Genomic DNA, 110,357 nt, shown 5'->3' with positions numbered 1-110,357 from the left:
CAAAGTGTGATCATCAGTTGCTGGCTGCGGCGCGCAGCAAGGCGCCGTGCACGCAGCCCGGAAGTGAAAAGAGGATGGGCCAGCCTAGCACCGCGGGCAGGCTTTTCCCAGACTTATTCACAGGTCCATCCACAGGATGCATGCAAGCCCCTCATCGGCATGATGTGCAGGGAGTTGACCCGGGCTGTAGAGGTCCTATAGAATTTCCGGTTCTATTCGTCTCCATTCATGCAGAGGGCCCCATGGCCACCAAGCGTACTTTCCAACCCAGCAACCTCAAGCGAGCACGCGACCATGGTTTCCGCGCACGTATGGCAACCGCCGACGGCCGCAAGATCCTGGCTCGCCGCCGCGCCAAGGGCCGCAAGCGCCTGAGCGCTTGATTGCCGCGCCGCTCTCTGCGGCCGAGGCAAGTCCTACCGTGAACGCATCGAACCCGTGCAGGCGATTTCCTCGCTCTGCGCGGGTTCGTACGCGTGCGCAATATACGGTTGTCTTCGATACCGCACGTCGCACCTCGGACCCGCTGCTCAGCCTGCACTGGCGGACGGGCGATACGCCGCCGCGCCTGGGCATGGCGGTGTCGCGCAAGGTCGATACGCGTGCGGTTGGCCGCAACCGCATCAAACGCGTGCTGCGCGATGCCATGCGTCACCTGTTGCCCGAGCTGGCCGGCGGCGATTACGTCATCGTGGCGCGCTCTGCAGCGGCAAAGGCGACCAATCCACAGATTCGCGACGCCTTCCTGCGTCTGCTGCGCCGCGCCGGCGCATTGCCCCTGCCTGCTGCGCCCGGCACAATGCCGCCCGCCAGGACGATGCACCCATCCTCCCTTTCCCCGACAGAGCCGGAACTGTAGTTCCGACTGAGCGAGTTGCTGCCCGATGAACCAGACCCGTGTTTTCCTGATTTTTGCCTGGCTGATGGTCGCGGCGCTGCTGTGGATGGAGTGGGGCAAGGACAAGGCAGCTGCCAACGCGCCTGTTGCAGCGGCCACGCAATCGGTCCCGGCCGCGCGTGATCTGGATGCGGCAGCGCCAAGCGCCGCCAATGTGCCCGCTGCCCAGGCCATTCCGCAGGCCGGCGCGCCGGGTACGGTGCCGGCGACCAGCAGCACTGCCGCGACGCCGGCGGCTGTCGGCGCTGCACCGGTGGTGACCCTGACCTCGGACGTGCTGCGCCTGAAGCTGGATGGCCGCAGCGTGCTCGATGCCGAACTGCTGCAGTTCCCGCAGACCAAGGACGGCACCGCGCCGGTCAGCCTGCTGACCGAAGATCCGGCGCACCCGTATAACGCCACCAGCGGCTGGGCTAGCGAGCATTCGCCGGTGCCGGGCGTGGGCGGCTTCCGCGCCGAGCAACCGGGCACCGCGTTCGAACTGGCCAAGGGCCAGAACACCCTGGTGGTGCCGTTCGTGTGGAATGGCCCCAACGGCGTGTCGATCCGCCGCACCTTCACCCTGGAACGTGGCCGCTATGCGATCTCGATCAAGGATGAAGTGATCAACAAGAGCGGGGCGCCGTGGAACGGCTATGTGTTCCGCAAGCTGAGCCGGGTGCCGACCATCCTCAGCCGCGGCATGACCAACCCGGACTCCTTCAGCTTCAACGGGGCGACCTGGTACAGCCCGCAGGAAGGTTACGAACGTCGCGCGTTCAAGGACTACATGGACGACGGTGGCCTCAATCGCCAGATCACCGGCGGCTGGGTGGCGCTGTTGCAGCACCACTTCTTTACCGCGTGGATTCCGCAGAAGGACCAGGCCTCGCTGTACGTGCTGAACCAGGACGGCCCGCGTGACGTGGCCGAACTGCGTGGACCGGCCTTCACCGTGGCGCCGGGCCAGACCGCGACCACCGAGGCACGCCTGTGGGTGGGCCCGAAGCTAGTCAGCCTGATCGCCAAGGAAGACGTGAAGGGCCTGGACCGCGTGGTCGACTACAGCCGCTTCTCGATCATGGCCATCATCGGCCAGGGCCTGTTCTGGGTGCTGAGCCACCTGCACAGCTTCCTGCACAACTGGGGCTGGGCCATCATCGGCCTGGTGGTGCTGCTGCGTCTGGCGCTGTATCCGCTGTCGGCGGCGCAGTACAAGTCCGGTGCCAAGATGCGCCGCTTCCAGCCGCGCCTGGCGCAGCTGAAGGAGCGCTACGGCGACGATCGCGTCAAGTATCAACAGGCGACGATGGAGTTGTTCAAGAAGGAAAAGATCAACCCGATGGGGGGCTGCCTGCCGCTGCTGATCCAGATGCCGATCTTCTTCGCGCTGTACTGGGTGCTGGTGGAGTCGGTGGAACTGCGTCAGGCGCCGTGGCTGGGCTGGATCCAGGATCTGACCGCGCGCGACCCGTACTTCATCCTGCCGGTGCTCAACATCGCGATCATGTGGGCCACGCAGAAACTGACCCCCACCCCGGGCATGGACCCGATGCAGGCCAAGATGATGCAGTTCATGCCGCTGGTGTTCGGCGTCATGATGGCCTTCATGCCGGCCGGCCTGGTGCTGTACTGGGTGGTCAATGGCGGGCTGGGTCTGCTGATCCAGTGGTGGATGATTCGCCAGCACGGCGAGAAGCCGAGCAAGATCATCCAGGCCAACGCCAAGTGATCGAAGAAGGCCCGCCGCAAGGCGGGCTTTCTGCATGCGGGCCAGCAGTTGTCCGCGCCAGCGCCGCCATCCGGCTTTGTAGATTGCCGCCAGCAACCACATGCCGAAGTGGCATGTTGGCAGGAAACACCCTTAGAACCGGTCCCTCGTGCGCGATGGTCTATCGCACTGTTGGCGCTGCCTGTGCCGTAGCTGGCGATCGCGCCAGGTTGCGCAGGGCGTACTCCACGTCTGTGGAGCCGCAACCGCAAGCGGCGGCGCTGTGCAGGTGCGTGCCGCTGCAGTTGCCTTGATCCGGCGACGCTGAGGAGCGGCATACAGGTGCCCGAAGAAACACGCGTGTCGAACGCGCATGCAGTTCGGCGCGACGCACGCGCCCGCAGTGCATCGTCGCCCGCTACCGCGCGGTTCTGAGAGCCGCGCTTATTCTTTTGCAATCCAGGTTGGAGCCAGCGCCCATGTCCTCAGCTACATCCACCATCGTTGCCATCGCCAGTGCGGCCGGGGTCGGCGGCATCGGGATCGTGCGATTGTCAGGCCCGCAATCGGTGCAGATCGCCGCAGCGCTGGGCGTTGCCGGCCTGCAACCGCGGCACGCGCGTTACGCACGCTTTTGCGATGCGCAAGGCGAGGTGATCGACGATGGCATCGCGGTGTGGTTCCGGGCGCCGCACAGCTTTACCGGCGAAGACGTGGTGGAGCTGCAGGGCCATGGCAGCCCGGTGCTGCTGCGCCAGGTGGTGGCGCGTTGCATCGCAGTGGGCGCCCGCCAGGCGCGCGCGGGCGAGTTCAGCGAACGCGCGTTTCTCAACGGCAAACTCGACCTGGCGCAGGCCGAAGCGATTGCCGATCTCATCGCCGCCAGTGATCTGCGTGCGGCCCGCGCAGCGCGGCGCTCGCTCGATGGCGTGTTCTCGCGGCGTGTGGATGCGGTGAGCGAGAGCCTGACGCGTCTGCGCATCCATGTCGAAGCGGCAATCGATTTCGCCGATGAGCCGCTGGACACGCTGGGTGGGTCGCAAGTGCGTCAGGAGTTGACCCAGACACGCGCACTGCTGGTGCAACTGCTGCGTGACGCAGAGCGCGGGCGCAAGCTGCGCGACGGTCTGCATGCGGTATTGATCGGCCCGCCCAACGCCGGCAAGAGTTCGCTCCTCAACGCGCTGGCCGGCAGCGACCGCGCCATCGTCACCGACGTCGCCGGCACGACACGCGACACCTTGCACGAGGCCATCCAGCTCGATGGCTTCGAGCTGACCCTGGTCGACACTGCCGGCCTGCGCGAGGGCGGCGATGCGATCGAGCGCGAAGGCATGCGCCGCGCCCGCGCCGAACTTGAACGCGCCGATCTGGCGCTGATTGTGCTGGACGCACGCGACCCGCAGGCCGCACGTGATGCGATCGGCGATGCCATCGATGCAGTGCCACGCCAGCTGTGGATCCACAACAAATGCGACCTGCTGGCCGAACCCGCAGCGCTCGATCGCGATGCGGTCGCGGTATCGGCGGTGACCGGGCAGGGACTGGAGCAGTTGCACATCCGCTTGCGCGAGCTCGCGCTGGGTGACGCAACCGACAGTGTGGACGGCGAGTTCTCCGCACGCACCCGCCATGTGGAAGCGCTACGCCGCGCCGAACACCACGCGGACGCCGCCGACCTTGAGCTGGGTTTCGAGCAGCTCGAACTGGCCGCGGAAGAACTCCGCCTGGCGCATGCGGCACTGGGCGAGATCACCGGCAAGCTGAGCGCCGATGAATTGCTGGGTAAGATCTTTTCGAGTTTTTGTATCGGGAAGTGATGCGGTGCCGTGCAGCGTGCTCGCGATGAGCGATCCGCAACGGCTGGCGCAAAGGACACCGGCCTCTTTCGAGGCCGGTGTTGATGGAGCCGATGTGCAATCAAGCCATCAGAAGTCGTAACGCGCGGTCAGCCGGAACGAGCGCGGCGTCTGATAATTGCCGTCATTCAAATAGTTGGGGCTGATCACATCGCGGGATGCTTCACTGAACTCGTTGTACTCGGTGACGCGGTCGTTATTGAACAGGTTGAAGATGTCGAGCTTGATGCGCAGCTTGTTGTCGGCCCAGTTGGGGATGTACGCAGCCGTCAGATCGAAGGTCCAGGTCCACGGCGTACGCCCTTCATCGCCACGCTGCCGTAGCACGCGGGTGCCTTCAGCGTTCAAGCAATAGAAGCTCGAACCGCTGTAACCGCTGAGGTTGCCCTGGTCAGGCTGCGGAATGTCGTCCAGCGGGATGTAGCCCTGGCAGTTGACCGGCCGACCGGACTGCAGCACCAGGTTCCCGCCGAACTGCCATTCCGGCGTGAGGTTATAGGCACCGAACAGCTTGAGGGTGTGCTGACGATCGTTTGGCGTCGGGCCATAGGTGCCATCGGTAAACAGACGGTGATCGAAGTCCTGCGTTAGGCCCGGATCTTCCTGTTCCAATGTGGAATTGACGTAGCCCTCAACATTGCCTCGCGTTCTGGCAAACGTGTATGAGCCCTGGAAGTTGAATTTCTCGCCGGTGCGCTCCCAGAAGAATTCCAGTGCGGTATGGATGCGTCGATATTCCGGAAGACCGAGATACGATGCCGGCAGGGTTGCCAGTTCCAATTCGCCATCGCCATTCAAGTCGACATTAAGCGTGACATCGCTGCCTGGGTTAAGGAAGTAGCAGCTCGGCACCGAACCCGGATCGAAATCGGGATAGCCGTTATCGGCGGCCCAATCGATCCAGGGATTGGTGGTGCAGGTGTCGTCCATGCCCGACTTCACCTCGCGGCGAATCATGCGCACGCCTGCCATCCAGTTCTCGGTCAACTGCAACTGCCCACCGAGAATGACTTCGTCCTGATACATCGGCGAGAGATTGGTGGATGCAACCGATGCCGGGTTCGGCGCAACCAGCGAGCCGTTGGTCTGGGTAGCGCCGATCTGCGCACCCTGGCCGACCGGCCGGCCATCGGCCTCGCTCCAGCCGTTGACGAAGTACCAGTTGGACACGGTCGATTCTGCGCCCGTTGCACGAATACTCGAGTTGGTTGCGACGGGGATGTAGTAGCGGCCTGCGGTGCCGAACAGCTTCAGGCTGGAATCGCCCAGCACGTCCCACGAAAAACCAAGTCGCGGGGCGAGCTTGTAGTCCGACTCCACCCAGGCGATACCATCGCCATTCTTGTTCTCGAATTTTTCGCCACGCAATCCGAGCACCGCGAGGAAGTCCTCGCTGATCTGCCAATTATCTTCAAGATAGAAAGCGCTGTTGGTGTTTTCGTAGCTGGAGCTGCTGGTCTGATAGACCCGCGAGCGTGCATACAGTGAGCCGCGCGGCACCAGCTGACCGTTCACGGTGCGGCCCGGGCGTCCGGCAAATGCGCCGGTGGCAACCGCATTATTGGGAACCAGGTAATACGCCCAATTGATGCCGCCAGCATAGGTCTGGCCACGATGGCTGGATTCGTAGTTTTCCTGATCGACACCGAAGCGCAACCGGTGATCGCCCAGCACCCACTCGCCATCGACGCGGAAGGCCTTGCGGATGTCTTCGTCCGGCTCGGCATTCAAATCGGCGATGGTCGAAATCGTCCCCGGGTTGCAACCGATGTAGCGATCCACCGTGCTGGTGGTTAGTCCAAAGCTGTAAGCCCACGGGCACTCGCCGCCAGCCGGATTGGCGGGCAGGCGCGAGTCGATCAGGTTGCTCAGATAGCCGTACTGCGCCGACAGGGTGAAGTTGTCGGTGAAGTAACCGGTGTATTTCAGGATGCCGACCTTGCCGCCGTTTTCCATCTCATAGCTTTCGATCGGCGACTCGTGCCTGCCGACGTTGTAACGGTTATCGCCGTTGGCATCGAGGTTGTATTCGTAAGTGCGGTACTTGGTCTTGGCTTGGTTGTAGATGCCGGTGAATTCGACCAGATTGCTGTCGTTGATGTACCAATCGAGCTTGACCAGACCTTGCGGCGTGTCATCGCGAACCTGCCGGCTCGTCAAGGCGTAGAAGTTGTCTTCAGTCTCGCTACGTCCCTCCACCATGGCGAAGAAGAACAGCTTGTCTTTGATGATGGGTCCGCTGGCATACGCAGAGTAAATGGTGCTGTCGAACTGATCGTCGCTGCGGTACTGGTACAGCGGGTCCGACGCGTCGGGGTCGCGTTCGCGGACGTTCTTACCTGCTGCCGCGCCCCAGTCCGGCGCCCATTCCACGCTGGCGCCGTAATGCCAATCATTGGAGCCGGACTTGGTCACGATGCTGACGATGCCGCCCAGCGAGCGGCCATACTCGGCGCCATAGCCACCGGTCTTGACCTGCAACTGCCCGATACCCTGGAACGGCACATTGGCAAACGACAGGAACGTGCGCATATTGGTTACGTCGAAGCCGTTGATGTAATAGCCGTTCTCGGCCACCGACGAGCCGCCGAACGATGCGAGGTTGCCAGCACCCAGGCCGCTATCGCCTCGCACCGCGCCTGGCGCCAACAGTGCAACCGAAGACACATCGCTGGCCACCGGCAGTGCAATCATCTGCTCGGCGGTGAAGACCGTGGTGGATTCAACCGACGAGACATCGATGGGATTGAGCGCGCCGGTGCCGATCACGTTGACCCTGTCCAGCGTTGTGGCGTTGCTTCCGAACAAGACCTGCGAGCCGCTACCGACCTTGACCTCGACTTCGCGCGTCACCCCGTCGGCGGTGACCACGTATTTGCCCGGCGGTAGCTGGTTGAAGCTGAATCTGCCGTCGGACGCGGCGGTGACCGAACGGGTGACACCGGTCTGCGGGCTCTGAATGGCAATGGTGCTGCCTGGCTGCCCGCTACCGAAGATGGAGCCCACCGAGCTCTGTGCCTGCACGCCACCTGCCACACACATGCCCAGGGCGAGGCTCAAGGCACTACGCGTGATATTCCTGGACAACGAACTACGAACTCCTGGACGCGTCATTCCTCTCTCTCCTGATGAATTACGCACAACGACTTCAAAACGTGGGACTCGACTGCCCTGCAGCAGCTGAGGGGAGGTGCGCTTCAAACGACAGCAAGCTGAACGGCTGTCATATTCCTGAAGGCTGTCTGAAGATTAACCCAGGATTTACGGCGATGTCACCAGTTGGGAACTTTCTTGTGAAACAGCGCTTTCGGGCCGGGTATCGCCGGGCAAACTCGTGTATGCGAAGGCAACATTCACCAGTCATCCTTCGCTGTGGCAGGCCGGGGCTATCGCGGTAGCGAGTCGCTCATTCCTGAGCCGCGTGCATGTGCGGGTTTGCAGCCGGACGGAGAGCGTCGGTAGCTACGGGCGACCAGCGCGGCACGGCGTGTGCCGCACCTCATCTGAGGGTCAGTGTCGATTGGCCACTGTGGCTCAGTGCCGATGGAGTGGCTGTTGGCCGCAATCAGCAGCTACAGGATGGCTGTTGTGCCCAAGGGCGCAGATGCGCGGGACACGCCGAATGGATCGAGGGAATCGGTATGCGCCAATGACGCGGCAGTCACGCACCCGAACCCGCGACGCGGGCAAACGCGAGCGCGCCAGTTGCTGATGCACTACGTGCAGCTGTTCGAATGTTCTGAGCATGCTCACTGCGTTGTTGAAGCAACATGCTCAGAGCGCACCGGCACCGTAAAAGCGTTGCAACCAGGCCCGCACATACGCCCGGAAAGGGGCGCCGGCCATTGAGCCGACGTTGCGGCGCTGGCTACATCACACCAGGCAGCGTCGTCTGCAGCGCCTGGCTTTCCGCATTGCACGCGGCCGCCATGGGTGTAGCTGCCTGTTTCGCCTGCGCCTTTTCGATCTCGCGACGGGCGGCGGTCAGGTCCTTTTCGAATGCTGGGTTGCCGTGCAAGGCAGCGACGGTAGCGGCGCCCAGCATGCGGCCCTGGATGACATCGCTTTGCCAGTGCACATTGCAGACCAGGCGGCTGTCGCCGAAGGCGCGGCCGCGGGCGAGCAGGGCGTCGCGGTGGGTGGGGGCGATTTCCGACAGGATCAGGCCCCAGGTCCAGCCGATGGCGGTGTGGCCGGAGGGGTAGGAGCCGTTCTTGCGCAGGGCCGCGTCGTCGGCGGGGGTGCACATCGGTTGGTCGTTGCGCATGAACGGGCGCGGGCGCTGATATTGGGCCTTGGCGGCGCTGGTGCTGGTGCTGGCATCGCGCATGCTGCGCTCGAGCAGGCGCAGCAGATGCGGGGTGCTGGCCGGGTCGATCTGCACGCCAAGCGCGCAGCTGAAATGGCTGGCCGCGGCGGGGAAACCCAGCACCGCGTCCTGCGCCGCCAGGTCCCAGCGTGGGGTACCGCGCAACGCCAACATGGCCTTGGCGACGGCCTCGTCGTTGGCGAGTGCAGCGCTGCCGTCCTGCGGCGGGGGCGGCACCAAGCGCAGACTGTCGGGTAGCTGGTCCTTATCGAGGTAGCCACGCACGTCGGTGGCGAGCACCGAATCCGCCGGTGTCGCCGCTTGCCGCGCACGCGCCATGCCGCCACTGCCGGCCAGCAGGGCGATGGCGGCGAGGCCTGCCAACGTCCGGTGGAAAGGGCGAGGAAGACGGTACGACATGAGGCGGATCCTTCAGGCAGCACAACGGAAGAGTCCGCAGATTACGACGTGCAGATGACAGCCGCATGCCAGCGCAACGCAGTGGTGGCGAGGCGGGCGCATCGGTTGTCGCCGCACTGTCATCTGTGCGTCGCATCGGCGCAAGACAGCTGTCGCACGCTTGCCGTCATCTTTTGACTCGTCCCCCGTGCCGCTCATGCCCAAGATCCATCTCCTAAGTGCTGCCGTGTTCACCGCGCTCGTGCTGTCGCCAGCCGCGCATGCCGCCGATGCAGCTGGCGCCGTGTCTGCCGATGCCTCCGCCAGCTCGGCCACCGTGCAGCAGCTCGATGCGGTGTCGGTGATCGGCCAGGGCGAAACACGCCAGGTGCAGCGCATCACCCAGCAGGACATCCCGGTGTTGCCGCCCGGCACCAGCATCCAGAAGCTGCTCAACCGCATGCCGGGCGTGAACGTGCAATCCAACGATGCGTTCGGCGCCAACGAAGAATCGCAGACGATCAGCCTGCGCGGCTTCAACGGCACGCGCCTGGGCTACACGCTCGATGGATTGCCGTTGGGCGACAACGCCTACGGTAACTACAACGGCCTCAACATCAGCCGCGCGCTGATCGCAGAAAACTTCGGTGGCGTGGAGCTGGCCTCGGGCATCGGAGCGTTGGGCACGGCATCGACCAGCAACCTGGGCGGCACCATCCAGTACTACTCGGCCGACCCGTCCAGCGTGTTTGGCGGGCAGGTGTCGCAGACGGTGGGGTCCGATGCCAATCGTCGCACCTTCCTGCGCGTGGATACCGGCGATTACAACGGGTTTTCTGCGTATCTATCGGGTATCAATGCCGAAGCGGACATGTGGGCGCGCCCGGACTCGCCGACCACCACGCGGCAGTTCAATGCCAAGGGTGTGTATCAATTCGATGGTGGCAAGCTGACCGCATTCGCGGACACCTCGCGGACCTCGCAAGCCGATTATTCGTACCTGTCCAAGAGTGGCATGGCACGTGGTCTGGGCTGGGACTGGAACCTGTACGCGCCGGACTGGAACCGCGCCTTGGCCGCAGCGTATTGTGCGCCGGCCACGCGTAATGCAGCGCGTTGCGGTTTCAGTGGTGGCGTCGACAACATCGACGATGCGTATTACCAGAGCCGTGCGTTGCGCGACGACGACCTGTTCTATGTGGCCGGCGACTTCCAGCCCAACGATGCGATCAGCCTGCATACGCAGGTGTATCACCATGAGAACAAGGGCCAAGGCCATTGGTGGTCGCCGGGCCAGGCATCGAATCCGGGCACGCCGCAGGCATTGCCGATCTCCATTCGCAGTACCAATTACTGGATCAATCGCACCGGCGGCATCGCCTCGCTCGGTTGGGAGCTGGGCCCGCATCATCTGGAAGCGGGCCTGTGGTACGAGCGCAATCACCACGATGTGGAGCGTAATTTCTACTGGATCACCGGCCCGGTCAGCGACGACAAGTTCCTGCAGAACCCCAACCGCCGCCTGTTCTCGCAGAATTACGTGATCACCACCCGGCAGTTCTATGTGCAGGGCAACTTCAAGTTCCTCGACGAGCGCCTGAGCCTGGACCTGGGCATCAAGAGCCCGAGCACCGAAATGACCGCGCGCGAAACGCCGGGCGTGGTAGTGGAAGCACCGGTGGCGACTGGCTCGCTCAAGGCCAGTGAGTCGGTGTTGCCGCAGATCGGACTGGGCTATCGCGTTGCCGAGGGCCAGGAACTGTTTGCCTCCTATGCGGAAAACATTGCCGCCTTCCAGGGCGGTGGTGCCGGTGGTCCGTTGCTGGTGACACAGGCCTCGTTCGATGCCAGCGTCGGTGCACTGGAGCCGGAGAAGTCGCGCACGCTGGAAGCCGGCTACCGTTTCGTGCGCGATCGCTTCGAGGCATCGCTGGTGGGTTACGACGTCACCTTCGACAACCGCCTGCTCTCGCTCAACCCGTGCGCCAGCATCCAGCAGGGCACCACGCCGGCCTGCACCACGCGCTTTTTCAACGTGGGTTCGGTGAGCAGCCGTGGCGGCGAACTGACCGTGATCTGGAAGCCGACCAGCTACCTGCAGTGGTACAACTCGGCCTCGATCAACCGCTCCACCTACGACGACAACTACGTGCAGAACGGCGTAACCATTCCCACCGCCGGCAAGACCACGGTGGATACGCCCAAGCGCATGTTCGCCAGCGAAATTGCCTTCAATTACGCGAACTGGAACGTCAACCTGCGCGGCAAGTACACCGGTGAGCGCTTCTACACCTACACCAACGACCAGGGCTTTGGCGGCTACACCTCGTTCGATGCCGGCGCCGGGTACGACTTCGGCCAGGTCGGTGTGCTGCAGGGGCTCAAGCTTTCGTTCAATGTCACCAACCTCACCGACAAGCGTTACGCGTCCAATCTCACCGCGTTTGCCAACAGCGACCCGAACGGGCGGCAGTTGGCGTTCCATGCCAGCGCGCCGCGGCAGTTCTTCCTGACGCTGGATGCGAAGTTCTGAGGACGGGAATCGGGAATCGCAAAAGCGGGCCTTGCTGTTGCCTGCCGACGCCGATGTCCGTCGACGTAACCAGTTCTAGAGTGCTGACAAGACGTCACACGTGGTTGTCAGGCGGGTAGGGACGATACAGCGGAGCGGGATGTAGAGTCGTACATGCCGCATCGCTCGTCGGCCATGCTCGCTTGGCGATCACGCGGTGGTCTGCTAGCTGTTTTTCGTTGGAGACATGCATGATGCAGTTCGGTCGTCTTTGGTTGGTGGGAGCGATGATGGTCGGCGTGAGCGGCCCCGCAGTTGCAGAAGCGCCGTTGGCGAAAACGGTGCAGATCTTTGCGCACCGTGGTGCCAGCGCGTTGCGTCCGGAGCACACCCTGGCCGCGTACGCCAAGGCGATTGCCGATGGCGCCGATTTTGTCGAGCCGGATCTGGTGGCGACCAAGGATGGTGTGCTGGTGGCGCGCCACGAGAACGAGATTGGTGGCACCACCGACGTGGCCAGTCATCCGGAGTTCGCCGCGCGCAAGACCCGCAAGACTATCGATGGTCAATCGATGGAAGGCTGGTTCACCGAAGACTTCACCTTGAACGAGTTGAAGACCCTGCGTGCACGCGAGCGCTTGCCGCAATTGCGTGGTACGCGCTGGGATGGGCAGTTCCAGATCGTGACCTTCGACGAGATCATCGATTTTGTCGCGGCCGAGTCGGCTGCCACCGGGCGCACGATCGGGCTGATCCCGGAGATCAAGCACCCGAGTTACTTCAGTGCGCTCAAGTTGCCCATGGAAGACAAGGTGCTGGCGACGTTGCAGGCGCATGCCTACACCCAGACTGCCCCGGTCATTATTCAATCGTTCGAGACCAACAACTTGCGCTATCTGCGCAGCAAGATCGGGCGCACCAGCAATATCCGTCTGCTGCAGTTGCTGGGTGGCGCGCAGATGGCGCTGCCCGATGCCGGCGTCGATAAAGCGCCCAAGACCTACCGGGAGATGATCACGCTGGATGGCCTGAATCAGATCGCCGGCTATGCCGATGCGATCGGACCGGACATCCGCAGCATCATCCCGCTGGATGCGCAGCAACGCCTGGGCATGCCAACCAGCCTGGTACGCGACGCGCACGCGGCAGGCTTGCAGGTGCAGCCATATACGTTCCGCCCGGAGAATTATTTTCTGGCGGCCGACAACCGCAGCAGCGGCGCAGTGACCGAGCGCAATGACGCTGGTGCATTGGCCGAACTCAAGGTCTACCTGGATGCCGGTATCGATGCATTCTTTGCAGACGATCCGGGCCTGGCGCGGCGTGCGTTGAGCGAGCATGCAGCGCGTTAGACGCTAAACGCAGTGCGGTCTGTAGGAGCGCGCTTGCGCGCGATGACGCCTTCCCGATGACGCCCCATCGCGCGCAAGCGCGCTCCTACGTGCTCGGTGGGCGCTCGCGTGGCGGAAAATGCAGCACCACGTTTTCCGAGCCGTCTTCCTGGCGTTGCCAGAGCACGGGCACCTGACGGGGCGGCGGCGGTTCCAGCACATCGCGTTCGGGGTTGCTCACTTCCCAGGCGGCGTCTTCGTCCTCGTCGTCCCAGCTGTAACGTGGCCTGGCCTGTTGCGGGTCGCGCAGGCGCAATAGCAGCGCGGCGATCAGGCCGGCCACCGCGCCGCCCAGATGCGATTGCCAGGACACGCCGGCTTCGTACGGCAGGATGGTCATCAGCATGCCGCCGTAGAACAGGAAGGCGATCATGCTGGTGGCGATCGCCGGGCGGTCGCGGCGCAGCAGGCCCAGCACGAACACCAGAAACATCAACCCGTGGGTCACGCCGCTGGCGCCCAGATGCCGGCTGCCGGGCTCGCCCAGCAGCCACGCGCCCAGCCCCGAGCCCAGCCACAGCAAGGGCAGCGCCATGGCGGTGGCCCGCGGATACACGCTGCCGGCCAGCGTGCCCAGGATCAGCAAGGCGGCGGCGTTCGCGCCCAGATGCGCGAGCGAGCCATGCAGCAACGGCGCGGTGAGGATGCCGAGCAGGCCATCGGCCTGCAGCGGCGCCACCGCCCAGGCGCGCCAGTCGAACATGCCCTGGGCGGTGAACACCGCCACCAGCAGCAGCACGGCGGCCAGGCTCACATTGAAGGCACGCAAGACCCGGGAACGATCCAGGCGAGCTTGGGTGGTGGTGTCGGCGGCGGCAACTGGATGCGAGGTCATACCTTCACGGATGGCGTCGCGCGGATTTTTTACAAGCCTATGCGGCGCGGGATAAGCAGGCCCGGCGACGGGATAATCCAATCCCGGCGCCGATCGTTGGCGCATCAGCCGCATCACGGATGATCTGTTGCTTGGCTGCAGGGTCCTTGCCCGCCCACCATCGCGAGACACGCTGCAAGTACGTCCTTGTAGCTCTTACGCGGCATCCATGCCACGTAAGGTCTCGCGACGGTGAGCGGGCAAGGACCTGTCGAGATGGTCGGTGCGCATGGTTGGGAGCAGTGCAAGGGCGCGAGCGTTCCCAAATCCCGAATCCCGAATGCCCAATCCCGGCCTCTCAGTGCCCAGCCACCTTGGGCGGGCGCAGCAGGCTCAGCACGATGGTGGCAATCAGGATCGTCACTACCACGCCCAGCGAGACCAGCACCGGGATCTTGTACAGATCGATGATCATCATCTTGATGCCGATGAACACCAGGATCACCGCCAGTCCGTACGGCAGCAGGTGGAAGCGGTCGGCCATGCCGGCCAGCAGGAAGAACATTGCGCGCAGGCCCAGCACCGCGAACACATTGGAGGTGAGCACGATGAACGGGTCGGTGGTGATCGCAAAGATCGCCGGGATGCTGTCCACCGCGAAGATCACATCGATCACCGCGATCAGGATCAACACCACGAACAGCGGCGTGAACCAGCGCTTGCCGTCCTTGATCACGCTGAGCAGGTTGCCGTGGTACTGCGGGCTCAAGCGCAGGTGGCTGCGCATCCAGCGCAGTACCGGGTTGCTCTCCAGATCCGGCTCCTTGCCGGCGGAGAACCACATCTTGATCCCGGTCAGCAGCAGGAACGCGCCGAATACGTACAGCAGCCAATGGAACTTGGCCAGCAGCATCGAGCCGGCGAAGATCATGATCGCGCGCAGCACAATCGCACCCAGCACACCGATGATCAGCACGCGCTGGCGCTGTTCTTCGGGGACGCCGAAGTAGGTCATCACCATCAGGAACACGAAGATGTTGTCGACCGCCAGGGATTTCTCCACCAGGTAGCCGGTGAGGAACTGCAGCCCGATCTGGTCGGCCTGCGCATCGCCCAGGCTGCCCTGCAGGTACCACCACAGCCCGGCATTGAAGGCCAGCGCCAGCAGCACCCAGCCGATGCTCCACCAGGTGGCTTCCTTGAAGGTGACCTTGTGCGCGCCGCCGTGGCGCATCAGCACCAGATCGATCAGCAGCGCGGCGATCACCACGACCCCGAAACCGCCCCATAACCAGACATTGCCAATGGTTTGCATAAAGAATCCCGAAAAAGTGAAACGACCTGGACAGCCGGTTGGGCTGAGGCCTTGTGACACGGAAATCGTGGATTCCGGGTGACGGACCTTCGCCTGCGCGGCGAAGGTCTCGCTCGCAACCGGCCTGGCCGGTTGCCGTTGCACCGGAGCACCTGCTGGCAGGGCTCGTCATGACGGCGACAACGTTGGGAGCTACTCCCCTTCTTCGCCCGATTCTGCGGGCCGGAGGCAGGCACGTCAATCCAGCCGGATACAATGGGCGGATGAATACTCCAGTCCCTACCGTCCGTCTCAAGAATGCCTGGCGCTCCAGCCACCCGTGGATCTTCCAGAAGCTGGTGGAAAAGCCCGCTGCCAAGCCCAAACCCGGCACCATCGTCGATGTGGTCGGCGTGGATGGCGAGTGGATCGGCCGCGGCTTCTACAACGGCCATTCGCGCATCGCGGTGCGCATCCTGGAAACCGACCAGGCGGTACCGGTGGATGCGGGCTGGTTCTCGCGCAAGATCGCCGCGGCGGTGAACCTGCGCCGTGACTGGCTCAAACTCGACACCGTGTCCGATGCCTGGCGCGTGGTGCATAGCGAAGGCGACGGCCTGTCCGGCCTGGTGGTGGACCGCTACGGCGACCTGGTGGTGGTGGAGTTCTTCGCCGCCGGCATGTTCCGTCACCGCGAATGGATCTACGAGGCGCTGCGCGAGCAGTTCCCGGGCTGCCGCTTCCACAGCTTTGCCGACGAACACGTGCAAAAGCAGGAGAGCTTCGACTTCCACAGCAACACCACCACGGAAGCGGCGGTGATCACCGAGCACGGCATCAAGTTCCGCGCCGACCCGGCCGGCGCGCACAAGACCGGCTTCTTTGCCGACCAGCGCGACAACCGCCAGTGGCTGAGTGAGCAGGTGGAAGGCAAGACCGTGCTTGACCTGTGCTGCAATACCGGCGGCTTTGCGGTGTATGCCGCCGCGCGCGGTGCGGCCGAGGTGCTGGGCGTGGACATCGACGAAGACGTGATCGCCATTGCCAAGGGCAACGCCAAGCTCAACAACGTGCGCCCGAAGTTCGTGCAGGCCGACATCTTTCCGTGGCTGCGCGATGCGTCCAACCGCGGCGACCAGTTCGATGTGGTGATCCTGGACCCGGCCAAGATGACCCGCGACCGCGAGCAGGTGATCCCGGCGCTGAAGAAATACCTGGACATGAACAAGCTGGCGCTGGGCGTGGTCAAGCCCGGCGGCCTGTTCGCCACGTTCTCGTGCACCGGCCTGGTGGCCGAGCAGGAGTTTCTGGACATGCTGCGGCGCGCGTCGTATTTCTCCGGGCGCACCATCCAGATCCTGAAAGTGGCCGGCGCCGGCCCGGACCACCCGTTCATGGCGCACGTGCAGGAATCGCGCTATTTGAAGGCGGTGTTCTGCCGCGTGGTGTAAGCGCGCTTCGCGGCGGAGGACGCGGTTTGCCGCCTTGCAGGAAGCGTCTTCCGTCGCGCGATGCGATCGCCGGCAAGTAAGGATTCAAGGTAGACATCCAACCAGGAGCCGGCAGCCGATGACGTCCAGCGACGAAGACGAACGCAAGGCCTTGCGCCGCTTGCTGCGCGAGATCGAGCGGCCCAATGCCAGCCTGCTGGCCAGCAATTGGCCGGTGTTCGGCGTGTGGCTGCTGTTTTCCGGGGCTTTCATGTACCTGTTCCAGACCGGCGCAGGCTCGCCGCTGCACCCGCTGGTGCTGGCGCTGGGCTCGACCTGCCTGGGCGTGTTCGGCGCGTGGATCGTGTTCCGCTCGGTGTGGGCGCGGCAGTGGCCGCACGTGCGCGAGCATGTCGATGTAGAGAGCGTACGCGCGCGTCTGGCCGAACTGGAGGATTGAGCTGCAGCACGCGTGGGATTACACGCGTGCTGCAGGTTGCAAGCTCATCGCCTTACTGCGGACTCACCAACCCGCCGGTCGTGCGGTGATCTCCGGCACCGCCTGGCGCAGGTCGGCGCCGAATTCGGGGTTACGCATGGTCTGCGCATCGGCATAGCCGTAAAACACGCCTTGCGTAGGCGTGGTGCCTTCGCGCAGCTCGATGTCGCCACGCACCTGGGTGGTGCCGGCAATGTTCACCGTGCCGAAGGCGCCCGGCCCCATGAAGCTGGTGCTGGCTTGCGCATTGCCGCCGATGGTGGCGCCCGGATGCCACACGGTGATGCCACCGAGCACCGCATTGCCCTGCACGGTGCCGCCCATGACGGTGGCGCGGCCGTCGATACGGGCGTTGCCCAGCACGCTGCCGGCCAGCACCCGCGCACGCGGGCCCACATAGGCGGTGGAGGCGACATTGGCGGTATTGGCAACCCAGCCGCCACCGTTGGCGTGGCGACGCCCCACCGGGGTGGGCGTGGGCGCATTGGGCTGGCTGCCGGCCGGCGCGGCGTTGGTCAGTGTCACGCTCCACGGATAGCGGTAGATCGCGTAGTAGGACTGGTCCCACTTGATCTGCTGCATGCTGCCGGGCGCGCCCATCACCATCAGATACACCGCGCGGTCGCCGCTCTTCAAGGCCACCGTAACGCTGGCCCTGGCGCCGCGTTGCAGGGTGCTGTAACGCGCCTTGCCGGCGCTGTCGATGGTCACCACGCCCCAGCGCCAGTCCGAATCCGGGTTGGGGATGCTGGCGGGGTCGTTGAGCAGGCCGGGCAGGCCGGTGACTGCCGGCGCGCTTTGCACCTGGCCTTCGAAGGCGACGCTGATGCTGGTGGCGCCGCTGGCAGGCATCAGCTGCACCAGGTTGTAGCCCCAACGCTGCGGTGCCCACTCGAACGGCACGCGATAACGATTGGCTTGCCCGGACACCGGGTCGAGCACGGTCATGCGCAAGGCGCGGTCGCGGTTGTCCCAGTCCTGGGTGCGCTGCGGGTCGAAGGACAGGTTGCTGCCATAGCGCGCGCGATACACCGCGCCCTGGTCGCTGCCGTCGGGATTGGTGTAGTCCCAATTGACGTTGCGCATGGCCCAGTCGCCCAGCACATCGTTCAATTGCGCCTGCGTCCAGCCCATGTTGGTCTTGATCACCGAGAACGGATCGGTGGTGCGCCGCGCCGGGTTGTCGATGCGCGGCGACTTGCTCCATAGGTCGTTGATGATGGAATAGCCGTAGCGGTTCTTCAGGTACTCCATGAACTGCCAGTTGCAGTAGCGGTCGCGCGTGGAGCCCAGATACAGATGCGGGTAGTTCACCAGCATGCTCGAGCAATGCACGTCGCTGCTGTGGAATTCCGGCAGCTGGTGCGTCATCCAGTTGGCATGCGATTCCCAGATCCAGCCGGTGTACTCCGATTCCTGCAGGCCGCCGGCCTGGTACTGCAAGGCGTGGGTGAGCTCGTGCGCCAGCCCCCAGTGGTCGCGCAGCGCGGCCGGTGCCATCCACATGCCCATGCCGCCACTGCCGGTGGCCCCGCCGCTCAGGCCGAAACCCGGATCCAGATGCAGGTTGGCCTTGTACTTGGTACCGGCATTGCAGAACGGCTCGGGAAACTGCAGGCGGTTGATGAAGGTGTCCCAGACCATTTCCAGATGCTCGCCGGCCGCGCGCAGGTCGGCGTCGGACACGCCGCTGCCGTTCCAGCGGAACGCAAAATGCGCGGTTTCGTAGCGCACCGGCGGCATGCCGACCTCATTGACGCGCGCCACCCAGGAACCGGCGGTGCAGGCCGCGCTGGCGCTGGCGGCCGCGCCCAGGCTGGCGGCGATCAGGCCAAGGGTGAGCAGGCGCCGGGGGAACGCACGCAATGCAATGGACATGGTTGGATCTCGAGAAAGAAGGGGATTGCGGCGCACACCCGCACGACACGCGCGCAAGGCGTGGCGGCGGGCGGGGATCGACGGGGTGGGGTGCCGCCAGCGACGGCCGCGCAAGTGTGCGTAGCGTCGAACGTGGCGCAATTACTTTGCTGATGTATTTTTCATAACTGCAACGTGCTCGGCGCTTGCGGTGTGGCGATGGTTGGACTTGCGCGCATCACCACGGCGCGCGCAACGCGCGGCGTGCGCAGCTGGCGCGTGGGTTCGCTGCAGCTATGATCCCGAGACCCCCACCTGCCTGCGAGCGCGCATGAACCTGCAACTGCTGTGTACGGCCGTGTTGTTGAGCCTGGCCGGCTCGGCGCACGCGCTGGAGTTCTCCAGGGCCGAACTGGCGCGCGCCACTGCCCTGCAACAACGCCTGGTCACGCTGGATTCGCATCTGGACACGCCGGCCAATCTGGAGCGCGCCGACTTCGATGTGCTGCAGGCGCATGCCGGCAACCGGCTGTCGCAGGTGGATTACCCGCGCATGGTCGCAGGCGCGCTGGATGGCGGGTTCTGGGCGGTCTACACCGGGCAGGGCGATCGCAGTGCAGCCGCGCACCTGGACGACCGCGACGCCGGCCTGCAGCGCTTGCTGAAGATCCACACCCTGGTGGCCGCGCAACCGCAGCGCTTTGCACTGGCCACCGTGCCGGCCGATGCCGCGCGCATCAAGGCCGCCGGCAAGCGCGTGGTGTACATCAGCATGGAAAACGCCAGCCCGCTGGTGGCCGACCCGACGTTGCTGCGCTTCTACTACGCGCAGGGGCTGCGCTTGATGAGCACCGTGCACTTTCTCAACAACGAGTTCGCCGACTCGGCCACCGACCCCAAGGGCGCCGAGTGGAAGGGCCTGAGCCCGGCCGGCAAACAGCTGGTGCAACAGGCGCAGGCGCTGGGCATCGTGATCGATCAATCGCATGCCTCCGATGCGGTGTTCGACCAGTTGCTTGCGCTGTCGCCGGTGCCGATCGTGCTCTCGCATAGCGGCGCGCGTGCGGTCTACAACCACCCGCGCAACATCGACGATGCACGCCTGAAGGTGCTGGCCGCGCATGGCGGCGTGATCCAGGTCAATTCCTATGGTGGCTATCTGGTGGACAGCGGTGCCAGCCCCGAGCGCAAGGCTGCCGAAAAGGCGCTTACCGAGCAGTACGGCGGCTGGGAGCACATCAAGATCGCCGACGGCACCAGGCTCAGCGCCGCGCTGAAGGAGCTGGATGCGCGCTACCCGGTCAAGCGGGCGACCGAAGAGGATTTCTTCGCCCATCTGGAGCATGTGCTGGCGGTGGTCGGGCCCGAGCACGTGGGCATCGGCATGGACTGGGATGGCGGCGGTGGCGTGGTGGGGCTGGACGATGTATCCGACCTGCCGCGCATCACCGCCTGGCTGCTGCGCAAGGGCTATACCGAACAGCAGATTGCCGGCATCTGGGGCGGCAATCTGTTGCGGGTGATGCAACAGGCGCAGGACTACGCGGCCACGCGCGCCAGAGCGGGATAGGGATGGCCTGCGCGTTGAACGCCGCCGTGTTCAAGCCCAACCCGCGCACGGCCGGCTGGGTGCGTCCGCCGCGGGCAGGTGCACGTCGGTGAGGGTGGTCATCGCCCCCGATGCGTACAAGGAAAGCCTGCCCGCGCCGGAGGTGGCCGCGCAGATCGAAGCCGGCTTTCGCCAGGTTTTCCCGCACTGGGACTACCGCCAGGTGCCGATGGCCGATGGTGGCGAAGGCACGGTGGATGCGCTCATCGCGGCCACCGGCGGGCGCAGGATCGAGTGCACCGTCAGCGGCCCGCGCGGCGCGCCGGTGCAGGCCTTTTTCGGGATGACCGGCGACGGCCGCACCGCGGTGATCGAAATGGCCGCCGCCAGCGGGTTGGCCCTGCTGCCGCTGGCGCAGCGGGCACCGCTGCTGACCAGCACCGCCGGGGTGGGCGAGCTGATCCTGGCCGCGCTGGATGCCGGCGCGCGCCACCTGATCCTTGGCATCGGCGGCAGTGCCACCAACGACGGCGGCGCCGGCATGGCGCAGGCGCTCGGGGTGCGGCTGCTGGATGCGCACGGCCTGCCGGTCGGCCCGGGCGGTGGCGCGCTGGCAGCGCTGGCCCACGTCGAGGTCGACGGCCTGGACCCGCGGTTGTCGCACTGCCGGATCGAGGCCGCCTGCGATGTGGACACCCCATTGGTCGGCCCGACCGGTGCCTCGGCGGTGTTCGGCCCACAGAAGGGCGCCACTCCCGCAATGGTGGCGCGGCTGGACGCCAACCTGCAGCACTACGCCGATGTGCTGCAGCGCGCGCTGGGCGTGCGCCTGCACACCCTGCCTGGCGCTGGCGCGGCCGGCGGGCTGGGCGCGGGCCTGGTGGCCTTTCTCGGCGCGCAGCTGCGCCCTGGCGTGGAGCTGGTTGCCCAGGCACTCGGCCTGGAGGCCGCCATCGTGCAGGCCGATCTGGTGATCACCGGCGAAGGCCGTCTGGATGGTCAGAGCGCACGCGGCAAGACCCCGGTCGGGGTGGCGCAGCTCGCGCAGCGGCATGGCATCCCGGTGATCGCCATTGCCGGATCGATCGGCCACGCAGCTGCGCAACTGCATGGCCATGGCATCGATGCGATGTTTGCGGTGGTGCCCGGCGCCTGCACCCTGGAGCAGGCCCTGGCCGATGCCGCCGGCAACGTCCGCCGCGCCGCGCGCAACGTGGCGGCGGCGGTGCAGCTTGGTGGCACGCTGGTGCAACGGCCTGCGGCCGCGCGCCCTGCTTGAGGACCGCGCCCAGCGCGACGCGTCCGCACCGGTCGGGGCAATCGAGAGGATCCGCTGGCTGCGTCGATGGCGCAGACCCATCGATCGCTAGCGACACCCAAGGGCACCTGCCGCAGGGATGCGGCGCGCAGCGCATTCTGTGATTTGCCCACGCAACCCGGCAGCAGGTGCCCGTCCCCGGTCCGCTAGACTGCGGGAATGGCCCGGGGACAAGCGAGCTTTCCGTTGAATCACAGCGACACCATGGTGTCATCCACACCCAACGAGGCGCAGCGTCTGGCGCGCCTGGCGTTATTGCAGGTGGTCGACACCGCCGCCGAACCGTTCTTCGACGCGCTGGCCGCCGCCGCGCAGGCGATCGGCGGCACCCCCATCGCGCTGGTCTCGCTGGTGGACGAACGCCGCCAGTGGTGGAAGGCCAACATCGGCCTGCCGGGCGTGTCCGAAACCCCGCGCGAACTGGCGTTCTGTGCCCACACCATCCAGGGCGATGCGGTGATGGAGGTGCGCGATGCACCGGCCGACCCGCGTTTCCACGACAACATCTTGGTTACCGAGGCGCCCGGCATCCGCTACTACGCCGGCGCCCCGATCGTGCTGCCCGACGGGCTGCGCATGGGCACGGTATGCGTGATCGACCAGCGCCCGCGCGCGCTGGAACCGGCGCAATTGCAGGCCTTGCAGCAGCTGGCCAAGGTCGCTGCCGAAGGCCTGGAGCAGCGCCGGGTGATGCTCGAGCGCGAGGCGGCCAATGCGCAGCTGCAGCAGCGCCTGCGCGAGAGCGAAGCGTTCCTGGAGCGCACCGGCCGGGTGGCAGGCGTCGGCGGGTGGGAGGTGGATGTGGCCAGCGGCACGCTGATCTGGTCGGACCAGACCTGCCGCCTGCACGATGTTCCGCCCGGTTACCGGCCCACCCTGAGCGAGGCGATCGGGTTCTACCCGCTGGAAGCGCGCTCGGTCATCACCGAGGCGGTGGAGACCTGCGTGCGGGACGGCACTGCGTGGGACCTGGAGCTGCCCCTGGTCAGTGCCGCCGGCCGCAAGTTGTGGGTGCACAGCACCGGCTCGGTGGAACACGTGGACGGGCGGATGCGCCTGATCGGCGCAGTCCAGGACGTGACCGACCGGCATCTTGCGGTGGATGCGCTGGCCGCCAGCGAACGCAAGTTCCGCAAGCTGTTCCAGTACAGCCTGGGGCTGATCTGCACCCACGAGATGGATGGCCGGCTGGTCAGCGTGAACCCGGCGGCGGCGCGCTCGCTCGGGCGCAGCGTGGAGGCGATGGAAGGCCGCTCGCTGCTGGAGTTCGTGCGCCCGGAGCGGCACGGCGCGGTGCGTGGGTACCTGTCGCGGATGGTGCTCGACGGCCAGGACGCGGGCGTGATCGAGCTGGTGGCCGGCGATGGCAGCCTGCGCCACTGGCAGTACAGCAACGTGCTCGATGTCGAATCCGACGCCACCCTGGTGCTGGCCCACGCCCAGGACATCACCAACCAGTACCAGCAGGAAAAGCTGCTGCTGGAATGGTCGTTCACCGACCCGCTGACCAACTGCTACAACCGCCGCTTCCTGGACGAGCTGGACAAGCGCGACCCCAGCGTGCGCTGGGGCTGCATCGTGGTGGACCTGGACAAGTTCAAGCTGGTCAACGACACCCATGGCCACCAGCGCGGCGACGAGGTGCTGGTGCAGATGGCGTGGTTCCTCAACCAGCCGCTGCGTACCCAGGACCGCCTGGTCCGCCTGGGCGGCGACGAATTCCTGGTGCTGCTGCATCAGCCCAGCCAGCAGCAGCTGGACGCGCTGGTGCGCGACTACCTGGCGGCCGCCGCCGACGCGCCGATCCAGTTCACCCTGGGCACCGCGCTGCGGCATGAAGGCGAAGCGCTGGCTGCGGTGGTCGACCGCGCCGACCGCTCGCTGTATTCGCTGCGACGCGCCCGCCGAGGCACCGGCACCAGCGACCAGCGCTGAGCGTCCGGGCGCGGCGGCCAGTGCCGCGCATGCATCTGCGCACCGAACCCATGTGACCGGCCCGAAAGAATATGCTGATGAATACGCGATCGCCTATCATGTAACCGTTTACAGAGACGTGGATTGAATACCTTCTCAACGACATCTGGCGCGTGCCCGCTCCGGGCGCCGGCTTCACCCGTCAGGCGATGCGCGTAGCGCCTGATTGGCGCTCGAAGGCGAATACCACGCGTTGCGACGCTGTCGTTGGCACTGGCTGCGCGCGCCGTGCCGCAATTGAACGTGTGCATGCGCGCCCGCCAAGCCGGAGCCTCCCTCGCAGCCATCCGCGGGCGAGCGCAGTGCAGTTTGCAGCAGCCAATCGATCCACCGTGGTCAATGCCACATGGGCAACGCCGCTGTTCGGAATCGGCATGTTCCACTCGTACACTCGCCCTGGTCTGCGCCGTCCACGCAACTGATGAAGATTGCGCCCCTCTACTGGCCATTGCTGGTCTTGGTTCGAGTTCGGTCGTCATGCCGATTGCCGCCTGTGCAGCGGTCGGCGCGCCTCATTCCCCCTGCGGCCCCGGCCGCCCTCTCCCCGAGGTGTCTTGCATGCTCTCTGCCGTTGCATCTGATCGCTCTTCGTCGCGTCTGCCGTCCATGCCGCTGTGGCGCCGCGCTGCCGCCGGCCTGTGTCTGCTCGGCATGGTGGCCGCGCCGCCACTGGCCGCGCAGGACCCCACGCAGGTCAACACCTTCATCGGCAGCAAGGACGACGGCAATACCTATCCGGGTGCCTCCGCGCCATTCGGCCTGATCCAGGTCAGCCCGATCGGCGCCCACTACGCCGGCTGGCGCTACGACGACCCCAGCATCCGAGGCTTCGGGCATTCGTTTCTCTCAGGCGCCGGCTGCTGGGAGCAGGGCGGGCAGGTGTCGATCCTGCCGGTCACCGGACGCATCGGCCCGGGTGGCGACTTCGACATCACCGATGCCAAGGCCTTCGACCAGAAGCGCTATGCCGCGCGTTACACGCATGACGGCGAAGTGGGCCATGCTGGGTACTACAAGGTGCGGCTCACCGATTACGGCGGCATCGACGCCGAAGCCAGCGCATTGACCCGCGCTGCCGCCGAGCGCTACACGTTCGCGCCGGGGGCCGACACCGGCCACCTGCTGATCAACGTGGCCCAGGCCAACGACCGCCATGTGGTGATCGGCAGCCAGGTGCAGCTGGTGGGCGACCGCGCGGTGGAAGGCAAGCTGGTCACGCAGAGTTTTTGCGGCGGCCATGAGTACACCACCTGGTTCCGGCTGGAATTCGACCGCCCGTTTACCGCGCACGGGGTGTGGGGCGAAGACGGCGGCGTGCCCGGCGCGCGTCACGGCATGGGCGGCGAGCTCAAGCCCAACGGCGCCTGGCTCAGCTTCCCGCTGGGCAAGGGCAAAGACGCGCGCGCGGTGACCGTGGTCAGCGCCATCTCGCATGTGGACGCGCAAGGTGCGCGCAACAACCTGCGCGCCGACGGCATGCAGGGCGGCAAGCTGCTGAGCCTGGAACAGATGCGCCAGCGCGCGCAGCAGACCTGGCGCCGCGAACTGGCCAGCCTGCAGCTGGACGGCGCCAGCCCCGACGACCGCAGCGTGGCTTACACCGCGCTGTATCACGCCCTGCTGCAGCCGCTCACCGGCAGCGATGCCGATGGCCGCTACCGCGGCTACGACGATGCGATCCACCGCGCCGATGGCTGGACCTATTACGAGTATTTCTCGCTGTGGGACACCTATCGTTCGCAAAACCAGTTGCTGGCGCTGCTGCAACCGGCACGCGCACGCGACATCGGCCGCTCGTTGCTGGCGATCCATCAGCAGGGCGGCTGGCTACCGCGCTGGGGTTACGCCAATTTCGATACCAACATCATGACCGGCGATCCGGTGACGCCATTTTTGGTTGATCTGTGGCGCTTCGGCGCACTGCAGGGCAATGAAGCCCAAGCGTATGCGGCATTACGCCAAAACGCCTTCGGCCAACCGCCGATCAACTCGCGCCACGCCGGGCGCTCGGGCAATGCCAGTTATCTGGCCAAGGGCTTCGTGCAGTACGACCGCGCGTTTCCGTCCAAGGGCATGGATGTGGACCCGCACCACGGCGGCTCGGCCACGCTGGAATATGCGCTGGCCGATTGCGCACTCGCACAGATGGCGCAAGCGCTGGGTCACAGCGACGACAGCGCGCAACTGCGCGCGCGCGGTGGCAACTGGCACAACGTCTGGGATGCGGACGTGCGCGATGCCGAGACCGGGTTTGCTGGATTTCCGCGCCCGCGGCTGGAAGACGGCAGCTGGTACGCACCGTCCAACGACCAGTACAGCCCACGCTCGCAACACGGCTTCCACGAAGGCACCGCCTGGCAGTATCAATGGCTGGTGCAGCAGGACATTCCCGGCATGCTGCAGGCCATGCACGGCAGCGAACAGGCCGGCAAGCGGCTGGACGCCTTCTTCGCCTACGACGACCTGCTCAAGGATCCGCTCAAAGGCGCCCGCACGCATTGGGTGGTCGGGCCCTACAGCTACTACAACCAGTACCGCTACAACCCCAACAACGAACCGGACCTGCACGCACCGTGGATGTACACGCTGATCGGCCAACCGTGGAAGACCGCCACCGTGGTGCGCGCCGCGCAGCAGTTGTTCACCAACGCACCCAACGGTGTGACCGGCAACGACGATCTGGGCACCATGTCGGCCTGGTACCTGTTCAGTGCATTGGGCCTGTATCCGGCGGTGCCGGGCAGCGGGCAATTCCTGCTGCATGCGCCGCGTTTCAAGCGGGCAACGCTCACCCTGGGCAACGGCAAGCGCCTGCGCATCGACGCCCCGGGCGCCGACGGCCGCACGCTTCAATACGTGGATGGCGTGCGCTTGAATGGCAAGCCGCAGCCGCAGGTATTCCTGGACTGGGCGCAGTTGCAGCAGGGCGGCACGCTGTCGTTCGCGCTCACCAAGCAGGCTCCAATGCAGGGCTGGGGCACGCAAGCGGATGCGTTGCCGAGCTCGTTCTGTGCCACGCCAGCAGCAGCGCAGTAACAACCGGCTGCAGCCACCCAGTCACCGCAAGCCTCGACGCCGCAAGCACTGACCAGCGTCGCGCCGCTCAAAAGCCCCTCTCCCATCGGGGCGAAAAGGCACAGCTTGCGCGCCACTGGCGCGCGTGCCTTGGAGCGCCCGCGCCGCAAGCGCGGGCTGGGGCGCGGAGCGGGGGTTGGGGTGAGGGTACGGGGCGAAGCCACTGACGAATTGGATGACACGAGGCTTCGCCCGCACCCTCATCCGGCGCTACGCGCCACCTTCTCCCGACGGGAGAAGGGTACAGCTCGCCTGTATCGATTCATTCTTGAAGGCGCGTGGCGACGCGTTCGTCATTGCTGGCATTCGCTGGATGTGCGGCGCCCCTCATCCGCCCCTGCGGGCACCTTCTTCCCCATAAACGAGGACAATGTCCCGACGGGGGAAGGGCGGCTCACCCCACGTGCAACCGGCTATTGCGCCGCCCATACGCCAGGTACACCACCACACCCAGCACGTTCCAGACCAGAAACCACAGCTGCGTCTTGCTCGGCAGGCTCCAGAACAGGTACAGGCAGCCGCCGATCGCCACCGGGCCCACCACCCACGCCAGCGGCGTGCGGAAGGCGCGCGCACGGCCGGGTTCGCGCACACGCAGCACCAGCAGACATGCAGCCACCGCGGTGAACGCCGCCAACGTGCCGGCATTGGCCAATGCGGCGATCTCATCCAGCCGTGCCACGCCCGCCAACGCCGCCACCAGCACCGCGGTGAACAGCGTGATCGCGACCGGCGTGCCGGTGCGTGCGTTGACCTTGGACAAGCCGCGCGGCAACAGCCCGTCGCGCGACATCACGAAGAAGATGCGGCTCTGCCCGTACAAAAACGCCAGCAGCACGGTCGGCAACGCAATGATCGCCACCGCACCGATCACCAACGCGGCCTTGCCGTGGCCGAGCTCGCGCAGGATCAGCGCCAGCGGCTCGGGGCTCTTGCCGAACACGGTGAAGCTCATCGCACCCACTGCCGCCAGCGCCACCAGCACGTAGATCAGCGTGCAGCCGATCATCGAGCCGACGATGCCGATCGACAGATCGCGCCCCGGATTCTTGGTTTCTTCGGCTGCGGTGGAAATCGCATCGAAACCGTAGAACGCGAAGAAGATGATCGCCGCCGCCGCCATCACCCCGCGCTCCACGCCGTCCGGGCCCATCGCCTTGGAGAAGCCATACGGCATGAACGGCTGCAGGTTGGCGCTGTTGAAGGCTGGCAACGCGATCGCCACGAACACGCCCAGCGCGATGATCTTCAGCACCACCAGCACCGCATTGAGCGTGGCACTCTCCTTGGTGCCGGCCATCAGCATGCCGGCCACCAGGAAGGTGATCACCACCGCCGGCAGGTTCACGATACCGCCGGCATGCGGCCCGGCAATCAGCGTCTGCGGCAACTCCACCCCCAGCCACTGCAGGAAACCGACGAAGTAGCCCGACCAGCCCACCGCCACCGTGCTGACCACCAGCGAATATTCCAGCACCAGGCTCCAGCCCACCACCCAGGCGATGCTCTCGCCCAGTGCGGTGTAGCTGTAGGTGTAGGCACTGCCGGCCGCCGGCATCATCGTGGCCATTTCCGCATACGCCAGCGCCGCGCAGGCGCACACGATGCCGGCAGCCACGAACGACAGCAGCACGGCCGGGCCGGCCTTGTCGGCGCCTACGCCGATCAGCGTGTAGATACCGGTGCCAACGATCGCGCCGATGCCCAGCGCGATCAGGTGCGGCCAACTCAGGCTGCGGACCAGTTGCCGCCCGGCTTCGTGCACGGTGACCTGATCGATGGATTTGCGCCTGAGCCAAGACGACATGCGGACCTCGCGGGAATCAAAAGAATGCGCGAGTGTCGCCCAACGCAGCGCAGCAAAGCTATCGGTCCAAGGTCATGTGGCGGCGCAGGTCGGGCGGGGTAGACGCGCCTACCTGCATCACCGTGGCGCGCGTTTGGCCTTGCCAGACCTTCGCCAACCCGACCGATGTCTGCAGTCCAGCGCTTCTAAAAACCCCACATCCCAACGCGCCAATCCCGCTCAATCGCTCACTCAATCGACGGACGATGCGGCGGGCGCGCGTTGCGATAGATCAGTTGCACCGCCCAGGCACCGGCCAGCCCGACCACACCGGCGGCAAACTGGCTCCAGTCCAGCAACTGCGGCGCCGCGCCATTGGCCTCATGCCCCCACAGGTTGAACCACAGCAGCACCACCGCGGTGATCCCCATGCCGATCCAGAACCACAGCCGTGTGCCGCCGATCGCGTACACCAGGAACGGCAACGCCGCTCCAATCAAAAAATGCACCGGGAAAAAATACGCCGTGCCATACGGCCGCATCAGCGACCAGACGATCACTGCAAAGATGCCCAGAAACGCAAACAAGCCCAGGGCAAGCAGGCGGGTCTGATTGGTGGCAGTGGTCATCGGCAAGCCTCGCAGGAGCAGAGCCTTACCCTACCCATGCGCAGGTCACGTTGAGGTCAATGCGTGCCGCAAGCGCTGCGGCGACATCACGGCGTGTTGCTGCGGCCGCTTTGCGCGGGCCTGCCCGCCACGCTCAAGGCGCGCTGGAGCCATGGCGTTGAAACCCGACGCGCGTGCACAGCTGCGCGTAATACGCCGCCACGGCGGGCAGCACCGGGCGCGCGATAGGGCTGGCCATCCAGCGTTGGGTCGACAGCCCCAGCACGATGTCGGCCAGGGTGAATTGCGCGCCCAGCACATACGGGCCGGCCTGTTGCAGCTGCGCATCCAGCAGCGCCATCAGCCGGTTCCACGCCTGCACGCTGTCTGCGATGCACTGCATGTCGGTATGCGCCGCACTGCCACGCACCGTGGCCATGAACGCGTACCGCCACGCCGGGTTGAGCTCGGTGGCCTGCCAGTCCATCCATTGCTCGACCCGTGCCCGCGCTGCCGGCGCACTCGGCAGCAGATCCTCGCGCCGGCTGCGTGCAGCCAGATATCGGCAGATGGTGTTCGATTCCCACAGCACCACCGTGCCGTCGCGTAGCACCGGCACCAGGCCGTTTGGATTGAGCGCCAGGAACTCGGGCGCCTGGACCGATGCGGCGCCGCTGCCGTAGGCATGCAGGCGGTAGTCCAGCTGCATTTCCTCGCACGCCCACAGCACCTTGCGCACATTGATCGAGGTGAGCGTTCCGTAGATGTCCAGCATGTGCATCCCGACGAGTGATGTGATGCAGGTGGCGTAACGCGCCACCAGGGGAGGTAGCGCGTTGTGCGCATCGCTGCCAGGCATCATCGCAGCAGCCCGGCGATCGTGTCTGCGCGTGAGGCAGTACAGACGGCGGGCGCTGCACGACGCAACTGCCTTGCGCCTGGCGAATGCGACGTCGGTCGTCAGTAGTCACGCCTGGCTATACGTCGAGCTTGCCCGCGTAAGCGTCGCGCACGTGCTGGCTGATGTAGGTGCTCAGCCCGCGCCCCGCCTTGGCCAGGCGTTGCATGGTCGCCACCACGTCGGCGCCGGCACTGTCGGCGGTATACACATAGGTCTCGCCGCTGCGGAAACGCACCGCAATTGCATCCCCGGTCAGCGCATACGCCACCACGCCGGAGTGGCCATCACGGTTGCCGTAGCGCTGCAGGGGAACCGGGCTGGGTGAGGTCATGCCGGCAGGCTAGAACCGCCGCAGTGATGGGCGCTTCAACGAGCCCGCCAATGCCGGCGCTGTGTTCTGCGGTGACCTCCACATCGTCATGCACATGCCATCGCGTTGCAGCGTGCGGGCCGCATGTACCTGACATGCAGGGCACCGGAACGCGCCGGCGTGGCGTGCGACATAGCGCCATCCGCGTCTTGCCTGGCGGGCTGCGGGCCAGCCGAACTCGAGCGCCGCTGCATCAGCCCCGGCCGTCGGCACCTTGCACCACGAGCACAGCACGTCAGCCTTGGCCCGGCGGATACAACGCCGTCAGCGCCTGGCAGCGCTGCGCAAACAGCGCGTGCAGCTGGCGCACCGCCCGCGAGAACTGCTTGCGATGCGGGCACACCAGATGCAGCGGCAAGCGGTCGCCATCGTCGGGGAACAGCACCTCCAGCCGCCCGGCCTGCACGTCGGCGCAGACATCCAGCCATGACTTGTAGGCGATGCCTTCGCCGGCCACGGCCCAGCGCCGCACGATGTCGGCGTCGTCGCACAGCATCGCCCCACGTACCGGCACCACCTGGCGGCGGCCGTCGCGTTCGAACTGCCAGCGGTCGTAGGCGCGCCCGGCCAGCAGATACAGCAGGCAGGCGTGGTCGCGCAGCGCCTCCAGCGTGGCCGGCCGCCCGTGCCGCTGCAGGTATGCAGGCGCGGCCACCAGCACCCGGCGGTTGTGCGGTGCCAACGGCAGCGCGACGTGGTCGGCGCCGTCGATGCGCCCGAGCCGGAATGCCACATCCACCGGCGCGCGATACAGGTCGGCCACCTGGTCGGACAGATGCAGCCGCAAGGTCAGCTTCGGATGCGCGGCGCGGAATTCGGTCAGCCAGGGCAGCAGCACGTTGCGGCCCAGGTCCGACGGCGCGGTGACCTGCAGCAGGCCCTGCAATTCGCTGTCGCGCCCGCGCACATGCTCGCGCCCGTCGCGCAGCAGCTCCAGTACCTGGCGCGCATACGGCAGGTACTGCTCCCCCTCGGCGGTCAGCCGCAGGCTGCGGGTGGACCGTGCGAACAGGCGCAGATCCAGTGCGCGCTCCAGCCGGGCCACCGCCGCGCTGACCTGCCCCGGCAGCAGGTCGGCCTCACGCGCGGCATTGGAAAAACTGCCCAGCGCCGCGGTACGCACGAACAGCGCCAGGTCGTCGAAGCGGACCATCTTCACTCCAATCGTGAAAGTGCTTGTGCAGTTTGCCGGTTTTTCTCCTAATCCCGGCAGCCGACCATGCATGTCCCCTCCCTGCATGACGCCCGCCATGAAAGCCATTGCCTACCCGCAGCACGGCCTGCCCATCGACGATGCGCGCGCGCTGGTCGAACTCGAACTGCCGCTGCCCGAGCCCGGCCCGCGCGATCTACGCGTGCGCATCCATGCCATTTCGGTCAATCCGGTGGACACCAAGGTGCGCGCCAACGCGCCGGTGGAATCGCCACGGGTGCTCGGCTGGGACGCCAGCGGCGTGGTCGATGCGGTCGGCAGCGAGGTCAGCCTGTTCCGCCCCGGCGACGCGGTGTACTACGCCGGCGCGCTGACCCGCCCAGGCACCAATGCCGAATTCCATCTGGTGGACGAGCGCCTGGTCGGGCGCAAGCCGGCCACGCTCGACGACGCTGCGGCCGCCGCACTGCCGCTGACCGCCATCACCGCCTGGGAATTGTTGTTCGATCGGCTGCGCATCGCCGAAGGCGGCGGCCAGGGCCAGGCGTTGCTGGTGGTCGGCGCGGCCGGCGGCGTCGGCTCGATCCTGGTGCAGCTGGCGCGCACGCTGACCAAGCTGACCGTGATCGGCACCGCCTCGCGCCCGCAGACCCAGGATTGGGTCTACGCCCTCGGCGCGCATCACGTCATCGACCACACCCAGCCGCTGGGCGAAGGCCTGCAGCGGATCGGCATCGCGCAGGTGCAGCACGTGGCCAGCCTCACCCACACCGACCAGCACTTCGCGCAGCTGGTCGAGGTGCTCGCACCGCAGGGCCAGCTGGCGCTGATCGACGATCCGGCCACGCTGGATGCGCTGCCGCTCAAGCGCAAGAGCCTGTCGCTGCACTGGGAGCTGATGTTCACCCGCTCGCTGTTCGAAACCGACGACATGATCGCCCAGCACCACCTGCTCAATCGCGTCGCCGATCTGATCGACAGCGGCCTGCTGCGCACCACCCTGGGCGAGCACTACGGCCGCATCACTGTCGACAACCTGCGCCGCGCCCACGCGGCGCTGCAATCGCACCGCACCCGCGGCAAGCTGGTGCTGGAAGGTTTCTGACCTCGGGCCTGAGCAGCGAGGCAGCGGCTGCTCAGGCCGCTGCCCCGCAGATTCCCGGGCGCTGCGCGCGCTCGGGCGGGCGACGGTCCGCGACGCAGCCGTTGCGACAGGCACCGTTACACTGCGCGCATGTCATCCGAATCCCTGATCCTTCTCGGGCTGCTTGTCGTAGTCCTGGTGTTGCAGCTGCTCGCGCTGCTGCGACGTCCCTCCACCACCGCGCTGGAGCACGCGCTGCGCGCCGAACAACGCGACGGCCGCGGCGAACTGCGCGAGCAACTCGAAGGCCTGGCACGGCAGCAGGACGGCCGCCTGGAAACCTTTGCGCGCAATCTCACCGAACTGTCCACGCGCACCGATCAGCGCCTGGACCTGCTGCGCGACGCGCTCGGCGAAGACGCCCGCAAGGCGCGCGAAGAAAGTGGCCTGGCCCAGCAACGCACCGGCGAACTGCTGACCCTCCGTCTCACCGAACTGCGTACCCAGCTGGAAGGCTTCGGCCAGCAGCAGGAAACCCGCATCCACATGTTCGGCCAGCAACTGACCGAGCTGATCGCGCGCACCGACACCCACATGGCCGCCTTGCGCGAAGCGCTGGCCGAAGATTCGCGCAAGGGCCGCCAGGAGGCCGGCGAATCGCAACAGCGCTTTACCGAAGCGCTGGGCCAGCGCCTGACCGAGCTCACCCAACGCAACGAACTGCGCATCGGCGAAATGCGCACCACGCTGGAACAGCAGCTGGCCAACCTGCAGAACGACAACGCCAGCAAGCTCGAACTGATGCGCGCCACCGTCGACGAGAAACTGCAGACCACCCTCAACACGCGCCTGGATGCCTCGTTCAAGCTGGTGTCCGAACGGCTGGAACAGGTGCAGCGCGGCCTGGGCGAAATGCAGCAGCTGGCCACCGGCGTGGGCGACCTCAAGCGCGTGCTCACCAACGTCAAGGACCGCGGCGGTTGGGGCGAAGTGCAGCTGGACAACATCCTCGAGCAGACCTTGACGATGGAGCAGTACGCACGCAGCGTGCGGGTCAGGCCCGACAGCGCCGAAGCGGTGGATTTCGCCATCCGCCTGCCCGGGCGCGGCGACGACACGGTGGTGTGGCTGCCGGTCGATGCCAAGTTCCCGCGCGAGGACTACGAACGCCTGATCGACGCGCAGGAAAAAGGCGATCTGGAGGCGATCAAGAGTTCGACCGCGCAGCTGGAACGCGCCATCCGTGTGCAGGCCAAATCCATCAGCGACAAGTATGTCTGCCCACCGCACACGACGGATTTTGCGGTGATGTTCCTGCCCACCGAGGGCCTGTATGCCGAAGTGATCCGCCGCGCCGGTCTGGTCGATCTGCTGCAGCGCGAGCATCGCGTGGTGCTGGCCGGCCCGACCACGTTCACCGCCTTGCTCAACAGCCTGCAGATGGGCTTCCGCACGCTGGCGATCGAGAAGCGCTCCAGCGAGGTCTGGCAGGTGCTGGGCGCAGTGAAAAGCGAGTTCGGCAAGTTCGCCGGCATTCTCGAAAAGGCCGAGCGGCAGATCAGCACCGTGGGCAAGAGCCTGGGCGAAGCCAGTCGCAAGACCCGCACCATCGAGCGCCGCCTGCGCGGCGTGGAAACGCTGTCCAGCGAGCACTCGCAGGCACTGCTGGACGATGGCAGCGACGAAGGCGCCGGGCTCTCACACGACGACAGCAGCGACGAGCAGGAGTAGCCAGCAAGCAGGAGGCCTGGCCGGCCGCACAGCGCCCGAAACCGACCCACCCGTAGGAGCGCCCTTGGGCGCGATGAGGCGTTACCGGTAACGCCTCATCGCGCCCAAGGGCGCTCCTACAACAGCAGCTCTGCCACGTCCTGTCCCTGCACCGGATGTCGAGCACACCGCGCAGACATCGCCACCGCGATGCTTGCACGCACCCTATTCAAGAAGAGCATCTCATGGCGACGCGATGGATCTACGCAACGGTGTGCGTGCTGCTGCTGGGCGCCTGCAGCGCAACGCCGGCATCTCGTTCGGGCACCACCGCAGCTGATGCGCAGACACCGCGCGCAGCCTCTGCCGATGCCGCAGCATGCACCGCAAAGGGCGGCCAACTGCGTCCGGTCGGCCGCATGCAAACGGTGCGCTGCATCGTGCCGTATGCCGATGCCGGCAAGACCTGCAGCGACAACAGCGACTGCAGCGGTGATTGCCTGGCCACCAGCATCGTGCCGACCGGTGCCGCCACCACCGGCACCTGCCAGCGCGACAGCGACCGCTTCGGCTGCCGCCAGGAAGTCATCGGCGGCAAGGGTCAGGCGGCGCTGTGCATCGACTGATGCGCGGGTAGGGCATCAGGCGCGCGTCGCGTCCAGATGCCGCAACGCATGCACCAGCGCCAGCGGCCTACGCGTCCACCACCACGTCCGCGGTGCGACGCGGCCAGCCAACGGCGCCGAACATCGATCCACCGGCGATGGCCAGCGCCGTCCCCAGCCCATACACCAGCAGCGCCGCGCTCTGTGCCAGGTAGACCTGGTGCAGGCCGCCACCCAGCCGGATCGCCGCGATGCCGATGCCGGCCGCGATCAGCAGGCGCAGCACGGTCGTGCAGATCGGCCATAGCAGCCTTCCTGCGCCCTGCGAGGCGAAGTACAGCGCCAGACCCATGCCCAGAAAGCCGTAGAACGGCCCTACGGTCTGCAGGTACAGCGTGCCGGTCTGCAGCATGGTCGCACCGCTGCCATACAAGGACAGCCAGCCGCGCGGGAACAGCGCCGCCGCAACGCCGATGGTTTCGGTAATGGCAAACGCCATGGCCGCACCGATCCAGGTCGCGCGCAGTGCACGCTCGCGTTTGCCCGCACCGATGCAGGTGCCCACCATCGTCAGCATCGGTGCTCCCAGGCCGAAGACCAGCGGGATCAGCACGTATTCCAGCCGCGACGCAGTGCCGTAGCCGGCAATCGCACCGGAGCCGAAATGCCCGGCCAACGAGGTGGCAACGCCCACCGCCAGATTGGTGCAGATCACCCCGATCGCCGAGATCAGGCCAACCCGCAGGATGTCGCGAAAGACCGCTGCACGCAGCCGGATCGCCGCAAACGACAGGCGCAGCAGGCTGCGCGGCGAACGCAGATAGGCCACCAGCACCAGTGTGCCGACGATGTAGTACAGCAGCAGCGCCAGCGCACCGCCGGCAATGCCCAGCGCCGGAATCGGCCCCCAGCCGAAGATCAGCAACGGCGACAGCGGGATCAATCCGATGACTCCGTAGACGGTGACCTTGGCCGGCACGGCCATATTGCCGGAGCCGCGCAGCACCGCCGCCAGCGAGTTCAACAGCCAGACAAACACCGCGCCTGCGAATATCCAGTGCGAGTAGGTCAGCGCGGCATCAAGCGCGGCGCCTGTCCCGCCCATCTGCCGATACAGCCAGCGGCCGCCCGCCCACAGCGCAAGCGTAAAGAGCACACCGAACGCCACGGCAATCACCAGCGCATGCACCACCACCGCGTTGGCATCCTCGCGCCGGCCGCCGCCCAGGGCCCGCGCGATCGACGAGGCAATGCCGCCGCCGATCGCACCGGACGACATCATCTGCATCAGCATCACGATCGGGAACACCAGCGCCATGCCGGCCAGCGCATCGGTGCCGAGCTTGCCGACGAAGTAGGTCTCGATCAGCCCGGCCGACGCCTGCGCGACCATGACCAGTACGTTGGGAACGGCCAGCCGCGCCAGCGTGGGCGCGATCGGGGCCTCCAGCAGCAGGCGGGTGCGGGCATCGAGTGCGGTCATGGAGGCAGAGCTGCTCTTAGTCGGGGGAGTCGTCGGTATCGGCAAGCCCGGCCTGTTGCAGCGTGGCCAGGGTGTCGTCGAGCAGGCCATGCAGGGCGAGCACGCGCTCGCTGCCCAGCAGCGCGGTGAGGCTGGATTGCGCCTTCTGCCACTGCGTCCGGGCCTGGGCATGTCGGCGACGGCCGGCGGCGGTGAGCGTGATCAGGCGGCTGCGCGCATCGGGGCCGTCGGTCTGTTGCACCAGTCCGTCCAGCATCAGCGGCTTGAGATTGCGCGTGAGCGTGGATGCATCCAGGCCCATCTTGCGCGCCAGATCGATCGGCCGGATCGGGCTCAGCGTGACCAGATGCGACAGCAGCGAATACTGCGTCGACTTCAGACCGCTCGCACTCAGATATGTCGCGTAATGGCGCGACACCATCCGCGACACGCTGCGCAGGCGGAAATTGGTACAGCCGGTCGGCTTGCGGGGCTTGGCCATGCGGCGAGTGTAGCCAAGATACTTGCATATACAAGTGTTGAGGCATGGTGCAGCGCAGGTCATCCATGCGCGCGCGGCGGTTTATGCTGGCTACCCCGCAGATCAGGACAGCCCCGATGAGCCAGACGCTGTACGACATTCCCGTGACCCGCATCGAAGGCGAGCCAACCACATTGGCCGACTACCGCGGCAAAGTGCTGCTGGTGGTCAATGTCGCCTCCAAGTGCGGCCTGACCCCGCAGTACGAAGGCCTGGAAGCGCTGTACCGCGACAAGCATGCGGCCGGTCTGGAAGTGCTGGCGTTTCCGGCCAACGACTTCAACGGCCAGGAGCCCGGCAGCGAGGCGGAGATCGCGCAGTTCTGCCAGCTCACCTATGACGTCACCTTCCCGATGTTCGCCAAGATCGCGGTCACCGGCGGCGACACCCATCCGCTGTATCAGGCCCTGACCCATGCACGTCCGAGTGCCACCGGCGACGGCCCGATGCGCGAAAAGCTCGCCGGCTACGGCATTGCGCCCAACCCCGCACCCGGCGTGTTGTGGAACTTCGAAAAATTCCTGATCGGCCGCGACGGCACCGTCATCGAGCGCTTCGCCCCCGATGTCCCGGCCGACGATGCACGCCTGCGTGCAGCGGTGGATGCGGCGCTGGCGGCTGCCTGAGTCCCGCGCGCCGGCCAAGACATGCGTCAGAGCAGAGCTTGCGTGCGCCCCGTACCGCGTCCGCTGCATGCGCCACTCTCCCGATGGGCAAGACACTGCAGCGCACGATCAGAGGCCGGCGCTCCCCCTCTCTCCCGCCAGGGAGAGGGGGAGGGACGGTACGGCGGAAGGCCGCCCAGGCTGCACGCTCGGCACGCACTGTCGCCGAACATCGCGGCGTATCTCCACCGCCATGCGGCAAGACGCTTCAGGCACTGCCATCGCATCTGCCCCGGCAATCACGGTAACGACGCAGGAGCCGACAGACAGCGCGCAGCCGCCGTCGCCGACCCGCTACCCGCGTGCGACGCACGATCAACCGATCCCATGATCCGGCTTGATCATCGACCAAGCTAACAATCAGGTGCACATGACGATGCGATCCGGCTGGATATTTCTCGTGCTGCTTTTCAGCGCGCCATCGCTCGCGAAGGAGCGTTGCCACGATCTCGAAACGACCGTGGACAGCAATAAATGCTGGTCGGCAGAAGTGAGCCGATCGCAGCAACGCCTGGCCGAGTATCTGGCGGCCGCGCGCACCCGGGCCATCGCCACGCTGGGGGTGTCGGGCGAGGCGTTCGACAACGCGCAGGCGGCCTGGACGAGCTACAAGACGCTTCACTGCAGCAACATACGACAGCGCTGGACGGGTGCAACGGTCGGAACGGCCAAGGCGGCCCGCTGCGCCGTCGACCTCAACGACCAGCGCGCACATGATCTGTGGCAGAGCTATCTCACCTACGAAGATCGCACCCCGCCATTGCTGCCCGAACCGGAATGACCACCGGACACGTGATGCCAGGCGCCCGACGATATGTCCTGCGCCCGCGCCTGCATGCCACGCCATCGATGCCGGGCAAGGCGTCCAGCTTAGCGAGCAAGGCCCGTAGCTGGTCGTAGCCGCTGACCTTGAGCCGCAGCCGCACGTGGGCCCTGCCGGCATCGCACGGTATCGCTGCTGATCTCCGGCAGGTGGGCGTCATCAGGCGCAGACGGTGTGGGCGAGCCCGGCGCAACTGGCATCTGCAGACATGTGCGCCGTCCACCCAGGCAGCTGCGGCCACGACATTGCGCTGCCCAGAAAAAAACCCGGGATCGCTCCCGGGTTTTTCTGTTCACGCCTGGCGGGCCGGTCAACGCACCCAGCTGGGAATCGGCATCGCATCCACCGGCACCGTGTTGTCCTTGTCTTCGCGCAGATACTCCGGCAGCTCGTTGTTCTGTTCGCGGTGGCTGCGCAGGTCGCGGGTGATCTGGTAATTGCGGCGCTGCATCCAGGCATCGCGGGTCAGGGCGTACTCGTCCGGCGCCTGGTCGCGTAGCGAGTCCAGCGACATCAGCTGCGCGCGCGTGTCCACCAATTGCAGGCCCTGCAGCGCGAAACGCGCACCGCCGTCGTCGACCTGGCGCACCCACGACAGCGGGATGTCGCCACCCAGGCCGAAGGTGTCACGCACCGTGCGCGGCCCGAACAGCGGCAGCTCGAAGTAGCGCGAGTTACGCCAGCCCCACACGCCCAACGTCTGACCGAAGTCTTCGCTGCGCCGCGGAATCCCCGCCGCCGTGGCCGGGTCGAACAGACCGGCCACGCCCAGGGTGGTATTCATCACGAACCGGCCCAACGACTGCGCCGCATAGACCGGGTGGCCCTGCAGCAGCTGGTTGACCATGGTCAGCGGCGTGCCGAGGTTGTCGAAGAAGTTGGTCACGCCCAGCCGCGCCGGGCTCGGCACCACCTTGGTGTAGGCGGTCGCCAACGGCCGTGCCACGCCGCGGTCCACCGCCAGGTTGAAGCGGTGCATGCCGCGGTTGTAGCGCTCCCACGGGTCGTACGCTGGCGCCGCGCCCGGCTGGGCGGGTGCGCCATTGGCGCCTGCCTGTGGCGTGGTGGTGCCGTACAAGGCGTTGAAGTCGTCCTCGGCCGAGGTGGGCGCGCCGGACGCGTCCGCGCCGGCATCGCCCGCAGCGCCGGTCTGTTCGGCAGGCGCCGCCGCCACCGTGGCCGGCAACGTGTCGGGCGCGGCAAACCCGGCGGCCGCCGGTTGCGCGGTCACCCCGGCGTCGTCACGTACCGGTGCCGGAGCATCGGGCGCGGTGTCGGCGCTGGCCGATGGCGGGGCAGACTTGGGCGCCTGGCTGGCACAGGCGCCAAGCAGCGACAGGCAGGCCAACAGGGAAAGGGTGCGGAACTGGGTCATGGCGTGGCGCTCAGGCCTGAAATTCGAGGGTGGGAGACAAGCGGTAGGCAGCGCGCAATTCGTCCAGACCGGACGCCTCGCCCACCACTGCCGCAGTGCCGGTGCCGCGCACGCGCGCGGCCAGTTCGGCCAGCATCGCCACGCCGGCGCTGTCCAGGCGTTGCACGCCCGACAGGTCCAGCGTGCGCACGCCATCGAGCTGTGCGGCCGCCTGCGGCCATGCCGCGGTGACCGCGGCACGGTCGAGCACGCCGGTGACCACCAGCGTGTCGCCGTTGCGTTGCACGGAGCTGTTACTTGCCATTGGCCGGTGCCGCACCGACCTGCAGGCTGCCGCTGCGCAGGTCGGCGGCGACCTTGGCAATGCCCTTTTCGCGCAGCGGACCGTCGAACTGGCCCTTGAAGGTCTGCACGTAAGAGATGCCTTCGATCATCACGTCGAAGATCTTCCACTGGCCGCCCACGTTACGCATCAGGTAGTCGACCGGGGTCGGGTCGTTGCCGGCGCGCAGCAGGTCGGTAGACACCTTGACGCCGCGGTTGCCCGGCAGCGCGCTTTCCGACTTGGCACGGAAGGTCGGCTTGCCTTCGAAGTTGAGCAGGGCGGTGCCGTAACGCTGCATCAGGTTGTCGGCCATCGCATCGGCGAACAGCTTGATGTCGGCATCGGAGGCGCCACGGCCGTGCACACCCAATACCAGGCGCGCGGCGTAGTCGCGGTCGAAGGCCTTGTTCAATTCGCCGTCGATGTACTGACGCAGCGCGGCCGGGTTGCTGCGGAACTCGGCGCGGCGCTGTTCCAGCGTGCCCAGGATGCGGGTGCTGCTGTCGATGACGGTCTTGGTGGCCGCGCCCTGCGCAGGCGCACTGGCGGCGGCCGGCTGCGCCAGCACGGTGGCCGGTGCGCACACCAGCAGGGTCGAGGCCAGGATGGCAGAGAGCAGGGTGGTCTTCATTGGTGCGGTTCCGTAGAGGGAGAAGCGGGCTGGGCAGGCGGGGCGGCCTGACCGTCTGCAGCGGATTTATCACCGCCGCCACTGAACATGTACTTGCCGACCAGCTGCAGCAGATCCACCGCCGGCTGGGTGAACCCGATCTCTTCGCCCGGCTTGAGCGTCTCCGGGTCGCCGCCCGGCTGCAGACCGATATAGCTCTCGCCGAGCAGTCCGCTGGTGAAGATGCCGGCCGAGGTGTCGGCGGGCAGGTCCTTGTATTTGGTGTCCAGCGACAGCGTCACCACCGAATCGAACTTGGTCGGATCCAGGCTGATGTCGGCCACCTTGCCGATGGTCACCCCGCCGATCTTCACCGGCGCCTGCGCGCGCAGCTGGCCGATCTGGCTGAAGCGCGCGATCAGGATGTACTGGCTGGAACCGAAGCCCCAGCGCTGGTTGGTCGAGGCCACCGCCAGCACCAGCAGCGAGGCCAGGGTCAGCAGCAAAAAGGCGCCGACGGCGAATTCGAGTCGTGGTCCACGCATGGCCATGGGCTATCTCACCTAAACAACATTGCAGAAAGGACGAAGTTGAACATCAGCACCAGCAACGAGGCATTCACCACCGCGCGGGTGGTGGCGATGGAGGTGCCTTCGATGGTCGGCTCGGCATGGAAGCCCACGTAGGCGGCGACCAGCGCGGCGGTGCCGCCGAAGATCGCCGACTTGAGCATCGCCACGCCGAAGTCGTCCCAGAAATCCACGCTGTTGCTCAGGCCCGACCAGAACGTGCCGTTGTCGATACCCAGCACGTGCACCGCTTCAAAGTAGCCGCCGGTGATGGCCAGCGAACAGAACACGCCGGTCAGCAACGGCACCGTGAGCACTGCCGCCCAGAAGCGCGGCGCCACCGCCTTGGCTACCGGATCGATAGCCATCAGCTCCAGCGCCTTGATCTGGTCGGTGGCACGCATCAGGCCGAGCTCGGCCGCGATCGAGCTGCCGGCGCGGCCGATGAACAACAGTGCGGTCAGCACCGGTGCCAGCTCGCGGTACAGCGACAGCCCCAGCAGCGTGGACAGCGCATCCGATGCACCGTAGGTGGTGAGCGTGCGGTAGCCCTGCAGGGTCAGCACCAACCCGACGAAGGCACCGCCCACCGCAATGATCGGCAGCGAACGCGCGCCGACCTTGTAGATCTCGCGCACCAGCTCGGCGACGAAGTCGCGGGTGGGCAGCGAGCCACGCAGCACCGTGAGCGAAAACAGCCCGGCGCGGCCGAAAGCGCGAATGGAATCGGCGAAGGCCATCAGGCAGCGCTCCGGTCGCGTCGTGGTGCGGCATCGAAGGCGATCGGGCCGTCCGGCTGCCCGTGCAGGAACTGCTGCACCAGCGGATCGGTGCTGTCCTGCAGGTGTTGGGGCGTACCGGCGAACACGATGCCGCCATTGGCGATGACCACGGCCTGATCGCTGATCGGCAGCGTCTCGTGCACGTGGTGGCTGACGATGATGCTGGTCAGGCCCAGGCTGTCGTTGAGGCGCTGGATCAGGCTCATGATCACACCCGAGGCGATCGGGTCCAGCCCGGTCAGCGGCTCGTCGTAGATCATCAGCGGAGGGTCCAGCGCCAGCGCACGCGCCAGCGCCACACGGCGCGCCATGCCGCCAGACAGCTCGCGCGGCCAGGCGTCGGCCGCCGCCAGCAGGCCCACCGCGTGCAGCTTCATCTGCACCAGGCGTTGCAGCACCGGCGCCGGCAGGCGCGTATGCGTGCGCAGCGGCAGTGCGACGTTGTCGGCCACGCTCAGGTCGGTCAGCAACCCATTGCCCTGCAGCAGCACGCCGACATTTCGGCGCATCTCCAGCAGTGCCCGGCTACCGGTGGGAATGGCGTTGCCGAACAATGTGACCGTGCCGGCAACCGGGCGCAGCTCGCCGGTCAATGCCGCCAGCAGCGTGGACTTGCCGCTACCGGACGGACCGAGCACGGCGGTGATGCTGCCGCGTGGCACGTTGAGCGATACGTCGCGCAGGATCGTCCGCCCGCCGCGATCGATGCGGACACCGGACAGTTGCACGACAGAAGAGGCGGACGCCGTCATCGAGGCCTTTAACAGAATTCCAACGCGATAGAGTAACTGTCACACGGCTGAACATAACCGAACCGCTGCGTGCAGTATTGTCGCATTCACCGGGCGCGCAATGTCGGCCCGGATGGCGCATCTGCGTAACAGCGTGTCCCGTAATGCACCCCAGCGTGATCCACGCGCACATCGGACGCGCAACATACGCCGCAGTAGGGAGCTGTGGCGAGCACTTCATGCGCAAACCAGCACGCCTGCAGTGCCATGCCTGACGATGCGCACCCGTCGTCAGTGGCCGCCGTCAGCCCTGCATTGCATGCGCGCGCGCCCGTTCCGATCTGTCGAAAGTGTCGCATTGCCGGGCGAGGATCTTGTAGGCGCGGCAACAAGACGCCAGGATCAACGCTCACTCGTCGCGCCAGGAGTCATTCATGGAATTGTTGACGCTCGAACATTTCGCCGGCAGCGTCAACGAGACCTTTGCCGCGGCATTGAACGAAGGCGAGGTGCCGTTCGTGCTGGTGGAGGCGCGACCCCTGCAGGCGACGCGTTCCTCGCAACGCGCCCCGTTCTCGTTGCTGTTCCGCAATGGGTCGGCCTTCCTGTTCCCGCAGCAGACCTACCTGATGCGTCACGCGCGGCTGGGCGAGATCGGCATCTTCCTGGTCCCGGTGGCGCGCGAGCGCGATGGGTTTCTGTATCAGGCCGTCTTCAATTGAGCGTGCGTGCCGACCAGGCACGCTCAACCAGACAGCTTAACCACGTGGCTGTTGGCGCGGATGCCAGTGCATCTGCAGATGCGTCTGGGTGCTGTCGCCCGCGATGAAGCCCAGGCGCCGATACAGACGTTGCGCGGCAGGATTGGTGTGCAGCACGTGCAACGACAGTACGCATCCGGCATCGCACGCCATCGCCTGCGCGTAGGCGATCAGTTGCGCGCCGATGCCCTGACCACGCCACTCCGGCAACAGGCTGATCTCCACCAATGTGTGGTGCGTGGCAGTGCGGTGCAGGTACAGGCGGCCGATGCGCAAACCCTCGATCTGGACGATCAGAAAGTCGCCGCCTGCAAAATGCTGCCCGTAGTGCGCGCGCTGCAGGGCGAACTGCTGCTGCAGAAAGGCGCGCTTGCTTGCCTCCGGCCAGGGCACCGGTGCCAGCTCGTCGCTGCGGGTGCTGGCGTAGAGATGCTGCAGCCAGGGGAGATCGGCCTGCTCCTCGGTTCGTAATGCGAAGGCGGACGCGGCCGGGCCTGCGCCCGACGATGCGTTCACCTGGCTGGAGAGCAGGCGTGCCATACCCTCAACTGAAGGTCGGGTAGTCGCCGGACAACGCAATGCAGAAATTCAGCGCCAGGTAGGGCTGCCTGTTCTCGTGTGCCGTGCCGTTGCCGGCCGGCAACAGCATGGTCGGGGAGAACTGCTTGTCGGGCGCCACTGCCAGGAACGGCCGCTCGCTGGTGCTGTTGAGCGACGACAGGGCGACGCCGCTGGCAGGCGTGCCGGTCTTCTTTGCCGGGTCGGGCTGCGAGAGCGCGTTGACGCCGTGCTGGTGCATCGGCATCTGCATGCTTTGCAGGCTGACGCCGGCAGAGCCGAAGGTGTTGCCCAGCGTGTGCGGGGTCAGGCCCGGTCCGGGCCCCTGCCCGCAGCCGGCGCGCGCGCTGAAGTTGGGCAACTGGAAGGTGCTGCTGCCATTGCCGCCGTACGCGACGCCGAGCAACGAGTACAGCGCGCTGTTCTGCGTGATCGGCAGGGTGGCGCCATTGCACAAGGCCCAGCCATACGGGTTGTAGTCGAAGCCGAACAACTGGATTTCACCGAGATAGGGTTCGGTCATGAGCGGATTCCTTCGCTGGAGCGGGTGCATGCCGTCGCGTGGGCGCGGCGCATGGGATCAGGCTTGCTGCGGGAAGATGCCGGTAGTGGCGATGCAGTACTGCACCGTCAGGGTGGGCATGAGGTTGTCGTGTGGCTGGTTGCCACCGGCGAGCGAGGTGCCCTGCCCGGACATCGCGACCGTGGTGGCGCCGGTGGCGTCACTGGCATAGAACACGCTTCCGTTGACCGTGGCCGGCAGCAGACCGGCCGGGGCGGTGCCGGTCGCCGCCACCGTGGTGGCCTGCGCGGTATGGCTGTGCGTAGGCATCTGCAGCTCGGTCAACGTCACCGTCTCGGTACCGGCCCGCTGCGCAAGCACGTAGTTGCTGAGCCCGGGGCCCTGGCCTTGGTGGACCGGCAGACGGCCGCGCAGATCCGGCACCGCGAAGGTGCTGGTGCCGTTGCCACCGTAGGCGGTGCCCAGCAGCACATACAGCGGCTCGTACTCGGCGATCTGCAGCAGCGAGCCGTCGCATGCCTGCCAGCCCTGGGGAGTGCGGCCGAAACCGAACATGCGGATTTCGCCGATGAAGGGAGTGCCCATGAGGTCCGTCCTGGTCGATGAGGCGCTACGCGCCTGCTGCGCGCCACGCGTGGATGCAACAGCGCCTTAGCTGCGCGAGGGGAAGATGCCGGACAGCGCGATACAGAAATTGATCGCTGTGTACGGCTGCAGATTCGGATGGGCCTGGTTGCCGCCGCTGTTGCCGATGGTGGATTGAGACAGCGGCACCACCGCACCGGGCGCGGCATACAGTGCGCGCGGCGTCGCTGGTGGCGGGGTGGCAACGTTATTGGCGAACAGGCGGCCGGTTGGCACGCGATTGTCACCGCTGGCGCTGCTGCATTCCATCAGATGCACATGTGCAGGCAGGTTGCCGGCCACCAGCGTCACCGTCTCGGCCCCGGCCGCCTGGCCGACCGGCACCGCCGGTGGCTGCCAGTTCGGATCGGCCGACGGCCCATAGCCCATCGGCGTGCGCCCACGCAGGTCCGGCAGGGCAAAGTTGGTCGTGCCGTCGCCGCCGTAGCGGTTGCTGAGCAGGCTGAACAATGCCTGGTTCTGGTTGATCGGAAGCAGCTGTCCATTGCATTGCGCGAAATACTTCGGGGCGAAAGCAAAACCGGTCAGCATGACCTGACCAATGAAGAACTCGCTCATCCAGATCTCCCAGCGTAGGTGACCCGCCGACCATATGTCGGGGGCGTTCTTACAGATATCTCCCCAGCCCGCGTGCGGCAAGCCACGCAGCAGCAGAACTGGAATGAAGTATTAATTTTTTGTTCTTTAACTGACAGTCAGTTCCTGTTCAAATAGCGCCGCAGCGCAAAGATATGCCATTTCAGGCATGAGTGCGCTGGGCTGAGGCACCAGGACCGTTGCCGGCGCCCATGGGGCGTGCTCAAGGGGATATCACCATGTCTACGAACTGCACCGCCGCAGGCGGCGTGCGCCTGGCCCTGCGCTGGCTGGTGGCGCTGCTGCTGCTGGCAACCTCTCATGTTGCCCTGGCTGCCTATTGCCCGACGCCGCAGAGCGCCACCGTCAACTCCGGCGGCTCGGTCACCTTTGACGTTAGTGCCTGTGATGGCCCAAACAACTTTGGCATGGCCGACGGTGCGCAGCCGAGCCATGGCAATTACGTGCTCACCGGCCAGCTCGATGGTGCCGGTACCGAACGGGTGACCTATAACAACAACGGGGATGGCGCCACCTCGGACGCGTTCTATTTGCTGGACGAGGACAACAACCAGGTCGTCTTCAACATCACCATCAACCCCTCCCGGACGGCCAGTATCGCGGTCACCCCGGCCAGTCGTAATGAGGACAGCGGCGCCTCCTTCGTCTACACGGTCACGCTGAGCCAGACCAATACCTCGGCGACCACGGTCAATCTGACCCGCAGCGGCACGGCCACCAACGGCACCGACTACAGCGGTGCGGTCACCAGCGTCGTGGTGCCGGCCAACACCGCCTCGGCCAGCTTCAGCGTCACGCCGATCGCCGATACCACGGTGGAGCCGGACGAGACGGTGATCTTCAGCGTTGCCAGCGGTAGCGGGTATTCGGTCGGCAATCCGGCCAGCGCAACCGCCACCATCGCCAACGATGATTTCCCGACTGCGAGCATCGCGGTGTCCCCAGCCAGCGTGGCAGAGGATGGCGCCGCCAACCTGGTCTACACCGTCGCCCTGAGCCAGGCGACCTTATCGGCGGTGTCGATCGGCTTCAGCGTGGGAGGTACCGCGACCTCGGGCACCGACTACGCGGCGGTCAGCTCCCCAGTGGTGATTCAGGCCGGGCAGACCAGCGCCACCATCACGATCAATCCCACCGCCGACAGTACGATCGAGCCGGATGAAACCGTGATCCTGGCCCTGACCGCCGGCAGCGGCTACACCGTGGGTTCGCCCTCCAACGCCACCGGCACCATCCTCAACGATGACCAGCCGTCGCTGAGCATCAACGACGTGTCGGTGAACGAGGGCAATTCAGGCACCACCAACGCCACCTTTACCGTCTCGCTGAGCCAGCCGGCCGGCGCCGGCGGAGTCGGCTTCGACATCGCCACTGCCGATGGCACCGCCACCGCGGGCGTGGACTACGTCGCCGCCAGCCTGGCCGGGCAGACCATCCCGGCCGGCAGCAGCAGCGCGACCTTCACCGTACTGATCAATGGCGACACGCTCGCCGAACCGACCGAGACCTTCTTCGTCAACGTCAGCAACGTCACCGGCGCAGCGGTGGCCGACGCGCAGGGCCAGGGCACGATCGTCAACGACGATGCGCAACCGGCGTTGTCGATCGACGACGTCAGCGTCATCGAGGGCAACAGCGGCACCACCACGGCCACCTTCACGGTAAGCCTCAGCGCAGCCAGTGGCCAGACCGTCACGGTCAACTACGCGACCGCCGATGGCACGGCCAACGCGGGCAGCGACTATGCCCCGCGCTCCGGTACGCTGACCTTCGCGCCCGGCGTCACCGCGCAAGGCGTGGCGGTGACGGTCAACGGCGACACCGCGGTCGAGCCCAACGAAACCTTCTCCGTCGCCCTGTCCGGTGCCAGCAACGCGACCATCGCCCGCGCCACCGGCACCGCGACCATCACCAACGATGACGCGGCGGTGGTGATCGGGCCGGCCGCCTTGCCGGCCGCCACCGCAGGCAGCGCCTACAGCCAGAACCTGAGCGCCAGCGGCGGCACCGCGCCGTACAGCTTCGCGATCACCGCCGGCGCCCTGCCGGCCGGATTGACACTGAGCAGTAGCGGCATGCTGTCGGGAACGCCCACCGCCAGTGGCACCTTCAACTTCACGGCAACCGCGACCGACAGCGGTGCGCCGACCTCCGGCAGCCGTGCCTATGCATTGACGGTGGCCGCGCCGACCGTGACCCTGCCGGCGACCGCCCTACCGGCAGGTACCGCGGGCCAGGCGTATGCAGGCGCGATCAATCCGGCGACCGGCGGCATTGCGCCGTACACCTATACGGTGAGTGCCGGTGTCCTGCCTGCGGGGATCACACTGGCCGCCAGCACCGGTGCGCTGAGCGGTACCACGACAAGTGTCGGCACCTTCACCTTCAGCGTGACGGCCACCGACAGCACCAGCGGCACCCCGTCACAAGCCACACGCGGCTACACCCTGACCATCGCTGCCCCGCAAGTCGTGGTCGCACCGACCACGGTGCCCGGCGCCACGCGTGGCACTGCCTACAGCCAGGCATTGAGCGCCAGTGGCGGTACCGCGCCGTATACCTACGCGATTGTCGGCGGCGTGTTGCCGGCGGGCCTGACCCTGGCCAGCAACGGCACGCTGTCGGGTACGGCGACGGTGGAAGGCACGTTCAACTTCACCGTGCAGGCGACTGATGCCAACAGCTTCACCGGCACGCAGGCCTATGCGCTGACCGTGGCCGGCCCGAATCTGGTGCTGCCCGCATCCACCTTGCCGGCCGGCACGGCAGGGCAGGCGTACACCGCGGCCATCACTCCGGCCACCGGCGGTACTGCGCCCTACAGTTATGCGTTGAGCGCAGGCGCGCTGCCGGCCGGTGTGGTGCTGGACACGGCCACCGGTGGACTGAGCGGCACACCCACCGTGGCGGGCACGTTCAACTTCACACTCACCGTGTCCGACAGCACGCCCAGCCCGGCTGCGCAGGCTTCGCGCAGCTATGCGTTGACCATCGCGGCACCGCAGATCGTGGTCGCACCGACCACGGTGCCCGGCGCCACGCGTGGCACTGCCTACAGCCAGGCATTGAGCGCCAGTGGCGGTACCGCGCCGTATACCTACGCGATTGCCGGCGGCGTGTTGCCGGCGGGCCTGACCCTGGCCAGCAACGGCACGCTGTCGGGTACGGCGACAGTGGAAGGCACGTTCAACTTCACCGTGCAGGCGACCGATGCCAACAGCTTTACCGGCACGCAGGCCTATGCGCTGACCGTGGCCGGCCCGACCCTGGTGCTGCCTGCATCCACCTTGCCTGCGGGCACGGCGGGGCAGGCGTACACCGCGGCGATCACTCCGGCCACCGGCGGCACCGCCCCGTACAGCTATGCGCTGACTGCCGGCGCGCTGCCGGCCGGCGTGGTGCTGGATGCGGCGACCGGCGGGCTGAGCGGCACACCCACCGTGGCAGGCACCTTCAACTTCACCCTCACTGCCTCCGACAGCACGCCCAGCCCGGCTGCGCAGGCCTCGCGCAGCTATGCACTGAGCATCGGTGCGGCCACGCTGGTGATCGGGCAGGGCACGCTGCCGCCGGCCGTCAATGGCACCGCATACAGCCAGACGTTGACCGTGTCCGGCGGCGTGGCGCCTTACCGTTTCAGCGTGACCAGCGGCACCTTGCCGGCCGGGTTGACGCTGGCTGCCGACGGCACGCTGTCCGGTACGCCCAGTGCCGAAGGCGTCAGCAACTTCACCATCACCGTGACCGACGCCAGTGCTGCCAGCGCGGCGCAGGCCTACAGCGTCAGCGTGGGCAGCGCCGCGCCGGTGGCGGTGGCAGACGCTGCCGTGACCATGGACGGCACCGCCGTGACGGTGGCGGTGACCGGCAACGACACCGGCACGATCACCGCGATTGCCATTATCACTGCGCCGACCAACGGCAGTGCCGTGGTCAATGGCTTGAATGTGGTCTACACGCCAAACGCCGGATTCATCGGCACCGACGTGGTGAGCTATACCGCGAGCGGCAGTGGCGGCACCTCGGCGGCGACCACGCTGACCATCACCGTCAACGCGCGGCCGGTGGCGGTGTCGGTGACCGCGGAGGCGGTGCCCGGCGAAGCACAGCAGGTGGACATCACCCGCAATGCCACCGGCGGGCCGTTTGTGGCTGCGGCCGTGGTCGCGGTGCTGCCGGCCTCGGCCGGTACTGCCACCATCACCCGGGTGGGCGGCACTGCCACCGCCGCAGCGGCGCGCGCCTCCGGCGGCCCGTCGCCGGCCGCGGCGGCAATGGCCGAAACGCCGAGCTTCATGCTGACCTTTACCCCCAACCCGGCGTTCGTCGGCCAGGCCACGGTGCAGTTCACCTTGTCCAACGCCTTCGCGACCTCGGTGCCGGCCAATGTGGTGTTCAACATCGCGCCGCGCCGCGACCCGAGCCAGGACGCGGAAGTGCGTGGCCTGATCGATGCGCAGTCCGAGTCCACGCGGCGGTTTGCCCGTGCGCAGATCGACAACTTCCAGCGCCGTCTGGAAGCCACCCACCGTGGTGGTGGCAGCTTCACCAACGCGGTGAGCTTCCAGCCCACCTCGCATTGCCGCCAGGCCGAGCGCGGCATCACTGCGCAGCCGTGCAGCCCGGACACCCAGGACGCCGACAACGACTTCCGCGATGCGCCGGCGGCAGCGGCGGCGGGCAGCAGCGAAGGTGTGCAGGGCCAGGGCGACCTGGGCCTGTGGATCGGCGGTGCGATCCGCTCGGGCAGCTTGAACCGGCAGACCAACAGCAACGGCGTGGATTTCCAGACCGACGGCCTGAGCGTCGGCGCCGACTACCGGGTTGCGCAGTCGCTGGCGATCGGTGCGGGCCTGGGCTGGGGCCGCGACGACAGCGATGTGGGCACGCGCGGCAGCCGCAGCAAGGGCACCGCGTACACCATGGCGCTATATGCCAGCTTCCACCCGGGCAAGGCGTTCTTCTTCGACACCCTGGTGGGTTACCAGATGTTGTCCTACGACCTGCGCCGCTTCGTCACCGACGACAGTTCGCTGGCCGAGGGCAACCGCGACGGCAAGCAGTGGATCGCCTCGCTGTCCACCGGTGCCGACCTGCAGCGCGGCGACGTGCAGATCACCCCGTATGCGCGGGTGGATGTGGCACGTGCCACGCTGGATGGCTATGCGGAAGACGGCGTGGCGCCGTTCGCGCTGCGCTATGCCGACATGGATGTGGCCACCACGACCGGCAACCTGGGCCTGCGCCTGGAGTGGCGCCGCGAAGTACGCTGGGGCCGGCTGACCCCGCAGTTGCGCGTGGAGTATCAGCGCGACTTCCAGGGCCGTGGCGATGCCACGCTGAGCTATGCCGATCTCAACGGCGGCCCGTTCTATCGCACCGCGCAAAGTGCGTTCGACCGCAACCGGTTGATGGTCGGTATCGGCGCGGCATTGCTGACCGAGCAAGGCCTGTCCACGCGTCTGGAGTACCGCGGCATCACCGATGGCGACAGCAACAACGACCAGACCTGGATGATCAATCTGGAAAAGAAATACTGATCGCGGCACAAGCCCGCTCAGCAAGCAATGCGATGGGCCGGGCGATGACCCCGGCCCATCGCATTTGCGACGTTTGCCCGGTGGATGCGGCTGGCCCGCCGCTTGATGGCCTGCCCCTGTTCGACCTGCGGTTGCGATCACGCAGGTCGCACGCCGGCTGCCGCGCGATCGCGGCGCGGGAATGTGCACCGCTCTGACTCCGGTGCTGGCCGACGCGGCGCTGCCGGGCAGCGTCGATGCGCCGGCCGGCCGGCACATCCATCTGATTCGGTGCGATCCGCATGCGGCGTCGAATGCTTGCGCCGCACGGCATTGGCAATGAGGGGCTGCATCGGATTGCAGCGCGCGCCGGCAGCGCGCCTGCGCGTTCGACCGCACGGCGCACATGCATCAGCGCCAGGGCAGATCGCGGCCAGCGCCGACAGCGCATCACGCGCGCATCCGGCACAATGCGCGCACGCATGTACGTCACCTCCGCGCCCGATTTCCGCCTTTATCCATCCAATGCGCTGGATACCCTGGCTGCCTTGCTGGCCCAGGAGCTGCGACGACCGGTACCCGGGCAGCCGCTGCTGCAACCGGAGGTAGTGCTGATCCCGCAGGTGGCGATGCGGCGCTGGCTGCAATCCACGCTGGCGGCCGAGCACGGGGTGGCGGCGAATCTGGAATTCCTGACTCCCGGTGAATTCGTCGCGCGCGCGCTGGAGTGCAACCTCGGCCCGGCCGACGACGATCTGGACATGGCCACCACGCAGTGGCGGCTGTACGCGGCCCTGCAATCGGACCTGGGCAGCGATGCGGCGTTGGCACCGCTGGCCGGTTATCTGTCCGACGGCGATGCGCTCAAGCCCTGGGCGCTGGCTGGCGAATTGGGCAATGTGTTCGAGAAGTACCAGGCCTGGCGCCGCGACTGGTTGTTGCGTTGGGAAGGCGGCGCCGACCCCGACGATCCGCAGGCGCGGCTGTGGCGCAGCATCGCATCGGGCCGGCAATACCGTGCGCGTCGCATCGGCCAGTATCTGGACCGCTACGCGCGCGCCGACGGGCCTTTGCCACACGGCTTGCCGGGCCGGCTGTTCGCCTTCGCCATCCTCAATATCTCGCCCGACGTGCTGCGCGTGCTGGCCACGCAGGCGCGCGTGGGCACGCTGCATTTCTATCTGCCCACGCCCACGCAAGGCTATTGGGGCGATTTGCAGACCCTGTGGCAACGCCGCCGCGAAGACGGTGCGGTGCAGCTGTTCGCCGAACAGGTGCAGGAAAACCCGCTGCTGCAGGCCTGGGGCGCGGCCGGGCGCGACTTCATGGCGCTGGTGGGCGATTACGAGGTGGTGCACCCGCTGGCCGAAATCGCCGCCTATGCCGACCCGCTGGAGTCCGGCCGCCGCGCGCTGGCCGATGGCGGACTGGGCGACAGCCTGTTGCGGCGCATGCAGAGCGACCTGTTCCATCGCCGCGCGCCACGCGTACCGGCCGCGTTGCCGACGGTGAATCGGCACGACCCCAGCCTGCAGGTGCACGCCTGCCACACGCGGCTGCGTGAGTTGCAGGTACTGCACGACCAGCTGCGCGCCTTGCTCGACGACCCGCGCTTCGACCCGCCCTTGCAGCCGCGCGAGATCGCGGTGCTGTCGCCGGATATCGACCCGTACGTGCCGTATCTGGACGCGGTGTTCGGCAGCCACGGCAACGACGACGCGTTGCCGTATGCGCTGGCCGATGCCAGCCCGCTGGCAAGCGAGCCGCTGGCCGAGGTTTTTCTGAGCTTGCTCGGCTTGCCGATCGCACGCTTCGGCCTGCACGAAATTCTCGACCTGCTGGCCAGCGCACCAATTGCCGAAGCCGCCGGCCTGGACGAAGCCGGGCTGGAACGCCTGCGCGGCTGGCTGCACGCGGCCGGCGCGCGCTGGGGCCTGGATGCGGCGCATCGGCGTCAACTGCAGGCCCCGAGCGACGACGCCTACACCTGGCGCTTCGCGCTGGACCGGCTGCTGCTGGGGCATGCCAGCGGTGCCGACGACGACATCGATGGCGTGGCGCCGTGGCCGCAGCTGGAGGGAAGCGCATTGGCCGCGCTCGATACTTTATTGCGGCTGTTGCGCGTGCTCGAACGGCATCAAGCGGTGCTGGCCGAAGCGATGACGCCGGTGGAGTGGCGCGAGCGTCTGCTTGGCCTGCTGGAGGCGCTGATGCCAAAAGCGCCCACCGCACCGCGTGCACAGCGCGCGCTGGACCGCCTGCGCAGCTTGATCGACCAGTTCGCCCGCGATGCGGTGCGTGCCGACTACGCAGGCAAGGTGCCGGCCGACGTGGTGCGTGCGCATTTCGCCGCAGTGCTGGGCGAATCGGATACGCGCGCGCCGCTGCTCACCGGCGGCATCAGTTTTGGCCGCATGGTGCCGATGCGCCTGCTGCCGTTCCGGGTGATCTGCCTGCTCGGCATGAACGACGGCGACTTCCCGCGCCGCGACCCGGCCGCCGGGCTCAATCGGCTCACCGCCGAGTTGGGCACCGAGCGTCGCCGCCACGGTGACCGCTCCACCCGCGAGGACGACCGGTTCTTGTTTTTGCAGTTGTTCGCCTCTGCGCAGGAGGTGTTCTACCTGAGCTATCTCGGTGCCGACGCGCGCGATGGCAGCGTGCGTGAGCCGTCGGTGCTGGTGAGCGAGTTGCTGGGCAGCGCGGCGCAGTACCACGCCGACCCAGCGGCGCTGAACACGCTGGTGGTGCATCACCCGTTGCAGCCGTTCGCCGCCGCCGCGTTCGGCGCGGTGGGCGACGACGCGCACGCCGACCCACGCCGTTTCAGTTATCGCCGGCAATGGCGCCCGGCCGTGGACAGCCTGACCGGGCAGCGCCAGGCGTTGGCGCCGTGGGTGGCCGGCGCAGTGCCGGCCGACACCGTTGCGCTGCCTGCCAACGTGTCGATCGACGACCTGCGCCGCCTGTTCGGCGACCCGGCCGGGCAGTTCCTGCGCCACCGCCTGGGCATGCGGCTGCCTGATCCGGCCAGCGAAGACAGTGACCTCGAACCACTGCTCGCCTCCACCCGCGGGCTGGACCACTACGGCCTGCAGCAGCAGGTGTTCGACGCGGCGCTGGCCGGCGACACCGAGCGGCTGTACGAGCGTCTACGCGCGCGCGCGCTGCTGCCATCCGGCCCGCTGGGGCGCCGCCAGCTCGATGAGCGGGTAGCGCAACTGCGTCCGTATGCGCAGGCATTCCGGCAATGGCGTGGCGAAGCGCCGGCGCAGTCGCGCCGGCTGCAGGTGCAGATCGGCGCGACGGAAGTGCATGGCCGCGTGCCTGGTTGGTACGCCGATGGCGTTGGGCGGGTACAGGTCGGCGCGCTCAGCGGCCGCAGCACGATCCGCCACGGCCTGGAATGGCTGCTGCTGCGCGCCGCCGGCGAGCAGGCGCCGTATGTGCGCTTCTTCGAACACGACGACGGCCTGGGCCCGCATCCCATCGACCCAGAACCGCTATCGCAGACGCAGGCGCACAGCGCCCTGGCCGAACTGCTGCAGCTGTATCGCCACGGCCTGCAGGCGCCGTTGCCGTTCGCGCCGTACAGTAGCTGGAAATACCACCAGGCCGCGCGCAGCGACGACCTGGACAAGGCCATCAAGGACGCCGCCGGGCAGTGGCAGGCCAGCTTCGGCTGGAGCGAGTCGCATAGCCCGGAACTGCGCCTGGTCAACCGCGGCCGCGACCCGTTTGCAGATGCGCAGCGCTTTACCGAGTTCGCCACCACCAGCCACCGTGTGTACGACCTGCTCGAACGCGGCAGCACCAACACCACGCTCGACCCGGAGCGGCTGATCGACAGCTGGCGCCACTGGCACGGCGCGCAGGACGACGCCGAATGAGCAGCGCTCCCGTCATCGACCCGTACCTGCATCTGCCGCTGCACGGCGTGCGCCTGATCGAGGCCAGCGCCGGCACCGGCAAGACCTTCACCCTGGCCACGCTGTTCACCCGGCTGGTGGTCGAGCGCGGCCTGCGCATCGGCCAGATCCTCGCGGTGACCTTCACCGAAGCCGCCACCCAGGAACTGCGCCGCCGCATCCGCGAACGCCTGGTGCTGGCTGCAACGCTGGTGCCCGATGCCTCTTCCACCATCGTAGGAGCGCACCCGGGCGCGACCGAACCGGCCATCGTACCGACGCCCGATGCTGTAGGAGCGGCCTCGGCCGCGACCGATCTCGCCAACGACCGGTCGCGGCCAAGGCCGCTCCTACACGAAGCGCCCGACGCCCTGCTCACCCGCGCCATTCTCGAAGCGCACCTGGCCACCGGCACCGAAACCCCTGCCGCCCTGCGCCGCCGCCTGCAACAGGCCGTCGAAGAAATCGACCTGGCCGCCGTGTTCACCATCCACGGCTTCTGCGCGCGCGTGCTGCGCGAACATGCGCTGGAAAGCGGCCAGACCTTCGCCGCACCGCAACTGCTCGCCAACGACCGCGAATTGCTGGGCGAAGTCGCTGCCGACCTATGGCGGCAACGCGCCGCCGATGCGGTGATGGCCGAAGACCTGATCGCCTTGTGGTCGGGCGGCCCGCCCGCCCTGGCCACCGATCTGCGCGCCTTGGTGCGGCACCCGGCCATCCTGCCCGCACGCTCCGATGACGCCACCGACGATGCCGCGGCATTGCTGCAGGCCGTGCACGACGCCAGCCATGCATTGGCGGCCGCGTTCCAGGCGCATGGCACGGCGTTTTTCGAAGCCATCATGGCCGCCATCGATGGCGGCATCCTGAGCAAGGTCAGCTACAAGCCCGAGTGGTTGGCAGCGTTGTGGCACTGGTTCCAGAGCTTCGCCGCGGCGCCCTCGCACGACAGCGCGCCGCATCCGAAGTTGCCCAAGCTCACCGCTGCGGAGCTGGCGGCCGGCACCAACAAGAAGTTCGTCGACCGCACGCCGGCCTCGCCGATGAGCCACGAGATCGATGGCTATCTCACCGCGCTCGCAAACGTCGAACAATGGCGCACCCGCCGCCGCATCCGCCTGCTGCACGCGCTGCGCGACGACGCCATCGCACGGCTGGCACTGCTCAAGCGCCAGCGCCGCGTGCAGACCTACGACGACCTGGTCGATGGCGTGGCGCATGCGCTGCAAGGCCCGCAGGCCGATGCCTTGGTGCATCGCCTGCGCGCGCAATACGCCATCGCGCTGGTGGACGAATTCCAGGACACCGATGACCGCCAGTGGGCGATCTTCTCCACTGTGTTCGGCCAGGGCCCGCTTGCCCGCGCCGCCGGCCTGGCGCCGGCGCTGTTCCTGATCGGCGACCCCAAGCAGGCCATCTACGGCTTTCGCGGCGGCGACGTGCGCACCTATCTGGCCGCGGCAGTCACTGCCGAACTGGCGCCACCGCTGAGCCACAATTTCCGCTCGCGCCCCGGCGTGCTGGCCGCCATCGATGCGCTGTACGCGCAGGCCGGCTACACCGACGCCTTCCTCACCGACGGCATCGCCTTCCACCCGGTGCAGGCCGGCACCAAACGGCTGGACACGGACCTGCAATGCAAGGGCGTCACCGCGCCGGCACTCACGCTGTGGCGTGCGCCCGAGCCACCGCCGGCGATGAAGGGCAAGCCCAAACCCTGGAGCGCCGGCCGCGCCCGCGAACTGGCCACCGCCGCCTGCGTCGCAGCGATCCGCAGCTGGCTGGCCGGTGGCCGCGACGGCAGTGCCACCATCAACGGCCGCCCCGTGCAGGCCGGCGACATCGCCGTGCTGGTGCGCAGCCACGGCGAGGCCACCCGTATCCAGCAGGCGCTGGGCGCGGTGGGCATCCCCGCCGTGGCCGCCGGCAAGCAAAGCCTGTTCGCCACCGACGAAGCGCTGGAATTGCTCGCCCTGCTGCAGGCCTTGCTCGACCCCGGCGACGACAGCCGCCTGCGCGCCGCCCTGGCCACCGTGTTGATCGGCGAAGACGCCGCCGCCATCGCTGCGCTCGCACACGACGGCGAGCGTCACCGCCGCTGGCAGCAGCACGCACTGGACTGGCGCGAGCGTTGGCAACGCGGCGGCCCGCTGGCCTTGATCGGCGAACTGGGCGCCGCGCATGGGCAACGCCTGCTCGCCCTGGTCGATGGCGAACGCCGCCTCACCAACTATCTGCAACTGGCCGAACTGCTGCAGGAAGCCGACGCCCGCGCGCTCGGCCCGCATGGCCTGGTGGACTGGCTGTCGCGCCGCATCGCCAACGCCGACGACAACGACGAAGCCCAGCAGCTGCGGCTGGAGTCGGACGCGCGCCGCGTGCAGATCGTCACCCTGCACAAGAGCAAGGGCCTGGAATATCCGCTGGTGTTCCTGCCGTACATCGGCATCGGTCGCAGCGACAAGGGCGCCGGCCGCCACTGCGTGGTGCATGCGCCGGACCTCGGTCGCCAGCTGCATTGGAAGACAGATAAAGAAGACCCGACCTGGAGCGCCGCCGAAACCGCCTGGAAACAGGAACAACGCGCCGAAGACGCGCGCCTGCTCTACGTCGGCCTGACCCGCGCCGAGCACGCACTGTGGATCGCCAGCGGCCCGTTCCATCAGCACGAACGCACTGCGTTGGCCGGCATGCTGCGCACACTCGATGCCTTGCAGGGCGCGGCAGGCGAGGGCGCGGTGGTGGTCGACACCAGCACGCCGCCCACCAACCTACCACGCCTGCCGCCACCGCCGGAGGCGCAGGTGCCGCCTGCGCGCATCCCGCAGCGGCATATCGCCCCGGAATGGTGGGTCTACAGCTTCACCCAGCTGGCCAATGCCGATGCCGGCGCCGCCACCGACCCGATGGCCAGCGCCACCGTGGTGGGCAGCGGCGGCAGCGACGAGCCGTCCGGCAGCGAAGCAATCGCGGTGGCCACCGAGGCCGAACCCTTCGATCCACGGTTCGCCGGCAACCGCTTCGGCGTGGTGATGCACGACGTGTTCGAGCGCTGCGACTTCGCTGCCTGGCAGCGCTGGCGGCCCGGCCAACCCGCCCCCGATGGCCAGGCTGCGCCCATCGTCGAGGCCTTGCAGCGCGGCGGCTACGCCCAGGACGAACTCGACGACGGCCTGAGCATGCTCACCGCGCTGATCGGCCACACCCTCACCGTCGCGCTGCCCGAAGGCACCCGCCTTGCCGACGTACCCGCGCCGCAGCGTCGCAACGAGATGGAATTCCACTTCGCCATGCGGCCCACCCGCGTGGATGCGCTGCTGGCCTTGCTGCACCGGTTTGGCGTGGTCGGCGACCGCCAGGCCTTCGGCCTGCGCCAGCGCCTGGAAGGCCTGATGACCGGCCTGATCGACCTCACCTACACCGTGGACGGCCGCTGGTACGTGCTGGACTACAAATCCAACCGCCTGCCCAGCTACGACGCCGACGCCCTGGCCCGCGCCATGGCGCACAGCGAGTACGAGCTGCAGGCGCTGATCTACACCGTGGCGCTGCACCGCTGGCTGCGCTTCCGCCTGGGCGACGCCGCCGAGGGCGGTGGCTACGACTACGCCCGCGACTTCGGCGGCGTGCGCTATCTGTTCTGCCGCGGCCTGGATGCCGGGCGCAACGCCGGGGGCGATGGCGTGCCTGCCTCCAGCGCCGGCCGCGTGCGCGAGCCCCTGCCTGATGACCTGGCACCCGAACCCGACCGCCACGCGACACCCGAAACAACCGGAACAACCGGAACAACCGGAACAACCGGAACAACCCAGGAGTCCGCCAGGCCCGGCACCGCCCAGGACCCTGCCAGATCCGGCACCGACCAGGACGTCGCCGTATCCGGCCTTGCCCTGCGCTCCGGCGCTGCAACCGCTGACAGCGCACCTGCCAGCGATCCCGCCCCCGGCATCCACGCCTGGCGCTTCGACCCCGCCCTGGTGGAAGCCCTGGACGTCTTGTTCGCCGGCAACGCCCCGGAGCCGATGTCCAGCAGCGCACCAACGCAACTGGTCCCCGATGGCTCAAAGCCCCTCTCCCCCCGGGACCTCGGTCCCCTTCAAGGGGAGAGGGGTTGGGGTGAGGGTACGTCCGCCACAGAAGCGCCCGACCCATGACCCAACAAACCCCACTGGCAATCAGCGCCGTGCGCAAATCGCTCCCCCATCGGGGCGAGCAGACACCACACGCCCCCTATGCCGCGGCCGCCTGGCCATGCCAACGCCACGCCGCGCAGGTCCAGGCAAGACAAGCGCACCCAGAGAAAGGCACGTCCGCCATGGGAGCCATCACCCCATGAACCAGCCAACCCTGTTCAGCGCGCTGATCAAAGCCGAAGTCCTGCGCACCCTGGACCTGGCTTTCGCTCAAAGCCTGCAACGCCTGGCCCCGGACACCGACCCGCAGGTCCTGGCCGGTGCCGCGCTCGCCTCGCTGGCCGTCACCAGCGGCCACGCCGGGCTGGACCCGGCCCGCGCCGGCATGCTGCTGGACCAGCGCGACGGCCCACTGCCGGCGCTTCCGGACCCCGCCGACTGGCAACGCACCCTGGCCGCCTCGCGCTGGGTCGACCAACCGGCCCCCGCAGACCCCGCCGCCGCCGACTGCCCGCTGGTCCTCGAACACGGCCTGCTCTACCTGCGCCGCTACCGCGAGTACGAACGCCGCCTGGCGTTGGGCCTGCAACGCATCGCCGCCCAACCCATGCCGGCCTTCGACCCCGCCACCCTGGCCCCGCTGTTCGCCCAACTATTCCCCCAGGCCTCCCCTCTCCCCCCGGGAGAGGGTGCCCGAAGGGCGGGTGAGGGTACGGGCCTGCCCGCGCCATCCTCCATGGGCCAGGCCCTATCCGAGCCATCCTTAACGGGCAAGGCCTCACCCGCCCCATCCCTCACGGACAAGGCGCTATCCGAGCCATCCCCCACGGCCAAGGCCTCACCCGCGTCGTCCATCGACGGCACAGGCCAGTCCCAGCCATTCCATTCCCCAGACCGCCAGGCCCAGGCCGCCGCCCTGGCCCTGCGCCGCAGCCTGCTGCTGGTCACCGGCGGCCCCGGCACCGGCAAGACCACCACCATTGCCCGGCTGTTGCTGTTGCGCATCGCCCAGGCCCACACCGCCGGCCACCCGCCGCCGCGCATCGCCCTGGCCGCGCCCACCGGCCGCGCCGCCGAGCGCATGGCCGAAAGCCTGCGCCTGGCCGTCGCCCGCGTCATCGCCGACGGCATCCACCTCGCAGCCACTCCCGGTGCAGCCCCGCCCGGGCAAGCGCAGCAGCTACCGAACCCCGCCGCTTCCCCTCTCGTTCAAGCGACAGAGCCAGCCAACCCCGCCGCTCCCCCGCTTCGTCAAGCAACGGAGCCAGCCAACCCCGCTGTTACCCCTCCCCGCCAAGCGACAGAGCCAGCCAACCTTTCCCCTCTCCCGCCTGCGGGAGAGGGTGCCCGAAGGGCGGGTGAGGGCCAATCGTCCCCGTGGAACTCCCTCCTCCCCACCGGCGCCAGCACCCTGCACCGCCTGCTCGGCGTCATCCCGGATTCGCCGCACTTCCGCCATAACGCCGACAACCCGCTGCCATTCGACCTGATCGTGGTCGACGAAGCCTCCATGGTCGACCTCCCACTGATGTGCAAGCTGGTCGAAGCCGTCGCCGACGGCACCCAGCTGATCCTGCTCGGCGACGCCGACCAGCTGCCCTCGGTGGAAGCCGGCGACGTGCTCGCCGCCATCCTGCAGGCCGCCGGCCCCGGCGATGCCCTGCAGCCCGAGGACGCCCAGGCACTGCAACCGCTGCTCGGCAGCGCGCCCGGCGACACCACGCCCGCCGCCACCTCCAGCGGCGGCCTGGCCGGCCACCGCGTGCACCTGTTACGCGGCTACCGCCAGGCCGACGACTTCGCACTTGCCCCCCTGGCCGACGCCATCCGCGCCGGCAACGCCGACACCGCCCTGGCCCTGCTGCGCAGTGGCGAGCTGGCCGGCGTGCACTTCCACGAAGACGGCGAAGACCCGCTCAGCGACGGCCGCGACGCACTGCTCGCCCACTGGCGCGCGCTGGCCGACGCCCAAGACCCCGCCGCCGCATTGCGCGCGGCCGGCCGCCTGCGCCTGCTCACCGCCGTGCGCGCCGGCCCGCAAGGCGCGCGCGGCCTCAACGCCCGTATCGAACAACTGCTTGCAGACACCGGCTCCGGCGCCCGCCGCCTCGGCGCTGCCTCGCCCTGGTTCCAGGGCCGCCTGCTGCTGATCACCGAAAACAGCTACCGCCACGGCCTGTTCAACGGCGACGTCGGCATCTGCCTGCGCAGCGACGCGACTCCCTTTTCGGAGCGCAGTGACGAAGGCGCGTCATCAGGACCAGGCCAGCCCGGCGCCCCCGCCAACCGCCACGCCCCCGCCACAGACAACCGTGCCCAAGGCCCGTTGGTCGCCTGGTTCGAAGGCGACGGCAACGGCCAGGTGCGCGGCTTCCACCCCGCCGCACTGCCCGCGCACGAAAGCGCCTTCGCCATGACCGTGCACAAGGCGCAAGGCAGCGAATTCGATGACGTCTGGCTGCAACTGCCCACCCGCGACGCCCGCGTGCTCAGCCGCGAACTGCTCTACACCGGCATCACCCGCGCCCGCCGCGCCCTGCACCTGTCCGGCAGCGAAGCGGTCATCCGCGCCGCGCTGACAAGGCACGCCGCGCGCATCTCGGGCCTGGCGTGGCGGTTAGGTGCACAGCAGCAGCCGGCACCCGCCACGCAAGCAACAGAACCATCTACTGCTTTACCCGTGCAGGGGTCGTTGTTCTGATGGATGCGAGCCGGCGTAATGGCAGAACCGCTGACGACAAAACGGAATGTTCGCCTATCGCCGTCACTACGTGTACCCGGCTAGCATCGTTGGCGAAGAATGCCTGGTGTTGCGGTATCGCCAGCATGGGAGGCATCAATGCCGAAGAAGCATGAAATCTCACTCGTCCGTTCGTCGGCGGCCGAATACCTAACCTTCCTGGCCGCAGCAGGCGAGGGCGGGGTGCAGGCGGCATACGCCGACGAGAACGTCTGGCTGACGCAGAAGATGTTGGCGCAGCTCTACGATGTCGAAACCCACACCATCAACTACCACCTGAAAAAGGTGTTCGCTGACAACGAATTGCAGCCAGATGCAGTTATTCGAAATTTTCGAATAACTGCCGCAGACGGCAAAAGCTACGACACCAAGCACTACAACCTCGCGGCCATCATTGCCGTGGGCTACAAGGTCAATTCCGAGCGCGCGGTGCAGTTCCGCAAATGGGCCACCACCATCATCGAGTCCTTCACGATCAAGGGCTTCGCGATGGACGATGAGCGCCTGCAGAACGACGGTACGGTGCTGGGCAAACGCTACTTCGAAGAGCAGCTGCAACGTATCCGTGAGATCCGTCTCTCCGAGCGCAAGTTCTACCAGAAGATCACCGACATCTATGCCACCGCCCTTGATTACGACATAACGGCGCAGGCCACCCAACGTTTCTTCGCCACGGTGCAGAACAAGCTGCACTGGGCCATCCATGGGCACACCGCAGCGGAAGTCGTTTACCACCGCGCCGATGCCGGCAAGCAGCACATGGGCCTGACCACCTGGGCCGACGCGCCACGCGGCAAAATCCAGAAGTTCGATGTGACGGTCGCCAAGAACTACCTGACCACCGGCGAGATGGCGCAGCTGCAACGTCTTGTTTCAGCCTATCTGGATCTGGCCGAGGACATGGCGCTTCGGCAGATTCCGATGACCATGCAGGATTGGGAAACACGTCTGAATCGTTTCATCGAAGCGACCGACCGGCAGGTGTTGCAGGACGCAGGGCGCGTCACTGCCGAGATCGCCAAAGCACATGCGGAAAGCGAGTTCGAAAAGTACCGCATCGTGCAGGACCAGCATTTTCTGAGTGATTTCGATCGCGTCTTGAAGCAGCTTGACTCCGAAGACCGTCTTGACGCCATCGATGACGACCCGCGCGAGACGGATTTACCATGACGTCTTGCGTCATATGACGGGTTCCGTTGTGGCCGCGCATGATCAGGAGCTTTGTCGACAAGGAAGCCGAAAAGATCTGGCTGGGTGAGCGCTGCCGCCGTTTGCCGGCCGACATCCAGTCGGTCGCGCGCCACAAGTTGCGCATGCTCAACGCTGCCGCGCACCTCGATGATCTGCGCATTCCGCCTGCCAACCGGTTGGAAGCATTGAAGGGCGAGCGACGCGGGCAGTACGGTATCCGGATCAACGGCCAATAGCGCATCTGCTTCCGATGGAGGGAGGGCGATGTCGCCGAGGTCGAAATTGTCGATCACCACTGAGCACAAGGCATCTGTCCATGACAGTCCTACCCAACATCCACCCCGGGGAAATCCTGCTTGAAGAGTTCCTCGAGCCGATGGGCATCAGCCAGAACGCACTGGCGCGCGCCACCGGCGTGCCGCCGCGCCGCATCAACGAGATCGTGCTGGGCAAGCGCGGTATCACCGCCGACACCGCCGTGCGCCTGGCCGCAGCACTGGGCACAACCGAGCGCTTCTGGCTGGGCCTGCAAGCCGATGACGAGCTGGAACAAGCGCATCGCGCGCTGGGCGATCTGCCGTCACGGATCAAGCGGCTGGCGGCTTGATCCGTGTAACAACGAGCGCGCGCGCCTACCGCGCAATGCGTTCTGCTTCGCAACCTTGAGCAAGCCCCAATGTCATACCCACTGCCGGCAACGAAGCACCTCGATTCAACAAACGCTTAAACGTAATACCCACCCGCCACCTCGATCGACTGGGCATTGATCCAGCGCGCCTCATCGGAGAGCAGCATCGCGATGACATCGGCCACGTCTTCGGGCTCTCCGACGCGGCCTAGCGCCGTTTGCGCGGCCAGCATCGCTTCGAAGTCCGGCGTCAGCCCGCCGCCGAGTTCGGTGCGGATGGCGCCCGGCGAGACCGCATTGACGCGGATGCCGCGCTCGCCGAACTCCTTGGCCATGTAGCGGCTGAGCACCTCCAGCCCGCCCTTGAACGCGGCATACGGCGCAACGCCGGCGAACGCCACGCGCGTGGTGGCGCTGGTGAGGTTGACGATGGAGGCACCGCGGCCCAACAGCGGCAACAACGCCTGGGTGAGGAAGAAGGGCCCTTTGAGATGCACGTTGAACAGCCTGTCGAACTGCGCTTCATCGACGCTTTCGATCAGGTTGAAGGTGCCGTAGCCGGCGTTGTTCACCAGCCCGGCCAGGGTGTCCTGTTGCCAGACCGTGTGCAGCGTCTCCTGCACGGCCGACGCGAAGCCGGCAAAGTTGCGCGTTTGACTCACATCCAGCGGCAGCGCGACCGCCTTGCCGCTATCGGCCGCAATGCGCGCAACCACTGCTTCGGCTGCAAGCGGGTTCTGGTGATAGGTCAGGATGACGCCCATGCCGCGGCGGGCACTGGCCAGGGCGGCGGCGGCACCGATGCCGCGGCTACCGCCGGTGATGACTGCAATATTCATGGCGTTGCGCTCGTGTCTGAAGGTGTTCCCAGGTTAGGCAGCGCTGTGCCTAGGCGCCTGCCCGAAGCTGGCGCCGGCCTGCCTGATCCTGCTTTTGCGCTTGCCGGGTGCATCGCCGCGTAGTTTCATGGGTCATGAAATCAGCACTTGTCGAGCTCAAGCGGCTCACCCGGCATGCCCAAAACCGCCGCACCGAGACCGGCATCCCGCGTGTGGCTATGGTGCAGGGCGAGGTGCCGGAGCACGCGCTGTCGGCAGTCTATGAGCCGATGATCAACCTGATCCTGCAAGGCGGTAAGTCGATGACGGTGGGCGACCGCACCCTGCAGTACGACCCGGCCAGCTACTTCGTCATGACCGTCGACCTTCCAGCCATCGGCAAGGTGCATGCCGCGGACGATGGGGCGCCCTATCTTGCGGTGAGCCTCACGCTGGACCCGCAAAGCATCGCCGCCCTGCTGCACGATCTGCCCGCGACGCAGGCGGCCATTCCTGCGGCAGGTGCCGACGCGTTATCGTTTTCGGTCGCCAGCATGACCGGCGAAATGCTGGATGCCTGGGTGCGCCTGCTGGGCCTCATGCAATGCCCCGCCGACATCCCGGCACTGGCGCCGGCCTACGAGCGCGAGATTCTGTACCGCGCATTGCAGGGCCCACAGGGCGGCGTGTTGCGGGCCGTGGCCACGCCGGATTCCACCCTGGCACGGTTGCGCAAGGCAATCCACTGGATCCGCGCCAATTACGCCCAACCCCTGCGCATCGCCACGCTTGCCGGCCAGGCCGCCATGAGTGAGTCGGCATTCCATCGCAACTTCAAGGCCGCCACCACGCTCAGCCCGCTGCAATACCAGAAGCAACTACGGCTGCTGCAGGCGCGCCACTTGCTCACCGCGCATGGCAAGAGCGTCACCACCGCCGCCATGGACGTGGGCTATGAAAGCGCAACCCAGTTCAGCCGCGAATACGCACGCACCTTCGGCCTGCCGCCGTCCCAGGATGCGGCGCGCATCTTCGAAGCGTTGCGTGGGGTGGCGGTGTGACGCGTCACAACTGAGCCTTCGCCGGAGCGGGAGCCAGGCGGCGTTCGAGCCCAACCATGCGCTCTACGTGGCGGCACCTGTCCCCGGCTTGATCGCCTTGCCCCACAAAGCTGCCAATGCCTTGCGGCGCTGGGGCCGTTGGTCGCTCAGACCGTTGGTCAAGCGGGTCGTGGCGCATGGCGGAACGCGCGCTCAGCGCCTGGTGTGATCCAAAAAACGCGAGGCCAGGCATCCGCCTGACCTCGTCTGCCGTCTGGCAGGCCGGGCGGCTTACTTGCCCTTCTTTTCCTGCTTGGCCGCGCGCTTTTCCTTCAGCGTCTTGGTCGGCTCTTTCTTCTGGCTCTTCTTCTGGTCCATCCCCTTGCTCATGACACCCTCGTAGTTGCTGGATTGATCGGTCGGGCAGCGCCATGACCCTGGCGTGCCTGCGCACTGTACGGCTTGCGCGGGGTGGAATGGCAGCGGCAGCGCAAGGCCGGGCGACGGGCGGTGTGTCCGGCCCGGCGTCTACGCGACGCAGTGTGCGCCGGCACCCCCGCGGCGTTGCCGGCTGGGCCACAAACGCAAACGCCCGCGTGCGGCCGGCAAGGTCCGCACGCGGGCGCTGGCGACAGCGGCGGGCTTACTTGGCCGGCACGCGCTGGTACTGCTCGCCACCGGTGTTGAGGTGGCCGTTGGCCGTGTCGATGGCGAAGTTCACCGTCTCGCCATCATTGGTGACCTGCAGCGCCCCGTCCTTGTAGACACCCGGGTAGCTCTCGGTCTTGGGCTTGCGGCTGAAGAACTTCGGCGTGGTGCTGCGGACCATGAAGGTCTCGCCATTGCGCTCGATGTCCATCGTCTCTTCCTGCGTCTGCACGTTGACCCAGTGGCCGACGAACTTCTCGCCCTCCTCCTTGGCGCAACCGCTCACCAGCAATGCCGCGGCCAGCGCGGTGCCCATCCACTTCATCATCGTGTGTTCTCCAGTTGAGTCTGCAGCGAGGATGACGGGCGGGGGATGTATGGGAGGTCAAGGTGTCTCGCCCAGGCTTTCAAACACAAGCGCTGACGAGCTTAGAAGAAGTCACTTGACCCATTACCCAAATTTCGAGTCTGTGTAAAACATCGGCTTCAGCGAAATTCCTTAAGTTACTTCATCCGATTACACAAGACCTAACCCTAATCGGGCTGCGAGAGCCACTGGAGGAGCTTTGTATTTCAATGCTCACAACCTGTCCCTTCGATGCCTCATGGATATGAACCACGGCGCTCTTATTGGTCCATGAAGGCGATTTTCCATAACAGTCCAATCCACGAGGAAAATGTAATTCTGTATTTTCGCCGACAAAAATATGTCTATCATGAATGCGAGAAATCGAACTCTGCGCTGCTATGCAAACCCTCAATGTCTGGTTGCCATTCAAGTTTGTGCCTTGCACAATCTCACTAAGAGACATAGAACTTGCTCTAGCACTGGTAATAATGTTCACGCTACAAGAATGGCTGCAGTGCTTAATTAGATAGTTGATTAACGATAGTGAGTCGGTATTAATGTGCTTGTCGTAAATAGTGACTCTCTCTTCCGCAGAGAAAAATCTAGAAATTGAGGATGGCGGATTCTTGGTGTTGTGTTTGAGTTTATGAATCTCGAAGGGTGAAAACCCTGGCTGTGCGGTTTTTTCAAAAACGTTGGGAAAAGCCCCCGAGCGAACTGCATAGCTATCAAGAGAGGCGAGGCTGAGTGTGCTTAATTGTTGATTTTGTGAAAGCACTAAGTATCGGCCACCAACTCGCCCAGCATGGACATAGTCTCCATTGATGCAAAGCCCGGGTAAGGGAGTGCTCGCGGATGTATATTTCAATCTTGAGTGCATTGCTGTGATAAATGCTTGGTAGATATTCTTTTCGGTAGGGTCGGTAAATTTTGAGTCGTACTCATCAAGTATTTTCTCCGAGACCGTAAGCATTGAGTTTGCAAATGGGCTGTTAAAGCTTGTAACGGGATTTTTAATTAAGAGTTCGTATAAAGCCTCAGAGTGGACAGACATGAGCATGGGTTAACTCCTTGTCCTATTAGCCAAAAGTTTTCTCATGCTTCGATAGGACTCATCAAAGAAACCCTCTGGCCAATCAGATTTAAATTCTCCATATTCATTTAAAATAAGAGATTCAAACGGCGAACTCACTGAATTCCGTAGATAAATAAATTTCACATCATCCTTCGAAATTCCTTTCTTCTGATTGCTTCGATTTTCGGAAACTGCAATTTGCAGCCCTCTCACAAAATGCTCGCTGTGAGTTTCGATTATAAAGCGACGACCTTCGAAGCTAGCTCTTGCTATAACGCCTGCAAGCCTCGTCTGAGCCATTGGGTGAAGGTGGAGTTCCGGCTGTTCGATAACAAGAGTTGCGTCTTTCGGCAGCACTGCGCTTTGAACAATGATTGGGAAAACCTGAGAAAAGCCGAATCCAACATCTGTAATGCTGTCGGATTTATCTTGACTGACGTAATCACTAGTTCGCCTGCTGCCAATTTTTACTTTCACTAACTCATCGAAAGTTTTAGTGGATGCATAATGTCCCGGGAAAACTTGTTCAAGTCCAAGACTAAAAAAAGCTAAGTCTCGGCTAAACTTACTTTCTCCTCGTGTGACCTTCTGAGTTCTCTTCTCGAGATTTGCTAGAACGCTCGGGGTGTGTTCACCCTTTACTCCAACGGCAAGGTTATGCGAGCTTCTTATATAGCTGCGTGATGGACTTGACCGCAGGGGAGCGAGATAGAATAAATTCTTCTCAAAATATGAGGTGGCACTTTCGATCGTTTCGTTGATTACACGTAGCGCAAAAACATGAGAAATCTTTCTGCTCAGAGAGCTCCTCTGAAATGTGAATTTTTCTCCGTGAGAAACTACGATCTTTTCAGCTGACGTAAGCTTTTGCTGCGTTAAGGGAAACAATCTGTCGTTGAATATGGCTAAGAGAGACTCAGAAAACTTAATCACATAAGTTTTTCGAGTTTTTTGGCGAGTTAGTTCCCAATAATTCCCTTCATTTTTGTTGCCATAGGTTGCCAGAATCGTCAAAAATCTGCTTTGGCTTGTGATTTGATCATAGTCATAAGTAAAATCTAAAGTCAGCGATTCGAGCCCTAACATCAATCGTCTTGTAACCATACTATGTTTGAGAGATTGATTGGATAGGGTTATTGATACAGTAAATGACTTGGATGTATCTTTCTTATGGATATAATCTTGAAAAACACCTAAATCAACATAGTCTCCGTGGGCTGCCCAGCATTCATGTTCATTTGCTGATGATATTGTTTGTTTTAGTCCGAGCAGTGCCTTAAGAATAGAGGATTTACCCGAGCTATTCTCTCCAAGAATTACCGTTATTGCGCTATCAAGAGGTATCGTAACTGACTTAAACTTTTTAAAATTTTTAAGACTTATCTGCTTTATTCCCATGATTTTTCCTTTGAAACAATAGATTTTATGGATTTAAATTTTGATCGGCGGTACTTGGATTTCTGCAAGCAACAGGGACGAAGTTACTTACGGCCCGCTGTCATCAGCTTGCCCAGCTCAAAAAATAAAGCGGTTCAGGCTCATTTATGTGGTTCCTCTACACCTAGGGAACTGGATGCAGCCCAAGAAGTTCTCGCCGCTGCGCCGATTTGTTCTCTGCACAAGCGCGCTGCCGCAGCGCGGGCAGCTTGGGATGGCAACGGTCGCGGAGGCAGTGGAATCAGGTGAAGCAAAGACAGGCTCGATGCGTACGGATGTCGCCGTCGGCTGCGCTGTGGCTTGTTGTTGCACCGCTCCTATCATTTCCAGTAACTGCTCGCCGCCAATCAACTCAATCGGCTTGCCTTCGGCAAATCGCTCCGCATCTTTCGTGTAGGTACCGATACAGGCGATCTTTACTGCGTGGGCTTGGTGATGGGCGAGCAGGCCGTACATCTCGCGCACGACGCTGACGCCGACTTGCTGGCGCTTCCATTGCTTGCATTGCACCAGCGTGCGGCGGCCGTTCTTGCGCAGGATCAGGTCGATGCCGCCGTCTGCGCCGCCCAGGCCGGTTTCTTCGACGCTGTAGCCTTGGCGGCGGAAGGCTTCGCCCACCAGTCGTTCGAACTGGCGCCAGCCGCCGGCTGCCAGGCTCTCCAGGCTTATGCGTGTTTCCAGAAAGCGTCGCCGGCTGCGTGTGCGCAGATAGGAGAACAGCGCAGCAAGCCAGCAGACGCCGAGCAGCGTCCACGCCAATGGCGCGAACATTCCACTCGATTGCTGGGCGAAGCCCTGCGACAGCATTCCGCTCTGGTGAGAGAACCACCAGCCGATGCCGTAGCGCACCACCAGATATGCAGCGATTCCCATCACGAAGCCAACCGGCCACGGCAATGCGGCTAGCGCTTCGAACCCGCTCTGCTTCTTTCTGCGTCCCATGCAAGAACCCCCGTTCCAGGTTCGAACATAACCGCTGGAACAAGGTTTGTCAGCAAACCAACCGGCGTTGCGATCTATCTCCCATTAACTGCGCTGCATTAAGTGCTCCGTTGCGGTAGAGCTCGCCGTTGTGCCAATGCTTGAGTTTGCTTGTGTCGCTATCAGCGCATCTTCGTAGGCCGCAGACGGGGAGCGCTTTAAATACTGAGCAATAAGATGGCAGTTCTATAGCCCATCATCATTCCCCAGGCTCACGACAGCGCTCAGCAACGTTCCGGTCCGCCACAAACTCAGCAACCGCACTCGCAAAACACGCAGGGGCTGCAAACGCGAGCAGATGCGCGCCACGCTCAACGGTGCTGAAGGTCACCAGGCCTGCGGCTTTCAGCAGCGCGGCATGCGCCTGCGCGCCGGCGTACGGGGTGTTGGGATCTAGCGTGCCGTGAATGACCAGCGTGCGTGGCAGGGTGGCGGGGCTGCGGCCGAACCAGGCGTCGCGCGGGTAGGTGGGCAGGCCGGCGTCCACCAGCAGGCCGGGGATGGGGCTGACGAACAGGGCGTCCTTGGCTTCGGTCGCGACCGTTTCGCGGGTGAGGGTTGGCCGCGCATTGTTTTCGGACGCGGCAATCAGCATGACCAGCGGCAATGCGGGCTGGTTGTCGCCGCCTTGGCCCATGGCTGCAAGTGATGTCTGCAGATCGGTGATAGTGGCAGTGAGCAACGTGGCGTCGTCACGGGCAAGGCCGTCGATGATCGCGGGGATCCGGTCGCGCAGCGTGGGGAAGTTGAGCAGCATGCCGAGAAAGCGCTTGAGGTCTTTGCCGGGGATTTGCGTGCGCCATGCGGCGCTGTCGCTGCGATCGAGCACGCTGCGATAGGTGGCGATGTGTGCGTCGTCCAACAGCGCGCGGCCTACCGCATCGACCACCGCGGTGCGGTGGCTCAAGTCCCATTGCGCGGCAGTTTCCGGTGGCACCAGGCCATCCAGCACCAGCCCATCCAATGGCACGGGCGCCACTTGCAGGGTGCGTAGTGCCAGCTGCGTGCCATAGGACACGCCGTATAGCAGCACCTTGCCCTTGCGTCGTTGCTGGCGGATCAGCAGTGCAAGATCTTGCGCCGCTTCGGTGATGGTGAAGGCCTTGGTTCTTTGCGCATCTGCATACAGCGCGCCGATGCACGGGCCCCATTCGGCGCCGGCCAGGCCCACGCCGTCTGCGCTTTGCGGCGCTTCCTGCGCGGGGCACAGGCGGGCCGAGCGCCCAGTGCCGCGATGGTCCGGAATGATCAGGTCATAGCCGGGAAAGGCGCGCCGGTAAGTGCTGATCATCGGGTACAGCGATGCGCCGGCTTCGCCCGGCCCGCCCGCAATCAGCCAGACTTCGCCGCGTCGCTTGCTCTGGTCCGGCGTAGGAAAACGGCGAACGAATAGCTCGATCGTGCCAGCATCCGCGGCTTCATGACGCAGCGGCACGTCGGTGATCAGGCATTCGCTACCGACCAATGGTGTGTGTGCCGCAGCGTCGGCACATGCGGTGAATGATGGCGGTGGCGTCTGCGCCGCGGCGACAACCGGTGCAAGGAATGCAGCAAGGCAGGCAACGGCCGCGTAGATCGTAGGACGACGCATCGAGTTCCATCTCTCGGCAAAGAGCCGCAGCATTGCCTAACGCGGCGTCGCGCGTATCGCCCGAAAGTCATTCTTCGCCGATCAGGTGCGCATGTCGCTGCGCAGATTGTGCAACAGTCAAGCGCGCGCGCGGTACGATCCAACCCCATCTGTTTGAGCGCGCATCGCTGTCGCCATGGTTTCAACACGCCCGATCCTCGATGGCACGGCCGCCAGCCAGTTCCAGCTACCAATGGGAAGCTGGGCCACGGTATTGGAGGCGCTATGCGCATGTTTCCCGAGTGTGGATGCGGCCACGTGGCGTGACCGCTTCGCGCGTGGGCGTGTGCTGGACGCGAATGCGCAGGTGCTGGATGTGTCGGCGCCGTATCGATTGGGTGCGGAGATCTATTACTTCCGCGAAGTGGCAGATGAGCCCGTCATCGCGGCGGCGGAAACCGTGGTGCATGCCGACGCGCACGTGGTGGTGGCGTGCAAGCCGCACTTTCTGCCGGTGGTGCCCGCAGGCGTGTATGTGCGCGAGACGTTGCTCACGCGGCTGGTGCGGCATTTCGATAACCCAGCGTTGGTGCCACTGCACCGCATCGATCGTGACACTGCCGGACTGGTGTTGTTCTCGGCGAATCCTGCAACACGCGGGATCTATCAGGCGCTGTTCCGCGAGCTGCGAATTCGCAAGCATTACTTGGCACTTGCACTACCGCTGCCGGGGCTGACGTTTCCGTATGTGCATCGCAGCCGGCTGGAGCCGGGCGAGCCGTTCTTCCGCATGCGCGAGGGCGTGGGCGAGCCGAACAGCGAGACGGTGATCGATGTGGTCGCGCGTGGTGCAGACACGTGGACGTATCGATTGGAGCCGGTCACCGGGCGTAAGCACCAGTTGCGCGTGCATATGGCCGCGCTGGGCGCGCCGATCCTGCATGACCGCTTCTATCCAGAGCTGGAAGATCAGCGGCCCGATGATCCGGAGCGGCCACTGCAGTTGTTCGCGCACACGTTGGCATTCGATGACCCGATCACTGGTGAGCCTCGGCGCTTCACCGCGACGATCGAACCGACAAAATTGGCTTGAGACGCAAACCTGCGCTGCGTAAAAAATCAGGCGAAATATCTGGTTTTCAGATATCCGAAAAAGCGCGCTACGGTGGCTGTGCGGACATCCCGTCCGCTCACGTCGAGGACAGACGGCATGACCACTTCGAGAGCCCTTACAACCAATACTCGGCAGCGCGTGCGGCCAGCGGCCAAAATACAAACGCACGCAGAGCCCTTCACCTTCGGCGTCACCCTGCAGCAGATCGACCAGTTCCATTCGCTGCTGCGCACGATCACTGCGCAGAGCGACATGGTGGCGGTGTGCAGTGGCAAGCCGCTGGATGCCACCAGTCTGTCGGTTCTGGGCGAGAGCATCTTCAATGCCGCCCGCGCGGTACGCAGCGTGGTCGACGAGATCTACGAGCAGCGGCTCGGTAGCGACGGTGTTGATCCGGTGTCGCACGCAATGCAGCGCCAGGCGTAAATCTTCCCCCCGCGCCGCACCTACGATCGCGCCCACGCTCCTGCTGCAGGTCCATGCTAGCGTTCCGCTGCCGAGAGCAGGCTGGCCGAAGGAGCGGGGCATGCGGGTCGATCCGATGCGCGAAGGTGTCGAGTTAGCAGGTAGCAGGCCGTTTGCCCGTGTGGCGTGGGCGTTGTTGTGGCTTGCGCTGGCCGCGTTCGCGGCCGAGTTCGTGCGCCACGTGTACCTGAAGTACGCCGCGCTGGAGTCGCCGGCATACGCCATGTTCCTGACCCGGCGCGGCTGGCTGTGGTGCCACCTGGGTGGCGGTGCCGTCGGCATAGCCCTGGGCACGCTGCAGTTCGCCACGCAAGGCTGGCGCAGGCACGCGTGGGTGCACCGCTGGGTTGGGCGTGCGTATTTCGTTGGCATGTTGGTGGCGATGCTTGGCGCCACCGGCTTGATCGCCACCTCGCCTGCGCCGATGGCGATCCGCGTGGCCTTCGCAGCGACGGAAGCGGCGTGGCTGGTGGTGGCGTCCGTGGGCCTGGTGGCCATCCGTCGCGGGCGGGTTGGCCGGCACCGACGCTGGATGGTGCGGGCGTATCTGGTGACCTTGGCGCCGGTCGTGTTCCGTGTGGTGCTCTACGCAGCGGTCGGGGCCGGGGTGGCGCCATCGCCCGATACGATCGCGGCGCTGTTATGGGCCAGTTGGGCGGTGCCGCTGCTGATCCACAAGGTGGGGAGCGCCATCGCCAACGCAGCGCGCCGGCACGTGCGGCTGTCCGCAGCCCCGGCGGGTGCCGGCGTCGGAATCGACGCTCGCTGAGGCCTGACACGCAGCGCAACCAGCCAATGCAGCACGCGTCGTGGACCAGGCGGCAACTGCCGCTCTACAGACAGGTGCCCCCTCGACCGACTCGGAAGGAAACCAGCGTTCCCTGCGCATCGAACGTCAGCGAAATCATGGTGAACGTGGTTGCGCAGGGAAAATGCGGCCACCGCGTTCGCACGGGGGCGGCCATGAGCGTGAGGCCCATGCCCATGGCGGTGCGCAGCGCATTGCGTTCCGCCCAGGCCAGTACCTGCGTTTGCGACATGCCTGGTGTCAGTTCCCGCTCGGCTTTGTCGCGCCAGTACGTCTGCTGCCGTTGCTCGGCCGGGCTTGCCGTGCAGCGGTAGCCGCCCAGTGCGACCAGCAGCAGGACGATACCGATGCCTAGCCACACCCTGCGCCTGCGTCGCCTTGCGCGATCGCGCGGGCGCAGGGTGTTTGGTTGCAATGGGTCGCGCATCGGTGGCGTGTGCCTGCGCTCAACGCACCTTGTACAACACCGCCGCACCCGGCTTGGGCTCGAACATCGGCACGGTCTGCTGCTTGAGCGCGGTGCCCTTCGCATCCCACACCAGCGTCTCGGCGGGGTATTCCTCGTTGCGGGTCATGGTGTCGATCTGCTTGACGATCACCGTCTTGCCGGCGGGCACTTCCGGGTTCCAGGCGAACACGCCCAGGCGGCCGTAGAACACCGCCGGTGCGGCGGCATCCAGGCGGCGGTCGGGGCACATGACCAGGCCGCGTTCCAGCATCACCCGCAGCGCGCCCACGGGCACGGCCTTGACGGTGGGCGCGGTGCGGTCGGTGCTGTGGCCGGGGCAGACATTGGCCGAGCGGGTGAGCATGTCCTCGACCACCTGGCGGTCGGACTGGGCCAGCGCCGGCAGCGCGGCGGTGGACAGGGCAAGCACGGCGAGGGCGGATTTCCAGGGCATCTGACAACTCCTCATGAGATGACACTCCAATACGGCAGCCCTGCAGTCGGGCTGCTGCCAGTGACGCGCCCGGATGCTAGCAATCCCCGCGTTAAGCGCTGCCAATGGTTGGCGCCGCTTCCAGGCGAGCGCGCAAGCGGGACTCGGCCACCGAAGCCACCGCCGGCCCGCCAACCGCGCACGGGCCGGCCGGCGCGTAATGCAACGGCCGCTGACGCCCATCGCCGCTGTCAGGAGACTCCTGATTGAGCAGTGGCGGCGACGCGGATAGCGTGCGCGCTATCACACCGTTGGACTGCTTTATGGAACGCGCCGACCTCATTGCATCACTGCTCACCGGCATGCGGCGTGCCGAAGACTTCCGCGCGCACGGGGCGGCCTACAACACCGCGCACAGCCAGCAGATGGCGGTCGACCACGGCAAGGCCGCCGACGCCGAGCTGGTGCTGTCGCTGTTCGCCTTCACGCCGGAGCACCTCAAGCTGCTGGGCAGCACCGGCATCGAGAACCTGGGCGAGATCGTCTGCCACGCCTGGGCCTTGAACGGCGGCAACAACGAGGCGCTGATCGGCTGGTTCCGCAAGCCCATGAACGCGCTGGACGGGCAGACGCCGGCCGCGCTGGTCCGCAGCGGCAGCCTGAAGGTGCTGCTGCTGGTGCTCAGGCAGCAGCTGGAGTGGGAATTGCCCAAGCGCTCGGCCTGAGCATCGGGGCCGGTGAGACCGCGCCCTGGCGTGCCGGTGGCCGGCACGCCGATCGGCAGTGCCGGCGGTGCGCCGGCGCGTTACTGTTTGGGTCGCGCCACGGCGTACATCTCCCAGGCAATCTTCTTCATCAAGGCGTTGCTGTCCTCGCCCTCCTTGTACAGGTCGAAGTGGGTGCGGCCTTCCAGGTAGCGGAAGTCGCTTTTTGCGCCCAGGCCGTCCAGCACGGCCTGGAACTTGCGCGCGGCCCCATCCAGGTAAAACGTGTCGGCGGTGCCGACGATCAGGTGGATCTTGCCGTCCAGATCCGGCTTGAGCGTGGGCCACTGCGCCGCCACCCGTGCGGCGATGTCGTAATGGTCGCGCCAGTACGCCACCACGGTGGGATCGACCTTGCCGGTGGTGCGGTCGAACATCGGCAGCGGGCGGCCGTCGGGCCCGCGTGGGGAGAACACCCAGTCGAACGAGGTGAACTGGCCGCCGTGCTGGCCCAGCACCGCTTCGAGCTTGGCGAAGGTTTCCAGATCGGCCACCACCTTGCCCTGGTCGCGGATCAGCGGGAACTGGCTGCCGTCCGCGCGGCGGTAGACATTGGCGTTGGGCGCGTACAGATCCGGCCCGGTGAAGTCATGGAAGTCGCTGGAATCGGGCGAGGTGGACCAGGTACCGCCGAACAGCTTGGGGTAGCGCGTCTGCAGCCACAGCGTGGCCCAGCCACCGGACGAATGCCCGTTCAAGAACCGGCCCTTGGCCTTGCCGTCCATCTTGTACTGGCGTTCCAGCGCGGGGATCAGCTCTTCGGTCAGTGCGGTGCCCCAGGGGCCGTTGTTGACCGAGTCGGCAAACTCGTGAGTGCCGGTGGGCGTGGATTGGTCCAGGAACACCCAAATCATCGGCGGCATCTGCTTGGCGGCCATCGCGGCCCAGGTGGACGCGATGCTGCCGGCAAAGCGGTTGTAGTTGCCGCCGAAGCCATGGGTGACATACACGGTGGGATAGCGCGTGGCGGCCTTGGCGTCGTAGCCGGGCGGGGTGAGCACGCGCGCGCGCAGGGAAACCGGCCGGCCCCAGAATGCGCTCAGCGCGGGGCTGACCAGCGACGCATCGGCGCTATGCAGCTTGGCCTCGGGCACGGCATCGCGCACGGCCTGCGGCGCACGCGGCGAGACCTGCCACGGGTCGTCCGAGGCCGGCACCTGCGTGCTCAGCGTCAGCGCGGGCAGCGCGGCATTCTTGCCGCCCAGGGTGACCGGCGTGACGGCGCTCAGCAGGTCGCCGCCATCGCGGCCCATGTAGCCGTAGCTGTGGTTCGGATCCAGCACGGCCTGAAACAGATACTCGCCAGCCGGCAGTGCGGAAAACCCGCTGGGAAAGGCGATGTTGTCCAGATCGATCTGCACGCTGCCGCCTGGCGCAAGGCCGGTCACCTCCTGCGCGGCCACAGCCGTGGCGCTGGGGCGGAACGGGTTGGTATCCACCGCTTCCACCTTGCCGTCCTTGCCGTCCTTGCCGTCCTTGCTGGACTGCTGGGCCTGGGCCTCGGCATCCTTGGCCAGCGTGGCGAACACCAGCAGCCGGCCGGAAGTGGGCTGGTCGGCGGCACCGCCCAGGGTGACACGCAGCAAGCGATGGGCCGGCGCAGGCGCGGCGGCATGCGCGGTGCTGGCGCACAGCAGGCCAACGGCCAGGCCCACACGCGGAGCAAGACGATGTAGGGACATGCAGATCCTTTGAAACCCAGGTGGATGGAGTGGGCGCGCACGGCCCTGAGCAGACTGTAGCCAGTTCCGGTTGGTCGCGTGCTGCAAGGTGCGAGATCTGGTCTCCGTAGCCGAGCCATGTACCGTTGGAGCTCCGCCGGGCAGCGCGTGGGCTCGTTTTCCCTTCGCAGCAGCGACTGCTCAAGCAATGAAACTAAAGTGAGAGTTAGGTTTGGCCTGGCCTGCAGCTGACAAATGCCCAATCTAACGCCTGCTTTAGTTTTTACTTGTTGCCGTCAAATTGCAGAGGTAATCTAAAGTCCGCTTTAGATTCGGTCATTCACTATGCGCGTCCCAATCGACCAGGCATCCGACATCGGCGCCTATGTCCGCGCGGTGCGCAAGGCACAAGGTCTACGTCAGGACGACCTGGCTGCGCTGGCGGGGACCAGCCATGTCGTGCTGGGCAATCTCGAGCGCGGCAAGGACACCGTGCAACTGGGCCGGGTGTTCGAACTGCTGCGGCAATTAGGCATCCAGGTCCAGCTGGACCTGCCGGTGGAACTGCCGGCGCCGGTAGCCAAGCACGTCGAATGAACACCGCCGATGCGCTACGCAGCCTAGAGCTGTGGGAGCAGGGCGACACGACTACATTCCTAATTGCTGGCTCATCGCATTACATGCGCACCATGACTGGGTTGATCCACCGCGTGTGACGCCTCCTGGGTAGACGCCTGCACAGTTTGCTGATTGGCAACTTCGAGTTTCTGCAGATTCTCGGCCAAGGGCTGCTTGACTGCTTCGGCCTTGTCCACATGCGTGCGCAGCACGTCCATGTCATTTCCAGGATTCTTGTACGTCGCGAAAACATTGCCGTTTGCTCGACTGGGAATGATTTCCTGTATCTCCGGCAGAGGCGGTTGATTAAGTTTGGCCTGGACGGCCAAAGCGCCGGCGATGCGTTCCTTGTCTTGCTGGTTGGTATACACGCCGGCATCCGGGCCGAGCTTGTCGAGCCCAGCCAAGGCTTGCTTGAACAATGGATCATCGCGTAGCCGCGCTTCTGGATGCGGATCGTTAGCCGACGCACCTGCACTGAAAGTACGTCCCGAGTTACCTAGTCCTGGCACCGAGGGCTGGATTGATTCGTCGAGCTGTCGTCCCGATGCGGGGGCCCAATGACCGAAAACGCCATCGTTCTTTGGCTCAGGCAGGCGCACATCCCGCAGAACGCTGTCGGCCAGTGTGTTGGAGTTTTGCAACTGGGGATCGTAGGGATACCTGTCATCCTTGCTCTTGGCATTGGCGACCATGCGCGCCCACGTTTCTGACAAGTCCGTGCCATGCGTGATCTCTTCGCGATATTGCTTTTGTCCAACCGCATTCGGATTGTCCCGATGGTCGGGGTTGGCCCGGTTATAGGGCAGGTTTGTCTCGATGTGCATGCGCCCATAGGGCAATCCAGCTTGCTCATCGCCGGTCCAACCGCTGATGGTGTGTTGATTGCCTTCTTTGTCGGTGTAGAGGAGAAATTTGTGGTGATATTCCTTGCCCAGCGCAGACCCGATGTTGCGGTACCCAACTTCGATCTTCTCGTCCATGACGGTCTCCGTTGTCTTATTGATTCTTGATGTGGACGGCATCAATGTGTGCCACCTTGCCGTCTCCATCGAGAGAAAAGGTCATCACGATGGAACGTGCATCGGGGTCCAGCATCGCCTGTCCCTTGTTGTCCCTGACGACTACCTTGCCCGCGGTGTCTTCAACAATCGTTGACGTTGGAGATTTGCCAAACGTTTCCAGCACTGCCACCTTCGTCGTCCCCAGCGGGATGTACTTTGTAACGATGCTGCTTACATCGATTTGTTCGAATCGAACAGGCTTTTTGGATGCATAAATCTCGTCAAGCATTGGGCTGGCTCCTGATGTCATGGTGTCTTCCTGTGTTGAAGCGGTGCGCGCGGTATCTGCATTAGCGCAGGACGAAAGCGGGAGCACCGCAAGCCCGGCAAGTGCGAGAGTTGCAGCCCAACCGGTTGGCACGATGCGCGGCATGGCGATCTCCTGAAGCATTACTTGAATCGACTGACCATGAAATTTTACGCTTTTCAGACCGGCTAGACCATCTGATATTCCAGCCATTCGAGCGATACCAGACTACTACAAGCTCATTGTGGCTGATGAATAGGTGAGCTTGATCGACAGGAGCTCTACCGAAATGATTTGCGCCACATCCAATGTGTGCATTTGGATGTCGGCTGTGATCCGTTCCCTTCGATAAACGAACAGATATTAGTAGTGATACTGAAGATTCCGACTTTCCATCAAGGCTCTGTGCATCGCTCTTTCAACTGATTTACGTCTAGGTCGATCAACATCGCTGTGGTTGCTTCCGAAATCCGAGCTGCATCACGCAACGACGTAGTTGAGACGATTTGCCGGGTTTGCGAGGCGTTGGTCTTCAACCATGCACACACCAGCGGCGTGGCCAGCTGGTTGGCGTAGGTGTGGTGCTCCCACACACGCGCATGGTGTCATCGTACGCAATCGATCATCTGCCGCTTGGCGTTATGCACAGGTGCCGTTGCGACTTCCATTCAAGACGCAAGCGGCAGCCGCGCAAGAGCCGCTGCCGGCACCTTGCATCGCAGACCAAGGAGTGATCGAAATGAAACGTAAAACCAGTTATCGCGGTGCGTTTGCGGCATGTGGTCTTTCGCTCTTCGCCGCCGCGCTGTGCATGGACGCTGCCATTGCAGCGCCGGTCACCGGAGCGGACAAGGTCACGCTGACCCATGTCTTTGCCACGCTGCAGACGGGCCAGCAGGATCAGAAGCCGGAAGATATTGCGGCCTGTCGCAAGCAGGTGTCGGCACCAGATTCCAAGTATCTGGGGATGACGGTCACCACCAAGTACTCCATCGACGTGCAGTCCAAGATCATGTCTGCTTCTTCCTCGCTGCCCTCTCCGGTTGCCACGCAGCCACTGGTGCTCACGGTGCCGCTGTCGCCGTTGGGCCTGTCTGGCGAGTATGCCTTCGGGGCATTTCGACCGAGCGCGCTGCCCAACACGTATGTGCTGTTCTCGGTAGGGCTGGATTTCAAGGGGCCGCAGTCGTCCGTGCTGGTGCTCAACAGCGACAAAGCCTACAACTGCCTGGTCACCAGCAATCCGGCGCCGTTCAAGGGGGCACTGGGTACAAAGCTCGGCAAAGACCAGGGGAAGTGATGGCTGCAACCGCCGGCTAATTGACGAACGGGCTGAAGACATCTTCGGCTCGTTCGGTTGCTGTTTTCAAAAACAGTGCGTCAGAAATCGGCGCCGAGATGCCGGTCTATCACCGCGCGCTCCAGCTCAATTCCACGGGTGAATGACCTCCAACGCCATCGCCTCAAACGGGGCAGTGTCGCGAGTGGCAACGGCCAATCCATGCGCGGCCGCTGTCGCAGCGATGTAGGCGTCGGCACGCCCAAGCGTGAGCCCAGTGACATCCGGGCCCAACCTGGCCCCACCACTCACCGATACGGCCCCGGCCCGCGCCACACCGGTTCGCCCTGCTTGTAGACCTCCATCATGTTGATGACCTCGCGGGCGTCGCCGATGGTCTTCAGTTCCGGCGAGTCCGGTGGCAGCAGGCGGCATTTGCTGGATCCGCGTTTGAGGGCGACCTCCAGCGGGCAGACCATGCGCTGCTGGGTGCCGGGCAGGATGATGGCGATTTCCTGCATGCCCTGTTCCTTCCACACCCGCAGCTGGGTTTCGCTGCGCACGTCGTAATAGACCTGGAAGCCACCGATATCCAGGCTGGGCTGGGCGTTGTTGCGGTCGCGGCGGCGGCCTTCGCTGATGGTGGGCGTGTAGGCGGTGCCGTCTTCGGCGGCATCGGCGGGTTCGTCGAGCATGCCTGGTGGGCGTCCGGTCCAGGTCTCGGGGCGACGCTGCGGCGGCGACGACGGTTCGGCAGGCGTTTGTGGCGGGGTGGGGCGCTGCACGGGGCGGGTCTGGCGCTGCTCGGTCAGGCTGCCACGGCGGGTGTTGCCCGCCGGCGGCACCGGGTTCCTGGCCTTCTGGACCAGGGTGGACTGCACCGGCGAGGCGGCCGGCGGCGGTTGCACCGGGGCCGGGGTCTGCGACGGCGGCGTGGGAGTGGGCGAGGGCGTGGGTTGCTGCGGCTGGCTGGTGTCGCCGACAAAGTCCACCTTGGTGCGGCCACCGCTGGGCGAGCCCTGCGGCGGGGTGACGGTGGGGGTGGAGGCCGACAGCAGGATCAGCGTCATCAGCACGTGCAGCAGCGCGCTGATCAGCGCGGCGATCCACGGCTCGATGCGTTCGATCAGCGGCTCGGTGCGCGGCAGCCAGTCGCTGGCGTCGAGGTGGACATGCAGCAGTTGCAGCGCATCGTCGCGCACGCGGTACACCAGCACGTACGGGGTTTGCCTGACCACCCACTCGCGAGTGCCGGGCACCCGGCCGGCACGGCCACGGCCGGGCTGCTCGGCCAGCGTGCGGGTGGCTTCCAGCACCTGCCGGCCCATCGCGGCGGCCGCGGCCGGGTTGAGCGCGTGGTAGTGATCCTGGGCGTGGGCAAGCTGCTTGGCGGCCGGGACGGTCCAGTCACGCCGTAACATCAACGCCCCACCTGGCGAACAGTGCGCCGACCTGCGCCGGTGCGGCAAACGCGCCCTGCTCTGCGGCGGCAATGCCGTCCTGCACCGCAGCCTGGAAGCTGGCATCGCCCACGATGCGGACCACGTCGTCCCAGCCGGCCGTGTCGGGCAGCGTGTCGATCAGCGTGTGGGCGTCTTGCTTGATGGCGGACATGGCACTGCGGTGGGGGAACACTGCGCGCAAGTCTACCTGTGCCGCTCCGGTTCGCGTGTGGCAACCGCCGGCGCGCGTTTGCGGCGTTCACCGGCCGGGGCGGGAACGCACCCGCTGCGGTGGTTCTACGTGCGCACCGCCCTGCCAGACGGCGGCTTGCCGGCGACGGGCCGCCACGCCGCCGCCTGCAGAAAGTGACACTTGGCACCTTGTTCGCGCCGTTGGCTGGTTTCATTCTGCGTCGGTCGCTTCAACCCACCCGCAAAGGAACCGCCATGCCCGCCGCTGCCATCGCACCGCTGACGCCGTATTTCTCGATGGCCGCCATTGGCTACCTCTACTACCGGCGCATCCGGCGCAGCTTTGGCCGCCAGCAGTGGAAGCCGGCGAGCACGGCAGTGCGCAGCGTGGTGCTGATCATCGCGGCCGCGGCGCTGGCGTATGCGGTCTACGGCTTGCCGCAGGTGCGGGCCGGCATTGCCGTGGGCACGTTGGTGGGCATGGGGCTGGGTACGCTGTCGCTGCGCTATACGCATGCCGAGTGGGTGGACGGGCGCGGCTGGTATACGCCCAATCCCTGGATCGGCGCTGCCTTGATGCTGGTGTTGCTGGGCCGGCTGGCCTGGCGTTGGGCCTCGGGCGCCTTCAGCCAGGGCGCGACGGTGGCCGGTTCGCAGGCCAGCGCGCTGACCCTGGGCATCGCCGCGGCGCTGGTGCTGTATTCGCTGGTCCACGTGGGCGGGGTGTGGTGGCGCCTGCGCCAGCTGCGTCTGCAGGCCGGAACTACCGCGCCGCTGTGAGGCGGTGTTGCTGACAGCGGACGCCGTGCGCACTACACCTGCGAGCGGAACGGGAACACCAGCTTCTCGCCCAGCTTCTGCCGCAGTGGGCGTGCGCGCCACCGCTCCAGCGTGTAGCGCTCGGCGCGTTGCAGGTCGGCCTCGAACACCTCGGTCATGCGCGCGGCCAGGGTGCGGTCGTAGACGTTCAGACTGGCCTCGTCGTTGAGGCGGAACGAGCGGATGTCGAAGTTGGTGGAGCCCACCGACACCAGCAGGCCGTCGATGATCAGCAGCTTGGTGTGCAGCATGGTGGGCGTGTATTCGTGGATGGCGATGCCGGCCTGCAGCAGCGGCTCCCAGCTGGCCTTGGAGGCCAGCCGCACCGAGATCGCATCGATATGCTTGCCGGGCAACAGCACGCGGATGTTGACGCCGCGGCTGCGCGCTTCCAGCAGCGAGCGGGTGATCAACGCATCGGGCACGAAATACGCCGCAGCCAGATCGATGGACGTGCGCGCCGCGGCAATGGCGATCAGGTACATCAGGTGCATGCTCTCGCTGCCGCCGGCGGGCGAGGCCACGAACAGCTGCGCATCGCTGTCGCCGGCCGGTGCCAGCTCAGGGTAATACTCGGCGCCGTTGAGCACGCGGCCGGTGCTCTTGATCCAGTTGTCGTTGAAGGCCGCCTGCACCTGCGCCACCACCGGCCCTTCGATCCGGTAGTGCGAGTCGCGCCAGTGGTCCGGGTCCTGCGCATCGCCCATCCACTGGTCGGCGACGCCCACGCCACCGGTGAAGCCGAGACGGCCGTCGATCACCAGCAATTTGCGATGCGTGCGGTTGTTGACGCGATGCAGGTTGTACCAGGTCAGCGGACGGTAGCGATGCACCTCCACGCCGGCCTCGGTCATCTCCTCCACCAGCGACGGGTCCATCTTCAAGCTGCCGCCCCAGTCGATGGTGACGCGCACCTTGACCCCGGCGCGCGCGCGCGCGGACAGCGCCTCGCTGAACTCACGACCGATCTCGCCCGACCAGTAGATATAGGTCTCGAAGGTGATGGTGTGCTGCGCGCCGCGGATGGCGGCCAGCATCGCCGGAAAGATCTCGCGCCCGTTCTGCAGCACATCGATCTTGTTGCCTGGCAGGATCGCCGGCCCCAGCAACACCGACATCTCGCGCTTGAACTGCGGGTCGGACACGTCATAGCAATGGCCGGGGATGTGCTGGAGCTTTTTCTCAGGCGTGGCGAAGTTGAGCGCCAGCAGCCCCATCACCAAGGTGATGACGACCGTGGCCACGATGATCCATGTCATGCATCCAACTCCGGTTCCCCTGCCATTGCGGCCACAAGCGGCCGGCATTCTGGCAAGGCGAACGGCATGGGGGGCGTGAAGGGCGCGGGCATGGATGAGGAAGACCACGCGCATCGCGCTGGCGTAAAACGCGGCGCGTTGCGACCGCTGTGCCGCACTCAATCGTAGGGGCAAGGCACGCACCTGCACGACATGCGACCTCGACAAGGCCGCCGCGTCGCGCTGCATGTGGTCGGTCCTGCAGCGCTGCGTGTGGCGATCTTGCGGTGCTATGGTCCGCAGCATGGTCAACGCCGTTGCCACCATCCGCTGCAAGGCGACGTTGCGGGCACCGGCGGCGCCTGCAGGTGCGTCCTGGCTGTTTCTGGTGCTGCCTGCGGCGGCCAGCGACAGGCTGCCCACGCGCAGCATGGTGACGGTGGCGGGCACCCTGGCCGGGCAGCGCTTGCAGGCGACCCTGCAGCCGGACGGGCAGGGTGGGCATTGGCTCAGGGTTGATCGCGCGCTGCAGCAGGCGGCGGGCGTTGCGGCCGGGCAGACGGTGGCACTGGAGATCGCGCCGGTGGATGTGGAACCCGAGCCGGTCGTGCCGGACGATCTGCACGCCGCACTGGCCGCGCATCCGGCCGCGCGTGCGACCTGGGATGACATCACCGCGGTGGCGCGGCGCGACTGGATCTTCTGGATCGTTTCGGGCAAGAAGGCCGACACGCGGGTCAGGCGCGTCGCCACCGCTTGCGACATGCTCGCGGCCGGCAAGCGGCGTGCGTGCTGCTTCGATCGCTCCGGGATGTACAGCAAATCGCTTGCAGCGCCGACCCCGAAAGCGGACTGAAGCGAGCGGCCTGGCGTGTACTGTGCCGCTGTATATGCGCCGAAATGCTTACATGCGTCACACAAGCGCGCACCTATACTTCGGGGCTGTCCCACCCAAGAGAATCCACCGCATGAGCGCACCCCCATCGTCTCCGATCGCCGCCGGTTCTGGCGCAGCTCCCGGTAGCCTTCGCCGCTCGGTGTCCAACACGCTCAAGGGATCGGCCGGCAATCTGGTCGAGTGGTACGACGTCTACGTCTACTCGGTATTTGCCACGTATTTCGAATCGCAGTTCTTTTCCAAGGAAGACAAGAACGCCACCATGTTCGTGTGGGCGATCTTTGCGATGACGTTCTTGATGCGCCCGATCGGTGCGTGGTACTTCGGCCGTTTCGCCGACCGTTACGGCCGCCGCCTGGCCTTGACCATTTCGGTCTCGATGATGGCGCTGTGCTCGTTCGTCATCGCGGTGACGCCGACCGTGTCCACGATCGGCATCGCCGCGCCGATCATTTTGCTGCTGGCGCGCCTGCTGCAGGGCTTTGCCACCGGTGGCGAGTACGGCACCAGCGCAACCTATATGTCCGAAGCGGCCATTCCGGGCCGGCGCGGGTTCCTGTCCTCGTTCCATTACGTCACCCTGGTTGGTGGGCATGTGCTGGCGCAGGCTACCTTGCTGGTGATGCTGCATTTCTTCGATGCGTCGCAGGTGTCGGCGTGGGGCTGGCGCGTGGCGTTCGGCCTGGGCGGTATCGGAGCGCTGGTGGTGTTCTGGCTACGCCGGACCATGGACGAGTCGTTGAGCTCCGAATCCATCGCCGATTCGCGCACCGGCAAGGCCAGGGCCTCCGGTTCGATGCGCGAGCTGTTCGTCAATCAGTGGCGTCCGCTGCTGTTGTGCTTCCTGATCACCGCCGGCGGCACGATCGCGTTCTACACCTATTCGGTGACCGGCCCGAAGATGATCCAGACCGCGTTCGCCGGTGGCGACGTGATGGCCGGCACCATCATCAATCTGGTGGCGCTGACGGTGTTGATGTTGATGCAGCCGGTGGGCGGCTGGTTGTCGGACATCGTGGGGCGCAAGACCCTGCTGGTGTTCTTCGGCATCGGCGGCGTGCTCTATACCTGGTTCCTGGTGATGGAACTGCCCAAGCAGACCGACTGGCTGACCGCGTTTGCGATCCTCACCGTGGGCTTTGTGATCCTGACCGGCTACACCTCGATCAATGCGGTGGTGAAGGCAGAATTGTTCCCCACCCATGTGCGTGCGCTGGGCGTTGGCCTGGGCTATGCACTGGCCAATTCCGCGTTCGGCGGGACCGCGCCGTTGCTATACCAGGCCTCGTTGAAGACCAACCATGTGAGCGAATTCGTGATCTACGCAACAGCGGTGATCGCGGTGTCGCTGGTGGTCTACATGTTCTTCCTGACCAACAAGGGCAGCAACTGGCTGGACGACGAAGCGGCGATGCATCAGCGCAAGCGGTGATGCGCGCGCGCGGGCTGGCTGGGCTGCTCTCCCTTCTCCCTTCGGGACATTGTCCTCCTTCATGGGGAGAAGGTGCCCGAAGGGCGGATGAGGGCACGAGCGAAGCCTAGTGACATTGAATACGCAGGAGGCTTTGCCCCGTACCCTCACCCCAACCCCCGCTCCGCGCCCCGGCCCGCGCCAGCAGCGCGGGCGCTCCAAGGCACGCGCGCCAGTGGCGCGCAAGCAGTGCCTTATCGCCCCGAGGGGAGAGGGGCTAAAGCAGACGGCTCGTGCTTGATGTCTTCGCGTCGCTGTACTGTCTCTGCAAACAGGCTGTAACGCAGCCCGATCAACCCCAATAGCGCTTCGTCGCGATACGTGCCCGCTGGCACCTTGTCCACACGCGTCAGCGACACGTCCAGACGATCACGCAAAGAGTTGGGCCCCGGCAACGGCCGCTTGTGCGCCACCTGCTGCCGATAATGCGCCGCAACCTCGGCCAGAATCGCGTCTACTGCATCCATGCTTGGCCGCGGCAACCCATGCCGCGCGCTGCGTAGTTGCAGGATGTTCAAGCCCACGCGCACTTCGTTGAGCATATCCACCGAGGCCAGGTCGCTGCCTTCCGGGGTCAGTGCCAGCCGCGGTGCGAGCAGGCCGAGCAGGTCCAGCATGCGGGCGGCAAAGTGCTGCCGGTCCTGCGTGCCATGGCCTTCTGCCGCAGCGGCCAGCGTGCGCCAGCCCTGGCGCACCAGCCGGCGTGCGCTCCATTCGGCGCCGACCGAGCGGAACAGCCGCGTCAGCACCACGGCAAAACCAATACCGAGCACCATGGCCACCGCGGCGTTGACGAAGCTCTGGATATTGGCGTTGTAGGTGTTCTGCAGGCTGAGCAGTGCGGTGAGGTTCACCACCAGCGGCAGCGCGATCAGCATGCTGGCAGGGCGGTGCAGCAGCGCGCCCAAGGGCAGGAACACCACCGCCAGCAGCAGCACCAGCATCGGGAAATCGTGGATGGCCGGAAAGATGCCGAACAGGTAGATACCGGCCACCACGCTGGCCACCACCGCCCAGGTCAGGAACGACACCATGCTGGGCGCGGGGTCGTCCTGCGCGGCGAAGAACGCGGCCGTCACCGCGGCCATCATCGCGCCGTTGCCGCCGCCCTCCCAGCCGATGCCGATCCACAGCATGCAATACGCCATCAACGCGAAGCCGGCACTGGCGGCCGAAAACGCGACCATGCCGAAATCGATGTGGCGCGTGGTGCTGCCGCGTGCAGGCACATCGGCGGTGTCGCTGGGTAATCCGCGCAGGCGTTGCAGCAGCAATACGCGCGTGCGCGAAGGTGCGCCGGGTTCGGGCGGCGCGCCTTCGACCGGTTCGGCCGAGGCAGCCGTCGCAGCGTCGCTGCGTAAACCTGCCGGGCGCTGCGACGAGGCGCGCACGCGCCAAGCCGATCCGGTTGCGCTCCGCACCGCGGCGGCCCGCTCGGGTGAGGCGGCCGTTGCGGCCGGTATCGCGGTCGCCGGTCTTGCCGCATTCGGCATTGCCCGCAGCGCTGCGGGCGCCGTGCCTTGTACCAGGGCCTGCTCCAGCGCGCGGCAGTCCTGCCAGAGGTCGAGCAGTTCTTCCAGGCGCAGCAACAGGCTGGCCAGCAGCAGATGCGCGATGTGCTGATCCACCGGGGGGCGCAGCGCGGCGATGCGGGCGCGCAAGGCATCGACGTCGACGGCATCGGCCGTGGCGCCGTCGCCGGGATGCACCCAGGCCACAACATCGTGCAGCAGCGCGGCCAGCTCAGGCTGGGCGGTGGTGTCGCCGTGCAGCGCATCCAGCCGGTCGGTGATCGACGACAGCACCGGCAGCAGCATCAGCATGCGTGCGCGCAGCTGCTCCAGCGCGGGGGCGGCACCGGCATGACGCGGGTCGTCGTGCCGCACGAAGGCGATCAAGGCCTCGAACTGCACCAGGTCGGCCGCCAGGCGGTTGCGCGGTGCGTGCGCGGGGCCGCGCTGCAGCACCTGCCGGCACCACTGCGCCGCGTCCTGCATCCAGTTGCCGATGCGTGCGGTGAGCATCGGCCGCACCGACGCAGGGAACACCAGCGCGGCAAACAGCACCGCCATCACCGTGCCCAACACGATCTCTTCGCTGCGCGCCACCACGGTATCGAAGATGCCCTCGGGCGCGGTGACCGCCGGGAAACCGATGAAGGCGGTGGTGTAGCCGGCCAGCAAAAACGCATAACCGCGCGGGCCGCGATTGAGCAGCGCCAGGAACAGGCAGGCCGAGAGCCACAACGCCATCGCCGCGCTCAGCAGCAAGGACGTTTCCACCAGATTCGGCAGCATCACCAAGGTTGCCGCGCCGGCCAGCAGCGTGCCGAGCACGCGGTACACGCCCTTGGCGCGGGTGGGGCCGAGCAGCGGCTGCGAGACGATATAGACCGTAGCCATCGCCCAGTACGGCCGCGACAGGTTGCCGGCCAGGGCGACGTACAACGCCGCGATCGAGGCAGCGAACGTCCTGGCCGAAAACAGCCAGGCCTGGCGGTCGCGCAGCAGGGCAGTCATCGTGCGGCCGTCGTGGCGGCGGCGTCCCACCCGCCACCCAGGGCCAGGAACAGCTGCAACTGATCCTGCGAGACCTGCGCCTGCGCATTGGCCAGCGTCATGTCGGCGGTAGCCAGGGTGCGCTCGGCATCCAGGCTGGACAGATACGGCGTGCGCCCGCCCTGATACAGGCGCCGGTTCTGCGACGACGCCAGCTCGGCCTGCTGCTGCGCTTGTTCCAGCAGGTGCAGGCGGTCCAGATCCTGCGCGTAGCGCGACAGCGCGGTCTGCACTTCGCGCAAGGCCTGCAGCACGGTGGTGTCGAATTGCGCCAGTGCGGCGTCGGCGCCGGCTTCGGTGGCGCGCACCCGTGCACGCGCCCCACTGGAAGGCAGCGTCCAGGAGATCAGCGGGCCGAACGACCACGCCTGCGTGGCCGGCTCGCCGATGTCGGCCAGCAGGCCGGTGGCGCCGATCGAACCGCCCAGGCGGATGTCCGGATACAACGCGGCAGTGGCCACGCCGATGCGCGCGGTGGCGGCGGCGAGCCGGCGCTCGGCCTGGCGCACATCCGGGCGACGCGCCAGCAACGCGCGGCCATCGCCGATCGGGATGGGCCGTTGCAGGGCGGGCGCGTGGTCGCAGCTGTCCACGCCGGCCGGCACCTCGCTCGGTGTCTTGCCCAGCAACGCGGCCAATTGGTAGCCGGCGGCCTGGCGGCGCGCGCGCAATGGGGGCAGCGCAGCTTCCAGCATAGCCACCTGCGCGGTGGCACGTGCCAGATCCGGCGGTGTGCCGCGGCCGGCAGCGATCAGGCGCTGGGTGATCTGGCGGCTGCGCTGCTGCAACTGCAGCGAATGCTCGGCCACGTGCAGCTCGTGGTTGGCGTGGCAGATCTCCACGTAACTGCCGGCCACCTGCGCGGCCACGTTGACGCGCGCCAGGTCGATCGCCGCCTGGGCCACCTGCGTATCGGCGTGCGCGGCCTCGGCACCGCGCTGCAGCTTGCCGAACAGATCGAACTGATAGGACACCCCGACCTTGCCATCGGCCAGGTTGAACACCGGCAGCTTTTCCTGCTGCAGGAACGCCTCGGCCGAGACCTGCGCGCGGCTGACGCCGGCGTCCACCTCGTAATCGAAACCACCGGCATCCATGGCCTGTTCGTACACCGCGGCGGCGCGGCGCAGGTTGGCGCCGGCCACCTTCAGCTCGACGTTGTCGCGCAGGGCCTGCTCGACCAGGGCATCGAGCATCGGTTCCTGATACAGCGCCCACCAGCGCGCCGGCAGCGCGGCGCCGGGCTGCACCTGGTCGTTGCCGGTGTCGACAAAGGCGGCATTGGCTGCCGGCCGCTGGTAGGCCGCATTGTCCGGCAGTGCGTAGTTGGGGCCTACGGTGCTGCAGGCACTCAACGCCGTCAGCAGCGTGGCCAATCCCAGTGGGCGAAGCACGAGGCGGCTCATGGCGCCGCCTTGGCCTGCACGCGGGCAGGCGCAGCGGCCGGGGTCGCATTGGCTGTGGCTGTGTCAGGCAGGATGCTCACCGTGGCGGTGCGCCCGGCGATCAGCTGCACCTGCGCCGGCACGCGGTCCAGCACGATGCGTACCGGGATGCGCTGCGCCAGCCGCACCCAGTCGAACGCAGGCGTGACATTGGGCAGCGCACCGGCGCTGCCGCTGCGGTAGCGGTCTTCGATGCCGGCGGCGATGCTCTGCACATGCCCATGCAGCGTGACCGGCTCGCCCATCAGGTGCACGTCCACGCGCTGGCCGGGGTGCACGCCCTGCAGGCGGGTTTCTTCGAAATAGCCATCGACGCGGAATGAGCCGGTGTCCAGCACCGCCACCACCGGGCGACCGGCGCTGACGTAGTCGCCCGCGCGCACGGTGCGGTCGCTGACATGGCCATCGGCCGGACTGCGCACCTGGGTGCGGTCCAGGTTGAGCTGGGCCAGGTCCACCGCCGCTTGTGCGGTGGCCACCGCGGCCTGCGCCTTCTGCACATTGGAACGGCGCACTTCCGCATCTTCGGCGGCGACCAGGTCCTGCAGGCTGCGGTCGCGCGCGATCTCGCGGCGCAACTGGCTCAGCGTGGCCTGGCGCTCGGCCAGCGCGGCGCGCGCCTGCTCCAGCGCGATCGCATAGCGCGCGCGGTCCACCACGAACAGCAGCTGCCCGCGCCTGACCGGTTGGTTGTCGGCCACGGCGACCGATTCCACCAGCCCGGACACATCCGGCGCCACCTGCACCACGTCGGCACCCACGTGCGCATCGCGTGTCCACGGCGCGTCCATGTAATAGCGCCACAGGTGCTGCAGCACCAACGCAGCCACCACCACCATTGCCAGGGTCAGCAGCGCCGGCCCGGCAGTCTTGATCAGCTTTTTCACGATTGCATCCACCGCATGAGAGAAAACAGGCCGCCCAGCAGCGCGATGTACAGCGCCAGGTTGAACAGCGCCGGGTGCCAGATGTGGCGGTACGCGCCCGCGCGGGTCAGCAGCGCGCCGATCGCGCTGTTGAGCAGATACGCCAGCGTCATCAACGCCAGCAGGGTGGGAACGAACACACCGTAGAGACTGAACTCGCCGTACATCGGGCCTACCTGGAAAGGGAACAACGCTGCCCGGCAGCACCTGGCGTGCCGGCCAACTGCAAGCGCATACCGCCGTGCGCTAGTCGGACTGCCCCAGCCGCGCATGTGCCTGGGCGATCTGCTCCCACAGCGTCAGCACGGTCTGCACCTGCGCCTCGCTGAGCGCACCGAAGACCTCGGCGCGCAACGCGTCCAGGCGCACCTCGATCTGCCCGGCCAGCGCCTGGCCCGCAGCGGTGAGCCAGAGCTGGTTGGCACGGCGGTCGCTGCTGTCGGCTTCGCGCCGGACCAGGTCCTGGGCGGCCAGCTTGTCCAGGAGCCGCACCAGCGAGGGGCCTTCCATGCCCAGCTGCTGGGCCAGCGCCACCTGACGGATGCCGCCGCCGGAGCGACCGATCATCAGCAACGGGCCGGTGCATGCACTGGACAGCCCGAAGCTCTCGAAGGCCTGGTCGGCCAACCGTTGCCATTGGCGGGCGGCGACCAACAGGCCGGAACTGAGCTGGGCGCGCGGGGATGCAGTGCTGATCGTCATAATAGTTAGGATGCTATCAATTCAACAATGAATCAATAGTCACTGAACCCGCGGCAGCGGCCGCAACCGGTGCTGGGGCCGTCGGCCCGTCCTCGGGTACCATGCTCGCCCCCTTTGGGTGCACCTGCGCATGAGCCAGTCCGACCAGCCCGATTCCTCCGTCACCCAGGCCCAGGCCGAAGAGGCCGTGCGCACCCTGCTGCGCTGGGCCGGCGAAGACCCCTCCCGAGAAGGCCTGCTGGACACCCCGCGCCGGGTGGCCGAAGCCTATGGCGACTGGTTCAGCGGCTACCGCGAAGAACCGCGTGCCTACCTGGAACGCACCTTCGAGGAAGTGGCCGGCTACGACGAGCTGATCGTGCTGCGCGACATCTCCTATGAAAGCCATTGCGAGCACCACATGGCGCCGATCATCGGCAAGGTGCACGTGGGCTACCTGCCGCGCGGCAAGGTGGTCGGCATCAGCAAGCTGGCCCGCGTGGTGGAAAGCTATGCGCGCCGGTTCCAGGTGCAGGAGAAGATGACCGCCCAGATCGCCCAGTGCATCCAGGACGTGCTGCAACCGCGCGGCGTGGGCGTGGTGGTGGAAGGCGCGCACGAGTGCATGACCACCCGCGGCATCCACAAGCGCGGCGTCAGCATGGTGACCTCCAAGATGCTGGGCAGCTTCCGCGAGGACGCGCGCACCCGCGCCGAGTTCCTGCAGTTCATCGAAGTGGGCGGCAAGCGTTGAGGCAGCCGCAGCGCGGTCGCGGTGCAACGTCTGGCCACGGGCGTTTGGAGCATGGTCGGGAGCACCGCTGATGGTGGCCTGCGTACGCCGGCACGCCCTTCGCGCATCACCGCTGCCGGGCGTTGATGGGCGGTATTTGCCGTGGCTCGACGTGAGCGTCAGCATAGCGGCATGAAACATCTCGCCCGGATCGCCCGCTATCGCAGCCTGCGTGAGAGCCCGTTGTGGAAACTGCTGGCCGCCGATCACGCGCCGGAAGTGATCGGCTTGCTGCAGTCGTTGCTGCTGGACGGTGAGCGCCTGCTCCCGGCAGCGGTCCTGCACGAACGCCTGCAGCGTATGCTCGACGAACTCAACGCCGAACAGCTTGCACGCGACCTGCCGCGCACCGCCCAGGCCTATGTGGCGCACTGGCTGGCACAGGGCTGGCTGGAGCGTCACCTGCCCGAGGGCGCGCAGCAGGAGCAGTTCGAGCTGTCCACCCAGGCCGCGCAGGCGATCCGCTTCGTCGATGGGCTGGAGCACAGCCGTGGCGCGGCGACCGAGAGCCGGTTGGCGTTGGTGATGCAGCAGCTGGCCCAGTTGGCCGCCCTGACCGAGACCAACCCGGATGCACGCCTGTCGGCGCTGCGCGACGAGCGCGACCGCATCGATGCGGAGATCGCGCGGGTGGCTGCCGGCAAGGTCGCCTCGCTGGACGGCAAGCGCGCGCTGGAACGCACCCGCCAGGTGATTGCGCTGGCCGATGAACTGACCGAAGACTTCCGCCGCGTGCGCGACGACTTCGAGCAGCTCAACCGGCAATTTCGCGAACGCATCATCGACGACGAGGGCGAGCGCGGCGACGTGCTGACCCGGCTGTTCGAAGGCGTGGACGTGATCGGTGACAGCGACGCCGGACGCAGCTTCCAGGCATTCTGGGCGCTGCTCAACGACGCCGAACAGAGTGCGCAGCTGGATGCGGCTCTGGAGACCGTGCTGGGGCGTGCCTTCGCGCGCAAGCTGGACCGGCGCGAACGCAGCTTTCTGCGCGGACTCACCGCGACCATGCTCGAGCGCGGCGGGCAGGTGCACGATGTCATGCAGCATTTCGCGCGCAGCCTGCGCGGTTTTGTGCAGAGCCGCGGTTACCTGGAACAGCGCCGGCTCAACCGCCTGCTCAAGCAGGCGCAGGCCGATGCGCTCAGCCTGCGCGAGCACGTACCGGCGCAGCGCCTGATCGGCCGCGATCTGATGCTCACCACCAGCCGGCTGCGCTCGCTGGCGCAATGGCGCCTGCACGACCCGCGCCAGCAGCAGGTCGATGGCAACATCCAGCGTAACGAGGCAGCGGCCATCTCACTGGACAGCGTGGGCGATCTGGTCGCGCAGTCGGAGATCGACTTCCGCAGCCTGCGCCGCGATCTGTTCGAGCTGCTCGACGCCCGGCCGCAGGTTTCCATCGCCCAGGCACTGGAGCAGCGCCAGGCTACCCAGGGGCTGGGCAGCGTCATCGGCTATCTGTCGCTCGGCACGCGCCACGGCGTGGTCGACGCCAACCAGTTCGAACTGGCGCACTGGCGCGGCAACGATGGCCAATGGCGTCGCGCGCGCATTCCGTTGATCTGGTTTACCCGGGAGAAACGCCATGAACTGGCCTGAGCACGACCACGGACATGATCCGGACGAGATCGACGCCGCCGCCGCCGCCGCGCTGGCCGATCCGTCACCGACGCCGGCCAACGGCCTGTTTCCGGGCGACACCGGGCAGCTGCCGGTCGAGGCGCGGCGGGCGCTGTGCCAGTTGCTCAGCGGCCCCAGCGTGGACGCACAGCGGCATGGCCGCCTGTGGCCGGCCTTGCTGCGGAGCGAGGCGGCAATCCGCAGCGCCCTGGCCGAGCTGTTCCTGGAACTGGTGCTCGATCGCGAGGCCGGCATCGCCTTCACCCGCCAGGCGGACACCGGCGAGCTGGAGACGCCGGTGCTGCTGCGTTCCTCGCCGCTGACCTTCATCGACTCGGTGCTGCTGCTGCATCTGCGTCAGCAACTGGCCGACGCCGACGCGCGTGGCGTGCGGGCGGTGGTGGAAGACGCAGAGCTGAGCGATGCATTGGCCGTGTACGAAAAGAATCTCTCCACCGACCGCGCCGGCTTCCTGCGCCGGGTGGCCACGGCGGTGCAGAAGATGAAGGACAACCACGTGCTCACCCGGTTGCGCGGCGACGAGGCGCGCTATGAAGTGTCGCCCGCACTCAAGCTGCTGTTCTCGGCCGAAGATGTCGCGGCGCTGGGGCAGGTCTATCGCCAACTGCGCGAAGGCCCGGCAGACAACGACACCGACGCGCCGACCGCGCGTACCTAGCGCAGCGGGTGCCGTGTCGCTCCAGCACCCGCCTGCGCTTTTTTCTGCACATTCTGGACAGTAACCGATGACTTCCGCCGCCTCTTCCAGCCTGTTCGGCAACGACCTGCCCGACCCGCGTCTGCAGCAATTTCGCATGCGGCGTCTGCAGGTCTACAACTGGGGCACGTTTTCCGGCCTGACCGAAGTGCCGATCGCCGAACGCGGCTTTCTGTTCGTCGGCCGCTCCGGCTCGGGCAAATCCACCTTGCTGGACGCGATGTCGGCACTGCTCACCCCGCCCAGCATCGTCGACTTCAACGCCGCCGCGCGCGAGGCCGAGCGCAGCGGCCGCGACCGCAACCTGGTGTCGTATGTGCGCGGCGCCTGGGCCGACCAGCAGGACAGCGCCTCCGGCGAAATCGCCACGCAATACCTGCGCAAGGGCGCCACCTGGACCGCACTGGTGCTGGAATATCGCAACGGCGAAGACCGCGTGGTCAGCCTGGTGCGGTTGTTCTGGATCGCCGGCAACAGTGCGGCCACAGCTGACGTGCAAAAGCACTACATGGTGGCCGAGCGCGCCTTCGACGTGGCCCGCGACCTGGCCGGCTTCGACCTGGATCGGCGCAAGCTCAAGCAGCGCCTGCAGGACGTGCATCACTTCGACAGTTTCGCCGGCTACGCCGAACGCTTCCGCCACCAGCTGGGCATCCACAACGAGATGGCGCTGCGGCTGCTGCACAAGACCCAGTCGGCCAAGAACCTGGGCGATCTCAACGCGTTTCTGCGTGGCTTCATGCTCGAAGAACCCAAGACCTTCGATGCGGCCGAGCGCCTGGTCGGCGACTTCGCCGAACTGGACGGCGCCCACCATGCGGTAGTGACAGCGCGGCGGCAGGTGGAGACCCTGCTGCCTGCCCGCACCCACCATGCCGAGCTGCTGCAGCTACGCCGCCAGCGCAGCGAACTGGAAGAACTCAAACTCGGCATCGATGCCTATCGCGAACAGCGCCGTCTCGCACTGCTGGATGCACGCCTGCAGGAACTGGACGTGCAGGACCGTGGACTGGCCGGCGAAGAAGGCCAACGCCGCGCGGCCCTGGAAAACCACACCCGCCATCTGGACGACCTGGAGGCGCAGCGCCGCGCCCAGGGCGGCGAACGCATCGATGCGCTGGAGCGCGAACAGACCCAGCTGCAGGCCGAGCGCGATCGCCGCGCCGCCAAGCGTGCGCAGGCCGAGCAGGCCTGCCGCGCACTGGAACAGGCACTGGCCAGCAGCGCGCATGGCTTTGCCGAACAGACCGCCCTGGCACGCGTGGCGCTGGAAGACGGCCAGCGTCTGGCCGCCGAACGCGACGAGGCGATCAGCGCACGCATGGCCGCCAAGCACGACGACAGCAAGCGCTTTGTCGAGGTGCGCGCCGAGATCGAGGCGCTCACCCGCCATCCTTCCAATATCCCCGCCCCGATGCAGAGCCTGCGCGCGCGCCTGAGCGCCGACACCGGCGTGCCCGAGGCGACGCTGCCGTTCGTCGGCGAGCTGATCCAGGTGCGCGAGGACGCAGCGGCCTGGCGCGGCGCCATCGAACGCGTACTGCATGGATTTGCGCAATCGTTGTTGGTGGACGAGCGCCATTACGCCGAGGTCGCCGATTGGGTCAACCGCACCCACCTGGGCACGCGGCTGGTGTATTACCGCGTGCGTGGCAACGAGTCGGCGCTGAGCGGGCGCGAACCCGGCGCCGCCTCGCTGCTGCACAAGTTGCAACTGCGCGAGCATGCCTTCGCCAGCTGGCTACGCCGCGAGCTGGGCAAACGCTTCGATTACGACTGCGTCGACAGCGCCAAGGCCTTGCGCCACGCCGAGCGCGCCATCACGCGCGAGGGTCAGGTCAAGCATCCGGGCGAGCGCTACGAAAAGGACGACCGTCATGCCGTCGGCGATCGCCGCCGCTGGTTGCTGGGTTTCGACAACCGCGACAAGCTGGCGCTGTTCGAACGCGAAGGTCAGGAGCTGGCGCAACGCATCGCCGCCTGCGACGCCGAGGTGGCCGATCTGCGCGCACAGCGCGAGCGCGACGGGACGCGCCGCCTGGCCTACAACACCCTGGTCAATCTGAGCTGGGAAGAAATCGATGTTGCCGCCTCGCTACAGCGGTTGAGCCAGATCGCCGACACGCTGCAGCAACTGCGCGAAGGCGATGCCAACCTGCGCGCGCTCGGCGAGGCGATCGATCGCACCCGTGCCGACATCGCCCAGGCCACGCGCACCTATGAGGACGTACGCAAGGAGCGCATCACCCTGGGCGCCGAGCGCAGCCGGCTGGAAAAGCAGCAGCTCGAATGCGCCGACGCGCACAGCCGTGTCGTCACCCCCCTGCAACAACAGGGTCTGGCCGAGCGCCTGCAGACGCTCGGCGAGGTGAGCCTGGACACGCTGCAGGAGCGCTTCCGTCATCTCGAACGCGGCCTGGATGCGCAGCTGGCGCTCAGCAAGGACGAACTCACCCGCCTCGAGCAACTGCTGCTCGGCTGCTTTCGCCGCTATTGCCAGCAATGGCCCGAAGACAGTGGCGACTTCACCGTCAACATCGGCAGCGCCGACGATTTCCTCGCCCGCCTGCAGCGCCTGGAACGCGATGGCCTGCCGCAGCATGAGGCACGTTTCTTCGATCTGCTGCAGAGCCAGAGCAAGAACAACCTGCTTGCCTTGCAACGGCATACCGCCGAGGCGCGCAAATCGATCGCTCAGCGCCTGGACGAGGTCAATGCCAGCCTGGAACAGGTGCCGTTCAATCACGGCACCTTGCTGACCATCGAATTGAGCGACCGCCGCCTGCCGGAGGTGATCGAATTCCATCAACGCCTGCGCGATGTGCTCGGTCACCACCAGACCGAACAGCGCGAGGTGGCCGAACAGCAATTTTCCGTGCTGCGCGAGCTGGTGCGCAAACTCGGCTCGCAGGAGGGCGAAGACAAGCGTTGGCGCGAGCTGGTGCTGGACGTGCGCCTGCATGTGGAATTCGTCGGCGTCGAACTGGACGCGGCCACGCGGCAACAGGTGGAAATCTACCGCAGCGGCGCCGGCAAGTCCGGCGGTCAGCGCCAGAAGCTGGCAACCACCTGCCTGGCGGCGGCGCTGCGTTACCAGCTCGGCGGCGAAGACGGCGAACTGCCGCGCTACGCGGCCGTGGTGCTGGACGAAGCCTTCGACAAGGCGGATAACGAATTCACCGCATTGGCGATGAATATCTTCGAAAATTTCGGCTTTCAGATGGTGGTGGCCACGCCGTTGAAATCGGTGATGACGCTGGAGCCCTTCATTGGCGGCGCCTGTTTCGTGGAGATCAGCGGCCGTCACGATTCAGGCGTGCTGCTGATCGAATACGACGAGCAGTCGCGCCGGCTCAGGTTGCCCGAGCGCACCCGTCGCGGCGCAGCTGACACCGATGCGGTGACCGGGCAGGACTGAGCCGATGGCCCGCGCCCACTGCATGCTGCTGCCGCCTGCCGCGCTGCAGGCCCTGCGCGGGCAATGGCAACGCCACCGTGGCGACTGGCTGATCGGCGCGGCGGCACCGCGGCCGATCGCCCTGCATCCCCCCACCCAGGCCCAGGCCAGCGCACAGTTCGATGCCTTCGGCGCATGGTTGCGGGCCTGGCAGCGCGCCGGGCTGCCGGGGCGCTTGGAGATGCGGCACGTGTCCTGGCCGCAATTGGGGCCGCAACAGTTGCCGCAGACCTGGGTGTGCGCTACCCCGGCCGAGGCCGCCGCCGCGCTGCAGGAACACGAGCGCTGGCAGCGTGCCAGTGCACGTTGCGCCAGCCTGTTGCAGCGTTGGCCGGACGCGGTCGGGCTGGCTGCGCGTCTGCGTCGCCAGTTCGATCTGCTGGCCGACGGTGCGCAGACCGAGATCGAGCGGATGGCCGATGTCGTCGACTGGCTGCACCGTCACCGCGACAGCGGCCTGTTCCTGCGTCAGCTGCCGATCGCCGGCATCGACAGCAAATGGGTGCATGCCCATCGCGGCATCATCGCGGACTGGCTGGCCGGACTGCGCGGATTGACCGAACCGCGTAGCTTCGACAGCCTGTCCGGCTTGCGCAAGGCGCCCGACCGCGTGCGCCTGCGCCTGCTCGACCCTGCGTTATGCGCCCAGGTTGGCGGCTTGAACGATCTGACCGTGCCGATCGATCAACTGGCCGCGCTGCGCTTGCCGATCACGCGCATGCTGATCGTCGAAAATCTCGAAACCGGCCTGGCCTGCGAATTTTTGCCAGGGACCGCAGTGCTGATGGCCCGTGGTTACGCGCTCGATTATGTGCGCAGCGTCGGCTGGCTGCGCGCGATGCCATTGTTCTATTGGGGTGACATCGACACCCATGGCCTGGCGATCCTGCATCGGCTTCGCCTGCATGCCCCGCAGACCCGTGCCGTGTTGATGGATGAAGCCACCTTGCGCGCCACGCCTCGCGCGCTGTGGGGCCACGAACCACGGCCGCACCGTGCGCAACGCCTGGCCGCGCTGACGGCCGATGAGCAGGCGCTCTATACCGGCCTGCGCGATGGCCGTTTCGGCGCCGCACCCAGGCTGGAGCAGGAACGTATCGATTGGAGCTACGCCTGGCCGCGCGTGCAGGCTGCGCTGACTGCGCCAACCCGGTTGTAGCCGCAGCGCGTCGGTCCTCAGTGCAGCAGATCCCAGCCCATCTTGCCGATCAGCACGATCACCAGCACCAGGAACAGTTTGCGGATCAACGGCGTGCCACCGCGTAACGCCATCCGCGTGCCGGCCACCGCACCGGCCACGTTCGCTACCGCCATCGGGATACCGATGGCCAGCATCACCTGCCCGCTGGGCAAAAAGAACGACAGCGCTGCCAGATTGGTGGCCAGGTTCACCACCTTGGCCGCCGCCGAAGCACGCAGGAAATCCAGCCCGAAAAAGCGGATGAACAGGAAGATCAGAAAGCTGCCCGTGCCCGGGCCGAAGAACCCATCGTAGAACCCGATCGCCGCGCCCATCGCCAATGCGGTGGTCAGTTCGCGCCGGCCGATCCGGCGTGGCCGATGCAGCGCGCCGAAGTCCTTCTTGATCAGCGTGTAGATCAACATCGCGATCAGCAGCACCAGAATCAGCGGCCGTACCGCCTGCTTGGGCATCAGGCTGACGGCGGTCGCGCCCAGAAACGAAAACGTAAACGCCGCCACCGTTGCATACAGCACCGGCTGCCACGGAAAGCGCACAGTGCGCGCGTATCGCCACGCCGACGCCGCGGTGCCGAACATTGCGCTGAACTTGTTGGTGCCCAGAATCAGCGATGGCGCCTGCTGCGGCAGCGTCGCAAACAGGCCCGGCAACTGGATCAACCCACCGCCACCCACCGCCGCATCCACCAGCCCGGCAACGAATGCGATGCACAGCAGCCAGGGCAATTCGGTGGGAATCAATTCCAGCAAGGCCACGCTCCGCACAAGAGGGGCCACAGCATAGCGAGTGCACCGAGGTCGCGTGCCGCAGTAAAAGCTACGCAGAATCGCGGCAGGTGTAGCCGTGTCGGGAGTTGCAGTATCAGCATCAGCAGTAGCGAGCCGATGCCTGCCCCGTGTCACCCACGCACACGCCAATGGAGACCGTGCAACATCAGATCACGGCATCCAAAGCCCCTCTCCCCGCGGGAGAGGGGTTGGGGTGAGGGTACGGGGCGGAGCCTCGTTGTTCGATCAGAGGCTGCTAAACAACGCCCCCATCCCCAATCCCATCCCGCACAATCCCCGCATGCCAACCTCCACACCCACCGAACCCTGTCCCTGCGGCCGCCCCGCCAACTACGCGCAGTGCTGCGGCCCTTACCACGCCGGCGCCGCCGCGCCCGATGCCGAGACCCTGATGCGCGCCCGCTACAGCGCCTATGTGCGTCGTGATACCGCTTACCTGCTGGCCAGCTGGCATCCGTCCACGCGCCCGCCGGAGCTGTCGCTGGACGAAGGCGGGCGCACCACCTGGCTCGGCCTGACCGTACAGCGCGCCCTCGCGACCGGCCCCGACACCGCCGAAGTGATCTTTCTGGCGCGCTATCGCATCGGTGGCGGCAGCGCGGTGCGCATGACCGAACACAGCCGTTTCGTGCGCGAAGCCGGCCACTGGTACTACCTCGACGCGCGCTGAGCACGACCTGGGCCAGTCGCTACCGCAGCCCACGCAACCCCAACCACGTCTGCACACCCGCGCAGCCAACCGACCCGTCCGCACCCCAACGCGCTGCCCAGAAGCCCGGTTCAGCCCGACGAACGGCATCCAGACCCGCCGTTTGTCGACGCCACGTTCGCAGCCGATCCCGGAAGCTTGCCGCGCTGGCGAACTCCGCCGCGGGGTGGGACTCGGATCATGGCAACCTTTAATCTCTGGCAATGGGTGCTCCTGGCAGCGGTCGTGTTCGCGGTTGTGCTGCCCGCCTGCGTGGCCACTGCACTGATTCGCTTCGGCCCGCGCCACGATGCCCCGCGCCGCGCCCGCACGCGCCGGGTGGCCGATGGCGCCGCATCGGCGCCGGCCCTGTCGCTGCTGACCGGGGTCACCGGCGACGGCAGCTAGGCCCGTCGGGCCGACGGCAACACCGGTGGCTTCGACGGCAGCGGGCTCCACCTCGCTACGCATACCCTCGCGACCACCTGCACGCCCGCAACCAGTCAGGTTGGCTATGCTCGGTGGCTCGACCAGCCGCGCAGGAGCCCTCCACCGCATGACGTCTGCCCATCCGCTGGCCACCGCGCCATGACGCTGCCCCGGCGCGCACTGCCGTTATTTATGGGACTGCTGCCGCTTGCTGCCTATGCCGACCCAACCTTCGACCGTTGCCTGGCCAGCCTGCAGACCCAGGCCGCGGCCAAGGGCGTGGACGCCGCCAGCTTCCAGCGCTTCACCACTGGCCTGGCGCCCGATCCCAGCGTGCTGCCGCTGCTGGACGCGCAACCGGAGTTCACCACACCGATCTGGGATTACCTGGCCAGCCTGGTAGACAGCCAGCGCGTCGCCGACGGACAGGCCATGCTGGTCACCCACCACGAGCTGCTGACCCGCCTGTCCGAACAGACCGGCGTGGACCCGGCTACCATCGTCGCGGTGTGGGGCGTGGAAAGCGACTACGGCCGCGTCACCGGCAAGCGCCCGCTGCTGGTGTCGCTGGCCACGCTGGCGTGCGAAGGCCGCCGCCAACCGTTCTTCCGTGGCGAATTCCTCGCCTTGCTCGGCCTGCTGCAGCAAGGCGATCTGTCCGCCGATGGGCTCACCGGCTCCTGGGCCGGCGCGTTCGGGCAGACCCAGTTCATGCCCTCGACCTACGCCCGCATCGCGGTGGATGGCGATGGCGACGGCCGCCGCGATCTGGTCGCCAGCATTCCCGATGCACTGGCCTCCACCGCCAACTATCTGGTCGAGGCCGGCTGGGAGCGGGCCCGCCCGTGGGGCCTGGAAGTCACGCTGCCGCGCGGCTTCGACGCCAGCAAGGCCGGCCGCACCCGCCGCCAACCGCTGCAAGCCTGGCAAAACGCCGGCCTGCTCGGCACCGATGGCAAACCGCTCGTACCGGCCGGCCTACCGGCAGACACTCCCGCCGCCGTGCTGTTGCCGGCCGGCGCCACCGGCCCGGCGTTCCTGGTGTTCCGCAATTACGACGCGATCTATGCCTACAACGCCGCGGAAAGTTACGCGCTGTCGATCGCCCTGCTGGCCGACCGCCTGCGCGGCGGCCCCGGCCTGGTCGCCGCCTGGCCCACCGACGACCCCGGCCTGGGCCGCCCGGAACGGCGCGAGCTGCAGCAGTTGCTGCTCGCCCGCGGTCACCAGATCGGCGAAGCCGACGGCATGGTCGGCAGCGCCACCCGCCGCGCCATCCAGGTCGAACAGACCCGCCTGGGCCTGCAACCGGCCGACGGTCGCCCCGGCCAGCGCATCCTCACCGCACTGCGTGCCGCCCCAGCGCTCACCGGCATGGCCGCAATACGCGCCACCGCATTCAAGCTGCCGGCCGCGTACCCCGCCTTCGCCCAATCCCCCATCGTCCACAAGGCATCCCCCATGTCCGACACCACCGGCCTGACCACAAGCGATTTCCAAGGTTTCCCGTCGTTGCTGATCGACACCCCGTTCTCCACCGCCGCCATCAGCCTGTTCGGCGGCCAGCTGCTGTCGTTCGTGCCCAAGGGCGGGCAGGACGTGATGTGGCTCTCGCCCAGCGCCCAGCAACCGCCCACCCCGATCCGCGGCGGCGCGCCGGTGTGCTGGCCATACTTCGGCCGCCAGGACCAGACCGGCGATGTGCCTGCCCATGGCTTCGTGCGCACGGTGGCGTGGCGACTCACCGAGAGCCACCGCGAGGACGACGGCACCGTGGTGCTCACGATCACCCCGCCGCGCTTCGACGACCTGGCGCTGCGCCTGCGCATGACACTGCGCGTCGGCCGCACCCTGGAGCAACGCCTGATCACCGAAAACACCAGCGCCGCTGCGGTGCGTTTCACCCAGGCGCTGCACAACTATTTCCGCGTCGGCGATGCGCTCAAGGTCAGTGTGCAGGGCCTGGACGGGCTGGATTACCTCGATAAGTACGAGAACTACGCCACCGCCCACCGCCAGCAAGGCGACTGGAGCCTGCGCGACCCGCGCGACCCCGGCCGCAGCGACCGCATCTACACCAACGCCGGCGGCCGCTACACCCTCACCGACCCGGTACTCGCCCGCCGCATCGTCATCGCCACCGAAGGCAGCCGCTCGCTGGTGGCCTGGAACCCGGGCGAAGAGGCCGCCAAAAAGATGGCCGACGTGGGCGAGGGCTGGCGCGACTACGTCTGCCTGGAAGCGGCCAACGCCGGCCCCGACGTCATCGAACTCGCCCCCGGCGCCAGTCACACCCTGACCCAGACCATCAGCGTCGAATAACCAACCACCGGCCGCCTGGCGGCACGCTCCCTTCTCCCGCCTGCGGGAGAAGACAGGTGTCTGGAAGCAGCCAACGCCGGCCCGGACGTCATCGCGCCCTCTCGCCGCCAGCCGCACAGCCCCCAGCCTCTCAGCCCCAGCCCCAGCCCCAGCCCCTCAGCGTCCAACAACTAACCGCCGGCCGCACGGCGGCACACTCCCTTCTCCCGCTAGCGGGAGAAGGTGCCCGAAGGGCGGATGAGGGCAGGGCACCCCAGCCAACCCACCATCAACGCCACTCGCCAGGCTGTACCGGATCACGCAGCCCCGCTATCCCCGGCACCGCGCGCCATCCGCAGCTACACTCCCCACCTCGCCACCCTGGGCCGCGCGATGTCTCTCCCCGCCGATTCCGCTGCCGCTCCGGGGCGCCGCCGCGCCGCGCTGATCTTCATCTTCATCACCGTCCTGATCGACGTGCTGTCGTTCGGTGTGATCATCCCGGTGCTGCCGGATCTGGTGCGGCATTTCACCGGCGGCGACTACGTGGTGGCCGCCGGCTGGATCGGCTGGTTCGGCTTCCTGTTCGCCGCCATCCAGTTCGTCTGCTCGCCGCTGCAAGGCGCCTTGTCCGACCGCTTCGGCCGCCGCCCGGTGATCCTGCTCTCCTGCCTGGGGCTGGGGCTGGATTTCATCCTGATGGCCATCGCCCACAGCTTGCCGATGCTGCTGCTGGCCCGGGTGATCTCCGGCATGTGCTCGGCCAGCTTTTCCACCGCCAACGCCTACATCGCCGACGTCACACCTGCCGACAAACGCGCCGGTGCCTTCGGCATGCTCGGCGCCGCGTTCGGCATTGGTTTTGTCGCCGGCCCCTTGATCGGCGGCTGGCTGGGCAGCATCGGGTTGCGCTGGCCATTCTGGTTCGCCGCCGGGCTGGCCTTGTTGAATGTGCTGTACGGCTGGTTCGTGCTGCCCGAATCGCTGCCCGCCGAACGTCGCACTGCGCGCCTGGAGTGGTCGCACGCCAATCCGCTCGGCGCGCTCAAGCTGCTGCGCCGCTATCGGCAGGTGTTCGGCCTGGCCTCGGTGGTGTTTCTGGCCAACCTGGCGCATTACGTCTATCCCAGCATCTTCGTGCTGTTCGCCGGCTACCAATATCGCTGGGGCCCGCGCGAAGTGAGCTGGGTGCTGGCCGGGGTTGGCGTGTGCAGCATCATCGTCAATGCGTTGCTGGTCGGCCGCCTGGTGCGCTGGCTCGGCGAACGCCGCGCCTTGCTGCTGGGGCTGGGCTGCGGGGTGATCGGCTTCGTCATCTACGGGCTGGCCGACAGCGGCGCGATGTTCCTGATCGGCGTCCCGATCAGCGCGTTGTGGGCAGTTGCCGCACCCGCCGCGCAAGCCTTGATCACCCGCGAGGTCGGCGCCGATGCGCAGGGGCGTGTGCAGGGCGCCTTGACTGGCCTGGTCAGCCTGGCCGGCATTGCGGGCCCGCTGTTGTTCGCCAATGTGTTTGCCTGGTTCATCGGTGCTGGCGCACCGCTGCATCTGCCCGGCGCGCCCTGGCTGCTGGCCGGCCTGTTGCTCGCTGCAGGGTGGTGGATGGCATGGAAGCGTGCAGGGCGGGGCAGCGGAATTGCCGCTGCTGCGCAAGGGTGATGCCAACGGATTCATTTAGCGCTCGTGTCCGCTTTATCTGATTTGCGCGCGCGCTGCTAGGCTGGTGCACTCCGTGCCGCGGCACTGCCTCGATTGCTTATGTGTCCTGACACCCAGGCTGTTCCCTCATCGGCCGCACGCGTGCTGCGTCACGCCACCCAGGACACGCATCGCCGGGTCGAAGCGGTGCCGCTGATGCAGGCGCTGGGGCAGGGGCAGGTCGACCGCGCCGGGTACGTGCAGATCCTGCGCCGTCACCATGCCTTGCTGGCGGGTTTCGAAGAGCAGTTGAGCGGCTGGCTGGGCACGCTGGTCGCCAGTGGCTGGCACTATCGCCGCCGCGTGCCGGCCTTGCGCGCGGACTTGCGCACGCTGAACCAACCGCCGGATCCCCCGCTCGCGCTGCCTGACGTGCGCACCGACGCCGCGCGCTGGGGCATGTTGTACGTCATCGAGGGCGCCCAGCTGGGCGGCCGGGTGATTGCCCGCGGCCTGCGCAGGCACCAGCCCGCGCTGGCCAGTGCGCTGCAGTATTTCGAACTGGCCGACGAAGACCCGGCCGCCTGGCGCCGGTTTCAGGCCGTGCTCGATCAACGCCTGGATTCACCGCAGACCCACGCGGCCGCCATCGATGGCGCGCATGCCATGTTTGCTCATTTCCATACCTGCCTCGCAGCGGAGCCGCGCCCGTGAATCAGCACACCGAACCCCTGGATATGGACGAGTGCGCGCGCGAGCCGATCCACATTCCCGGCATGATCCAGCCCTACGGCGTGCTGCTGGTGATCGAACCTGCCGACGGTCGGATCGTGCAGGCCAGTACCACCGCCGCCGAGTTGCTCGGCGTGCCGATGGACGCCTTGCTGGGCATGCCCTACACCCAGGTGCTGGAGCTGCCCGACACCTTGCCGGCTGCGGTGGACGACCAACCGCAGCACCTGTTGCATGCCGAGGTGCGCTTCCCGCAGCGCAGCGCGCCGCCCGACCACCCCTGGGTGGCCGCCTGGCATCTGTATCCGGAGCAGTGGTTGATCGAAATCGAGCCGCGTGACGCCCGCCTGATGGACGTCACCCTGCGCGAGGCCTTGCCGCTGTTGCGCAGCATCGAGCGCGACCCGGGCATCGCCGAGGCGGCCGTGCGCGCAGCCAAGGGCCTGCGCAACATGATCGGCTTCGACCGGGTGATGATTTATCGCTTCGACGAAGAGTGGAACGGCGATGTCATCGCCGAGGCCCGCCAGCCCGAGCTGGAGGCCTATCTCGGCCTGCATTACCCCGCCAGCGACATCCCCGCGCAGGCGCGCGCGCTGTACCTGCGCAACCGCGTGCGCCAGATCGCCGATGTCGGCTACCAGCCGTCGCCGATCCAGCCCACCCTGCATCCACGCCTGGGCACACCGGTGGACCTGAGCGATGTCAGCCTGCGCAGCGTTTCGCCGGTGCACCTGGAATATCTGGCCAACATGGGCGTCAGCGCCACGCTGGTGTCCTCCATCGTGGTCAACGACGCGTTGTGGGGGCTGATTTCCTGCCATCACTACAGCCCGCACTTCACCAGCCACACCATGCGCGATGCCACCGATGCGGTGACCCGCGCGCTGGCCGGTCGCATCGGCGCGCTGCAGGCCGTGGCGCGTGCCCGGCTGGAATCGGTGTTGCTGACCATCCGCGAAAAGCTGATCACCGACTTCAACGACGCCGAACACCTGACCGTGGACATGCTCGCCGACATGGCGCCGGACCTGATGGACGTGGTGGATGCCGACGGCGTGGCGGTCTTCCACGGTGAAGACATCAGCCGTCACGGCAGTACCCCGGACGCGGCGGCGTTGCGGCGCATCCGCGACCATCTCGAATCCGAGCACCACGACGCCCTGCGCGAGGACGCCGTCGGCGCCCTGCATGTGGATGCCATCGGCGAGGTCTTTCCGGAGCTGGCCGACCTGGCTCCGCTGGCCGCCGGCTTCATCTTCGTGCCGCTGATGCCGCAATCGCGCAGCGCCCTGCTGTGGACCCGGCGCGAGCAGGTGCAACAGGTCAAGTGGGCAGGCAACCCGCAGCTGGCCAAGCTGCAGGACATCCCCAACTCGCGCTTGTCGCCGCGTAAGAGCTTCGATCTCTGGCAGCAGACCGTGCGCGGCCGCGCGCGGCGTTGGTCGCCGCTGCATCTGGAGTCTGCGCGTAGCCTGCGCGTGTTGATCGAGCTGATGGAACGCAAGCGCTTCCAGCAGGATTTCACCTTGCTCGAAGCCTCGCTGTCGCGGCTGCGCGACGGCGTGGCCATCATCGAACGGGGCGCCAGCGCTGCCGCGCACCGGCTGATCTTCGTCAACCCGGCATTCGCCGAACTCAGCCAGGCCGAGGTGGCCGACCTGATCGGCCGCGACATGCTCGCCCTGGTCGCCGACGATGCCGCCCGCTCCAAGGTCGAGTTGCTCGAAGACGCCCTGCGCCTGGGACGCGCCGCCTACGTCACCTTGCCGCTACGCGCCCTGGACGGCTCGCCGGTGTATCGCCAGTTCCACCTCGAACCGCTGCCCAGCCCCAGCGGCGTGACGGCGCACTGGCTGCTGCAGCTGCGCGACCCCGAATAAGCGCCGCCACCTGGCGCGGCCACGCCGACGCTGCGGCCTGATATCGCAGTGTCGCGCGGGCACCTCGGGTCCGACGCGGTTCACCCCACCGGCGGCGGCTGGCGCCATCCTTGTCGTCGCACCGCGCCTGGCTAGCCGCGGAAGCGCGGCACCAAGAGCGCCTGACACTACGACACGCAGCGCGTGATATGCACGGCAGTCTCCGCGGGCGGCCGCAGCGCGTGACCGTACAAGGCGCGACATGGGCATCCGCACATCCAGCCAAGGCTCGCCGCCCCATCAAGGCGCAGATACAAACCGCGTCGGTTACCGCTAACGTCGCGGTCGCAGCAACAGCAAGGTGACCGTGCCGGCCACCAGTCCCCAGAACGAAGCACCGATCCCGCCCAGGGTCAGCCCGGAGGCGGTCACCAGAAACGTGATCAACGCCGCCTCGCGCTCGCTGTCTTCGCGCAGCGCCGCCGCCAGGCTGTTGCCGATCGTGCCCAACAGCGCGATCCCGGCGATGGCCATCACCAGCTCGCGCGGAAAGGCCGCAAGCACGGCGGCCACGGTCGCCCCGAACAACCCGATCACCACATAGAACACGCCCGCACTCACCGCTGCGGTGTAACGACGGGCCGGGTCCTCATGCGCCTCCCGGCCCATGCAGATCGCGGCAGTGATCGCCGCAAGATTCAAGGCATATCCACCAAACGGCGCCAGCACGCTGTTGACCACGCCGATCCAGCCGATCGTTGGCGAGATCGGCACCGTGTAGCCAGACGCCCGGATCACCGCCACCCCGGGCACGTTCTGCGAGGCCATGGTGACCACCCACAACGGGATCGCCAGCCCGAACAGCGCCGCCCAGGACAGCGACGGCACCACCAATACCGGCCTTGCCAGTTCCAGCTGCACCGCTTCGAGGTGCAGCAACCCACCGCCGGCGGCAATGCCGACGCCGACCAGCAAGGTCGCAATCACGGCATAGCGCGCGAACCAGCGCCGTCCCACCAGATAGGTCGCCAGCATCGCCAGCGCCAGCACCAGTTGGTGCTGCATGGCCACGAATAGATCCAGGCCAAAGCGCAGCAGCACCCCGGCCAGCATGCCCGACGCCAACGCGATGGGAATGCGCTTGATCGCACGCTCGAACATCCCTGAGAACCCGGCCACCACTCCCAAGACCGCTGCCACCACGAAGGCGCCGATCGCCTCGCGCAACGGCACACCCGCCGCGCTGCCGATCAGCATCGCCGCGCCGGGCGTGGACCACGCCGTCACCACCGGCACCCGATACCGCAGCGACAAACCGATGCAGGTCACGCCCATGCCGATCCCGAGGGCCCACATCCACGATGCGATCTGCGCCTGGTCGGCCCCCAGATGCCGCGCCGCCTCGAACACGATCACCGCAGAGCTGGCAAACCCCACCAACACGGTGACAAATCCAGCGGCAAT

The 110,357-nt window shown here is 66.4% G+C and carries 86 protein-coding genes and 5 pseudogenes (1 of these 91 running past the window's edge); 46 read left to right on the top strand and 45 right to left on the bottom strand.

Going from position 1 to position 110,357, the window contains the following annotated elements:
* Positions 1 to 242 precede the first annotated feature (242 nt).
* The 4 genes from rpmH (at position 243) to mnmE (ending at position 4,408) form a co-directional block, all read left to right on the top strand.
* Positions 243 to 383, top strand: a complete 141-nt coding sequence (gene rpmH, locus ACCQ10_RS20735; protein WP_002805908.1) for a 50S ribosomal protein L34 — start codon at positions 243 to 245, stop codon at positions 381 to 383.
* Between the two features lie 38 nt (positions 384 to 421).
* Positions 422 to 859, top strand: coding sequence for a ribonuclease P protein component (gene rnpA, locus ACCQ10_RS20730; protein ID WP_081419453.1), 438 nt, complete (start codon positions 422 to 424; stop codon positions 857 to 859).
* Positions 860 to 884: 25 nt separating this feature from the next.
* Complete coding sequence (gene yidC / locus ACCQ10_RS20725; protein WP_166752860.1) at positions 885 to 2,609, top strand: membrane protein insertase YidC; 1,725 nt, start codon at positions 885 to 887, stop codon at positions 2,607 to 2,609.
* Between the two features lie 458 nt (positions 2,610 to 3,067).
* Complete coding sequence (mnmE, locus tag ACCQ10_RS20720; RefSeq protein ID WP_372361779.1) at positions 3,068 to 4,408, top strand: tRNA uridine-5-carboxymethylaminomethyl(34) synthesis GTPase MnmE; 1,341 nt, start codon at positions 3,068 to 3,070, stop codon at positions 4,406 to 4,408.
* A gap of 108 nt (positions 4,409 to 4,516) precedes the next feature.
* Here mnmE and ACCQ10_RS20715 read toward each other — a convergent pair whose 3' ends face one another.
* Both ACCQ10_RS20715 and ACCQ10_RS20710 read right to left on the bottom strand, forming a co-directional pair.
* On the bottom strand, positions 4,517 to 7,534 hold the full coding sequence (locus ACCQ10_RS20715) for a TonB-dependent receptor (RefSeq protein ID WP_506191969.1): 3,018 nt from the start codon (positions 7,532 to 7,534) through the stop codon (positions 4,517 to 4,519).
* Positions 7,535 to 8,315: 781 nt separating this feature from the next.
* Positions 8,316 to 9,176, bottom strand: coding sequence for an acid phosphatase (locus tag ACCQ10_RS20710; protein ID WP_372361777.1), 861 nt, complete (start codon positions 9,174 to 9,176; stop codon positions 8,316 to 8,318).
* 196 nt (positions 9,177 to 9,372) lie between these two features.
* On the opposite strand from ACCQ10_RS20710, the gene ACCQ10_RS20705 reads away from it, so the two are divergent.
* Positions 9,373 to 11,688, top strand: coding sequence for a TonB-dependent receptor (locus tag ACCQ10_RS20705; RefSeq protein WP_372361776.1), 2,316 nt, complete (start codon positions 9,373 to 9,375; stop codon positions 11,686 to 11,688).
* Positions 11,689 to 11,918: 230 nt separating this feature from the next.
* Positions 11,919 to 13,019 (top strand): glycerophosphodiester phosphodiesterase, encoded by a 1,101-nt coding sequence (locus ACCQ10_RS20700; RefSeq protein WP_372361775.1) that lies wholly within the window; start codon positions 11,919 to 11,921, stop codon positions 13,017 to 13,019.
* Positions 13,020 to 13,104: 85 nt separating this feature from the next.
* On the opposite strand, the gene ACCQ10_RS20695 is transcribed toward ACCQ10_RS20700, so the two are convergent.
* Positions 13,105 to 13,893, bottom strand: coding sequence for a rhomboid family intramembrane serine protease (locus ACCQ10_RS20695; RefSeq protein ID WP_372361774.1), 789 nt, complete (start codon positions 13,891 to 13,893; stop codon positions 13,105 to 13,107).
* Between the two features lie 337 nt (positions 13,894 to 14,230).
* Entirely contained in the window at positions 14,231 to 15,187 is a 957-nt protein-coding gene (locus ACCQ10_RS20690) for a TerC family protein (protein WP_039411839.1), read from the bottom strand.
* Positions 15,188 to 15,450: 263 nt separating this feature from the next.
* Between ACCQ10_RS20690 and ACCQ10_RS20685 the strand changes: the two genes are divergently transcribed.
* Both ACCQ10_RS20685 and ACCQ10_RS20680 read left to right on the top strand, forming a co-directional pair.
* The gene (locus ACCQ10_RS20685; RefSeq protein ID WP_372361773.1) at positions 15,451 to 16,617 is read left to right on the top strand and encodes a class I SAM-dependent rRNA methyltransferase; all 1,167 of its coding nucleotides are present in this window, start codon (positions 15,451 to 15,453) and stop codon (positions 16,615 to 16,617) included.
* Between the two features lie 118 nt (positions 16,618 to 16,735).
* Positions 16,736 to 17,056 carry a hypothetical protein gene (locus ACCQ10_RS20680; protein WP_372361772.1) on the top strand — a complete coding sequence of 107 codons (321 nt, stop codon included), beginning with the start codon at positions 16,736 to 16,738 and terminating at the stop codon, positions 17,054 to 17,056.
* A gap of 63 nt (positions 17,057 to 17,119) precedes the next feature.
* On the opposite strand, the gene ACCQ10_RS20675 is transcribed toward ACCQ10_RS20680, so the two are convergent.
* Complete coding sequence (locus ACCQ10_RS20675) at positions 17,120 to 18,973, bottom strand: Svx/AvrXca family virulence/avirulence protein (RefSeq protein ID WP_372361771.1); 1,854 nt, start codon at positions 18,971 to 18,973, stop codon at positions 17,120 to 17,122.
* A gap of 310 nt (positions 18,974 to 19,283) precedes the next feature.
* On the opposite strand from ACCQ10_RS20675, the gene ACCQ10_RS20670 reads away from it, so the two are divergent.
* From ACCQ10_RS20670 to ACCQ10_RS20655, 4 genes are all read left to right on the top strand, one after another.
* Positions 19,284 to 20,522, top strand: coding sequence for a dipeptidase (locus ACCQ10_RS20670; protein ID WP_372361770.1), 1,239 nt, complete (start codon positions 19,284 to 19,286; stop codon positions 20,520 to 20,522).
* Between the two features lie 88 nt (positions 20,523 to 20,610).
* A complete protein-coding gene (locus ACCQ10_RS20665; protein ID WP_372361769.1) occupies positions 20,611 to 21,780 on the top strand; it encodes a glycerate kinase in 1,170 nt (389 codons plus the stop codon).
* Between the two features lie 243 nt (positions 21,781 to 22,023).
* Positions 22,024 to 23,754, top strand: a complete 1,731-nt coding sequence (locus ACCQ10_RS20660) for a sensor domain-containing diguanylate cyclase (RefSeq protein ID WP_372363189.1) — start codon at positions 22,024 to 22,026, stop codon at positions 23,752 to 23,754.
* A gap of 597 nt (positions 23,755 to 24,351) precedes the next feature.
* On the top strand, positions 24,352 to 26,829 hold the full coding sequence (locus ACCQ10_RS20655) for a GH92 family glycosyl hydrolase (RefSeq protein ID WP_372361768.1): 2,478 nt from the start codon (positions 24,352 to 24,354) through the stop codon (positions 26,827 to 26,829).
* A 433-nt stretch (positions 26,830 to 27,262) separates the two neighbouring features.
* Here the strand turns inward: ACCQ10_RS20655 and ACCQ10_RS20650 are convergent, their stop codons facing one another.
* From ACCQ10_RS20650 to ACCQ10_RS20630, 5 genes are all read right to left on the bottom strand, one after another.
* Entirely contained in the window at positions 27,263 to 28,675 is a 1,413-nt protein-coding gene (locus ACCQ10_RS20650) for an amino acid permease (RefSeq protein WP_184441883.1), read from the bottom strand.
* A 227-nt stretch (positions 28,676 to 28,902) separates the two neighbouring features.
* Positions 28,903 to 29,283 carry a hypothetical protein gene (locus ACCQ10_RS20645; RefSeq protein ID WP_372361767.1) on the bottom strand — a complete coding sequence of 127 codons (381 nt, stop codon included), beginning with the start codon at positions 29,281 to 29,283 and terminating at the stop codon, positions 28,903 to 28,905.
* Between the two features lie 133 nt (positions 29,284 to 29,416).
* Entirely contained in the window at positions 29,417 to 30,037 is a 621-nt protein-coding gene (locus ACCQ10_RS20640; RefSeq protein ID WP_372361766.1) for a glutathione S-transferase family protein, read from the bottom strand.
* A gap of 202 nt (positions 30,038 to 30,239) precedes the next feature.
* Positions 30,240 to 30,470, bottom strand: coding sequence for a hypothetical protein (locus ACCQ10_RS20635; protein ID WP_372363188.1), 231 nt, complete (start codon positions 30,468 to 30,470; stop codon positions 30,240 to 30,242).
* A 298-nt stretch (positions 30,471 to 30,768) separates the two neighbouring features.
* On the bottom strand, positions 30,769 to 31,686 hold the full coding sequence (locus ACCQ10_RS20630; RefSeq protein WP_372363187.1) for a LysR family transcriptional regulator: 918 nt from the start codon (positions 31,684 to 31,686) through the stop codon (positions 30,769 to 30,771).
* 97 nt (positions 31,687 to 31,783) lie between these two features.
* On the opposite strand from ACCQ10_RS20630, the gene ACCQ10_RS20625 reads away from it, so the two are divergent.
* The 3 genes from ACCQ10_RS20625 (at position 31,784) to ACCQ10_RS20615 (ending at position 35,106) form a co-directional block, all read left to right on the top strand.
* Positions 31,784 to 32,791 (top strand): zinc-binding alcohol dehydrogenase family protein, encoded by a 1,008-nt coding sequence (locus ACCQ10_RS20625; protein ID WP_166752844.1) that lies wholly within the window; start codon positions 31,784 to 31,786, stop codon positions 32,789 to 32,791.
* Between the two features lie 177 nt (positions 32,792 to 32,968).
* Entirely contained in the window at positions 32,969 to 34,501 is a 1,533-nt protein-coding gene (locus tag ACCQ10_RS20620) for a DNA recombination protein RmuC (protein ID WP_372363186.1), read from the top strand.
* Between the two features lie 224 nt (positions 34,502 to 34,725).
* Positions 34,726 to 35,106, top strand: coding sequence for a hypothetical protein (locus ACCQ10_RS20615; protein ID WP_039410593.1), 381 nt, complete (start codon positions 34,726 to 34,728; stop codon positions 35,104 to 35,106).
* 67 nt (positions 35,107 to 35,173) lie between these two features.
* On the opposite strand, the gene ACCQ10_RS20610 is transcribed toward ACCQ10_RS20615, so the two are convergent.
* Positions 35,174 to 36,568 (bottom strand): MATE family efflux transporter, encoded by a 1,395-nt coding sequence (locus ACCQ10_RS20610; RefSeq protein WP_372361765.1) that lies wholly within the window; start codon positions 36,566 to 36,568, stop codon positions 35,174 to 35,176.
* A 16-nt stretch (positions 36,569 to 36,584) separates the two neighbouring features.
* Entirely contained in the window at positions 36,585 to 37,049 is a 465-nt protein-coding gene (locus tag ACCQ10_RS20605) for a MarR family winged helix-turn-helix transcriptional regulator (protein WP_372361764.1), read from the bottom strand.
* Positions 37,050 to 37,165: 116 nt separating this feature from the next.
* Here ACCQ10_RS20605 and ACCQ10_RS20600 point away from each other — a divergent pair, with 116 nt between their 5' ends.
* Together ACCQ10_RS20600 and ACCQ10_RS20595 are read left to right on the top strand one after the other, a co-directional pair.
* Positions 37,166 to 37,714, top strand: coding sequence for a glutathione peroxidase (locus tag ACCQ10_RS20600; protein WP_372361763.1), 549 nt, complete (start codon positions 37,166 to 37,168; stop codon positions 37,712 to 37,714).
* Positions 37,715 to 38,090: 376 nt separating this feature from the next.
* Complete coding sequence (locus ACCQ10_RS20595) at positions 38,091 to 38,534, top strand: lysozyme inhibitor LprI family protein (protein WP_372361762.1); 444 nt, start codon at positions 38,091 to 38,093, stop codon at positions 38,532 to 38,534.
* 58 nt (positions 38,535 to 38,592) lie between these two features.
* Here ACCQ10_RS20595 and ACCQ10_RS20590 read toward each other — a convergent pair.
* The 7 genes and pseudogenes from ACCQ10_RS20590 to ACCQ10_RS20560 form a co-directional block, all read right to left on the bottom strand.
* Positions 38,593 to 38,743: pseudogene (locus ACCQ10_RS20590) on the bottom strand (RelA/SpoT family protein); the annotation flags it as partial.
* Between the two features lie 143 nt (positions 38,744 to 38,886).
* Positions 38,887 to 39,951 (bottom strand): MlaA family lipoprotein, encoded by a 1,065-nt coding sequence (locus ACCQ10_RS20585; RefSeq protein ID WP_372361761.1) that lies wholly within the window; start codon positions 39,949 to 39,951, stop codon positions 38,887 to 38,889.
* Between the two features lie 10 nt (positions 39,952 to 39,961).
* Complete coding sequence (locus ACCQ10_RS20580) at positions 39,962 to 40,255, bottom strand: STAS domain-containing protein (RefSeq protein WP_166744684.1); 294 nt, start codon at positions 40,253 to 40,255, stop codon at positions 39,962 to 39,964.
* The gene (locus ACCQ10_RS20575) at positions 40,245 to 40,907 is read right to left on the bottom strand and encodes an MlaC/ttg2D family ABC transporter substrate-binding protein (protein ID WP_039410610.1); all 663 of its coding nucleotides are present in this window, start codon (positions 40,905 to 40,907) and stop codon (positions 40,245 to 40,247) included. The genes ACCQ10_RS20580 and ACCQ10_RS20575 overlap by 11 nt, the downstream gene beginning before the upstream one ends.
* On the bottom strand, positions 40,904 to 41,437 hold the full coding sequence (gene mlaD, locus ACCQ10_RS20570) for an outer membrane lipid asymmetry maintenance protein MlaD (protein ID WP_372361760.1): 534 nt from the start codon (positions 41,435 to 41,437) through the stop codon (positions 40,904 to 40,906). Before mlaD ends, ACCQ10_RS20575 begins: the two co-directional genes overlap by 4 nt.
* Positions 41,438 to 41,445: 8 nt before the next feature.
* The gene (locus ACCQ10_RS20565; protein ID WP_039410615.1) at positions 41,446 to 42,195 is read right to left on the bottom strand and encodes an MlaE family lipid ABC transporter permease subunit; all 750 of its coding nucleotides are present in this window, start codon (positions 42,193 to 42,195) and stop codon (positions 41,446 to 41,448) included.
* Positions 42,195 to 42,989 (bottom strand): ABC transporter ATP-binding protein, encoded by a 795-nt coding sequence (locus tag ACCQ10_RS20560; protein ID WP_372361759.1) that lies wholly within the window; start codon positions 42,987 to 42,989, stop codon positions 42,195 to 42,197. The genes ACCQ10_RS20565 and ACCQ10_RS20560 overlap by 1 nt, the downstream gene beginning before the upstream one ends.
* 413 nt (positions 42,990 to 43,402) lie before the next feature.
* Here ACCQ10_RS20560 and ACCQ10_RS20555 point away from each other — a divergent pair, with 413 nt between their 5' ends.
* Entirely contained in the window at positions 43,403 to 43,690 is a 288-nt protein-coding gene (locus ACCQ10_RS20555; protein WP_228890584.1) for a DUF6916 family protein, read from the top strand.
* Between the two features lie 36 nt (positions 43,691 to 43,726).
* Here the strand turns inward: ACCQ10_RS20555 and ACCQ10_RS20550 are convergent, their stop codons facing one another.
* The 4 genes from ACCQ10_RS20550 to ACCQ10_RS20535 form a co-directional block, all read right to left on the bottom strand.
* Positions 43,727 to 44,269 (bottom strand): GNAT family N-acetyltransferase, encoded by a 543-nt coding sequence (locus tag ACCQ10_RS20550; RefSeq protein WP_372361758.1) that lies wholly within the window; start codon positions 44,267 to 44,269, stop codon positions 43,727 to 43,729.
* A gap of 4 nt (positions 44,270 to 44,273) precedes the next feature.
* A complete protein-coding gene (locus tag ACCQ10_RS20545; protein WP_228890580.1) occupies positions 44,274 to 44,810 on the bottom strand; it encodes a phage tail protein in 537 nt (178 codons plus the stop codon).
* Positions 44,811 to 44,867: 57 nt separating this feature from the next.
* Entirely contained in the window at positions 44,868 to 45,395 is a 528-nt protein-coding gene (locus ACCQ10_RS20540) for a phage tail protein (RefSeq protein WP_228890578.1), read from the bottom strand.
* Between the two features lie 66 nt (positions 45,396 to 45,461).
* A complete protein-coding gene (locus ACCQ10_RS20535) occupies positions 45,462 to 46,013 on the bottom strand; it encodes a phage tail protein (RefSeq protein WP_228890576.1) in 552 nt (183 codons plus the stop codon).
* A 293-nt stretch (positions 46,014 to 46,306) separates the two neighbouring features.
* Here ACCQ10_RS20535 and ACCQ10_RS20530 point away from each other — a divergent pair, with 293 nt between their 5' ends.
* The 7 genes and pseudogenes from ACCQ10_RS20530 to ACCQ10_RS20500 all read left to right on the top strand — a co-directional run bounded on the left by ACCQ10_RS20530 (position 46,307) and on the right by ACCQ10_RS20500 (position 64,153).
* On the top strand, positions 46,307 to 51,592 hold the full coding sequence (locus ACCQ10_RS20530; protein ID WP_506191978.1) for a putative Ig domain-containing protein: 5,286 nt from the start codon (positions 46,307 to 46,309) through the stop codon (positions 51,590 to 51,592).
* Between the two features lie 461 nt (positions 51,593 to 52,053).
* Positions 52,054 to 55,461 (top strand): exodeoxyribonuclease V subunit gamma, encoded by a 3,408-nt coding sequence (gene recC / locus ACCQ10_RS20525; RefSeq protein ID WP_372361757.1) that lies wholly within the window; start codon positions 52,054 to 52,056, stop codon positions 55,459 to 55,461.
* Complete coding sequence (locus ACCQ10_RS20520) at positions 55,458 to 59,636, top strand: UvrD-helicase domain-containing protein (protein WP_372361756.1); 4,179 nt, start codon at positions 55,458 to 55,460, stop codon at positions 59,634 to 59,636. Before recC ends, ACCQ10_RS20520 begins: the two co-directional genes overlap by 4 nt.
* A 178-nt stretch (positions 59,637 to 59,814) precedes the next feature.
* On the top strand, positions 59,815 to 62,316 hold the full coding sequence (gene recD, locus ACCQ10_RS20515; RefSeq protein WP_372361755.1) for an exodeoxyribonuclease V subunit alpha: 2,502 nt from the start codon (positions 59,815 to 59,817) through the stop codon (positions 62,314 to 62,316).
* A gap of 138 nt (positions 62,317 to 62,454) precedes the next feature.
* Positions 62,455 to 63,525 carry a virulence RhuM family protein gene (locus ACCQ10_RS20510; RefSeq protein WP_372361754.1) on the top strand — a complete coding sequence of 357 codons (1,071 nt, stop codon included), beginning with the start codon at positions 62,455 to 62,457 and terminating at the stop codon, positions 63,523 to 63,525.
* 38 nt (positions 63,526 to 63,563) lie between these two features.
* A pseudogene (locus ACCQ10_RS20505) lies at positions 63,564 to 63,845 on the top strand (type II toxin-antitoxin system RelE/ParE family toxin).
* A 17-nt stretch (positions 63,846 to 63,862) separates the two neighbouring features.
* Entirely contained in the window at positions 63,863 to 64,153 is a 291-nt protein-coding gene (locus tag ACCQ10_RS20500) for a HigA family addiction module antitoxin (RefSeq protein ID WP_372361753.1), read from the top strand.
* 116 nt (positions 64,154 to 64,269) lie between these two features.
* On the opposite strand, the gene ACCQ10_RS20495 is transcribed toward ACCQ10_RS20500, so the two are convergent.
* Positions 64,270 to 65,013 carry an SDR family NAD(P)-dependent oxidoreductase gene (locus ACCQ10_RS20495; RefSeq protein ID WP_372361752.1) on the bottom strand — a complete coding sequence of 248 codons (744 nt, stop codon included), beginning with the start codon at positions 65,011 to 65,013 and terminating at the stop codon, positions 64,270 to 64,272.
* A 218-nt stretch (positions 65,014 to 65,231) separates the two neighbouring features.
* Between ACCQ10_RS20495 and ACCQ10_RS20490 the strand changes: the two genes are divergently transcribed.
* Positions 65,232 to 66,053, top strand: coding sequence for an AraC family transcriptional regulator (locus tag ACCQ10_RS20490; RefSeq protein ID WP_372363185.1), 822 nt, complete (start codon positions 65,232 to 65,234; stop codon positions 66,051 to 66,053).
* A 622-nt stretch (positions 66,054 to 66,675) separates the two neighbouring features.
* Here the strand turns inward: ACCQ10_RS20490 and ACCQ10_RS20485 are convergent.
* The 5 genes from ACCQ10_RS20485 to ACCQ10_RS20465 all read right to left on the bottom strand — a co-directional run bounded on the left by ACCQ10_RS20485 (position 66,676) and on the right by ACCQ10_RS20465 (position 72,113).
* Positions 66,676 to 67,008: a hypothetical protein gene (locus ACCQ10_RS20485; RefSeq protein WP_104646524.1), complete on the bottom strand. Its 333-nt coding sequence runs from the start codon at positions 67,006 to 67,008 to the stop codon at positions 66,676 to 66,678.
* 181 nt (positions 67,009 to 67,189) lie between these two features.
* Positions 67,190 to 68,089: a hypothetical protein gene (locus ACCQ10_RS20480; protein ID WP_184551210.1), complete on the bottom strand. Its 900-nt coding sequence runs from the start codon at positions 68,087 to 68,089 to the stop codon at positions 67,190 to 67,192.
* 3 nt (positions 68,090 to 68,092) lie between these two features.
* Positions 68,093 to 69,502 (bottom strand): DUF3696 domain-containing protein, encoded by a 1,410-nt coding sequence (locus ACCQ10_RS20475; RefSeq protein WP_184551209.1) that lies wholly within the window; start codon positions 69,500 to 69,502, stop codon positions 68,093 to 68,095.
* A gap of 144 nt (positions 69,503 to 69,646) precedes the next feature.
* Complete coding sequence (locus ACCQ10_RS20470) at positions 69,647 to 70,483, bottom strand: restriction endonuclease (protein WP_184551208.1); 837 nt, start codon at positions 70,481 to 70,483, stop codon at positions 69,647 to 69,649.
* Between the two features lie 238 nt (positions 70,484 to 70,721).
* A complete protein-coding gene (locus ACCQ10_RS20465) occupies positions 70,722 to 72,113 on the bottom strand; it encodes an alpha/beta fold hydrolase (protein ID WP_184551207.1) in 1,392 nt (463 codons plus the stop codon).
* Positions 72,114 to 72,288: 175 nt separating this feature from the next.
* Here ACCQ10_RS20465 and ACCQ10_RS20460 point away from each other — a divergent pair, with 175 nt between their 5' ends.
* The 3 genes and pseudogenes from ACCQ10_RS20460 (at position 72,289) to ACCQ10_RS20450 (ending at position 74,447) form a co-directional block, all read left to right on the top strand.
* A complete protein-coding gene (locus ACCQ10_RS20460; RefSeq protein ID WP_372361751.1) occupies positions 72,289 to 73,185 on the top strand; it encodes a pseudouridine synthase in 897 nt (298 codons plus the stop codon).
* A 117-nt stretch (positions 73,186 to 73,302) separates the two neighbouring features.
* On the top strand, positions 73,303 to 73,632 hold the full coding sequence (locus ACCQ10_RS20455; RefSeq protein WP_372361750.1) for a hypothetical protein: 330 nt from the start codon (positions 73,303 to 73,305) through the stop codon (positions 73,630 to 73,632).
* A 115-nt stretch (positions 73,633 to 73,747) separates the two neighbouring features.
* Positions 73,748 to 74,447, top strand: a pseudogene (locus tag ACCQ10_RS20450) (DUF2306 domain-containing protein).
* 57 nt (positions 74,448 to 74,504) lie between these two features.
* Here ACCQ10_RS20450 and ACCQ10_RS20445 read toward each other — a convergent pair.
* Positions 74,505 to 74,906, bottom strand: a complete 402-nt coding sequence (locus ACCQ10_RS20445) for a hypothetical protein (RefSeq protein ID WP_372361749.1) — start codon at positions 74,904 to 74,906, stop codon at positions 74,505 to 74,507.
* 19 nt (positions 74,907 to 74,925) lie between these two features.
* Positions 74,926 to 75,381 (bottom strand): hypothetical protein, encoded by a 456-nt coding sequence (locus ACCQ10_RS20440; RefSeq protein WP_024939627.1) that lies wholly within the window; start codon positions 75,379 to 75,381, stop codon positions 74,926 to 74,928.
* 302 nt (positions 75,382 to 75,683) lie between these two features.
* Between ACCQ10_RS20440 and ACCQ10_RS20435 the strand changes: the two genes are divergently transcribed.
* Positions 75,684 to 76,085 carry an antitoxin Xre/MbcA/ParS toxin-binding domain-containing protein gene (locus ACCQ10_RS20435; RefSeq protein WP_065033331.1) on the top strand — a complete coding sequence of 134 codons (402 nt, stop codon included), beginning with the start codon at positions 75,684 to 75,686 and terminating at the stop codon, positions 76,083 to 76,085.
* Positions 76,086 to 76,165: 80 nt separating this feature from the next.
* On the opposite strand, the gene ACCQ10_RS20430 is transcribed toward ACCQ10_RS20435, so the two are convergent.
* Positions 76,166 to 77,806 carry an alpha/beta hydrolase gene (locus ACCQ10_RS20430; RefSeq protein ID WP_372361748.1) on the bottom strand — a complete coding sequence of 547 codons (1,641 nt, stop codon included), beginning with the start codon at positions 77,804 to 77,806 and terminating at the stop codon, positions 76,166 to 76,168.
* Positions 77,807 to 78,130: 324 nt separating this feature from the next.
* On the opposite strand from ACCQ10_RS20430, the gene ACCQ10_RS20425 reads away from it, so the two are divergent.
* Positions 78,131 to 78,382 carry a helix-turn-helix domain-containing protein gene (locus tag ACCQ10_RS20425; protein ID WP_372361747.1) on the top strand — a complete coding sequence of 84 codons (252 nt, stop codon included), beginning with the start codon at positions 78,131 to 78,133 and terminating at the stop codon, positions 78,380 to 78,382.
* Between the two features lie 71 nt (positions 78,383 to 78,453).
* Here ACCQ10_RS20425 and ACCQ10_RS20420 read toward each other — a convergent pair whose 3' ends face one another.
* Entirely contained in the window at positions 78,454 to 79,386 is a 933-nt protein-coding gene (locus tag ACCQ10_RS20420) for an XVIPCD domain-containing protein (protein WP_372361746.1), read from the bottom strand.
* A gap of 16 nt (positions 79,387 to 79,402) precedes the next feature.
* A complete protein-coding gene (locus tag ACCQ10_RS20415; RefSeq protein WP_372361745.1) occupies positions 79,403 to 79,858 on the bottom strand; it encodes a DUF6393 family protein in 456 nt (151 codons plus the stop codon).
* A 595-nt stretch (positions 79,859 to 80,453) separates the two neighbouring features.
* On the opposite strand from ACCQ10_RS20415, the gene ACCQ10_RS20410 reads away from it, so the two are divergent.
* Positions 80,454 to 81,014: a hypothetical protein gene (locus ACCQ10_RS20410; protein ID WP_372361744.1), complete on the top strand. Its 561-nt coding sequence runs from the start codon at positions 80,454 to 80,456 to the stop codon at positions 81,012 to 81,014.
* A 287-nt stretch (positions 81,015 to 81,301) separates the two neighbouring features.
* Here ACCQ10_RS20410 and ACCQ10_RS20405 read toward each other — a convergent pair whose 3' ends face one another.
* Positions 81,302 to 82,414 carry a type II toxin-antitoxin system RelE/ParE family toxin gene (locus ACCQ10_RS20405; RefSeq protein ID WP_372361743.1) on the bottom strand — a complete coding sequence of 371 codons (1,113 nt, stop codon included), beginning with the start codon at positions 82,412 to 82,414 and terminating at the stop codon, positions 81,302 to 81,304.
* Complete coding sequence (locus ACCQ10_RS20400) at positions 82,401 to 82,607, bottom strand: hypothetical protein (RefSeq protein ID WP_104581773.1); 207 nt, start codon at positions 82,605 to 82,607, stop codon at positions 82,401 to 82,403. Before ACCQ10_RS20400 ends, ACCQ10_RS20405 begins: the two co-directional genes overlap by 14 nt.
* A gap of 275 nt (positions 82,608 to 82,882) precedes the next feature.
* Here ACCQ10_RS20400 and ACCQ10_RS20395 point away from each other — a divergent pair, with 275 nt between their 5' ends.
* A complete protein-coding gene (locus ACCQ10_RS20395; protein WP_372361742.1) occupies positions 82,883 to 83,407 on the top strand; it encodes a CcdC protein domain-containing protein in 525 nt (174 codons plus the stop codon).
* Between the two features lie 32 nt (positions 83,408 to 83,439).
* On the opposite strand, the gene ACCQ10_RS20390 is transcribed toward ACCQ10_RS20395, so the two are convergent.
* Entirely contained in the window at positions 83,440 to 84,705 is a 1,266-nt protein-coding gene (locus tag ACCQ10_RS20390; protein WP_047695578.1) for a phospholipase D-like domain-containing protein, read from the bottom strand.
* 283 nt (positions 84,706 to 84,988) lie between these two features.
* Between ACCQ10_RS20390 and ACCQ10_RS20385 the strand changes: the two genes are divergently transcribed.
* Positions 84,989 to 85,540 (top strand): YdeI/OmpD-associated family protein, encoded by a 552-nt coding sequence (locus ACCQ10_RS20385; RefSeq protein ID WP_372361741.1) that lies wholly within the window; start codon positions 84,989 to 84,991, stop codon positions 85,538 to 85,540.
* 112 nt (positions 85,541 to 85,652) lie between these two features.
* On the top strand, positions 85,653 to 87,014 hold the full coding sequence (locus ACCQ10_RS20380) for an MFS transporter (RefSeq protein ID WP_184441811.1): 1,362 nt from the start codon (positions 85,653 to 85,655) through the stop codon (positions 87,012 to 87,014).
* Between the two features lie 233 nt (positions 87,015 to 87,247).
* Here the strand turns inward: ACCQ10_RS20380 and ACCQ10_RS20375 are convergent.
* The 6 genes and pseudogenes from ACCQ10_RS20375 to ACCQ10_RS20350 form a co-directional block, all read right to left on the bottom strand.
* Positions 87,248 to 88,309: pseudogene (locus ACCQ10_RS20375) on the bottom strand (FUSC family protein); the annotation flags it as partial.
* Positions 88,310 to 88,458: 149 nt separating this feature from the next.
* Positions 88,459 to 89,572, bottom strand: a pseudogene (locus ACCQ10_RS20370) (FUSC family protein); the annotation flags it as partial.
* Positions 89,569 to 91,017, bottom strand: a complete 1,449-nt coding sequence (locus ACCQ10_RS20365) for an efflux transporter outer membrane subunit (RefSeq protein ID WP_372361740.1) — start codon at positions 91,015 to 91,017, stop codon at positions 89,569 to 89,571. The pseudogene ACCQ10_RS20370 and the gene ACCQ10_RS20365, both read right to left, overlap by 4 nt.
* Positions 91,014 to 91,943: an efflux RND transporter periplasmic adaptor subunit gene (locus ACCQ10_RS20360; protein WP_372361739.1), complete on the bottom strand. Its 930-nt coding sequence runs from the start codon at positions 91,941 to 91,943 to the stop codon at positions 91,014 to 91,016. Before ACCQ10_RS20360 ends, ACCQ10_RS20365 begins: the two co-directional genes overlap by 4 nt.
* Positions 91,940 to 92,149, bottom strand: a complete 210-nt coding sequence (locus tag ACCQ10_RS20355; protein WP_039413774.1) for a DUF1656 domain-containing protein — start codon at positions 92,147 to 92,149, stop codon at positions 91,940 to 91,942. Before ACCQ10_RS20355 ends, ACCQ10_RS20360 begins: the two co-directional genes overlap by 4 nt.
* A gap of 79 nt (positions 92,150 to 92,228) precedes the next feature.
* Positions 92,229 to 92,684, bottom strand: coding sequence for a MarR family winged helix-turn-helix transcriptional regulator (locus tag ACCQ10_RS20350; RefSeq protein ID WP_039413771.1), 456 nt, complete (start codon positions 92,682 to 92,684; stop codon positions 92,229 to 92,231).
* A gap of 130 nt (positions 92,685 to 92,814) precedes the next feature.
* On the opposite strand from ACCQ10_RS20350, the gene folE reads away from it, so the two are divergent.
* From folE to ACCQ10_RS20325, 5 genes are all read left to right on the top strand, one after another.
* Positions 92,815 to 93,417 carry a GTP cyclohydrolase I FolE gene (folE, locus tag ACCQ10_RS20345; protein WP_047692703.1) on the top strand — a complete coding sequence of 201 codons (603 nt, stop codon included), beginning with the start codon at positions 92,815 to 92,817 and terminating at the stop codon, positions 93,415 to 93,417.
* Between the two features lie 171 nt (positions 93,418 to 93,588).
* Positions 93,589 to 95,058, top strand: coding sequence for a DUF3375 domain-containing protein (locus tag ACCQ10_RS20340; RefSeq protein WP_047692701.1), 1,470 nt, complete (start codon positions 93,589 to 93,591; stop codon positions 95,056 to 95,058).
* Complete coding sequence (locus tag ACCQ10_RS20335) at positions 95,045 to 95,758, top strand: DUF4194 domain-containing protein (RefSeq protein ID WP_372361738.1); 714 nt, start codon at positions 95,045 to 95,047, stop codon at positions 95,756 to 95,758. The genes ACCQ10_RS20340 and ACCQ10_RS20335 overlap by 14 nt, the downstream gene beginning before the upstream one ends.
* 67 nt (positions 95,759 to 95,825) lie before the next feature.
* On the top strand, positions 95,826 to 99,215 hold the full coding sequence (locus ACCQ10_RS20330) for an ATP-binding protein (protein ID WP_372361737.1): 3,390 nt from the start codon (positions 95,826 to 95,828) through the stop codon (positions 99,213 to 99,215).
* A 4-nt stretch (positions 99,216 to 99,219) separates the two neighbouring features.
* A complete protein-coding gene (locus tag ACCQ10_RS20325) occupies positions 99,220 to 100,413 on the top strand; it encodes a Wadjet anti-phage system protein JetD domain-containing protein (RefSeq protein WP_372361736.1) in 1,194 nt (397 codons plus the stop codon).
* A gap of 17 nt (positions 100,414 to 100,430) precedes the next feature.
* Here the strand turns inward: ACCQ10_RS20325 and ACCQ10_RS20320 are convergent, their stop codons facing one another.
* A complete protein-coding gene (locus ACCQ10_RS20320) occupies positions 100,431 to 101,210 on the bottom strand; it encodes a sulfite exporter TauE/SafE family protein (protein ID WP_372363184.1) in 780 nt (259 codons plus the stop codon).
* Between the two features lie 313 nt (positions 101,211 to 101,523).
* Here ACCQ10_RS20320 and ACCQ10_RS20315 point away from each other — a divergent pair, with 313 nt between their 5' ends.
* From ACCQ10_RS20315 to bphP, 6 genes are all read left to right on the top strand, one after another.
* Positions 101,524 to 101,913 carry a YchJ family protein gene (locus ACCQ10_RS20315; protein ID WP_372361735.1) on the top strand — a complete coding sequence of 130 codons (390 nt, stop codon included), beginning with the start codon at positions 101,524 to 101,526 and terminating at the stop codon, positions 101,911 to 101,913.
* Between the two features lie 219 nt (positions 101,914 to 102,132).
* On the top strand, positions 102,133 to 102,339 hold the full coding sequence (locus ACCQ10_RS20310; RefSeq protein WP_166744647.1) for a hypothetical protein: 207 nt from the start codon (positions 102,133 to 102,135) through the stop codon (positions 102,337 to 102,339).
* 180 nt (positions 102,340 to 102,519) lie between these two features.
* Positions 102,520 to 104,682, top strand: coding sequence for a lytic murein transglycosylase (locus ACCQ10_RS20305; RefSeq protein WP_372361734.1), 2,163 nt, complete (start codon positions 102,520 to 102,522; stop codon positions 104,680 to 104,682).
* A 372-nt stretch (positions 104,683 to 105,054) separates the two neighbouring features.
* Positions 105,055 to 106,320, top strand: coding sequence for a TCR/Tet family MFS transporter (locus ACCQ10_RS20300; RefSeq protein WP_372361733.1), 1,266 nt, complete (start codon positions 105,055 to 105,057; stop codon positions 106,318 to 106,320).
* A gap of 99 nt (positions 106,321 to 106,419) precedes the next feature.
* On the top strand, positions 106,420 to 107,013 hold the full coding sequence (locus tag ACCQ10_RS20295; protein WP_372361732.1) for a biliverdin-producing heme oxygenase: 594 nt from the start codon (positions 106,420 to 106,422) through the stop codon (positions 107,011 to 107,013).
* The gene (gene bphP, locus ACCQ10_RS20290) at positions 107,010 to 108,914 is read left to right on the top strand and encodes a bacteriophytochrome BphP (RefSeq protein WP_039566690.1); all 1,905 of its coding nucleotides are present in this window, start codon (positions 107,010 to 107,012) and stop codon (positions 108,912 to 108,914) included. The genes ACCQ10_RS20295 and bphP overlap by 4 nt, the downstream gene beginning before the upstream one ends.
* A gap of 312 nt (positions 108,915 to 109,226) precedes the next feature.
* Here the strand turns inward: bphP and ACCQ10_RS20285 are convergent, their stop codons facing one another.
* On the bottom strand, positions 109,227 to 110,357 hold the 3' portion of the coding sequence (locus tag ACCQ10_RS20285; protein WP_372361731.1) for a benzoate/H(+) symporter BenE family transporter. Its footprint extends 45 nt past the window's final position; only the last 1,131 of its 1,176 coding nucleotides appear in the window; the start codon falls outside the window, past its right edge — the gene reads right to left on this strand; the stop codon is at positions 109,227 to 109,229.

This window comes from Xanthomonas sp. NCPPB 1325 (assembly GCF_041477645.2).
Lineage (GTDB): Bacteria > Pseudomonadota > Gammaproteobacteria > Xanthomonadales > Xanthomonadaceae > Xanthomonas > Xanthomonas cannabis.
This window is presented reverse-complemented; position numbering and strand designations above follow the sequence as displayed.

Excerpts from the sequence above, each read along its gene's own strand:
- ACCQ10_RS20295 (WP_372361732.1), top strand. The coding sequence starts at position 106,420 with ATGTGTCCTGACACCCAGGCTGTTCCCTCATCGGCCGCACGCGTGCTG.
- ACCQ10_RS20435 (WP_065033331.1), top strand. The coding sequence starts at position 75,684 with ATGGAACGCGCCGACCTCATTGCATCACTGCTCACCGGCATGCGGCGT.
- ACCQ10_RS20490 (WP_372363185.1), top strand. The coding sequence starts at position 65,232 with ATGGTGCAGGGCGAGGTGCCGGAGCACGCGCTGTCGGCAGTCTATGAG.
- yidC (WP_166752860.1), top strand. The coding sequence starts at position 885 with ATGAACCAGACCCGTGTTTTCCTGATTTTTGCCTGGCTGATGGTCGCG.
- ACCQ10_RS20655 (WP_372361768.1), top strand. The coding sequence starts at position 24,352 with ATGCTCTCTGCCGTTGCATCTGATCGCTCTTCGTCGCGTCTGCCGTCC.
- ACCQ10_RS20695 (WP_372361774.1), bottom strand. The coding sequence starts at position 13,893 with ATGACCTCGCATCCAGTTGCCGCCGCCGACACCACCACCCAAGCTCGC.
- ACCQ10_RS20650 (WP_184441883.1), bottom strand. The coding sequence starts at position 28,675 with ATGTCGTCTTGGCTCAGGCGCAAATCCATCGATCAGGTCACCGTGCAC.
- ACCQ10_RS20385 (WP_372361741.1), top strand. The coding sequence starts at position 84,989 with ATGGTCAACGCCGTTGCCACCATCCGCTGCAAGGCGACGTTGCGGGCA.
- ACCQ10_RS20475 (WP_184551209.1), bottom strand. The coding sequence starts at position 69,502 with ATGGGAATAAAGCAGATAAGTCTTAAAAATTTTAAAAAGTTTAAGTCA.
- ACCQ10_RS20355 (WP_039413774.1), bottom strand. The coding sequence starts at position 92,149 with ATGTACGGCGAGTTCAGTCTCTACGGTGTGTTCGTTCCCACCCTGCTG.
- ACCQ10_RS20705 (WP_372361776.1), top strand. The coding sequence starts at position 9,373 with ATGCCCAAGATCCATCTCCTAAGTGCTGCCGTGTTCACCGCGCTCGTG.
- ACCQ10_RS20440 (WP_024939627.1), bottom strand. The coding sequence starts at position 75,381 with ATGCCCTGGAAATCCGCCCTCGCCGTGCTTGCCCTGTCCACCGCCGCG.
- ACCQ10_RS20460 (WP_372361751.1), top strand. The coding sequence starts at position 72,289 with ATGGTTTCAACACGCCCGATCCTCGATGGCACGGCCGCCAGCCAGTTC.
- ACCQ10_RS20670 (WP_372361770.1), top strand. The coding sequence starts at position 19,284 with ATGAACCTGCAACTGCTGTGTACGGCCGTGTTGTTGAGCCTGGCCGGC.
- ACCQ10_RS20545 (WP_228890580.1), bottom strand. The coding sequence starts at position 44,810 with ATGACCGAACCCTATCTCGGTGAAATCCAGTTGTTCGGCTTCGACTAC.
- ACCQ10_RS20335 (WP_372361738.1), top strand. The coding sequence starts at position 95,045 with ATGAACTGGCCTGAGCACGACCACGGACATGATCCGGACGAGATCGAC.
- ACCQ10_RS20425 (WP_372361747.1), top strand. The coding sequence starts at position 78,131 with ATGCGCGTCCCAATCGACCAGGCATCCGACATCGGCGCCTATGTCCGC.
- ACCQ10_RS20430 (WP_372361748.1), bottom strand. The coding sequence starts at position 77,806 with ATGTCCCTACATCGTCTTGCTCCGCGTGTGGGCCTGGCCGTTGGCCTG.
- ACCQ10_RS20575 (WP_039410610.1), bottom strand. The coding sequence starts at position 40,907 with ATGAAGACCACCCTGCTCTCTGCCATCCTGGCCTCGACCCTGCTGGTG.
- ACCQ10_RS20400 (WP_104581773.1), bottom strand. The coding sequence starts at position 82,607 with ATGTCCGCCATCAAGCAAGACGCCCACACGCTGATCGACACGCTGCCC.
- ACCQ10_RS20600 (WP_372361763.1), top strand. The coding sequence starts at position 37,166 with ATGAGCCAGACGCTGTACGACATTCCCGTGACCCGCATCGAAGGCGAG.
- ACCQ10_RS20510 (WP_372361754.1), top strand. The coding sequence starts at position 62,455 with ATGCCGAAGAAGCATGAAATCTCACTCGTCCGTTCGTCGGCGGCCGAA.
- ACCQ10_RS20605 (WP_372361764.1), bottom strand. The coding sequence starts at position 37,049 with ATGGCCAAGCCCCGCAAGCCGACCGGCTGTACCAATTTCCGCCTGCGC.
- ACCQ10_RS20680 (WP_372361772.1), top strand. The coding sequence starts at position 16,736 with ATGACGTCCAGCGACGAAGACGAACGCAAGGCCTTGCGCCGCTTGCTG.
- ACCQ10_RS20470 (WP_184551208.1), bottom strand. The coding sequence starts at position 70,483 with ATGGGACGCAGAAAGAAGCAGAGCGGGTTCGAAGCGCTAGCCGCATTG.
- folE (WP_047692703.1), top strand. The coding sequence starts at position 92,815 with ATGAGCCAGTCCGACCAGCCCGATTCCTCCGTCACCCAGGCCCAGGCC.
- ACCQ10_RS20420 (WP_372361746.1), bottom strand. The coding sequence starts at position 79,386 with ATGGACGAGAAGATCGAAGTTGGGTACCGCAACATCGGGTCTGCGCTG.
- ACCQ10_RS20555 (WP_228890584.1), top strand. The coding sequence starts at position 43,403 with ATGGAATTGTTGACGCTCGAACATTTCGCCGGCAGCGTCAACGAGACC.
- ACCQ10_RS20580 (WP_166744684.1), bottom strand. The coding sequence starts at position 40,255 with ATGGCAAGTAACAGCTCCGTGCAACGCAACGGCGACACGCTGGTGGTC.
- ACCQ10_RS20710 (WP_372361777.1), bottom strand. The coding sequence starts at position 9,176 with ATGTCGTACCGTCTTCCTCGCCCTTTCCACCGGACGTTGGCAGGCCTC.
- ACCQ10_RS20445 (WP_372361749.1), bottom strand. The coding sequence starts at position 74,906 with ATGCGCGACCCATTGCAACCAAACACCCTGCGCCCGCGCGATCGCGCA.
- ACCQ10_RS20325 (WP_372361736.1), top strand. The coding sequence starts at position 99,220 with ATGGCCCGCGCCCACTGCATGCTGCTGCCGCCTGCCGCGCTGCAGGCC.
- ACCQ10_RS20305 (WP_372361734.1), top strand. The coding sequence starts at position 102,520 with ATGACGCTGCCCCGGCGCGCACTGCCGTTATTTATGGGACTGCTGCCG.
- ACCQ10_RS20300 (WP_372361733.1), top strand. The coding sequence starts at position 105,055 with ATGTCTCTCCCCGCCGATTCCGCTGCCGCTCCGGGGCGCCGCCGCGCC.
- ACCQ10_RS20675 (WP_372361771.1), bottom strand. The coding sequence starts at position 18,973 with ATGTCCATTGCATTGCGTGCGTTCCCCCGGCGCCTGCTCACCCTTGGC.
- ACCQ10_RS20395 (WP_372361742.1), top strand. The coding sequence starts at position 82,883 with ATGCCCGCCGCTGCCATCGCACCGCTGACGCCGTATTTCTCGATGGCC.
- ACCQ10_RS20585 (WP_372361761.1), bottom strand. The coding sequence starts at position 39,951 with ATGACCCAGTTCCGCACCCTTTCCCTGTTGGCCTGCCTGTCGCTGCTT.
- ACCQ10_RS20690 (WP_039411839.1), bottom strand. The coding sequence starts at position 15,187 with ATGCAAACCATTGGCAATGTCTGGTTATGGGGCGGTTTCGGGGTCGTG.
- ACCQ10_RS20565 (WP_039410615.1), bottom strand. The coding sequence starts at position 42,195 with ATGGCCTTCGCCGATTCCATTCGCGCTTTCGGCCGCGCCGGGCTGTTT.
- ACCQ10_RS20660 (WP_372363189.1), top strand. The coding sequence starts at position 22,024 with ATGGTGTCATCCACACCCAACGAGGCGCAGCGTCTGGCGCGCCTGGCG.
- ACCQ10_RS20380 (WP_184441811.1), top strand. The coding sequence starts at position 85,653 with ATGAGCGCACCCCCATCGTCTCCGATCGCCGCCGGTTCTGGCGCAGCT.
- recC (WP_372361757.1), top strand. The coding sequence starts at position 52,054 with ATGTACGTCACCTCCGCGCCCGATTTCCGCCTTTATCCATCCAATGCG.
- ACCQ10_RS20520 (WP_372361756.1), top strand. The coding sequence starts at position 55,458 with ATGAGCAGCGCTCCCGTCATCGACCCGTACCTGCATCTGCCGCTGCAC.
- mnmE (WP_372361779.1), top strand. The coding sequence starts at position 3,068 with ATGTCCTCAGCTACATCCACCATCGTTGCCATCGCCAGTGCGGCCGGG.
- ACCQ10_RS20540 (WP_228890578.1), bottom strand. The coding sequence starts at position 45,395 with ATGGGCACTCCCTTCATCGGCGAAATCCGCATGTTCGGTTTCGGCCGC.
- ACCQ10_RS20685 (WP_372361773.1), top strand. The coding sequence starts at position 15,451 with ATGAATACTCCAGTCCCTACCGTCCGTCTCAAGAATGCCTGGCGCTCC.
- ACCQ10_RS20390 (WP_047695578.1), bottom strand. The coding sequence starts at position 84,705 with ATGACATGGATCATCGTGGCCACGGTCGTCATCACCTTGGTGATGGGG.
- ACCQ10_RS20465 (WP_184551207.1), bottom strand. The coding sequence starts at position 72,113 with ATGCGTCGTCCTACGATCTACGCGGCCGTTGCCTGCCTTGCTGCATTC.
- ACCQ10_RS20535 (WP_228890576.1), bottom strand. The coding sequence starts at position 46,013 with ATGAGCGAGTTCTTCATTGGTCAGGTCATGCTGACCGGTTTTGCTTTC.
- ACCQ10_RS20645 (WP_372361767.1), bottom strand. The coding sequence starts at position 29,283 with ATGACCACTGCCACCAATCAGACCCGCCTGCTTGCCCTGGGCTTGTTT.
- ACCQ10_RS20640 (WP_372361766.1), bottom strand. The coding sequence starts at position 30,037 with ATGCTGGACATCTACGGAACGCTCACCTCGATCAATGTGCGCAAGGTG.
- rpmH (WP_002805908.1), top strand. The coding sequence starts at position 243 with ATGGCCACCAAGCGTACTTTCCAACCCAGCAACCTCAAGCGAGCACGC.
- ACCQ10_RS20630 (WP_372363187.1), bottom strand. The coding sequence starts at position 31,686 with ATGGTCCGCTTCGACGACCTGGCGCTGTTCGTGCGTACCGCGGCGCTG.
- ACCQ10_RS20610 (WP_372361765.1), bottom strand. The coding sequence starts at position 36,568 with ATGACCGCACTCGATGCCCGCACCCGCCTGCTGCTGGAGGCCCCGATC.
- ACCQ10_RS20455 (WP_372361750.1), top strand. The coding sequence starts at position 73,303 with ATGACCACTTCGAGAGCCCTTACAACCAATACTCGGCAGCGCGTGCGG.
- ACCQ10_RS20315 (WP_372361735.1), top strand. The coding sequence starts at position 101,524 with ATGCCAACCTCCACACCCACCGAACCCTGTCCCTGCGGCCGCCCCGCC.
- ACCQ10_RS20405 (WP_372361743.1), bottom strand. The coding sequence starts at position 82,414 with ATGTTACGGCGTGACTGGACCGTCCCGGCCGCCAAGCAGCTTGCCCAC.
- ACCQ10_RS20500 (WP_372361753.1), top strand. The coding sequence starts at position 63,863 with ATGACAGTCCTACCCAACATCCACCCCGGGGAAATCCTGCTTGAAGAG.
- recD (WP_372361755.1), top strand. The coding sequence starts at position 59,815 with ATGAACCAGCCAACCCTGTTCAGCGCGCTGATCAAAGCCGAAGTCCTG.
- ACCQ10_RS20410 (WP_372361744.1), top strand. The coding sequence starts at position 80,454 with ATGAAACGTAAAACCAGTTATCGCGGTGCGTTTGCGGCATGTGGTCTT.
- ACCQ10_RS20625 (WP_166752844.1), top strand. The coding sequence starts at position 31,784 with ATGAAAGCCATTGCCTACCCGCAGCACGGCCTGCCCATCGACGATGCG.
- mlaD (WP_372361760.1), bottom strand. The coding sequence starts at position 41,437 with ATGGCCATGCGTGGACCACGACTCGAATTCGCCGTCGGCGCCTTTTTG.
- ACCQ10_RS20350 (WP_039413771.1), bottom strand. The coding sequence starts at position 92,684 with ATGACGATCAGCACTGCATCCCCGCGCGCCCAGCTCAGTTCCGGCCTG.
- ACCQ10_RS20615 (WP_039410593.1), top strand. The coding sequence starts at position 34,726 with ATGGCGACGCGATGGATCTACGCAACGGTGTGCGTGCTGCTGCTGGGC.
- ACCQ10_RS20495 (WP_372361752.1), bottom strand. The coding sequence starts at position 65,013 with ATGAATATTGCAGTCATCACCGGCGGTAGCCGCGGCATCGGTGCCGCC.
- ACCQ10_RS20485 (WP_104646524.1), bottom strand. The coding sequence starts at position 67,008 with ATGATGAAGTGGATGGGCACCGCGCTGGCCGCGGCATTGCTGGTGAGC.
- ACCQ10_RS20330 (WP_372361737.1), top strand. The coding sequence starts at position 95,826 with ATGACTTCCGCCGCCTCTTCCAGCCTGTTCGGCAACGACCTGCCCGAC.
- ACCQ10_RS20480 (WP_184551210.1), bottom strand. The coding sequence starts at position 68,089 with ATGCTCATGTCTGTCCACTCTGAGGCTTTATACGAACTCTTAATTAAA.
- ACCQ10_RS20550 (WP_372361758.1), bottom strand. The coding sequence starts at position 44,269 with ATGGCACGCCTGCTCTCCAGCCAGGTGAACGCATCGTCGGGCGCAGGC.
- ACCQ10_RS20340 (WP_047692701.1), top strand. The coding sequence starts at position 93,589 with ATGAAACATCTCGCCCGGATCGCCCGCTATCGCAGCCTGCGTGAGAGC.
- ACCQ10_RS20365 (WP_372361740.1), bottom strand. The coding sequence starts at position 91,017 with ATGAGCCGCCTCGTGCTTCGCCCACTGGGATTGGCCACGCTGCTGACG.
- ACCQ10_RS20700 (WP_372361775.1), top strand. The coding sequence starts at position 11,919 with ATGATGCAGTTCGGTCGTCTTTGGTTGGTGGGAGCGATGATGGTCGGC.
- ACCQ10_RS20560 (WP_372361759.1), bottom strand. The coding sequence starts at position 42,989 with ATGACGGCGTCCGCCTCTTCTGTCGTGCAACTGTCCGGTGTCCGCATC.
- ACCQ10_RS20310 (WP_166744647.1), top strand. The coding sequence starts at position 102,133 with ATGGCAACCTTTAATCTCTGGCAATGGGTGCTCCTGGCAGCGGTCGTG.
- ACCQ10_RS20415 (WP_372361745.1), bottom strand. The coding sequence starts at position 79,858 with ATGCTTCAGGAGATCGCCATGCCGCGCATCGTGCCAACCGGTTGGGCT.